The 115,343-nt window shown below is 65.1% G+C and carries 82 protein-coding genes (1 of these 82 running past the window's edge); 48 read left to right on the top strand and 34 right to left on the bottom strand.

The window, feature by feature from the left end:
• From nirB to CH256_RS17960, 3 genes are all read right to left on the bottom strand, one after another.
• Positions 1–9: the start of a nitrite reductase large subunit NirB gene (gene nirB / locus CH256_RS17970; RefSeq protein ID WP_094670190.1), read on the bottom strand. 2,481 nt of this gene lie to the left of the window's left edge; 9 of the gene's 2,490 nt are visible here — the first part of the coding sequence; the start codon lies at positions 7–9; the stop codon falls past the left edge of the window.
• Positions 9–356 (bottom strand): molybdopterin oxidoreductase, encoded by a 348-nt coding sequence (locus CH256_RS17965; RefSeq protein ID WP_068050787.1) that lies wholly within the window; start codon positions 354–356, stop codon positions 9–11. Before CH256_RS17965 ends, nirB begins: the two co-directional genes overlap by 1 nt.
• Positions 357–456: 100 nt before the next feature.
• Positions 457–1,371: a PAC2 family protein gene (locus CH256_RS17960; RefSeq protein ID WP_283347151.1), complete on the bottom strand. Its 915-nt coding sequence runs from the start codon at positions 1,369–1,371 to the stop codon at positions 457–459.
• Positions 1,372–1,523: 152 nt separating this feature from the next.
• Between CH256_RS17960 and metH the strand changes: the two genes are divergently transcribed.
• From metH to hisG, 4 genes are read left to right on the top strand one after another with little or no spacing between them, the layout of a single operon-like run.
• Positions 1,524–5,093, top strand: a complete 3,570-nt coding sequence (gene metH, locus CH256_RS17955) for a methionine synthase (protein ID WP_094670189.1) — start codon at positions 1,524–1,526, stop codon at positions 5,091–5,093.
• Positions 5,086–5,754, top strand: coding sequence for an HAD family hydrolase (locus CH256_RS17950; protein ID WP_094670188.1), 669 nt, complete (start codon positions 5,086–5,088; stop codon positions 5,752–5,754). Before metH ends, CH256_RS17950 begins: the two co-directional genes overlap by 8 nt.
• Positions 5,755–5,803: 49 nt before the next feature.
• Positions 5,804–6,067, top strand: coding sequence for a phosphoribosyl-ATP diphosphatase (locus CH256_RS17945; RefSeq protein ID WP_032398466.1), 264 nt, complete (start codon positions 5,804–5,806; stop codon positions 6,065–6,067).
• A gap of 47 nt (positions 6,068–6,114) precedes the next feature.
• Positions 6,115–6,966 (top strand): ATP phosphoribosyltransferase, encoded by an 852-nt coding sequence (gene hisG / locus CH256_RS17940; RefSeq protein WP_094642360.1) that lies wholly within the window; start codon positions 6,115–6,117, stop codon positions 6,964–6,966.
• Between the two features lie 48 nt (positions 6,967–7,014).
• Here the strand turns inward: hisG and CH256_RS17935 are convergent, their stop codons facing one another.
• A complete protein-coding gene (locus tag CH256_RS17935) occupies positions 7,015–7,821 on the bottom strand; it encodes a thioesterase family protein (protein WP_068050784.1) in 807 nt (268 codons plus the stop codon).
• Positions 7,822–7,838: 17 nt separating this feature from the next.
• On the bottom strand, positions 7,839–8,717 hold the full coding sequence (locus CH256_RS17930) for a RecB family exonuclease (protein ID WP_373454840.1): 879 nt from the start codon (positions 8,715–8,717) through the stop codon (positions 7,839–7,841).
• A gap of 321 nt (positions 8,718–9,038) precedes the next feature.
• On the opposite strand from CH256_RS17930, the gene CH256_RS17925 reads away from it, so the two are divergent.
• Positions 9,039–9,905: a tRNA (adenine-N1)-methyltransferase gene (locus tag CH256_RS17925; protein WP_052047554.1), complete on the top strand. Its 867-nt coding sequence runs from the start codon at positions 9,039–9,041 to the stop codon at positions 9,903–9,905.
• Positions 9,906–9,939: 34 nt separating this feature from the next.
• Here CH256_RS17925 and CH256_RS17920 read toward each other — a convergent pair whose 3' ends face one another.
• On the bottom strand, positions 9,940–10,425 hold the full coding sequence (locus tag CH256_RS17920; protein ID WP_068050782.1) for a hypothetical protein: 486 nt from the start codon (positions 10,423–10,425) through the stop codon (positions 9,940–9,942).
• A gap of 185 nt (positions 10,426–10,610) precedes the next feature.
• On the opposite strand from CH256_RS17920, the gene arc reads away from it, so the two are divergent.
• The 5 genes from arc (at position 10,611) to prcA (ending at position 16,053) form a co-directional block, all read left to right on the top strand.
• Complete coding sequence (arc, locus tag CH256_RS17915) at positions 10,611–12,374, top strand: proteasome ATPase (protein ID WP_094670199.1); 1,764 nt, start codon at positions 10,611–10,613, stop codon at positions 12,372–12,374.
• A gap of 82 nt (positions 12,375–12,456) precedes the next feature.
• Positions 12,457–13,956: a depupylase/deamidase Dop gene (gene dop / locus CH256_RS17910; protein WP_068050780.1), complete on the top strand. Its 1,500-nt coding sequence runs from the start codon at positions 12,457–12,459 to the stop codon at positions 13,954–13,956.
• Between the two features lie 194 nt (positions 13,957–14,150).
• Entirely contained in the window at positions 14,151–14,345 is a 195-nt protein-coding gene (locus CH256_RS17905) for a ubiquitin-like protein Pup (protein WP_008716348.1), read from the top strand.
• Positions 14,342–15,283 (top strand): proteasome subunit beta, encoded by a 942-nt coding sequence (gene prcB / locus CH256_RS17900; RefSeq protein ID WP_068050779.1) that lies wholly within the window; start codon positions 14,342–14,344, stop codon positions 15,281–15,283. Before CH256_RS17905 ends, prcB begins: the two co-directional genes overlap by 4 nt.
• Positions 15,280–16,053: a proteasome subunit alpha gene (gene prcA / locus CH256_RS17895; protein WP_068050778.1), complete on the top strand. Its 774-nt coding sequence runs from the start codon at positions 15,280–15,282 to the stop codon at positions 16,051–16,053. The genes prcB and prcA overlap by 4 nt, the downstream gene beginning before the upstream one ends.
• A gap of 33 nt (positions 16,054–16,086) precedes the next feature.
• On the opposite strand, the gene CH256_RS17890 is transcribed toward prcA, so the two are convergent.
• Positions 16,087–17,556, bottom strand: a complete 1,470-nt coding sequence (locus tag CH256_RS17890) for a bifunctional phosphatase PAP2/diacylglycerol kinase family protein (RefSeq protein ID WP_094670187.1) — start codon at positions 17,554–17,556, stop codon at positions 16,087–16,089.
• A 98-nt stretch (positions 17,557–17,654) separates the two neighbouring features.
• On the opposite strand from CH256_RS17890, the gene pafA reads away from it, so the two are divergent.
• The 7 genes from pafA to CH256_RS17855 all read left to right on the top strand — a co-directional run bounded on the left by pafA (position 17,655) and on the right by CH256_RS17855 (position 26,326).
• A complete protein-coding gene (gene pafA / locus CH256_RS17885; RefSeq protein ID WP_179272136.1) occupies positions 17,655–19,013 on the top strand; it encodes a Pup--protein ligase in 1,359 nt (452 codons plus the stop codon).
• 69 nt (positions 19,014–19,082) lie between these two features.
• Complete coding sequence (locus tag CH256_RS17880) at positions 19,083–20,075, top strand: helix-turn-helix transcriptional regulator (RefSeq protein WP_094670185.1); 993 nt, start codon at positions 19,083–19,085, stop codon at positions 20,073–20,075.
• Positions 20,072–21,067, top strand: a complete 996-nt coding sequence (locus CH256_RS17875; protein ID WP_094670184.1) for a helix-turn-helix transcriptional regulator — start codon at positions 20,072–20,074, stop codon at positions 21,065–21,067. Before CH256_RS17880 ends, CH256_RS17875 begins: the two co-directional genes overlap by 4 nt.
• Positions 21,068–21,153: 86 nt before the next feature.
• Positions 21,154–21,420, top strand: a complete 267-nt coding sequence (tatA, locus tag CH256_RS17870) for a Sec-independent protein translocase subunit TatA (RefSeq protein WP_068050773.1) — start codon at positions 21,154–21,156, stop codon at positions 21,418–21,420.
• A 111-nt stretch (positions 21,421–21,531) separates the two neighbouring features.
• Positions 21,532–22,503, top strand: coding sequence for a twin-arginine translocase subunit TatC (gene tatC, locus CH256_RS17865; RefSeq protein ID WP_094641812.1), 972 nt, complete (start codon positions 21,532–21,534; stop codon positions 22,501–22,503).
• 27 nt (positions 22,504–22,530) lie between these two features.
• Positions 22,531–25,305 carry a DEAD/DEAH box helicase gene (locus CH256_RS17860; protein WP_094670183.1) on the top strand — a complete coding sequence of 925 codons (2,775 nt, stop codon included), beginning with the start codon at positions 22,531–22,533 and terminating at the stop codon, positions 25,303–25,305.
• A 94-nt stretch (positions 25,306–25,399) separates the two neighbouring features.
• Complete coding sequence (locus CH256_RS17855) at positions 25,400–26,326, top strand: DUF4333 domain-containing protein (RefSeq protein ID WP_094670182.1); 927 nt, start codon at positions 25,400–25,402, stop codon at positions 26,324–26,326.
• 19 nt (positions 26,327–26,345) lie between these two features.
• On the opposite strand, the gene CH256_RS17850 is transcribed toward CH256_RS17855, so the two are convergent.
• A complete protein-coding gene (locus CH256_RS17850; protein ID WP_094670198.1) occupies positions 26,346–27,323 on the bottom strand; it encodes a 5'-3' exonuclease in 978 nt (325 codons plus the stop codon).
• 27 nt (positions 27,324–27,350) lie between these two features.
• On the opposite strand from CH256_RS17850, the gene CH256_RS17845 reads away from it, so the two are divergent.
• Both CH256_RS17845 and CH256_RS17840 read left to right on the top strand, forming a co-directional pair.
• Positions 27,351–28,493, top strand: coding sequence for a M24 family metallopeptidase (locus tag CH256_RS17845; RefSeq protein ID WP_094670181.1), 1,143 nt, complete (start codon positions 27,351–27,353; stop codon positions 28,491–28,493).
• A complete protein-coding gene (locus CH256_RS17840; protein WP_094670180.1) occupies positions 28,490–29,086 on the top strand; it encodes a nucleotidyltransferase family protein in 597 nt (198 codons plus the stop codon). The genes CH256_RS17845 and CH256_RS17840 overlap by 4 nt, the downstream gene beginning before the upstream one ends.
• On the opposite strand, the gene CH256_RS17835 is transcribed toward CH256_RS17840, so the two are convergent.
• Entirely contained in the window at positions 29,083–29,496 is a 414-nt protein-coding gene (locus CH256_RS17835) for a TIGR03618 family F420-dependent PPOX class oxidoreductase (protein WP_094670179.1), read from the bottom strand. The two genes, CH256_RS17840 and CH256_RS17835, sit on opposite strands and share 4 nt — an antisense overlap.
• A 45-nt stretch (positions 29,497–29,541) precedes the next feature.
• Here CH256_RS17835 and CH256_RS17830 point away from each other — a divergent pair, with 45 nt between their 5' ends.
• Genes CH256_RS17830 through CH256_RS17820 form a run of 3 tightly spaced genes read left to right on the top strand, consistent with a single transcriptional unit; the run spans position 29,542 to position 32,257 of the window.
• Complete coding sequence (locus CH256_RS17830) at positions 29,542–30,300, top strand: SDR family NAD(P)-dependent oxidoreductase (protein WP_094670178.1); 759 nt, start codon at positions 29,542–29,544, stop codon at positions 30,298–30,300.
• The gene (gene cbiE / locus CH256_RS17825) at positions 30,300–31,529 is read left to right on the top strand and encodes a precorrin-6y C5,15-methyltransferase (decarboxylating) subunit CbiE (protein ID WP_094670197.1); all 1,230 of its coding nucleotides are present in this window, start codon (positions 30,300–30,302) and stop codon (positions 31,527–31,529) included. The genes CH256_RS17830 and cbiE overlap by 1 nt, the downstream gene beginning before the upstream one ends.
• Positions 31,508–32,257: a cobalt-precorrin-6A reductase gene (locus CH256_RS17820; protein ID WP_094670177.1), complete on the top strand. Its 750-nt coding sequence runs from the start codon at positions 31,508–31,510 to the stop codon at positions 32,255–32,257. The genes cbiE and CH256_RS17820 overlap by 22 nt, the downstream gene beginning before the upstream one ends.
• Here the strand turns inward: CH256_RS17820 and cobJ are convergent.
• Genes cobJ through cobG form a run of 3 tightly spaced genes read right to left on the bottom strand, consistent with a single transcriptional unit; the run spans position 32,254 to position 35,552 of the window.
• The gene (gene cobJ / locus CH256_RS17815) at positions 32,254–33,744 is read right to left on the bottom strand and encodes a precorrin-3B C(17)-methyltransferase (RefSeq protein ID WP_094670176.1); all 1,491 of its coding nucleotides are present in this window, start codon (positions 33,742–33,744) and stop codon (positions 32,254–32,256) included. The genes CH256_RS17820 and cobJ overlap by 4 nt on opposite strands.
• Positions 33,741–34,367 (bottom strand): precorrin-8X methylmutase, encoded by a 627-nt coding sequence (locus CH256_RS17810; protein ID WP_068050694.1) that lies wholly within the window; start codon positions 34,365–34,367, stop codon positions 33,741–33,743. Before CH256_RS17810 ends, cobJ begins: the two co-directional genes overlap by 4 nt.
• A gap of 54 nt (positions 34,368–34,421) precedes the next feature.
• Positions 34,422–35,552 carry a precorrin-3B synthase gene (cobG, locus tag CH256_RS17805; RefSeq protein WP_094670196.1) on the bottom strand — a complete coding sequence of 377 codons (1,131 nt, stop codon included), beginning with the start codon at positions 35,550–35,552 and terminating at the stop codon, positions 34,422–34,424.
• Between the two features lie 248 nt (positions 35,553–35,800).
• On the opposite strand from cobG, the gene cobN reads away from it, so the two are divergent.
• The 3 genes from cobN (at position 35,801) to CH256_RS17790 (ending at position 40,316) form a co-directional block, all read left to right on the top strand.
• Positions 35,801–39,406, top strand: coding sequence for a cobaltochelatase subunit CobN (cobN, locus tag CH256_RS17800; RefSeq protein ID WP_094670175.1), 3,606 nt, complete (start codon positions 35,801–35,803; stop codon positions 39,404–39,406).
• 18 nt (positions 39,407–39,424) lie between these two features.
• The gene (locus CH256_RS17795) at positions 39,425–39,808 is read left to right on the top strand and encodes a PPOX class F420-dependent oxidoreductase (RefSeq protein WP_094670174.1); all 384 of its coding nucleotides are present in this window, start codon (positions 39,425–39,427) and stop codon (positions 39,806–39,808) included.
• Between the two features lie 82 nt (positions 39,809–39,890).
• Entirely contained in the window at positions 39,891–40,316 is a 426-nt protein-coding gene (locus CH256_RS17790) for a VOC family protein (RefSeq protein WP_068050614.1), read from the top strand.
• Positions 40,317–40,359: 43 nt separating this feature from the next.
• Here CH256_RS17790 and CH256_RS17785 read toward each other — a convergent pair whose 3' ends face one another.
• From CH256_RS17785 to CH256_RS17775, 3 genes are read right to left on the bottom strand one after another with little or no spacing between them, the layout of a single operon-like run.
• On the bottom strand, positions 40,360–41,760 hold the full coding sequence (locus CH256_RS17785) for a metallopeptidase TldD-related protein (RefSeq protein ID WP_094670173.1): 1,401 nt from the start codon (positions 41,758–41,760) through the stop codon (positions 40,360–40,362).
• Positions 41,757–43,313 carry a TldD/PmbA family protein gene (locus tag CH256_RS17780; RefSeq protein WP_094670172.1) on the bottom strand — a complete coding sequence of 519 codons (1,557 nt, stop codon included), beginning with the start codon at positions 43,311–43,313 and terminating at the stop codon, positions 41,757–41,759. The genes CH256_RS17785 and CH256_RS17780 overlap by 4 nt, the downstream gene beginning before the upstream one ends.
• A complete protein-coding gene (locus CH256_RS17775) occupies positions 43,295–44,062 on the bottom strand; it encodes a TSUP family transporter (RefSeq protein WP_094670171.1) in 768 nt (255 codons plus the stop codon). The genes CH256_RS17780 and CH256_RS17775 overlap by 19 nt, the downstream gene beginning before the upstream one ends.
• Positions 44,063–44,079: 17 nt before the next feature.
• On the opposite strand from CH256_RS17775, the gene CH256_RS17770 reads away from it, so the two are divergent.
• The 7 genes from CH256_RS17770 to CH256_RS17735 all read left to right on the top strand — a co-directional run bounded on the left by CH256_RS17770 (position 44,080) and on the right by CH256_RS17735 (position 77,838).
• Entirely contained in the window at positions 44,080–45,237 is a 1,158-nt protein-coding gene (locus CH256_RS17770; protein WP_094641788.1) for a sensor histidine kinase, read from the top strand.
• Positions 45,238–45,253: 16 nt separating this feature from the next.
• Positions 45,254–45,910: a response regulator gene (locus CH256_RS17765; RefSeq protein WP_094641786.1), complete on the top strand. Its 657-nt coding sequence runs from the start codon at positions 45,254–45,256 to the stop codon at positions 45,908–45,910.
• An 81-nt stretch (positions 45,911–45,991) separates the two neighbouring features.
• The gene (locus CH256_RS17760; protein ID WP_094641784.1) at positions 45,992–46,516 is read left to right on the top strand and encodes an FxsA family protein; all 525 of its coding nucleotides are present in this window, start codon (positions 45,992–45,994) and stop codon (positions 46,514–46,516) included.
• A gap of 59 nt (positions 46,517–46,575) precedes the next feature.
• Positions 46,576–48,129 carry an amidohydrolase gene (locus CH256_RS17755; RefSeq protein ID WP_094670195.1) on the top strand — a complete coding sequence of 518 codons (1,554 nt, stop codon included), beginning with the start codon at positions 46,576–46,578 and terminating at the stop codon, positions 48,127–48,129.
• Between the two features lie 58 nt (positions 48,130–48,187).
• Complete coding sequence (gene lnt / locus CH256_RS17750; protein ID WP_068050485.1) at positions 48,188–49,711, top strand: apolipoprotein N-acyltransferase; 1,524 nt, start codon at positions 48,188–48,190, stop codon at positions 49,709–49,711.
• 658 nt (positions 49,712–50,369) lie between these two features.
• Positions 50,370–77,141 carry a non-ribosomal peptide synthetase gene (locus tag CH256_RS17740; RefSeq protein ID WP_094670170.1) on the top strand — a complete coding sequence of 8,924 codons (26,772 nt, stop codon included), beginning with the start codon at positions 50,370–50,372 and terminating at the stop codon, positions 77,139–77,141.
• A 100-nt stretch (positions 77,142–77,241) separates the two neighbouring features.
• Positions 77,242–77,838, top strand: coding sequence for a hypothetical protein (locus CH256_RS17735; protein WP_094641778.1), 597 nt, complete (start codon positions 77,242–77,244; stop codon positions 77,836–77,838).
• A 55-nt stretch (positions 77,839–77,893) separates the two neighbouring features.
• Here CH256_RS17735 and pabB read toward each other — a convergent pair whose 3' ends face one another.
• From pabB to CH256_RS17720, 3 genes are all read right to left on the bottom strand, one after another.
• The gene (pabB, locus tag CH256_RS17730) at positions 77,894–79,966 is read right to left on the bottom strand and encodes an aminodeoxychorismate synthase component I (RefSeq protein WP_094670169.1); all 2,073 of its coding nucleotides are present in this window, start codon (positions 79,964–79,966) and stop codon (positions 77,894–77,896) included.
• 10 nt (positions 79,967–79,976) lie between these two features.
• Entirely contained in the window at positions 79,977–80,372 is a 396-nt protein-coding gene (locus CH256_RS17725) for a chorismate mutase family protein (RefSeq protein ID WP_082898863.1), read from the bottom strand.
• A 280-nt stretch (positions 80,373–80,652) separates the two neighbouring features.
• Positions 80,653–80,991, bottom strand: a complete 339-nt coding sequence (locus CH256_RS17720; protein ID WP_027497120.1) for an RNA polymerase-binding protein RbpA — start codon at positions 80,989–80,991, stop codon at positions 80,653–80,655.
• A 192-nt stretch (positions 80,992–81,183) separates the two neighbouring features.
• On the opposite strand from CH256_RS17720, the gene CH256_RS17715 reads away from it, so the two are divergent.
• The 3 genes from CH256_RS17715 (at position 81,184) to CH256_RS17705 (ending at position 83,948) form a co-directional block, all read left to right on the top strand.
• The gene (locus CH256_RS17715) at positions 81,184–81,516 is read left to right on the top strand and encodes a hypothetical protein (RefSeq protein ID WP_068051195.1); all 333 of its coding nucleotides are present in this window, start codon (positions 81,184–81,186) and stop codon (positions 81,514–81,516) included.
• Between the two features lie 91 nt (positions 81,517–81,607).
• On the top strand, positions 81,608–82,063 hold the full coding sequence (locus CH256_RS17710) for a tellurite resistance TerB family protein (RefSeq protein ID WP_094670168.1): 456 nt from the start codon (positions 81,608–81,610) through the stop codon (positions 82,061–82,063).
• Positions 82,064–82,274: 211 nt separating this feature from the next.
• Positions 82,275–83,948: a cation:proton antiporter family protein gene (locus tag CH256_RS17705; protein ID WP_094670167.1), complete on the top strand. Its 1,674-nt coding sequence runs from the start codon at positions 82,275–82,277 to the stop codon at positions 83,946–83,948.
• Positions 83,949–84,385: 437 nt separating this feature from the next.
• Here the strand turns inward: CH256_RS17705 and CH256_RS17700 are convergent, their stop codons facing one another.
• From CH256_RS17700 to CH256_RS17680, 5 genes are all read right to left on the bottom strand, one after another.
• Positions 84,386–85,225, bottom strand: a complete 840-nt coding sequence (locus CH256_RS17700; RefSeq protein ID WP_094670166.1) for an SDR family NAD(P)-dependent oxidoreductase — start codon at positions 85,223–85,225, stop codon at positions 84,386–84,388.
• The gene (locus tag CH256_RS17695; protein ID WP_255183147.1) at positions 85,222–85,566 is read right to left on the bottom strand and encodes a nuclear transport factor 2 family protein; all 345 of its coding nucleotides are present in this window, start codon (positions 85,564–85,566) and stop codon (positions 85,222–85,224) included. The genes CH256_RS17700 and CH256_RS17695 overlap by 4 nt, the downstream gene beginning before the upstream one ends.
• 75 nt (positions 85,567–85,641) lie before the next feature.
• Complete coding sequence (locus tag CH256_RS17690; RefSeq protein ID WP_094670165.1) at positions 85,642–86,793, bottom strand: GNAT family N-acetyltransferase; 1,152 nt, start codon at positions 86,791–86,793, stop codon at positions 85,642–85,644.
• A gap of 47 nt (positions 86,794–86,840) precedes the next feature.
• Positions 86,841–87,422, bottom strand: a complete 582-nt coding sequence (locus CH256_RS17685) for a hypothetical protein (protein WP_082898621.1) — start codon at positions 87,420–87,422, stop codon at positions 86,841–86,843.
• A 185-nt stretch (positions 87,423–87,607) separates the two neighbouring features.
• Positions 87,608–88,081 carry a hypothetical protein gene (locus CH256_RS17680; protein WP_094670164.1) on the bottom strand — a complete coding sequence of 158 codons (474 nt, stop codon included), beginning with the start codon at positions 88,079–88,081 and terminating at the stop codon, positions 87,608–87,610.
• An 80-nt stretch (positions 88,082–88,161) separates the two neighbouring features.
• Here CH256_RS17680 and CH256_RS17675 point away from each other — a divergent pair, with 80 nt between their 5' ends.
• From CH256_RS17675 to helR, 4 genes are all read left to right on the top strand, one after another.
• Complete coding sequence (locus CH256_RS17675; protein WP_094670163.1) at positions 88,162–88,650, top strand: hypothetical protein; 489 nt, start codon at positions 88,162–88,164, stop codon at positions 88,648–88,650.
• Positions 88,651–88,652: 2 nt separating this feature from the next.
• Positions 88,653–89,042 carry a transcriptional regulator gene (locus CH256_RS17670; RefSeq protein WP_068047274.1) on the top strand — a complete coding sequence of 130 codons (390 nt, stop codon included), beginning with the start codon at positions 88,653–88,655 and terminating at the stop codon, positions 89,040–89,042.
• Positions 89,043–89,647: 605 nt separating this feature from the next.
• Positions 89,648–91,843 carry a sensor domain-containing protein gene (locus tag CH256_RS17655; RefSeq protein ID WP_094670160.1) on the top strand — a complete coding sequence of 732 codons (2,196 nt, stop codon included), beginning with the start codon at positions 89,648–89,650 and terminating at the stop codon, positions 91,841–91,843.
• A gap of 231 nt (positions 91,844–92,074) precedes the next feature.
• Positions 92,075–94,222, top strand: coding sequence for an RNA polymerase recycling motor ATPase HelR (gene helR / locus CH256_RS17650; RefSeq protein ID WP_094670159.1), 2,148 nt, complete (start codon positions 92,075–92,077; stop codon positions 94,220–94,222).
• On the opposite strand, the gene CH256_RS17645 is transcribed toward helR, so the two are convergent.
• Positions 94,219–95,112, bottom strand: a complete 894-nt coding sequence (locus CH256_RS17645; RefSeq protein ID WP_094641760.1) for a LysR family transcriptional regulator — start codon at positions 95,110–95,112, stop codon at positions 94,219–94,221. The genes helR and CH256_RS17645 overlap by 4 nt on opposite strands.
• A gap of 72 nt (positions 95,113–95,184) precedes the next feature.
• On the opposite strand from CH256_RS17645, the gene dapA reads away from it, so the two are divergent.
• The 6 genes from dapA (at position 95,185) to CH256_RS17615 (ending at position 102,130) form a co-directional block, all read left to right on the top strand.
• Complete coding sequence (gene dapA / locus CH256_RS17640) at positions 95,185–96,129, top strand: 4-hydroxy-tetrahydrodipicolinate synthase (RefSeq protein ID WP_094670158.1); 945 nt, start codon at positions 95,185–95,187, stop codon at positions 96,127–96,129.
• Between the two features lie 6 nt (positions 96,130–96,135).
• On the top strand, positions 96,136–98,520 hold the full coding sequence (locus tag CH256_RS17635; protein WP_094670157.1) for an ATP-binding cassette domain-containing protein: 2,385 nt from the start codon (positions 96,136–96,138) through the stop codon (positions 98,518–98,520).
• A gap of 33 nt (positions 98,521–98,553) precedes the next feature.
• The gene (locus CH256_RS17630) at positions 98,554–99,108 is read left to right on the top strand and encodes an isochorismatase family protein (RefSeq protein ID WP_094670156.1); all 555 of its coding nucleotides are present in this window, start codon (positions 98,554–98,556) and stop codon (positions 99,106–99,108) included.
• A gap of 19 nt (positions 99,109–99,127) precedes the next feature.
• A complete protein-coding gene (locus CH256_RS17625) occupies positions 99,128–99,805 on the top strand; it encodes a GAP family protein (RefSeq protein WP_094670155.1) in 678 nt (225 codons plus the stop codon).
• Positions 99,806–99,828: 23 nt separating this feature from the next.
• Positions 99,829–100,629 carry a HugZ family pyridoxamine 5'-phosphate oxidase gene (locus tag CH256_RS17620; protein ID WP_094670154.1) on the top strand — a complete coding sequence of 267 codons (801 nt, stop codon included), beginning with the start codon at positions 99,829–99,831 and terminating at the stop codon, positions 100,627–100,629.
• A gap of 97 nt (positions 100,630–100,726) precedes the next feature.
• Entirely contained in the window at positions 100,727–102,130 is a 1,404-nt protein-coding gene (locus CH256_RS17615) for an NAD(P)/FAD-dependent oxidoreductase (protein WP_068047296.1), read from the top strand.
• An 86-nt stretch (positions 102,131–102,216) separates the two neighbouring features.
• On the opposite strand, the gene CH256_RS17610 is transcribed toward CH256_RS17615, so the two are convergent.
• The 9 genes from CH256_RS17610 to CH256_RS17570 form a co-directional block, all read right to left on the bottom strand.
• Positions 102,217–102,885 carry an urease accessory protein UreD gene (locus CH256_RS17610; protein ID WP_094641749.1) on the bottom strand — a complete coding sequence of 223 codons (669 nt, stop codon included), beginning with the start codon at positions 102,883–102,885 and terminating at the stop codon, positions 102,217–102,219.
• 6 nt (positions 102,886–102,891) lie between these two features.
• Entirely contained in the window at positions 102,892–103,596 is a 705-nt protein-coding gene (gene ureG, locus CH256_RS17605; protein ID WP_094670153.1) for an urease accessory protein UreG, read from the bottom strand.
• Positions 103,597–103,635: 39 nt separating this feature from the next.
• Positions 103,636–104,292 carry an urease accessory protein UreF gene (locus tag CH256_RS17600; RefSeq protein WP_094670152.1) on the bottom strand — a complete coding sequence of 219 codons (657 nt, stop codon included), beginning with the start codon at positions 104,290–104,292 and terminating at the stop codon, positions 103,636–103,638.
• Positions 104,292–106,013: an urease subunit alpha gene (locus CH256_RS17595; RefSeq protein WP_037189264.1), complete on the bottom strand. Its 1,722-nt coding sequence runs from the start codon at positions 106,011–106,013 to the stop codon at positions 104,292–104,294. Before CH256_RS17595 ends, CH256_RS17600 begins: the two co-directional genes overlap by 1 nt.
• Positions 106,013–106,645 carry an urease subunit gamma gene (locus CH256_RS17590; protein ID WP_094670151.1) on the bottom strand — a complete coding sequence of 211 codons (633 nt, stop codon included), beginning with the start codon at positions 106,643–106,645 and terminating at the stop codon, positions 106,013–106,015. The genes CH256_RS17595 and CH256_RS17590 overlap by 1 nt, the downstream gene beginning before the upstream one ends.
• A gap of 85 nt (positions 106,646–106,730) precedes the next feature.
• The gene (locus CH256_RS17585; protein WP_094670194.1) at positions 106,731–108,011 is read right to left on the bottom strand and encodes a DUF6986 family protein; all 1,281 of its coding nucleotides are present in this window, start codon (positions 108,009–108,011) and stop codon (positions 106,731–106,733) included.
• A 5-nt stretch (positions 108,012–108,016) separates the two neighbouring features.
• On the bottom strand, positions 108,017–108,433 hold the full coding sequence (locus CH256_RS17580; protein WP_255183164.1) for a PaaI family thioesterase: 417 nt from the start codon (positions 108,431–108,433) through the stop codon (positions 108,017–108,019).
• A gap of 267 nt (positions 108,434–108,700) precedes the next feature.
• Entirely contained in the window at positions 108,701–108,859 is a 159-nt protein-coding gene (locus CH256_RS28150; RefSeq protein WP_179272134.1) for a hypothetical protein, read from the bottom strand.
• Complete coding sequence (locus CH256_RS17570) at positions 108,843–109,472, bottom strand: hypothetical protein (RefSeq protein ID WP_373454838.1); 630 nt, start codon at positions 109,470–109,472, stop codon at positions 108,843–108,845. The genes CH256_RS28150 and CH256_RS17570 overlap by 17 nt, the downstream gene beginning before the upstream one ends.
• A gap of 181 nt (positions 109,473–109,653) precedes the next feature.
• Between CH256_RS17570 and CH256_RS17565 the strand changes: the two genes are divergently transcribed.
• The 3 genes from CH256_RS17565 to CH256_RS17555 all read left to right on the top strand — a co-directional run bounded on the left by CH256_RS17565 (position 109,654) and on the right by CH256_RS17555 (position 113,092).
• Positions 109,654–111,129, top strand: a complete 1,476-nt coding sequence (locus CH256_RS17565; RefSeq protein WP_082898623.1) for a FecCD family ABC transporter permease — start codon at positions 109,654–109,656, stop codon at positions 111,127–111,129.
• Between the two features lie 83 nt (positions 111,130–111,212).
• A complete protein-coding gene (locus CH256_RS17560; protein ID WP_231893713.1) occupies positions 111,213–112,226 on the top strand; it encodes a FecCD family ABC transporter permease in 1,014 nt (337 codons plus the stop codon).
• The gene (locus tag CH256_RS17555) at positions 112,223–113,092 is read left to right on the top strand and encodes an ABC transporter ATP-binding protein (protein ID WP_094641737.1); all 870 of its coding nucleotides are present in this window, start codon (positions 112,223–112,225) and stop codon (positions 113,090–113,092) included. The genes CH256_RS17560 and CH256_RS17555 overlap by 4 nt, the downstream gene beginning before the upstream one ends.
• Positions 113,093–113,101: 9 nt before the next feature.
• On the opposite strand, the gene CH256_RS17550 is transcribed toward CH256_RS17555, so the two are convergent.
• The coding region (locus tag CH256_RS17550; RefSeq protein ID WP_094670149.1) for a bifunctional lysylphosphatidylglycerol flippase/synthetase MprF at positions 113,102–115,343 on the bottom strand (2,242 nt) is incomplete at its 5' end.

Raw genomic sequence — 115,343 nt, 5'->3', positions numbered from 1 at the left:
CGCGGTCATCAGATCAGCACCAGACCGAAATCGACGACGACCTCTCCGCTGGTTCCGGCAGGGGCCGCGACGACCAATTCGAGCACCGTGTCGGGATCCACGTCCTCGACCACCCGCAGCGGAATGTTCACGCCGCTCTTGGCACCCATCGGGAACATGCGCATCGGACTGCCGTCGCGCAGCAAGGTGACGACCACCAGCTCGTCGCTCGAATTTCCGCCGCGAAAGTACAGCGGCTGAGCCGTCGTACCCTCGGGGACGACGAAGCTGAGGCTGGGATCGATCAGCTCGGGCTTGTCCAGACCGTGTCCGGTGAACGAGAAGACGCCTTGCAGGAATCGCGGTGTGCTGGCCATACCCACGAGGTTGCGGGGTCGGGGTGACGTCACCGCTGCGGTGACGTTACGTCGGGATCAGAAAGACCTCACCGGCCCCCGGCTCCTCCTGTGCGGTCGGTCAGAGCCCGAAGTTGCCCGGACCGCGTCGCCTCAAGTACTTCTCGAACTCGGCCGCGATGGCGTCGCCGTCGATCTTGGCGATCGCATCGGACATGTCCACCTCGGCGTCGCCGCGTTCCTCGAGGCTGCGAACGTATTCGCTGATCTCCTCGTCTTCCTTCGTCATCTCGGTCACCGCCTCTTCCCATTCCTCGGCCTGGGTGGGCAGTTCGCCGAGCGGTACCTCGATGTCGAGCACGTCCTCGACCCGCTGCAGCAGCGCCACGGTGGCCTTGGGGTTGGGCGGCTGGGAGACGTAGTGCGGGACCGCAGCCCAGAAGGAGACCGCAGGCACCCCGGCCTTGACGCACTCGTCCTGCAGCACACCGGTGATCCCGGTCGGTCCCTCGTAGCGAGTCTGTTCCAGGTTGAACTGTTCGGCCGATTCGGTGCTGTAGGCGGTGCCGGTCACCGGAACGGGTCTGGTGTGGGGAGTGTCCGCCAGCAGTGCGCCCAGGATCACCACGGTCTCGACGCCGAGCTGTTCGACGAATTCGAGGAGGTCGTCGCAGAAACTGCGCCAGCGCATGTTCGGCTCGATGCCACGTAGCAGCACCACATCGCGCGAGCTGCCGGGAGGCGAACACACCGACAGCCGAGTCGACGGCCACTCGATCTCGCGCGTGACACCGTCCACCTGCCGGACTGTCGGGCGGTTGACCTGGTAGTCGTAGTAGTCCTCCGAGTCCAGTTCGGCCAGCGGACTGGCGTCCCAGATCAGCTCCAGATGCTCGATCGCGCCGCTGGCTGCATCTCCCGCGTCGTTCCAGCCCTCGAAGGCAGCGACCAGGATCGGGGAGCGCAACTCGGGAATGACGTCGTCGAGGTCGTCGAGGTCTGTGGCATTGGCCACAGCATCGTGGACGGCCTCGATCAATGCAGCATCCAGAGGCACATCCGATCCGGCACCTGAAATGTCCGTATTTTCGTTTCCGTCGTCGATCGGGGACTGGCCATCGAGGTTTCGGGGACTCACCACGACAGCCTACGACCCGACGTAACTTCGGTGCCCACTACTCTGTAGTGATGCCCGCTCAACACAAGCCCAGTCTGCTCGATGCGATTTCACGTCGTGTTGTCATCGGCGACGGAGCGATGGGCACGATGCTCCAGGACGCCGACCTCACTCTCGACGACTTTCTCGGTCTGGAGGGATGCAACGAAATCCTGAATGCCACCAGGCCGGACGTGCTGCGTGAGATTCACCGCGAGTACTTCGCGGCCGGTGCGGACGCCGTCGAGACCAACACCTTCGGCTGCAATCTGCCCAACCTGGCCGATTACGACATCGAGGACCGCATCCGCGAGTTGGCCGAGAAAGGCACCCGGCTCGCGCGTGAGACCGCCGACGAGATGGGCCCGGGCCGCGACGGGATGGGCCGCTTCGTGTTGGGTTCCATGGGCCCCGGTACCAAGCTCCCCACTCTCGGCCACGCCCCCTTCGCCCGACTGCGCGACGCGTACACCGAAGCCGCCCTCGGCATGATCGACGGCGGTGCCGACGCCATCCTGGTCGAGACCTGCCAGGACTTGCTACAGGTCAAGGCCGCGATCATCGGCAGCCAGCACGCGATGGACAAGCTGGGCGTCCGCATCCCGATCATCACCCACGTCACCGTCGAGACGACGGGCGCGATGCTCGTCGGCAGCGAGATCGGTGCCGCACTGACGGCACTCGAACCCCTCGGTATCGACATGATCGGGCTCAACTGTGCGACCGGCCCGGCCGAGATGAGCGAGCACCTGCGCCATCTGTCCAAGCATTCGCGTCTTCCGGTGTCGGTGATGCCCAATGCCGGCCTGCCCACCCTGGGCGCGAAAGGGGCCGAGTACCCACTGACCGCTCCCGAATTGGCCGAGGCCCTGAGCGGTTTCGTCAGCGAATACGGGCTGGCTCTGGTGGGAGGTTGCTGTGGCACCACGCCCGAGCACATCCGCCAGGTTGCCGACATGGTGCACGGGGCAACGAAACTCGAACGGCAGCCCGCGCCCGAGCCGGGCGTCTCCTCGCTGTACACCGCCGTTCCGTTCGAGCAGGATGCCAGCATCCTGATGATCGGTGAGCGCACCAACTCCAACGGGTCCAAGGCATTTCGCGACGCGATGCTCGCCGAGGATTACGAGAAGTGCCTCGACATCGCCAAGGACCAGACCCGCGACGGCGCGCACATGCTCGACCTCAACGTCGACTACGTCGGCCGCGACGGCGCCGCGGACATGGCCGCGTTGGCCAGCCGACTGGCGACGGCGTCGACCCTGCCGATCATGCTCGACTCCACCGAACCTGCCGTTCTCGAAGCAGGTTTGGAGCACCTCGGTGGCCGCAGCGCGGTCAACTCGGTCAACTACGAGGACGGCGACGGACCCGACTCGCGATTCCAGAAGATCATGCGTCTGGTCAAGGAGCACGGCGCCGCCGTCGTTGCGCTGACCATCGACGAAGAGGGACAGGCACGTACGGCCGAATGGAAGGTGCGCGTCGCAGACCGGTTGATCACCGACATCACCGAGAACTGGGGCCTGCGCCACGAGGACATCATCGTCGACACCCTCACTTTCCCGATCTCGACGGGCCAGGAAGAGGTGCGACGCGACGGCATCGAGACCATCGAGGCGATCCGGCAGCTCAAGGAGAAGTACCCGAAGGTGCACACCACCCTCGGGCTGTCGAACATCTCGTTCGGCCTCAATCCCGCTGCACGCCAGGTGCTGAACTCGGTGTTCCTGCACGAGTGCACACAGGCCGGCCTCGACACCGCCATCGTGCACGCGTCGAAGATCCTGCCGATGAACAAGATTCCCGACGAGCAGCGCGAGACGGCCCTCGATCTGGTGTACGACCGCCGCAGCGAGGGCTACGACCCGCTGCAGAAGCTCATGCAGCTCTTCGAGGGGGTCTCCGCAGCGTCGGCGCGGGAATCTCGCGCGGAAGAACTCGGCCGTTTGCCGCTGTTCGAGCGACTCGAACGACGCATCGTCGACGGCGAACGCAACGGCCTCGACGCCGATCTCGACGCCGCGATGGCCGAGAAGCCGCCGCTGGAAATCATCAACGAGACGTTGCTCTCGGGGATGAAGACCGTGGGCGAGCTGTTCGGCTCAGGTCAGATGCAGCTGCCGTTCGTGCTCGCCTCCGCCGAGGTGATGAAGGCTGCTGTGGCGTATCTCGAACCGCACATGGAAGCAACCGACGACGACGGCAAGGGTCGCATCGTGCTCGGTACCGTCAAGGGCGACGTGCACGATATCGGTAAGAACCTCGTCGACATCATCCTGAGCAACAACGGGTACGAGGTGGTCAATCTCGGTATCAAGCAACCGATTTCGGCCATTCTGGAAGCCGCGATCGACAAGCGCGCCGACGTGATCGGCATGTCCGGGCTACTGGTCAAGTCCACCGTGGTCATGAAGGACAACCTCATCGAACTCAACTCGAAGGGTGTCGCCGAGCAATTCCCGGTTCTGCTGGGCGGAGCGGCGCTGACCCGGTCGTATGTCGAGAACGACTTGCAGGACGTCTACGAGGGCGACGTGCACTACGCGCGTGATGCATTCGAGGGCCTTCGCCTGATGGACACCATCATGACCACCAAGCGTGGTGGCGGACCGGCCCCGGACAGCCCCGAGGCACTCGCTGCGAAGGCCAAGACGGCCGAGCGCAAGGAACGCCACGAGCGGTCCAAGCGCATCGCCGAGAAGCGCAAAGCCGCCGAAACGCCGGTGGTCGTGCCCGAACGATCCGATGTCGCTGCCGACATCGACATCCCGGTGCCGCCGTTCTGGGGCACGCGCATCGTCAAGGGCGTGTCACTGTCGGAGTACTCGGGGCTGCTCGACGAGCGGGCCCTGTTCCTGGGGCAATGGGGTCTGCGCGGTGCCCGCAAGGGCGAAGGTGCCACGTACGAGGACCTGGTGGAGTCGGAAGGCAAACCGCGCCTGCGGTATTGGCTCGATCGACTGAGCACCGACGGCATCCTCGCACACGCGGCATTGGTGTACGGGTACTTCCCGGCGGTCTCGGAGGGCGACGACGTCGTCGTGCTCACCGAACCCGAACCCGATGCGCCCGAACGCTTTCGGTTCACGTTCCCACGGCAGCACCGCGACCGCTTCCTCTGCATATCGGACTTCGTTCGGTCGCGTTCGGCGGCACAGGAATCGGGCAAGGTCGATGTTCTGCCGATGAACCTGGTGACGATGGGCCAGCCCATCGCGGACTTCGCCAACGAGCTGTTCGCCGCCGACTCGTACCGTGACTACCTCGAGGTCCACGGAATCGGCGTTCAGCTCACCGAAGCCCTGGCCGAGTACTGGCACCGCCGGGTACGCGAGGAACTGAAGCTCTCCGACGGCAATTCCGTCGCCTCGGAGGATCCCACCGAGGCCGAGGGCTTCTTCAAACTCGAATATCGCGGTGCGCGTTACTCGTTCGGCTACGGCGCATGCCCCGATCTCGAGGACCGCATCAAGCTCGCCGCACTTCTCGAACCTGAGCGAATCGGCGTGAAGCTCTCCGAGGAACTGCAGCTACACCCCGAACAGTCGACCGATGCGTTCGTACTTCATCACCCGGAGGCCAAGTACTTCAATGTCTAGAACCCACCTGCAGGGTGTCCTGTGGGACATGGACGGCACACTGCTCGACTCGGAGAAGATCTGGGACGTCGCCATCGGTGAGTACTCCCGCTCACTGGGAACGGAACTCAGCGCGGAGGTGCGCGAAAGCACCCTCGGCAACTCGATGTGGGATGCACTGCGCAAGGTCTTGGCGAATGCCGGGGTCGAGGTCACCGACGAGCGCCTGATCGAGGGCCGTGAGTGGCTGACCACACGAGTCGGAGACCTGTTCGCCGAGGGGATTCCGTGGCGCCCCGGTGCCAAGGACGCTCTTGCGCTCGTGCGCGAGATGGGTCTGTCGACCGGGTTGGTCACCAACACCGAGCGGGGTCTGGTCGAGCGGGCTCTGGACACCCTGGGGCGCGAGTACTTCGACATCACGGTCACCGGCGACGAGGTCGAGGCAGGCAAACCGCACCCGGCCCCGTACCTGCGCGGTGCAGCGTTGCTCGGCCTCGCCGCAGCTTCGTGCCTTGCGGTCGAGGATTCGCCCACCGGTTCGCTGTCGGCGCACACCGCCGGTTGTCCGGTGCTGGTGGTTCCGTCCGAAATCGCGGTGCAGGCCGCACCGGGGTACACCGTCCGCGATGGTCTCGTCGGATTGACCGCCGACGAGGTGCGACGAGCCTGGGCATCCTGATCTCGACCGATTCGTACCCCCGAGCGACGACGTGAAAGAATATCCATCCGTGAAGACTTTCGATTCGCTGTTCGCCGAGCTCACCGACCGCTCGAAGACCCGCCCCGAGGGTTCGGGCACCGTAGCAGCGTTGGACGCGGGAGTTCATTTCCAGGGCAAGAAGGTCCTCGAAGAAGCCGGTGAAGTGTGGATCGCCGCCGAGCACGAGAGCGACGAGGCACTCGCCGAGGAGATCTCGCAGCTGCTCTACTGGGTCCAGGTGATGATGGTGGGTAGAGGCCTCGAACTCGAGGACGTCTACAAACATCTGTGAGTTCGATCCGCATGTCGCTCACGAACTCGTCGAACAAGGAAAACTGCATGCTGCGCGTAGCCGTACCCAACAAGGGCGCTCTCTCCGAGTCCGCCGCCGAAATTCTCAGTGAAGCCGGCTACCGACGCCGAAGCGATTCCAAAGACCTGACGGTTCTCGATCCGGCGAACGGCGTCGAATTCTTCTTTCTGCGCCCCAAGGACATCGCGATCTACGTCGGATCCGGGCAGCTGGATCTGGGCATCACCGGACGCGACCTGGCTCTCGATTCCGGTGCTGCTGTCGAAGAGCGGCTGGCACTCGGATTCGGCCGATCGACCTTCCGCTATGCCGCACCCGCGGGCAAGGAGTGGGCACCCGAGGATCTGGGTGGATTGCGCATCGCGACGTCCTATCCCAACCTGGTGCGCAAGGATCTGGCCGCCAGAGGACTCGAAGCAACGGTCATCCGCCTCGACGGTGCGGTGGAGATCTCCATCCAGCTCGGGGTCGCCGACGCGATCGCCGACGTCGTGGAGTCGGGTCGCTCGCTGCGTCAGAACAACCTCGTGGCATTCGGCGAATCTCTCTGCGATTCCGAGGGCGTCTTGATCGAACGAGCAGGCACACCGGGCACCGACTCCGCACGCAAGCAACTCATCGCCCGCGTACAGGGCGTCGTCTTCGCACAGCAGTACCTGATGCTCGATTACGACTGCCCCAAGTCGATCCTCGACGAGGCCGTCAAGATCACTCCTGGAATCGAATCGCCCACCCTGGCGCCGATGGTCGACGACAACTGGGTTGCCGTGCGCGCCATGGTCTCTCGTAAGGTCCACAACAACGTCATGGATCAGCTCGCCGATCTTGGTGCCAAGGCGATCCTCGCCTCCGACATCAGGTCCTGCCGCGCGTTCTGAATCCGAGATCACGTCGTCACAGCGCTGACGTCTCGATCGGACGAGACGTCAGCTGCGACGTCTAACCAACACCGTCTGAGCGATGCGACCGACAGGTCCTCGTTCGTCGCTGAGGGTGCCCGCGCACATTGCGATTCCGTCCGGCCCGGTGGAGGTCTCGGCGGACACCCCGATCCAGTCTCCCTGCGGCACGCGGAACACGTGAACGGTCAGATCGGTGTTCAGGAACGTCCATTCGTCGATCGGGAGCTTGGCTCCGATTCCGTTGGCGATGTCGGCAATAGAGAACAGTCTCTCCAACGGAGTCATCGATTCACCCTGCACCAGAACGGGTCTGGGCCTCGCCCACACCTGGCCCGGCCCCGGCTCGCCGAGTCCGGTGAGAGTCCTGAACTCGACGGCGTCGAGATAACCCGACGACCAGGTGCCACCGAAGGTGTAGTCGACTCCGTCGCTCACCGGTCGCATCACCGGATCCCCGGAGTGTGCAACGTCGTCGGTCGGCGTGGTGCGCAATCGCCATGCGCTGCCGCGGGCCACCGCCCGCGCAGTTCCCGACGTGCCGTCCGCCCAGAGTTCCGCGACGACGAGCTCGATATTGGCACCGGGACGCTCCGTCCATGACCGGATCTCGATGTCCCCGACCGGAACCGGTCCGAGGATGTCGACGGCCACGCGACTGATACGGGTGTCCTCCCTGGCGTCGACTCGCTCGAGCGCCCGGACCAACAGGGCCGACGGCGGAGCGCCGTGTTGCATCGTCGGTGCCCACAGACTGACGGTGTGCTCGGTAGCGGTGACCCGCTCGTGGCCTTCGCTGCCGACACCGGCGGGAACGAAGAAGGCGTTCGGCAGTGCCTTCGCGGTGAGGGTCACAGCTCGGCCCCCGCCGGATCGGCAGCGGCCGTGGGCCAACCCGGATACGCCGGGGGAGTACCACCGAATTCCGGACACAGCGCCTGGTGGTCGCACCACTTGCACAACGCGCCCCGTTTGGCGCGGAAATCGCCGGTCTCGCCCGCAGCCAGAATCGCTTTCCAGATGGCCGAGAGCATGCGCTCGAACCTCCGCAACTCGCCCTCGTCCGGGGTGTAGGTCAGCTCCTGCTTGTCGGAGAGGTACATCAACTTCAGTTGTGCCGGAACGACTCCGCGCATCCGCATGATCATCAGCGCGTAGAACTTCATCTGGAACAGCGCCTTGGACTCGGTGAACTCTCGCGGTGCCCGACCGGTCTTGTAATCGACGACGCGGATCATCCCGTTCGGTGCCACGTCGATCCGATCGATGAATCCGCGCAGCGGCGTACCGTCGTCCAGCACTACCTCCACGCGCTGTTCGCAGGACTCGGGCTCGAACCGAGTGGGGTCTTCGAGCTCGTAGTACCCGGCGACCAGCGCGCGAGCCCGGTCGAGAAACGCCGGTCTTTCGTCCGCCGGAACCAGACTCTCGATGTCGGGTGACCGAGCGACCACTCGCTCCCACGCCGGATCGACGAGTTCTCGCGCAGTGGCCGGAACACGATCCTGTGCGGGCAACGCGTACAGGGCCTCCAATGCGGCATGCACCACAGTTCCCTTCACCTGAGCTTCGGTGGAGACCTCGGGAATCCGGTCGACGGCACGCAGGCGATAGAGGAGTGGGCACTGCTTGAAATCACCTGCGCGCGAAGGCGACAACGCCGGTGTACTGCGGGAGCCGGACGTCGCCGGCGACGTCTGCTCGCTGTCGCCGAGATCGAGTAGAGGCAAGTCGACGGGCGTCGACGCGGAAATACTCACGACTGCGACCCTATGCCGTTGGTCCGACATCTTCGGTCAAGGCCGTAGTCTGGCACGTCGAGTCGTCCCAGGTGCCGGACCGCAACAGGTCGGGCACCGAACAGAGCAACGAAAGCAGGTTCCGCTGTGCCGTCCGGTGATGCTGTGTCCTTCGGTGATTCCGCGTCCGCGTCGACCGACGGGCCCGAGGTCGACGCGATCGTCGATGCCCCGGTCATCGGTGCGGACGAAGTGGTCACCGCAACTGTCGACGAAATCGAACTCGACGAAGCTCTCGCGACCGATGACGACGTGCCGGTCGAGCCGGTACCGACCGGACCCGCACGCAGCGGACCGTTCCGCGTCGGAGATCGAGTCCAGCTCACCGACGGTAAGGGCCGCCACTACACGGTGGTGCTCGAGGCGGGCAAGGAGTTCCACACCCACCGGGGCGGAATCACCCACGACAAACTGCTCGGCGCCGACGAGGGCAGCGTCGTCACGTCCGTCAACGGCACCCCTTACCTCGCACTGCGGCCGCTGCTGACCGACTACGTGCTGTCGATGCCGCGTGGCGCGCAGGTCATCTACCCCAAGGACGCAGCCCAGATCGTGCACGAGGGCGACATGTTCCCCGGCGCGCGAGTGCTCGAGGCCGGTGCCGGATCGGGCGCGCTGACGTGCTCGCTGCTGCGTGCCGTCGGTACCGCAGGAACGGTCATCTCATACGAGATCCGCCAGGACCATGCCGACTACGCGATCAAGAACGTCGAGACGTTCTTCGGCGAGCGGCCGTCCAACTGGCACCTGACGGTGGCCGACGTGGATCAGTTCGGTGTCGATCGTCCCGGCGAGCAGGTCGACCGCGTCGTCCTCGACATGCTCGCGCCATGGGACGCACTGCCTGCCGTATCGAAGGCTCTCGTCCCCGGCGGCGTGCTGCTGGTCTACGTCGCTACGGTGACGCAGTTGTCCAAGGTCGTCGAAGCCCTTCGCGCGCAGGAGTGCTGGACCGAACCCCGCTCGTGGGAGTCGATGGTGCGCGGGTGGCACGTCGTCGGATTGGCGGTTCGTCCCGAGCATCGGATGCAGGGGCACACGGCATTCCTCGTCAGTGTCCGACGCCTCGCCGAGGGCACCGTCACGCCGAAGCCTCAGCGTCGGTCCGGCAAGGGCTGACGATCCCAGCGGCGTCGCCTAGGATTCCCGGCCTCTAGGCGCAGGGTGCCTGCCCCATGGCGAGAATCTGGCAGGTACTGGCATCGGAGAGCTTCCAGTCGCCGTCGATCAGCACCCAGGTCTGCGGGGACGGGGCTGCCGTTCCCCGCGGAGTGGCGATCGCGACGTCGGCGGTGGACGTCTGGCCCTCGACCGTCGGTTCGGCAACCTCGAATGTGATGGCGCCGTAATTCGCCAGAGCCGCGGTCATCGTTTCGAGGTTGGTCAGGCGTGCCTGCCCGTTCTCGACCGAAGCCGCCTTCGTCGCCGCGTCTACGTCCGGTGCCACCAGTTGCAGCAGAGATGCTTCGAGTTCAGCCGCGGTAGGTGCTGCGACGGTGGGTGCATCGGTTGCGGGATCGCTGATTTCGGCGGCCGCCGTCGAATTGTGATCGGTGTGATCGGAATCGTCGGCCGAACTGCAGCCGGCCACCGAAATCATCGCTGCCGCGAGCGCGACACCTGCCGAGAAAATGCGCATCTTCACTGGTGGAGCCCCTGATTCCATGGTTGGTCCGCTGCTTGGTCAGGTGAGGCTAACATGAACTCGACCGACGCTCGGGTGCGGTCGAGACACACTGCTTCTCCGTCCCGATCGTGGTGTCGGTCCGCACATTCGGGCCGGTGCCGGTAGCGTTGATAGATCGTCACTGGGAGGAGTCGCTCATGAGCTCAACAGACAATCCGGATGTGGCCGCGGCCAGAGCCGAACTGGACGCCGTGCGAGCCGAAGCTGCTTCACTGCGCCGTCAACTGGGGGAGTCCCCCGAACAGGTACGCGAACTCGAAGGACGCGTCGATTCTCTGTCGCTGCGCAACGCGAAGTTGATGGACACCCTGAAAGAGGCCAGGCAACAGCTCATCGCACTTCGCGAGGAAGTGGACCGCCTCGGCCAACCGCCGAGCGGCTACGGCGTTCTGCTGAGCGTCTTCGACGACGGCACGGTGGACGTGTTCACCTCCGGACGCAAGATGAGGCTGACGTGTTCACCCAACATCGAGGCGGACTCACTGGCACCGGGACAGACGGTGCGCCTGAACGAAGCGCTCACCATCGTCGAGGCCTGCGCCTTCGACCAGGTCGGCGAAATCAGCACTCTGCGTGAGCTTCTGGGCGACGGATCCCGAGCACTCGTCGTCGGTCACGCCGACGAGGAACGAGTGGTGTGGCTGGCCAAGCCGTTGATCGACATGGTCAACGACGAGGGCCCCATCGACCCGGACGAACCGTCCCGCAAACTCCGTCCCGGCGACTCCCTGCTCGTCGACACCAAGGCCGGCTACGCGTTCGAGCGTGTCCCCAAGGCCGAGGTCGAGGACCTGGTCCTCGAGGAGGTGCCCGACGTCGGATACGAGGACATCGGTGGTCTCGGTCGGCAGATCGAGCAGATTCGCGACGCCGTCGAACTCCCGTTCCTGCACAAGGATCTGTTTCGCGAGTACTCCTTGCGTCCGCCCAAGGGTGTGCTGCTCTACGGCCCTCCCGGCTGCGGAAAGACGTTGATCGCCAAGGCGGTTGCCAACTCGTTGGCCAAGAAGATCGCCGAGGCCCGCGGCCAGGACGCCAAGGAAGCGAAGTCGTTCTTCCTCAACATCAAGGGCCCCGAGCTGCTCAACAAGTTCGTCGGCGAGACCGAGCGTCACATCCGCATGATCTTCCAGCGTGCACGGGAGAAGGCGTCCGAGGGCACCCCGGTCATCGTGTTCTTCGACGAGATGGACTCGATCTTCCGCACTCGTGGTTCGGGCGTCTCGTCCGACGTCGAGACGACGGTGGTCCCGCAGCTGCTCGCCGAGATCGACGGCGTGGAGGGCTTGGAGAACGTCATCGTGATCGGTGCCTCCAACCGTGAGGACATGATCGACCCCGCGATCCTGCGGCCCGGTCGCCTGGACGTGAAGATCAAGATCGAGCGGCCCGACGCCGAATCGGCACAGGACATCTTCTCCAAGTACCTCACCGACTCGCTGCCGGTCAACGCCGACGATGTCGCAGAGTTCGGCGGAGACCGCGCTGCCTGCATCCGAGGGATGATCGACCGCGTCGTCGAGCGTATGTACGCCGAGAGCGACGACAACCGCTTCCTCGAGGTGACGTATGCCAACGGAGACAAGGAAGTTCTGTACTTCAAGGACTTCAATTCCGGTGCCATGATCCAGAACATCGTCGACCGCGCCAAGAAGTACGCCATCAAGTCGGTACTCGAGACCGGCAACGGCGGGCTGCGCATTCAACACCTCTTCGACTCCATCGTCGACGAATTCGCCGAGAACGAGGACCTACCGAACACCACGAATCCGGACGACTGGGCTCGAATCTCCGGCAAGAAGGGCGAGCGGATCGTCTACATCCGCACGCTGGTCACCGGCAAGAACGCCAGCGCGAGCCGGGCGATCGACACCGAGGCCAACACCGGCCAGTACCTGTAGCTTCGTCGAACACCACTTTCGGGGCGCGTCCGCACAGGGCGCGCCCCGAAAGCGCTCTGCGGCCGACGTCTAGGCTCGACATATGCAGCGCATCATCGGTATCGAGGTCGAGTACGGCATATCTTCGCCCACCGAACCCACCGCCAACCCGATCCTGACATCGACCCAGGCAGTGCTCGCCTACGCGGCAGCCGCCGGGGTACCCCGGGCCAAGCGCACACGCTGGGACTACGAGGTCGAGTCGCCGTTGCGTGATGCCCGCGGATTCGACCTCGGACGCTTCAGCGGTCCGGCACCGGTGATCGACGCCGACGAGATCGGCGCGGCCAACATGATTCTCACCAACGGGGCTCGTCTGTACGTCGACCACGCGCACCCGGAGTACTCCGCCCCGGAGGTCCGCGATCCGTTGGACGCAGTGATCTGGGACAAGGCCGGCGAGCGCGTCATGGAGGCCGCCGCTCGCCACGCCTCCAGTGTGCCAGGTGCCCCGCGACTGCAGCTCTACAAGAACAACGTCGACGGTAAGGGCGCGTCGTACGGCACCCACGAGAACTACCTGATGTCGCGCGAGACGCCGTTTTCGGCGGTCATCGCCGGTCTGTCGCCGTTCTTCGCCTCCAGGCAGGTCATCACCGGATCGGGACGCGTCGGAATCGGCCAGTCCGGTGACGAAGCGGGCTTCCAGCTCTCGCAGCGGGCGGACTACATCGAAGTGGAGGTGGGCCTCGAGACCACCCTCAAGCGCGGCATCATCAACACGCGCGACGAACCACACGCGGACGCGGACAAGTACCGCCGCCTGCATTGCATCATCGGCGACGCCAATCTCGCCGAGATGTCGACCTACCTCAAGGTCGGCACCACCGCGCTCGTGCTCGATCTCATCGAAGCAGGGGTCGATCTGTCCGATCTGCAGCTGGCCAGGCCGGTGACCGCAGTCCATCAGATCAGCCACGATCCGACGCTGCGTAAGGCCGTCGCGCTCGCCGACGGCCGCGAGCTGACCGGGCTTGCGCTGCAGCGGATCTACCACCAGCGTGCTGCGAAGTTCGTGGCCGCCGAGGGCAGCGACGACGCGCGCGCTCTGGATGTGCTCGACAAGTGGGCGATGGTCCTCGACCTTCTCGAACGCGATCCGATGGAGTGCGCCCATCTGTTGGACTGGCCCGCGAAATTGCGCCTGCTCGAAGGGTTCCGCCAGCGGGAGGGGCTCGGGTGGTCGGCTCCTCGGCTGCATCTGGTGGACCTGCAGTATTCCGATGTTCGCCTGGACAAAGGCCTGTACAACCGGCTGGTTGCTCGTGGGTCGATGGATCGACTGGTCACCGAGCAGCAGGTGCTCGATGCCGTCGGCACGCCGCCGGATGATACGAGGGCGTACTTCCGCGGTGAGTGCCTGCGCAAGTTCGGTGCCGACATCGCCGCCGCGAGCTGGGACTCGGTCATCTTCGATCTCGGCGGCGACTCCCTTGTCCGCATCCCGACCCTCGAGCCGCTTCGAGGCACGAAATCGCACGTCGGTGCGCTGCTCGAGTCGGTCGACAGTGCCGCCGAACTCGTCGATCAGCTCACCAACTGACGCGCCCGAAGACCGGTACCGACTATTCGCGGTGTCTTGCCGACCGACGGAGTCGGTCTGTCGGTAGGGTAAAGGTCCGTGCACTTTCGGCGGAACGTTCGGTTGCACTTGCACATCCACGACGGTGCACCTCGGATCGACCGGTGAGAGTGCAGTAGATCTGTTTTCTCGATACACGGAGGAGGTCGGCGACTATGGCACAGGAGCAGACACGGCGCTCTGGCGGCGGCGACGACGATGAGGTTCCAGGCGACACCGGAGCCGGTGGTCAGGAACGACGCGAGAAGCTGGCCGAGGAGACCGACGACCTTCTCGACGAGATCGACGACGTGCTCGAGGAAAACGCCGAGGACTTCGTGCGCGCCTACGTTCAGAAGGGCGGCCAGTGACGGTGGATCGTTCGGACCCACGGTCGGCCGGCGACGGAACGGCGATTCCGTTCGGGTCGAGCAGCTCGTCGTTCTCCGATTATCTTCGTCAGCACGCCCCTCATCTGTTGCCCGAGAGCGGTATCGCAGCGGACCTGGCGTCCCACACCGCGAACGGCGGGTCGGACAAGTCCGGTATTGCCCCGCACGGGACGACGATCGTCGCGCTGACCTACGCGGGCGGCGTTCTGATCGCGGGTGACCGGCGAGCCACGCAGGGCAATCTGATCGCCAATCGCGACATGCAGAAGGTCTACGTCACCGACGATTACTCCGCAGCGGGTATCGCCGGAACTGCCGGCATAGCGATCGAACTGGTGCGGCTCTTCGCCGTCGAACTCGAGCACTACGAGAAGATCGAGGGCGTGCCGCTCACGTTCAACGGCAAGGCCAACAAGCTGTCGTCGATGGTCCGAAGCAATCTCGGTGCCGCGATGCAAGGGCTCGCCGCGGTCCCGCTGTTGGTCGGATTCGACATCGACATCTCGGATCCGGATCGTGCCGGAAGAATTGTGTCCTACGACGTGGTCGGCGGGCGATACGAGGAGCGTTCGGGCTACCACGCGGTGGGATCGGGATCGCTGTTCGCCAAGTCCGCGCTCAAGAAGCTCTATCGCCCCGGAATGACCGAGGAGGAGGCGATTCGCGCAGCGGTGGAATCGCTGTACGACGCCGCCGACGACGACTCGGCCACCGGTGGTCCTGACGTCACCCGCGGGATCTACCCGACGGCTGTCGCCATCACCAGCGTCGGTGCGGACGATGTTGCGCACGACAGGATTTCGGCCGCGGCTCGGTCCGTCCTCGCGGAGCGGACCGAGAGCGCCGCACATTCCGGCGGTGCCGAGCATCACACCCGGGCCGGTCAGCAAGTGAGCGAAGGGGGTAGCGCACCATGACGATGCCGTACTACGCATCTGCCGAACAGATCATGCGCGATCGTTCGGAGTTGGCGCGCAAGGGAATCGGCCGCGGCCGCAGCGTCATCGTGCTGACGTACGCGGACGGGGTGCTCTTCGTGGCCGAGAACCGTTCGACCGCGTTGCACAAGGTGAGCGAACTGTACGACCGGATCGGTTTCGCGGCCGTGGGCAAGTACAACGAGTTCGAGAACCTGCGCAAGGCCGGAATTCAGCACGCCGACATCAAGGGATACACCTACGATCGGCGTGACGTGACCGGCCGTTCGCTCGCCAAGACGTACGCCCAAGCACTCGGCACGATCTTCACCGAGCAGCTCAAGCCGTACGAGGTCGAGATCTGTGTCGCGGAGGTCTCGCATCAGGACGAGCCGATCGCGACCCAGCTCTACCGCATCACCTACGACGGATCCATCGTCGACGAGCAGGATTTCGTCGTCATGGGCGGAACGACCGAGCCGATCGTGGCTGCGCTCAAGGACACGTACCGGTCCGGACTCGACCTGGCCGACGCGGTCCGTGTCGCCGTCGACGCACTCACGGCAGGTCCGGCGACGCCGCCTGCGGCGGGCGGTGAGCCGGAGAAGAAGGTTCTCGAAGTATCGGCGCTCGAGGTTGCGGTGCTGGACCAGGGTCGGCCGAGGCGAGCATTCCGACGCATAGCCGGAGCTGCGCTGGAAGACATGTTGCCGACGCCGTCTGCGGCGGCCGAGGCAGTGACCGATACCGAAGCGGCACCGCCCTCCTGATCGGTGGCCCCGATTTTCCCACGGTCTCGCGCTCTATCGCTTCCGATAGAGCGCGAGACCGTTCTCGTCACTGGTGAACTCGAACCACGTTCCGTCGCCCACCACTTCGCCGTCGGCCGCCAGCGCAACCGGGGCGCCCTCCACCTCGACGGTCAGTTTCTTCACCGCTCGACGGACGTAGGCGGGTGACGAGCCGAGGGTGCCGGTCAACGTTGCCCACAGCAGTCTGGTTCTCGATGCCTTCGGCTCCGACGGTAGAAACCTGACATCGAGGGTTCCGGTGTGAATGCTGCTGCGAGACATAGGAACTTGATCTGCCGGTGCGTAGTTGCCGTTGCCCACGAACAGCATCCAGACCGAATGCCTGGTGCCGTCGAGCCCGATGTTCAGTGGTTCCGCAGCCGCCAGCACCCTCGTCATCGCAATGGCGGCGGCCGGCCATTTGCCGATTCGGCGCTGCAACTTCTGACGCAGCCGCACCGAGTCGGGGTAGCCACCGAAGGTAGCGGTGTTGACGAACGACACGCTGCGGCCGTCGACGGACACCTCGGCGATGTCGACCAGTTCCGCGGTGCCCGCTTCCACAGCGGCAGCGGTGTCCTCCACGACGGTCAGCCCGGTGTCGCGAGCGAAGTGGTTGAGGGTGCCGCCCGGAAATGCTGCGAGCGGCAACCCGTTGCGTACCGCCGACGCGGCGACGCTGACCACTGTTCCGTCGCCGCCGCAGACACCGAGCGCACGCGGGGAGGTGCTCCGAATTCGCTGCTCGAGTTGCTCGTTGAAGTCCCGGTCGGGATCGGGGACGAACAGATCTGCGTCGGGAAGTGCTCGACGGATCGAGTCGGGCACGGCTTCCGAGTCGTCGCCCGAACCCGGATTGACGAGCACCAGCAGCCCCCGGCCGCCCGGCAGCGGCTCGACGTCGACCGGCGAGCCCAGATCGGCGGGCTTGCCCGACCGTACGGCCCACCAGCGACGGGTGGACAACGCGATGGCCGAGCCGAGAGCGGCACCGGCGATGACGTCTGTCGGCCAGTGCACCCCGACGTGGACCCGCGAGTAACACACCGCAGCCGCAACGGGCGCCAGCAGCACACCCGCTACCGGGGATTCGATTGCCACCGCCGTGACGAACGCAGCCGCCGACGCCGAATGACCGGAGGGGAACGACGACGACACCGGTGGAGCCAGCACCTGACGCAGGACGGGAACCGACTCGGAATCCGGACGAGTTCGCGGAAACAACGGTTTGAGCAGGCCGTTCGCGACCGAGCTCGCACCTGCCAGAGCGACGAGACCCCGAACGCCCCCGCGTCGGGCCGGGCCACCTGCAGCCACGAGAAGCGCAGCCGCACCGAGCCACAGACGACCGTGATCGGCGGCGTTGCTCAGCGCGCGCAGGCCGCCGTCCGCCCGGCTCTGCCGCAGAGCGGCACTTCGTGCCACCAAGGACAGATCCCACGCGTGAACGGCCGTCGAGATCGAGGTGCGCGTGGAAGTCATGACGCCCAGCCTAAGCACGTGCGACGACATCCTCACCGACAGACGACATCGGGGCGCTCCGACACATCGTTTCGAGGGTTGCGTTGTAGTGTCGAAGTGTGCAGCGACGAATTATGGGCATCGAGACAGAGTTCGGTGTCACATGTACTTTCCACGGACATCGACGCCTGAGTCCGGACGAAGTGGCTCGCTATCTGTTCCGCCGAGTCGTCTCGTGGGGTCGCAGCTCGAATGTGTTCCTTCGCAACGGTGCCCGCCTGTACCTCGATGTGGGCTCGCACCCCGAGTACGCCACCGCCGAGTGCGACAGTCTGCTGCAGTTGGTCACCCACGACCGCGCCGGCGAACGGGTACTGGAAGACCTGCTGATCGATGCCGAGCAGCGCCTGGCAGAGGAGGGCATCGGCGGCGATATCTACCTGTTCAAGAACAACACCGACTCGGCCGGCAACTCGTACGGCTGCCACGAGAACTTCCTGGTCCAGCGAGCGGGGGAGTTCTCCCGAATCTCGGACGTTCTGCTGCCGTTCCTGGTCACGCGTCAATTGATCTGCGGCGCAGGCAAGGTACTGCAGACGCCGAAGGCTGCGACGTTCTGCCTGTCGCAGCGCGCCGAGCACATCTGGGAGGGCGTCTCCTCGGCCACCACTCGTTCGCGGCCGATCATCAACACTCGCGACGAGCCGCACGCCGACGCCGAGAAGTACCGCCGGCTGCACGTCATTGTGGGCGACTCCAACATGGCCGAGACCTCGACGATGCTCAAGGTCGGAACGGCGGCCCTCGTTCTCGAGATGATCGAAGCGGGAGTGTCCTTCCGAGACTTCGCACTGGACAATCCGATTCGCGCCATTCGGGAGGTCAGCCACGACCTCACCGGACGCCGTCCCGTTCGACTCGCCGGCGGACGACAGGCCAGCGCCCTCGACATTCAGCGTGAGTACTACGCGCGAGCCGTCGAGCATCTCAGGACACGCGAGCCGAACACTCAGGTGGAGCAGGTCGTCGATCTGTGGGGACGCACGCTCGACGCCATCGAGACACAGGATTTCGCGAAGGTCGACACCGAGATCGACTGGGTCATCAAGCGCAAGCTGTTCCAGCGTTACCAGGACCGGTACTCGATGGAGTTGTCCGATCCCAAGATCGCACAGTTGGACCTGGCGTACCACGACATCAAGCGTGGCCGGGGGGTCTTCGACCTGTTGCAGCGCAAGGGTCTTGCGAAGAGAGTCACCGAGGACGAGCAGATCGACGAGGCTGTCGATCTACCGCCTCAGACCACCCGAGCCAAGCTGCGCGGAGAATTCATCACGGCCGCCCAGGAGGCAGGTCGCGACTTCACGGTCGACTGGGTGCACCTCAAGCTCAACGATCAGGCTCAACGAACCGTGCTCTGCAAGGACCCGTTCCGCTCGGTCGACGAGCGGGTCGAGCGGTTGATCGCGTCGATGTAGGCAGGTGGACCTCCGGTAGCTCGGGTCGCTACCGCTCGGTCCTCCGATGAGCAACTAGGCTCGACTGTCGTGGCCACCACCAAAGTCGAACGCCTGATGAACCTGGTCATCTGTCTGTTGTCGACACGTCAGTTCCTGACCGCGGAGTGGATCCGCGAGAGCGTTGCCGGGTACGACGACTCCACCAGCCACGAGGCGTTCAGCCGGATGTTCGAGCGGGACAAGAACGAACTGCGTGACCTCGGAGTCCCGTTGGAGACCGGCACTGCCACCAGGTTCGGGGGCGTCGAGGGCTATCGCATCAACCGCGACGCGTACGAACTGCCCGACATCGACCTCACCAGCGCGGAATCGGCCGCCGTCGCGGTCGCCGTCAAACTGTGGGAATCACCGGAGCTCACCTCCGCGGCGCAGAGCGCGCTGCTCAAACTTCGAGCGGCGGGAATCCAGGTCGACCAGAACGAGTCCGCTGCGGCAGTGACCGCGGTTCCCGCACGCACCCGGGGCTCGGAACCTGCGCTGGGTGCCTTGCTGGCCGCGATCGACGACGGTAGATCGGTACGTTTCCAACACCGACCCTCGTCGACCGAGCCGTTCACCACCAGAACCGTCCAGCCGTGGGGTGTCGTGACGTTTCGCGGCCGCTGGTATCTGGTGGGACACGACGTGGATCGCAACGACACCCGCACGTTCCGCCTCTCCCGAATCGGCGACGACGTCAAACCGTTCGGCACCGCGCAGAGCGTGCGCAAGCCCGATGGTATCGACCTGCAGGACATCGTCCGCCGAGTGGCGGGCACGTCCTCGGTCTCGGGCACGGCCCGGGTATGGCTGCACGACGGCAAGGCGCTGGAACTACGCAGGATGGGAACGGTGGTGGGTGTGCAGAGTCTCGGTGCCCGCAGCGGCACCGTCGTGGAGGTTCCCGTGCGGTCCTGGGACTGGATCTCGCGGTTGATAGCAGGTCACGGCGCGGATGCGGTGGTACTCGAACCCGCCGAACTGCGCGCCGATGTGATCTCGACACTGCGGACAGCGGCCGATGTGGAGAACGAGCGATGAGCGCGCGACTGTCGGTTCGGCTGGCCAGGTTGCTCAACATGGTGCCGTTCTTCATGGCCAATCCCGGGTTGAGCGCCGAGGAGGCCGCCCAGGAGCTGGGGGTGTCGACGGCGACGCTGATGGCCGATCTCAATCAGCTCTGGATGTGCGGTCTGCCCGGCTACGGCCCGGGTGATCTCATCGATCTGTCGTTCTCCGAGGAGAGCATCGACGTGACGTTCTCGGCCGGCATCGATCGACCGCTGCGCCTGACGTCGACCGAGGCGACGGCCCTGTTGGTTGCGCTTCGATCTCTGACGTCGATGCCAGGGATGGTCGACCCGTCCGCTGCTCAGCGCGCCATCGCGAAGATCGAGACCGCGGCAGGATCGGCGGCGGCCAACGTGCCACTCTCGTCCGATCACGACGGCACGGATACGGAGGAGGGGCCGGTCCCTGCCACCGTCCGATCCGCATTGCGGCACCGGCACGCTCTGGAACTGACCTATTACTCCGCGTCGCGGGACGTCCTGACCGAGCGGACCGTGGACCCGATCAGGACGGTGGTCGTCGACGACAACAGCTATGTCCAGGCGTGGTGCCGAAGCGCCGAGGGTGTTCGGCTGTTCCGGTTCGACCGCATCGACTCGGCCACCGAACTCGACGAACCGGCCGCGCCGCCGGAATCGGTGCAGGACGAGGACGCCTTCGAGATCTTCAACGACGATCCCTCGCTGTCGCAGGCGCGGCTGAAGGTCTCACCTGCATTCACCTGGATCCTGGACTACTACCCGATGACACAGGTCGCGGCGGATGCGGACGGGTCGATCGTGGTCACGATGCGATTCGCCACGCTGCAGTGGATGACACGGTTGACGTTGGGCTTCGGCGGCGGAGTCACGGTACTGGCACCTGAATCCTTGGTGAACTCCGTCCGCGACCGAGCACGTTCGGCCCTGGACGCGTACGCAGAGTTCGACGCGACCAGCGCGGACGGTCCCGTCGCCACATGAACACCGGGCAAACCCGGACCCGCCGCTGCCGAAGTCGGCACCCGTGGTCGGGTACGCTCGATTCATCTGATCTGTAGGAGGTTCACATGGGATTCACCAGTCCCTGGCACTGGGCCATCGTTGCGGTGGTCGTCATCATTCTGTTCGGTTCCAAGAAGCTGCCCGAGGCTGCTCGCGGACTCGGCCGGTCGTTGCGCATCTTCAAGAGCGAGGTGAAGGAGATGCAGAACGACGGCAAGTCCGACACCGACACCGCTCCCGCTCAGCAGCCCGTCGCTCCCGCTCAGCTGCCCTCGCCCGCCCCGGTCGCGCAGCCGAACACCGAGACCCAGCACGACGCGAAGTCTGCCTGAGCGCACGGCCGCTCAGCACACCTTCGGTGCCAGTTCGGCACCGAAGGTTCACTGCTGTCGGTGACGGCTTCTCGCTGTCGTCCGACCGACGAAGGCTGACCGTAGAACACCATGCGCATTCCGTTCGATCCGCGGCGAAGCAAGCGCCGAATCAATCCCGACGGCACCATGTCGTTGGTCGATCATCTGTACGAGCTGCGAACCCGGCTCCTGTGGTCGCTGGTAGCAGTCGCAGTGACGACTGCCTTCGGGTTCTTCTGGTACTCGCACACCATCTTCGGCGTCGAGAGCCTCGGCGACCTCCTACGCGGTCCCTACTGCACACTCGACCCGAGTCTGCGCGCGAATCTGAGCAACGACGATCAGTGTCGTCTGCTCGCCACCGGACCGTTCGATCAGTTCCTTTTGCGGTTCAAGGTCGCGTTCACCGCCGGTGTCGTACTGGCCTGCCCCATCTGGCTATATCAGATCTGGGCTTTCATCACCCCGGGCCTGTACGCCAACGAACGGCGACATGCAGTCTCGTTCGTCTCCGGAGCGGCTGCTCTGTTCGTCGCCGGAGCCGTCCTGGCCTACTTCGTGGTCGCCAAAGGCCTGCACTTCCTGCTCTCCATCGGCGACAACGTGCAGATCACCGCGCTGAGCGGTGATCAGTACTTCGGATTCCTGATCAACCTCCTCATCATCTTCGGCGTCAGCTTCGAGATTCCGTTGCTGGTCGTTGCCTTAAATTTCGTCGGCGTACTCACCTACGAGCGACTCAAGGCGTGGCGTCGAGGTCTCATCTTCGGATTGTTCGTCTTCGCGGCCATCGCAACTCCTGGCCAGGACCCGTTCTCCATGCTGGCCTTGGCCTTGGCGTTGACGGTGCTCTTCGAGATGGCAGTGCAGATTGCGCGAATTCACGACAAGCGTAAGTTGCGCAAGAGAAGAGACGAATGGGGTGATGTGTCAGATGACGAAGCAACGCGCATCGACGGCGCAAGTTCGATCGAATCACCGGATGCTGTCGGTCCGACACCGCCGTCCAGCGGACTCGGTACCGCGACCCGAGTACAGGCGCAGTACGACGACACGATCTGACATCGACCGGCCCGTAGGGTCGAAAGCATGACCGAGACGGTTCTCGATACGGGGACGAGCCCCCGACCCACCCAGCTGCAACGATTCTCCGCCGAGCTCGGCTTTCCCCTCGACCGGTTCCAGGTGGATGCCTGCACAGCGCTGGAGAACGGTCACGGGGTACTGGTCTGTGCCCCCACCGGTGCGGGCAAGACGGTCATCGGCGAGTTCGCGGTGCACCTGGCGCTCGCCGCGGGACGTAAGTGCTTCTACACCACCCCGATCAAGGCGCTGAGCAACCAGAAGTTCGCGGAGCTGACCGCACGGTACGGTCGCGACACGGTCGGGCTGCTGACCGGAGATTCGTCGATCAACCCAGACGCGCCCATCGTCATCATGACGACCGAAGTGCTGCGCAACATGCTGTACGCATCCTCGGATGCATTGCGAGGACTCTCGCACGTCGTCATGGACGAGGTGCACTATCTCGCCGACCGTTTCCGCGGGGCGGTGTGGGAAGAAGTCATCCTGCACCTGTCCGACGACGTTCGACTGGTCAGCCTGTCGGCAACGGTGAGCAACGCCGAGGAGTTCGGTGCCTGGATGAGCACGGTTCGCGGTGACACCGCGGTCGTGGTGGACGAGAACCGTCCGGTGCCCCTTTCGCAGCACATCATGGTCGGTCGCCGACTGTTCGATCTGTTCGACACGCGAGCCCAGTCGGCCGACGGCAGTCAGAAGATCGTCGTCGACCGTGAACTCGTCCGACACGTCAAACAACGCCAGTCCCTCGACTCGATGGACCGCTGGCACGCGCCGCACAGCAGGGGCCGCGGCGGACGTTCGGGTGGCGGAGGTCGCGGTGGCGGTCAGGGCAGCGGAGCCAACAACAGACCTCTGGCCAGACCCGATGTGATCGCCAAACTCGACGAAGAGGGTCTGCTCCCGGCCATCACATTCATCTTCAGCCGTGCCGGCTGCGACGGCGCGCTGACCCAGTGCATGCGTTCGCGGCTGGTGTTGACCACGCCCGAGCAGGCCGAGGAGATCCGGTACATCGTCGAGAAACACACCTCGGAGCTGCCGCGCGAGGACCTCGAAGTCCTGGGCTTCTGGGAGTGGCGCGACGCACTGGAACGGGGATTCGCCGCCCACCACGCCGGGATGTTGCCGGTCTTCCGGCACACCGTCGAGGAGTTGTTCGTCAAGGGTCTCGTCCGAGCGGTGTTCGCCACCGAGACCTTGGCTCTCGGGATCAACATGCCGGCCCGAACCGTCGTGCTCGAGAAGTTGGTCAAGTTCAACGGTGAGACACACGCCGAATTGACGCCGGGGGAGTACACCCAGCTGACCGGCCGAGCCGGACGCCGCGGCATCGACGTCGAAGGGCATGCCGTCGTGCTGTGGCAGCCCGGCACGGAGCCGACCGAGGTCGCGGGGCTGGCGTCGACGCGTACGTTCCCGCTGCGCAGTTCGTTCGCGCCGGCATACAACATGTCGATCAACCTCATCGAACAGTTCGGTGCGGCCGATTCGCGTCTGCTGCTCGAGCGGTCGTTCGCGCAGTTCCAGGCGGACCGCTCCGTCGTCGGGATGGTTCGCGGTATCGAGAAGAACATGCAGACGTTGGAGGCACTCGGTGCACGCCTCGGTGGCCCCGAGGGCGAGTACTTCGAGTATGCGAAGCTCCGCGAACGACTGAAGGATCGGGAGAAGACTCTCGAACGCCAGAGCAGGTCCGATCGGCGGGACAAGGCCGTCGATTCGCTGCGTGCTCTGCGCCGCGGCGACGTGATCTCGGTGCCGACCGGTCGCCGCAGCGGCCTTGCCGTGGTTCTCGAGCCCGATGACGACCGGGCCGATCCGCGTCCGCTGGTGCTGACCGAGGACAAGTGGGCCGGCCGGCTTTCGGCAGCGGACTTCCCATCGCCCGCAACGTCTCTGGGAACGATGCGACTGCCGCGATTCGTCGACCACCGCACCGCGAAGACCCGACGCGATCTCGCGGCCGCCCTGGTCACCCGCGGAATATCGCAGCCGTCGGACCGTATCCGACGCAAGTCGACGGCAGCGGACGACAAGGAGCTCGCCACCCTTCGGCGAGCAATCCGCTCGCATCCGGTGCACGCTCGTCCCGACCGCGACGAGCTCGGTCGCACCGGCGAACGCTACAACCGGTTGGCGCGAGAGACCGAAACGATGCGCCAGAAGGTGTCGGCCACGACGAACTCCCTGGCCCGAACGTTCGACCGCATCCTGGCTTTGCTCGCCGACCGCGGTTACGTGACGGCAGGCAAGAATCCGAAGGTCACCGAGGACGGTGCCAGGCTGAGCCGAATCTATTCCGAGTCCGATCTGCTGGTCGCCGAATGCTTGCGCGGCGGCCTGTGGCAGGGGCTTTCTCCGGCAGAGTTGGCGGCGGTGGTCTCGGCGGTGGTCTACGAGTCCAGATCGGAGGGTGACATCACCCCGCACGGACCGACGGGTCCGATTCGGCACGCGCTGACCGAGACCGTCCGGGTGTGGCACGAGCTGCGGTCCGACGAGGTGCGACACAAGCTGCCGCCGACGAGAGAACCCGACATGGGCTTCGTGAAGGCGATCTACAAGTGGGCGTCGAACCATTCGTTGGTCGATGCGCTCGTCACCGCGGGTGACAACGGCAAAGCACTCTCGGGTGGAGACTTCGTGCGCTGGTGTCGGCAGGTGATCGACCTGTTGGACCAGGTTCGGCTCGCGGCCCCGGAGCCGGAACTGTCGCGAACTGCGGCGCGCGCGATCGCGGCCTTGCGCCGCGGCGTGGTCGCCGTAGATGCCGCATGACAGCGCCGAATCGGACTGCCGGGTCGGTACAGCGGAGAGTCGTACGGGCGGGTTACTGTACCCCCGACGAGTCCGAATTTTCAGTGGAGGCGAGATGAGCGGCCCATACGGTCCGACCGATCCGGACAACAGCTGGTCGCGCACGCCCGATCAGCAGGACGGTGCCGCGAACGACACACCGGACACGCAGCCTGCTCCTTCCGCCGAGTCACAGACTCCGACGCCGTCGGCGTGGGGTCAGTACGGACAGCCGCAGGCCACGCCGTACGGCGAACCCGGTCAGAGCTACGGGCAGAGCCCGCAACAACCCGGCGGCCAATACCCGCAGGGCCAGTACCCTCCGGGTCAATACCCTCAGGGTCAGTACCCACAGGGTCAGTACCCACAGGGGCAATATCCGCAGGGCCAGTACCCCCAAGGTCAGTACCCACCTGCCGCCTATCCGCAGGGGCAGTACCCCTCGGCCCCGAATGCACAGGGCGGCTACCCCCAGGGACAGAACCCCACCGCGCACTACCCCGCCGGTCAGCAGTACGGCGCGCCTGCATCGGGCGATTCGGCGTACCAGAATCCCTACGCACCACAGCAATTCGGTGGTGGGCAATACGGGCCGGGTCCGTACGGCCAGCAACCACAGCAGCCATGGAGTCCCAACCAGCAGTATCCCAACCAGCAGTATCCGAATCAGCAGGGGCCAGGGCAGGCCGGGGCTCGATCGAAGAAGCCCCTGATCATCGCGGGTGCCGTGGTAGCAGTCCTCGCCGTGATCGCTGTGGTGTCGTTCTTCGCTTTCGGTCGAACGACCACCCTCGATACTGCGGCGGCCGAGGAGGGTGTTCGCACGGTCGTCACCGAGTCCTACGGTGCGTCCGACGTCTCCGGTGTGTCCTGTCCCCAGGACATCGAGGTCGTGGCCCAGACCAGTGTCGAGTGCACCCTGACTGTCGACGGTGCGTTCAAGACCGTGACTCTGACCTTCCTCGACGACGACGCCAACTACGAAGTCTCCCTGCCCGAGTAGACCCGCTCAGGTCGCACGATCAGGTCGTCGACGCCGTGGCCGCCATCGCGGCGACGAGGCGTGCCACGGCGTTCTCGATGCCGAGAGTCTCGGCGAGCGAGTTCAGGGCAGAGACATCGGCGGGCTCGGCGGGAATCTCGTCCGACTTCGACAGGACGACGTCGGCGTCGGTGACGACTCGGACAACCGGCAGCGCCGCGTCCAGGTAGTCGCTCGCATTGGCCAGCTTCGCCCGGATGCCCTTGGCCATGTCCGACGACGGGTCGAGTGCCGCAGCGCGCAACGCTTCAACGGATTCGTACTGCATCATCAGCGTCGACGCTGTCTTCTCCCCGATGCCCTTCACTCCGGGCAGACCGTCCGAGGCATCGCCGCGCAGCAAGGCGAGTTCCGCATACGCCGCACCCGCACGATGGAGCGGCACCCCGTAACGCTCGGAAACCATTGCGGGATCGAACAATTCGGCTTTCGCCAGGCCGCGTCCCACGTACAGAACGCGCACCTCGTTCGGCTCGTCGGCGGCAACCTGAAGCAGGTCTCGATCTCCACTGACCACGACCACCGGGTCCTGACGCTCACGCGCGGCCAGGGTTCCCAGTACGTCGTCGGCTTCGAGACCGTCTGCGCCTGCGGTCGCGATCCCCAACGCGGCGAGCACATCCATGATCATGTCCACCTGTGGTGTCAGCGTTTCCGGAACTTCCTCGCTCTCGGCGACGTCCGGGGCACCCTCGGCCACACGATGCGCCTTGTAGGACGGCACGAGATCGACGCGGAACTGTGGCCGCCAGTCGAGATCGAGGCACACTGCCAGTCGGCCGGGTTCGGTGCGCGTGATCAACGCCGAGATCATGTCGAGGAAGCCGCGGACGGCATTGACGGGTCGACCGTCGGGGGCCGTAATCGACTCGGGCAGTGCGTAGTAGGCCCTGAACCACAGGCTCGCGCCGTCGAGGAGCAACAGTGGCGACTTTCCGGGGGCGGTCATGGGGCTCATCTTGCCGTACGGCACTAGCCTGGAGGCATGAGTGTCGATTCTTCGGTCAGTTCCTCACGTTTCTCCAGCGATGTCTACGCGTCCAGGCTCGCCCGCGCGGCTCGCCTGACGTCGGATGCAGGCCTGGATGCCCTTTTGATCACCCCGGGCCCGGATCTGCAGTACCTGATCGGGTCCAAGGCCAGCTCGTTCGAGCGGCTCATCGCGCTGGTCGTCCCGGCGGACGGCAGCACCCCCACGGTTGTCGTTCCGCGGCTCGAACTCGCCGCACTGGGCGATTCCGCAACGCAGGAACTGTCTCTGACCCTCGTCGACTGGGTCGACGGTGTCGATCCGTACGCACTGGTGGCAGCAGCAGTTCCCGGCGGAACGAGAACAGCCGTTGCCGACGCCATGCCCGCCCTGCATTTCGTACCGCTTGCCGGTGTCTTCGGCACGGTCCCGGTTCTGGCCACCGACGTACTTCGCGAACTCCGAATGGTCAAGGATGCGGCCGAGATCGACGCGTTGCGGCGAGCCGGATATGCCATCGACCGCGTGCACGCCCGGATGGGCGAATGGCTTCGGGTGGGCCGAACGGAAGCGCAGATCGCCTCGGACATCGCTGCCGCGATCGTCGAAGAAGGCCACACTGCACCGGAATTCATCATCGTCGGTTCCGGACCCCACGGTGCCGATCCACACCACGAGGTATCCGATCGAGTCGTCGAGGCAGGAGACATCGTGGTGATAGACATCGGCGGACCCGTCGCGCCGGGATACAACTCCGATTCGACCCGCACCTACAGCCTCGGCGAACCGTCGGCGGAGATCGCCGAGCAGTACGCGGTACTCGAGCGGGCGCAGCAGGCGGCTGTCGACGCGGTTGTGCCCGGTGTCACGGCGCAGTCCATCGACGCGGCCGCCCGCGACGTCCTGGTCGACGCCGGTCTCGGCGAGGCGTTCCTGCACCGCACCGGTCACGGGATCGGCCTGTCGGTGCACGAGGAGCCGTACATCGTTGCGGGCAACGACATCACGCTGACCGAAGGGATGGCGTTCAGCATCGAGCCGGGAATCTATTTCCGCGGGCAGTGGGGTGCACGCATCGAGGACATCGTCGTGGTCACCGCTGACGGGTGCGAATCGGTCAACCTCAGGCCTCACGCTCTGGCCGTCCTGCCGGTGTGACGCGTCCGGGCGAGGACGAGTTCGTCTCGGTCGTCAGGTCCAATCCGGCCGTCGCCGAAATACTGGGGCGCGCGCCGCAACTCGGGCTTCCCGGGTGGTATCTGACGGCAGGTGGCCTCTTCCAGACGGTCTGGAACCACCTGGCCGGCCGGGACCTTCGTACCGGCATCCGGGACTACGACTTCTTCTACTTCGACGACTCCGATCTGTCCTACGACGCGGAGAACGAGGTCATCGAGCGCGCGGCCACGGTGTTCGACGACCTCGGGGTGGACGTCGAAGTGCGCAACGAGGCACGCGTACACCTGTGGTACGAACAGCATTTCGGCACTCCGATCGCGCCGTACCGCAGTACCGAGGATGCGATCGATCATTTCGTGTCCACCACGTGCTGCTTCGGCATCACCACCGACCAGGGCGGAGCCGATGTCGTGTACGCACCGCACGGATTCGACGATCTCTTCGGGGGAATCGTGCGGCCGAACCCGCGGCTGCCGATGCGGCACGTGTACGAGGCCAAGGCTGCCCGGTGGACGACGGAATGGCCGGACCTGACGGTTCTGCCGTGGCCGACGGAGCCGACGACGCGCTAGCGGTTCAGCAGGGAACGGCTACCCAGTACCCGCTGCACCTGTATCTCGATGACGACGCGGGTCGGGTTCTCTCTGGGCACGCGGTAGCGCTGCGCGTAGCGGTTCTCGGCGTCGACGACCGATTCACGGTCGTTTCGGACCGAGGCGGGCCCTTCCAACGTCAGCCAGCGGGCACCGTCGATCTGAGTGACGGCGGCGTAGGCACCGCGGCGGGCGTTGATGGCCTTCTGTGACACGTCGTTGGTGATGACCCGAGCACACCGGGCCTCGGCGTCGTAGGTGAAGCCGACGGCGACGACGTGCGGGGTTCCGTCGGGTCGCAGTGTCGTCAGAGTGGCGAGGTGCCGCTCGGCAAGGAACTCGAATGCGTCGTCGGCGAGGGCAGTCGCGTCTGCGGGGATGGCGGCCATGCCCCGACTGTAGTGAATGCGATTTCATCGGCAAGACTGGTCGTCGTGAGCAGACGAGCAGAACCCGCGGCCGGAACGCTGTTGCTGTTGGGCGGGCGCAGCGAGATCGGACTCGAGGTCACCACCCGACTCGCTTCGGGCCGAACCGTCGTACTGGCAGCTCGGCGCAGTACCGACCTCGATGCTCAGCAACGACGAGTGGAGCAGGCAGGCGCGGACGCCGTTCACACCGTCGAGTTCGACGCGAACGAGATGGACACTCACGCCGAGCTCCTGAGCCGGGTGGCCGAGCGATACGGCCCGATCGGGATCGTGGTGCTGGCGTTCGGGATCCTCGGGGATCAAGCGCGCGCCGAGGACGACGCGCAGCACGCTCTCGACGTCATCACCACCGACTTCCTGGCTCAGGTCTCGGTGCTGACGCACGCATCGAAGATCCTCCGAGCACAGGGGAGCGGCGACCTGGTCGTGTTCTCGTCGGTCGCGGGGGTTCGAGTGCGACGCGCCAACTACGTGTACGGATCCGCGAAGGCCGGTCTCGACGGGTTCGCCAGCGGACTGTGCGACTCACTGCACGGCAGCGGAGTGCACCTCCTGCTCGTTCGTCCCGGATTCGTCATCGGTTCGATGACCGAGGGGATGACCCCGGCACCCATGTCGAGTACGCCGGATCAGGTGGCCGACGGCGTCGTCGCTGCGCTGCGCACGCGTCGGGCCACCGTGTGGATCCCCGGCACACTGCGACCGGTGTTCTTCGCCATGCGTCTACTGCCGCAGTGGCTCTGGCGCAGGATGCCGCGCTGATGGTGGCACCCGTGCCCACTCCGATCGTGGTCGTGGGAATCGGTGCGGACGGCTGGGACGGACTGCCTCTTGCGTCGCGCAGGGCCGTCGAGCAAGCAGATGTGGTGTTCGGCTCCGCGCGCCAGGTCGCTGGAGTACAGGAGCACTGCAGCGAGACCAGGACATGGCCCAGTCCGTTGGTGCCGAATCTGCGGCCGATGATCGACGCCTGCACGGGTTCTCGCGTGTGCGTGCTGGCCAGCGGCGATCCGATGTTCCACGGCATCGGGGTGACGTTGGCGCGGGAGTTCGGCGCCGAGCGCTTGCGGGTGTACCCGGCCCCGTCTTCGGTGTCGTTGGCATGCGCTCGCTTGGGCTGGGCGCTGCACCACACCACGACGGTGTCGCTGGTGAACAGCCCGGCCGAGACGGTGTTGCCCGAGTTGGCCGACGGTCGTCGGATACTGGTGTTGAGCCAGGGCAGCAGCACTCCTGGTGAGATCGCGGTGGTGTTGTCCGCCAACGGTTTCGGTGCGAGTGAGATGACGGTCCTCGAGCAGCTCGGCGGACCGGCGGAGCGGGTCGTCGGCGGGATTGCGTCGAAGTCGACGTTCGAGGGCGTCGACCCACTCAATGTCGTTGCGCTGCTGTGTGTCCGAGATCCCGACGCTGCCCGCCACACCCGCATTCCCGGCCTGGCCGATTCCGCGTACACCGGAGACGGTCAGATGACCAAGCAGGAGGTTCGGGCGCTGACGCTCAGCGCGTTGGCACCGGCGCCAGGAGAGCTGTTGTGGGACATCGGGGGCGGATCGGGAACCATTGCCATCGAATGGATGCGGACCGACGAATCCTGTCGTGCAGTGACGTTCGAGAGTTCGCAGGTGCGCCGTGTGCAGATCGGGAGGAACGCGTTGCACCTGGGTGTTCCGAGCCTCGTGGTGTACGGCGGCGCCCCGGAGAGTTTCGCGGCGGTCTCGGACGCAGACGTCGTACCCGATGCAGTGTTCATCGGTGGTGGGTTGACCGGTGCCGACATGCTCGAGGCCTGTTGGGAGGCGGTGCGCACCGGCGGGCGAGTGGTCGCGAATTCGGTGACGGCCGAATCGGATTCGTTGTTGCTGACCGCCGCGGCGAAGTACGGCGGCGAGCTCCGCAGGTTCCAGATCTATCGCGGTGAACCGCTGGGCGCGTTCACGACGTGGAGACCGCAGCTGCCGGTCACGCAATGGAGTGTGACCAAACGGTGAAGGTCCTGATTCTCGGTGGTACGACGGAGTCGAGGGCACTTGCGGCCGCTCTGGACACGGTGCAAGGGATAGAGACGATGACCTCACTGGCCGGCCGGGTCGCCGAGCCGATGTTGCCCGTCGGCGAGACTCGAATCGGCGGATTCGGAGGTCCGGATGCCCTTGCAGTGTGGCTGCGAGACAACGCAATCGACGTGGTGGTGGACGCGACGCACCCGTTCGCCTCCACCATCGCCGCACACGCCGAGCAGGCCACTCGGGCAACGTCGGTCGCGCTCCTGGTGCTGACGCGGCCACCGTGGACCGCGGGCGAGGGTGATCGATGGACCTCGGTTGCCTCACTGCCCGACGCGGCGTCGGCGATCTCCCCCGGCAGCCGGGTATTCCTCACGACAGGCAGGCAGGGTGTTCACCATTTCGCGAGTGTCGATCACTCGTGGTTTCTGGTGCGGGCGATCGACCCTCCGACCGGTGCGGTGCCGCCGCACATGACACTGCAACTGAGCCGTGGCCCCTTCGACGTCGACCACGAGTCGATGATGCTGGCAGACAACCGAATCGACCTGCTGATCACCAAGAACAGCGGCGGCGACATGACGCGAGCCAAGCTCGATGCCGCCCGAGCGGCATCGATTCCGGTGATCGTGGTCGACCGTCCCACGCGAACCGGCTCGGCACCGACGGTGTTCGACGTCGCAGCCGCCGTGGACTGGTTGACGGATCGCTAAGAACTGCCTGACGGATAACGCCTGGAGGTGAACACCTTCGGCCCGCTTCCCGTCTCGACCACCGTCGTCATCGACGATCCGATGATGAGCAGGCATCGCATGTCGATCGACTCGGGGTCGAGTTCGCCCAGCGCCACGGTGCGAACGGATTCCTGCGGGCTGCCCACCGCGCGTCCGATGACCACGGGGGTCTGTGGCGAACGATGCTCGAGCAGAATCTCTTTCGTTGCCGCAACCTGCCAGGTCCGCGACTTCGAAGCGGGGTTGTAGATCGCGATCGCCATATCGGCTCCGGCGACCGCCGAGAGCCGCGCTGCGACGACGTTCCAGGGCTTGAGGCGGTCGGACAGAGAGATGACGGCGTAGTCGTGTCCGAGTGGTGCGCCCACCCGACTGGCGACGGCGTTGGCTGCCGTCATCCCGGGCACCACCCGCACCGGGACCGAGCTCCACTGCTCCTCGGCCGCGACCTCGATGACCGCGGTTGCCATCGCGAACACACCGGGATCGCCCGAGGAGACCACGGCGACGCGGTGACCCTGTTTGGCGAGATCGAGAGCGAACGCCGCACGTTCCGACTCGACCTTGTTGTCGCTCGCGTGCCGGATCTGACCGGGGCGCTGCGGTACCCGATCGATGTAGGTGACATAGCCGACCAGATCGGTGGCGGCGGCGAGTTCGGCGCGCACTTCGTCCGTCGTCCATGCGTCGTCGCCGGGTCCGAGGCCGACGACCACCACTTCACCGGCGCAAGTACGTGTTTCGGTTCGATTCGAGGGACTCGGTACGACGATCATCGAGAAGTAGGGAACGTTGTCTGCGTCGACGGCGTCGAGCACCCGTTGCTCGGATGTGCTGGCCCGTTCCACGTAGCGCGCTTCACTCAGCCGACCGGAACGTTCCAGGGCCTCGAGCACCGTCGGGTAGGTCCGGCCCAGTTTCATGATGACGGCCGCGTCGGTGCCGCGCAGTCGCCGAGTGAGCTCGTCTGCCGGGAGCGTGCCGGGCAACACGGTGAACACCTCGTCGCGCTCCACGAGCGGGGTGGCCAACGCAGCCGACGCGGCACTGACCGAGGTCACGCCCGGCACGATCTCGACCTCGAAGCGGTCGGCCAACCGCTTGTGCATGTGCATGTAGGAGCTGTAGAACAGCGGATCACCCTCGGCGAGAAGCACTACGGAGCGTCCCGCGTCCAGATGAGCCGCCAACCGCGAAGCCGCGGACTCGTAGAACTCGTCGATCGCACCCTGATATCCACCGGGGTGCGCCGTGGTCTCGGTGGTCACCGGATAGACCAGATGTTCCTCGAGCTGCCCGTCCCGCATGTACCCGGCCGCCAGTCCGCGGGAGATGCTACGACCGTGCTGTGCACTGTGGAAGGCAACCACATCGGCCTCGGCGATCACACGAGCGGCCTTGACGGTCAACAACTCCGGATCGCCGGGACCGACTCCGACTCCCCACAGTTTTCCGGCGCCGGTCATTCTTGTTCGCTCGCAATGGCATTGACGGCGGCGACGGTGATGGGGCTGCCACCACGCCTACCGCGGACCACCAGGTACTCGACGCCGAGGCCCGCGGCGATCAGATCTTCCTTCGACTCCGCCGCCCCGATGAATCCGACCGGGCCGCCGACGATCGCTGCGGGTTTCGGTGCCCCTGCCTCCAGCATCTCCATCAGGTGGAACAGAGCGGTCGGAGCGTTTCCGATGGCGACGACGGCACCGCCGAGCTTGTCGCCCCACAACTCCAGTGCGGCAGCGGTTCTCGTGGTGTTCATACTTCGAGCCAAATCCGGTACCCGAGGATCGGACAGGGTGCACAGCACCTCGTTGTCGGCCGGAAGACGGCGACGAGTGATGCCGGCGGCGACCATGTTGGCGTCGCACAGAATCGGCGCCCCCGAGTTCAGTGCCGCGCGAGCAGAGGTCACGACTGCTGGGGTGTAGCCGATGGTCTCGGTCAGATCGATCTCTCCGACCGCGTGAATCATGCGCACGACGACCTGTGCGACGTCCGGTGCGAATCGAGACAGATCTGCTTCGGCTCGGATGGTCGCGAACGATTGTCGGTAGATCTCCGCGCCGTCGCGGACGTAGTCGTGCATGCGTGTCACGATAGGGGAGAGGGGCCCCTCGGCCGGAAGCCGGTCTGGGTCCCCTCACTCGACGCGGTAGCCGATTCCCGTTGCGATGACGTCGGTCACCTCGCCCTTGGGTCGTCCGCACCGCCGTTCGCACCCGGACCAGTGTTGCCGCTCGTCGCGCGGAGTCATGCGGGCATCGACGGCCGCGGAGAGGTCGGCTCGTACGTCGGCCAACGACTTCTCGCACCCCGGCGATCCGGTGCACGAGCTGACGCGAATCCACGGTGATCCCGCGTCGAAGATCAGTCCCATCGGGGCGAGCACGCGGACGACCTGTTCGGCCGGTTCCTCGTCCAGATCACACACGATCAGCGATCGCCACGGAGTCATGATCAGCGGGCGGTCGATCGCCGCGAGGAACTCCGCGAGCCGCGCCCCGAGAACACCGTTGGCCAGTCCCGCGGCCAGCGCCACCAGGCCGTCGTCCTGATCGAGCCAACCGATCGGTGGCACCTCCACGGGTGCGGGCATCGGCAGGACAGGGCCGGCCGCGAGACCGAGTCGGTCGAGGATCCGGGCCGGGCCGTCGTCCATTTCGGCTACCCGCCACTGGGACTGCCGAAGTTCCACGAAGGCACCCGCGCAGTTCAGCAGCGTCGACACGACGCTGTCGCGGTCCACGCGAACGCCGCTGTCCCGGCCCGCCAACAGCAGTGCGTACGACCCGTCGGGCTGGGCGTAGGCACCGAAATCCGGCTCCAGTCCGCACAGGTCGCCGCGGCCGTCGTCGAGTGCGAACAGCGTCCTACCCGGCAGGTCTGCCAGATCGGGTTGTGCACACAGGCCCTCGTCCAGCGCACCGACCAGCGCGCGCACATCGGTGAGACCTCCCACCCGGCCCGACAGGGGTGAGGCGAGGATGTTGCGCACACGCTCGTGGGTCGAGGACGGAAGCAGCCCGGCGTCAGCCAATCTGGTCGCCAAGTCGTCCGGGTCCGACACCGCGCGCACCTGGATATTGCCCCGCGAGGTCAGCTCCAACGTGCCGTCGCCCAGCTCGGCAGCGGCCTGCGCCAGTACCTGCATCTGCCCCGGCGACACGACGCCACCCGGCAGCCGGATTCGTGCCAGCGGACCGTCCGCGGCCAGATGGGTCGTCAGCGCTCCTGGGCAGCCGTCGGGCACCGACCTCTCTGGCGAACTCATGGTCACCAGGCTACAAGCGCAACGGGTGGCCCCATTCCCCGCTGGCCCCGGTAGCATTCGATGTCCACGGCTCCGGCCGAGAGGAAACCGGCGAGAATCCGGTACGGTCGCGCCACTGTGACGGCCTTCGATCCTTCGGGTCGGGGCTGGAGTCAGACCCTCTCGCCGACGAGTCGAAGAGCAGTTTCCACCGATCATTCGAACCACCGAAGTTCAGGGGCGCGAAACCCCCGAGGAGGGCGTTACCCGTGTTCTTGTTGCTGTCCACGTCGGACACCGATCTGCGCAGCGCCCGTGCGAGCGGAGCCGACTTCGCCTGGGGCAACCCTTCCCGGCTGCTCGCCGCGGACATTCCGGCGATGGCCGAGTCGGCCGAGTTGATCATCGTGCGCATCCTGGGGTCGAGGCGATCGTGGGAGTCGGGCATCGACGCGGTTCTGGCCACCGGACTGCCGGTCGTCGTGCTCGGCGGTGAACAGGCACCCGACGCCGATCTGATGGAGATCTCGACGGTGCCTGCCAACGTCGCGGCGCAGGCACACAACTATCTGGCCGAGGGCGGATCGGACAATCTTCGTCAGCTGTACAACTTTCTCTCCGACACGGTGCTGCTGACCGGGCACGGTTTCGATGCACCACAGCACCTGCCTACCTGGGGCCACCTCGAACGAACCTCAGGTCCGCAGTCCGCGGGACCGACGGTCGCGATCCTGTACTACCGAGCCCAGCATCTGGCCGGAAACACCACGTACATCGATGCTCTCGCCACGGCTGTGGAGAACGCCGGGGCCACCGCACTTCCGATCTACTGCGCCTCCCTGCGCACCGCGGAAGCTGATCTGCTCGAGACCCTGAAGTCGGCGGACGCCCTGATCGTGACCGTGCTCGCAGCCGGTGGCACCAAACCTGCCGGCGCGTCTGCCGGCGGCGACGACGAAGCCTGGGACGTCGCCGAGCTCGCCGCGCTCGATGTGCCGATTCTGCAAGGACTGTGCCTGACGAGTTCTCGCGCGACGTGGGCCGAGAACGACGACGGACTCTCCCCTCTGGACGTCGCCACGCAGGTCGCCGTTCCGGAGTTCGACGGCCGCCTCATCACGGTCCCGTTCTCGTTCAAGGAGATCGACGACGACGGCTTGACCACGTACGTCCCGGACCACGAGCGGGCCGCTCGAGTAGCAGGCATTGCAGTACGGCACGCGCGGCTGCGGCACATTCCAGCCGCCGATCGCCGTATCGCCCTGATGTTCTCGGCCTATCCCACCAAGCATGCGCGGATCGGTAACGCCGTCGGCCTCGACACTCCGGCCAGCGCGATCGCGTTGATGTCCGATATGCGCACCGCCGGCTACGACCTCGGTCCACTCGACGGCCCGGATTCGGTGCCGGGTCTGGCTGCCCGCGACGGTGACGCCCTCATCCATGCGCTGATCGCCCGCGGCGGCCAGGATCCCAACTGGCTCACCGATGCCCAGCTCGAGGGCAATCCCATTCGTATCTCGGCCGCGCAGTACGGCCGGTGGTTCGAGAAGCTTCCCGCGGATCTACGCGACGGCGTCGTCGAGCACTGGGGCCCGGCACCGGGTGATCTCTACGTTGATCGATCTGCCGATCCGGACGGTGAGATCGTTATCGCTGCAATGCAATTCGGCAACGTGGTGATCATGGTGCAACCGCCGCGCGGATTCGGCGAGAAGCCGGTTGCGATCTATCACGACCCGGACCTGCCGCCGAGCCATCACTATCTGGCGGCCTACCGGTGGATCTCGGCCACGCAGGCCGACGGCGGCTTCGGTGCCGACGCCATGGTGCACCTGGGCAAGCACGGCAACCTGGAATGGCTGCCGGGCAAGACACTCGGTATGTCGGCTTCCTGCGGAACCGATGCGGCCCTGGGAGACCTACCGTTGATCTACCCGTTCCTGGTCAACGATCCGGGGGAGGGCACGCAGGCCAAGCGGCGAGCACACGCCACCCTCGTCGATCACCTGATTCCTCCGATGGCGCGCGCGGAGAGCTACGGCGACATCTCCCGCCTCGAGCAACTGCTCGACGAGCACGCGAACATCTCGGCACTCGACCCGGCCAAGCTGCCCGCCATCCGCCAGCAGATCTGGACCCTGATGACGGCGGCGCAGATGCACAAGGACCTCGGGCTCGAGGAGCGTCCCGACGAGGAAGTGTTCGACGACATGCTGCTGAACGTCGACGGGTGGCTGTGCGAGATCAAGGACGTACAGATCCGCGACGGACTGCACATCCTGGGCCAGGAACCCGTCGGAGACGCCGAAGTCGAACTGGTGCTCGCGATGCTCCGAGCTCGGCAGATGTGGGGTGGAGAGCAGACGGTTCCCGGTCTGCGAGAAGCACTGGGGCTCAGCGAGGACGGCGACGAGGACCGGACCCGCGTCGACAGTATCGAGGCCGTGGCCCACGGGTTGGTCGCGGCGATGCAGGCAGCGCAGTGGGATCCCGCAGCTGCCGCACGGGTCGCGGGCGAGCACGGCGGCGTGGTCACACAGATTCTCGAGTTCGCCGCAGCCGAGGTCGTTCCACGTCTGCGCGGGACCTCACGCGAGATCGCCCAGGTACTGCACGCGCTCGACGGTGGGTTCATCGCGGCCGGGCCGAGCGGTTCACCGCTGCGCGGGCTGATCAACGTTCTCCCCACCGGCCGCAATTTCTACTCCGTCGACCCGAAGGCCGTGCCCTCGAAGTTGGCATGGGAGACCGGGCAGGCGATGGCGGAATCACTTCTCGCTCGCTACCGCCAGGATCACGGCGAGTGGCCGAAATCCGTCGGACTGTCGGTGTGGGGAACCTCGGCCATGCGCACCTCCGGCGACGACATCGCAGAAGTGTTCGCCTTGCTGGGGGTCTCGCCGGTGTGGGACGAGGCATCGCGCAGGGTGACGCGGCTCGAGGTGATCGACCTCGTCGAGCTCGGCCGTCCCCGCATCGACGTGACGGTCCGGATCAGCGGCTTCTTCCGCGACGCGTTTCCCCACGTACTCGCATTGCTCGACGATGCGGTCCGGATGGTCGCCGCGTTGGACGAGCCGGCCGAGCAGAACTACGTGCGAGCCCATGCGCAGGCCGATCTGGCCGAGCACGGCGACGAACGACGTTCCACGACGCGCATTTTCGGATCGAAGCCGGGCACCTACGGTGCCGGATTGCTCCAGCTGATCGACAGCAAGACCTGGCGCAGCGACGACGACCTGGCGCAGGTGTACACCACCTGGGGTGGCTTCGCGTACGGCCGCGGTCTCGACGGCGTACCGGCCTCGGACGACATGCGCACCGCCTACAAGCGCATTGCCGTCGCCGCCAAGAACACCGACACGCGTGAGCACGACATCGCCGATTCCGACGACTACTTCCAGTACCACGGCGGCATGGTCGCGACCGTGCGCGCGTTGACCGGAAAGTCGCCCGAGGCGTACATCGGTGACAGCACACGGCCGGAATCGGTTCGCACGCGCACACTGTCGGAAGAGACCGCACGAGTCTTCCGCGCCCGGGTGGTGAACCCGAAGTGGCTCGACGCCATGCGCAGGCACGGTTACAAGGGCGCGTTCGAGATGGCGGCGACCGTGGACTACCTCTTCGGTTACGACGCGACGACCGACGTGGTGCAGGACTGGATGTACGAGAAGCTGGCCGAGACCTACGTGCTCGACGAGCAGAACAAGAAGTTCATGCAGCAGTCCAATCCGTGGGCCCTGCACGGCATCGCGGAGCGACTGCTCGAGGCGGCCGAACGAAAGATGTGGGCCGAACCGGACAAGCAGGTTCTCGACGGCTTGCGCCAGGTGTATCTGGAAACCGAGGGCGAGCTCGAAGGGGAGTAGCGACGTACTCTGAGCGGTATGGCTGCCACCTTCGAAGACATTGCAAAGGGCAAGTACGTACTGCTGACGACGTTCAAGAAGGACGGCACCGGGGTGCCGACCCCGCTGTGGGGTGCACTCGACGGGGATCGGCTGCTGGTGTGGACGGTGGCCGATTCGTGGAAGGTCAAACGGATTCGCCGCAACCCCGCAGTCACCCTGGCACCGTGCGACATGCGCGGTAACCCCCAGGGCGACGCGGTCGACGCACGGGCCGAAATACTCGACGCGGCCCAGACGGAGAAGGCCCGGGCAGCCATCGCGTCGAAGTACGGAATTCTCGGGTGGCTCACCGTCAAGGGCAGTGTGCTGCGCCGGGGCAAGAGCGGCTCCGTCGGGCTGGCGATCACTGCCGCCAGCTAGCGAAAGTCGGCACCATCGCTCGTATGCGCAGTTCCGAATGCTTCACGAGGCAGCTTCCCCTGCTGCCGGAATGGAGCACCACGTGCCTATCGCAGTGACCGATTACAACCATGTTCGCCTCACCGTCAGTGACATCGACCGGTCCCGATCGTTCTACGACTCGGTGTTCGGCTTCGACGTCGCCTACGCCTGGGATCCCGACGCGGACGAAGAGACCAAGAAGGCGCTGTGGTTCCTCTTCGGCGGCGTCATCTACAAGTTCGGCGGCGGTCTGCTCGGGCTGCGCCCGGTCGCACCGAGCGACGACACGTTCGCCGAGGACCGGTGCGGGCTCGATCACCTCAGCTTCACCGTCGACACCCGGGCCGCACTCGAGGATGCCGTGAAGACCCTCGACGAGCTGGGCATCGCGCACGAGGGCATCAAGGACGCGGGCCCCGGCATGTCCATCGTGGAGTTCCGAGACCCCGACAACATCGCCCTCGAGTTGACCGGTCCCGACAAGTAGGCAGGGCAGGAGTGGAGCCTGCAGGAACGACCAGAATTCAACCCTACTGTGCCGCGCTGACCGACGACATGTGAAAGTCGGGAACGCGTAGCGGTGGCATTGCCGTGCGAGTGAACCAGTCCTTCCACTCGCGCGGCAGTGTCGCCTCGGTTGCGCCCGCCTCGGTGACGCGTCGTAGCAGATCCAGCGGGCTTTCGTTGAAGCGAAAGTTGTTCACTGCACCGGTGATTCGACCGTTCTCGATGGCATAGACGCCGTCTCTGGTCAGTCCGGTGAGCAGTAGCGAGGTCGGATCGACCTCACGGATGTACCAGAGCGTCGTCAGGAGCAGCCCGCGTTCGGTGTCGGCAACCATCTTGTCCAGACCGACGTCGGTGCCGCCCGTCAGAACGAGGTTCTCGCCCGGGACCGCGACAGGGGCTCCGAACTTCTGCGCCGCTGCACGTGGGTAGGCCAGGGCGGAGACCGATCCGTCGCGGATCCAGTCGACGCGCTCGATGTCCATGCCGTTGTCGAACACCGACACCGAATCACTAGACGACCCGGCCACCACGAACGGCGCGTACTCGAGTCCGGATGCGTGTGGATCGGAGTACAGGGTGAGCGGCAGGTCGGTGAGTTTCTCGCCGACTCGCGTCCCACCTGCCCGCGAGAGTGCGGTGCGGCCTTCCTGCGCTCCGCGGCCTTCCATGGTCCACATCAGATAGATCATCAGGTCTGCCACCGCCGACGGGGGCAGCACAGTCTCATAGCGACCGGCGGGCAGTTCGATGGTGTTCCGGGCCCAGCCGAGCCGGGTGGACAGCTCCGCCAACATCGTCTCGGCCGACACGTTCCGGAAGTCGGTGGTTCCGGTGCCCACCCAGGCGCTCGCACCGGATCGCTTTCCATTGATCTCGACCGATCCGGTGGGCTGTGTGAAAGTACGACGCACCCCGGTCGAGGTTCCGAGCCAGACGTTGTCGACGGTGTGCTGCGCGAATCCGTACAGCGCGTCCTCACCATCGAATCCGACGTTCAATTCCGTTGCCAGCGAGCCGAACACGTCGACCGACGTATGTTGTGCTCGGCGGTCCCAGTCGTGCGGGTCCGAGACCGACTCGCGAGGCAGCAAGGGCATCGCGTCCTCGGCGGGCTCTGCCGATCGCGCCGCCGCCTCGCTGGCCCGAACCACTGCCTCGATGTCGTCCGGATCGACACTCGTCGACGACACGGTGCCGACTCGAACGGTCGTTCCGCCGGCTCCACTCCTGCCCCGAACGACGTCGGCCTCTCGCACGATCGAGATCACCTCCCAGCGCCGGGAGGTGGCAATTCCGTTGGTGGTCATGGAGTTTCCGGCCCACCGCAGTGTTGCATCGCTGGAGTCGGTGACGATCACGATGGTGTCGTCGACACTCGCGCAGGCGAGTGCACGTTCGATCACGAGCTGCGGCGCGATCATCGACCTGCCTCCGATCGGGTGTTGAGGACGTTGACGCCGCGGAACAACGCGACGGGGCACCCGTGGCTTACGGCGGCCACCTGCCCGGGTTGGGCCTTGCCGCAGTTGAATGCGCCGCCGAGTCGCCACGTGGACGGTCCGCCGAGCAGTTCCATCGAGCCCCAGAATTCGGTGGTCGTCGCCTGGTACGCCACGTCACGCACCTGGCCGTCGAGCACGCCGTTGCGGATTCGGTAGAAGCGTTGGCCGGTGAACTGAAAGTTGTAGCGCTGCATGTCGATCGACCAGGACTTGTCTCCGACGACGTAGATGCCGTCCTCCACCTCGCCGATGACGTCGGCGGTGGAACGATCGACATCGGGGTCGGGCTGCAGCGATACGTTCGCCATCCGCTGGATCGGAACATGATGCGGAGAATCGGCGTACGAACATCCGTTGGACCGCTCCAGACCGAGTTTGGGGGCGAACACTCGATCGAGTTGGTAGCCCACCAGTGTGCCGTCGCGGACCAGGTCCCATCTCTGCGACGCCACTCCGTCGTCGTCCCAACCGATGCTGGCCAGGCCGTTGATCTCGGTCCGGTCGGCGGTGACGTGCATGATGGGCGATCCGTAGCGCAGCGTCCCCAACTGGTCCGGGGTCGCGAACGACGTGCCGGCGTAGGCGGCCTCGTAGCCGATGGCACGGTCGTATTCCGTTGCGTGCCCGATCGACTCGTGAATGGTGAGCCACAGGTTGGTCGGATCGATGACGAGATCCGTTGGGCCTGCCACGACGGACGGTGCCTTCACCTTCTCGGCCAGCCATTCGGGGATCCGGGCCAGCTCGTCGGCCCAGTCCCAAGTGCTGTGCTCACCCAGGTACTCCCAACCTCGTCCGACGGGTGGCGCGAGGGTGCGCATGGTCTCGAATGCACCGGCGGATCGATCCACCGTGGTGGCCTCGAACTGGGGATGCAGTCGCACCCGCTGCTGCGTGATGCCGCTGCCGGCCAGATCCGCGTAGAAGGACTGCTCCTTGACCTGCAGAACCGAGGCGGTGACGTGATCGACGCCGTCCGACGCCGCCAGCCGGGACGAATACTCCGCCAGCAGTGCCACCTTCTCGGCGGTGGGTACCTCGAACGGGTCGATGTCGTACTCCGACACCCACGTCGCATTCGAGTACACCGGCTCGGAGGCGAGTTCGACGCGTTCGCGATTGAGCGTGCGCAGCGCTGTGGCCACCTCGACCGCACTGCGGGCCGTGGCTGCGGCTGCGTCGGTACCGAGTTCGGCGTGCGACGCGAAACCCCAGGTGCCGTCGACCACGACCCGCACGGCGAGCCCGATCTCCCCGGCGTCGATTGCGGATTGAACCGAGCCGTCGCGCAGCGAGATCGACTGAGTCGTCAAGCGCTGCACGCGAACATCGGCATGCGTTGCCCCGGCGGATCGAGCCGTGCTCAGGGCGGCGTCCGCGAGGGCCTGCAGGGGCAGAGCCAGGAAGTCGGCGTCGACCGACCGATCCGATTGTCTCGTCACGCCTGAAGACGCTAGCCGAATTGTTGCCATCCGAGTCGAACGACCATGCCCACGACCACAACCAGCAAGACGATTCTCACGAATCCGGCACCGCGGGCGACCGCCGTCCTGGACCCGAGGACGGCACCGAACACGTTGCACACCGCCATGACTGCTCCGAGTTGCCAGTAGACGCTGCCGGTGACGGCGAAGAAGGCGAGGGCACCGACATTGGACCCGACGTTGATCACCTTGGCCATCGCGGCACTGCGCACGAACTCGGTGCCGAGCATCGTGGCGAAGACGATGATGAGGAACGTTCCGGTGCCGGGCCCGAGAATGCCGTCGTAGAAGCCGATTCCGGCAGCTGCACAACCGATGACGACCAGAACCTTGCGATGGGTCGGCGGCGACGGTGCCGCGGTCAGGCCGATGGTCGGACGGCAGGTGACCAGTACTGCCACACCCACGAGAACCACCATGATGATCGGGATGAACAGCTCGCGGTCGATCAACGACACCGCAGCAGCGCCGGCCGCCGAGGTCACGGCGGCGAGGACGCCGGCCGGAACGAGCACCGCCCAATTCAGCGAAACCTTCCGTGCGAAGGTCACGACGGCGGCGACGGTACCGAATACGGCAGTCGCCTTGTTCGTCGCCAGCGCTGCCTGCTGCGTCAGCTGAGGTGCCACGAGAAGAATCGCCGGCAACAGGATGAGGCCACCTCCGCCCACCACGGCGTCGACCCAACCGGCGGCCGTGGCAGCGACCATCAGCAATCCCCAGTCGGCAGCAGTCATACGGCAAACTCAATCACATGCGTCGATTCAGTCTGTGGCTCCGTGGGCAGCCGTTCGTGGCCGATGCCCTGCTGGCCGTCGGGCTGTTCGTCGTCGACATTCTGGTGTTCGTCAGCTCGGTCGACGGTCTGAACGGGCCGTTGTTCCTGGTCTTCTCGGTCGTGCTGACGATTCCCGTCGCGTGGCGGCGGCGTCTGCCCCGCACGATCGCAGCACTGACTCTCGTCACCACGCTCAGCTCCGACATAGCGGGCAGCCTGGTGGGCGATGCGTACAACGGTCACCCGGCAGCGCTCGCCCTGCCGATCATGCTCTACACGCTGGTCGCGTACGTCGGTCGAGTTCAGGGCGGCGTCTATGCCGCCGCACTCGCCGTGTACACCGCCGCGAACCTGCTTCTGTTCGCCCAACCGGTGTTCACGACACTGCTGTTCAGCGCGCTGATGTACGCCCTGTCGTGGGTTGCGGCGGAATTTCTCGGTGCCCGCCGGGCGTACGACGAAGCGACTCAGGCCCGACTCGTCGTGGCCGAGTACGACAGGGACCGACGCGCCGAAGAGGCCGTGCTCACCGAGCGCACTCGCATTGCACGCGAACTGCACGACGTCATCGCCCACAGCGTCAGTGTCATGGTGGTGCAGGCCGACGGCGCCTCGTACGCCATCAGGCGCAATCCCGATCGCGCAGAGCAGGCCGTGGCCAACATCTCCGCAACGGGCCGTTCGGCATTGGCCGAGCTGCGTCGAACGGTCGCGTTGCTGCGGACCTCGCCCGACTCGGACGACATGCCCCAGTACGGCACCGCCGGTCTGGCCCGTGTCGTGGAGATGATGGGTCGCGCCGGATTGAACGTCGAGCTCGAACAGACCGGAAACCTGGACGACATCAGTCCGGCGATCAGCCTGGGAGTGCACCGGTTGGTGCAGGAATCGCTGACCAACGTCCTCCGCCACGCCGGTCACGCGCCACGCGCTGTCGTCAAGGTGGTTCGCGGAGAAGATGCGGTCACCGTCGAGATCTCCGACAACGGCTCCGGCGCACCACCGTCCGAGGACGGTGGTGGACACGGACTTCTCGGAATGCGCGAGCGAGTAGCGGTGCTTCGAGGCACCCTGCACGCCGGGCGGACGCCGCACGGCAATTGGCTCGTGCGGGCAACGCTGCCGATCGAGTGAGGGCTAGGTTGGGTCGGTGCCGATCACCGTTGTCGTCGTGGACGACCAGGAACTCATGCGCATGGGATTGAACATGGTGCTCGAGGCGCAGGACGACATCGAGGTGGTGGGGGAGGCCTCGGACGGGGCGGGTGCCGTCGAGGCCGTCGCCAGACTGGCACCGGCGGTAGTGCTGATGGACGTCCGCATGCCCGGCATCGACGGCGTCGCCGCCACCCGCAGCATCACCGAATCGGGTTCGGACGCCAAGGTTCTGGTGATGACGACCTTCGATCTCGACGAACACGTCCTCGGGGCACTCCGGGCAGGGGCCAGTGGATTCCTGCTCAAGGACACTCCACCCGAGGACCTGGTCTCCGCGATTCGCAGCGTGGCCGCAGGCGATGCCGTCGTCTCGCCGAAGGTCACCAAGCGTTTGCTGTCGAGGTTCGTCGAGCAGTCCGTGTCGACCACCGATGCCGCCGTTCTCGATGCGCTCACCGGACGCGAGCGCGAGGTGCTGGTGCACTTGGCTACCGGCTTGTCCAACGCCGAGATTGCGGCCGCCCTGCATCTGTCCGAGGCGACGATCAAGACTCACATCGGCCGAATCCTGACGAAGTTGGACGTCCGCGATCGAGTCCAGGCCGTCGTCGTGGCGTACGAAACCGGCCTCGTCCGGCCGGGTTCCTGAGAATCTGCCGACAAACACGGCAAGTCGGGAGCTATTTCGATGCCCCGCGCGTTGTACCGGTGAAGCGAAGAAAGGACCGTCATGCTCGCTCTGTTCGTACTCTATGTCGTGGTCGAGGTCGCAGCGCTGGTCGCCGTAGGAAGCGCGCTCGGTGTGCTCTGGACCGTCGTGCTGCTGATCGGTGGATCGCTGGTCGGGTCACTCCTCGTGCGATCGCAGGGCAGACGTGTGTTGGACGGTCTGCAGCGGGCATCGCGAGGCGAGCGATCGGCCGGCGGTGCCGTGGCCGACGGCGCTCTCTTCGCCGCAGGGTCGGTCGCGATGTTCGTGCCCGGCCTGGTGACCACGGTGATCGGGTTGCTGCTGTTGATCCCGCCGACCAGGTGGCTACTGCGCCCAGCAGTGATGTGGGCCGCCGCGCGCTGGTTGCCACAGGTCGCTACCGCCACCCGGCGCATGCGCCCCACCGTCATCGACGGTGAGATCCTCGACGACAGCACGCGAGCACCGAATGCATCCGGTTCTGCGCCGATACTCGAGGGACAGGTGATCGAGGCCGACCGCTTCGATCCCGCAGCCGGGGATTTCCGGAAGCCACACCGGTAGGGGCAGACTGGTCGTTCGTGACCACCGAATTGTTCTGCGGCGGACGGATCTACAGTCCGATGGCCTCCGACGCCACCGCCATGGCCGTGACCGATGGAATCGTCAGCTGGATCGGTGAGGACCGCACCGGGCGAGCGCTGCATCCAGGAGTCCGCATCACCGACTTGGCGGGCTCCTTCGTGGCACCGGCGTTCGTCGACACTCACGTGCACGTCACCGATCTGGGTCTGTCGCTGATCGGACTCGATCTGTCCGGCTGCACTTCGCTCGAACACTGCCTGCGGGTGCTCGCCGAACACGCATCATCGTCCTCGGACGCACTGATCTGGGGACACGGCTGGGACGAAACCGGGTGGCCCGAACATCGTGCACCGTCCACAGCCGACCTCGATGCGGCAGCTCCTGGTCGTCCGGTGTACCTCACTCGCATCGATTCGCATTCCGCCGCCGTCTCGACGCCGTTGCGCGTCGCCGCGACCGGTATCGAATCCGTCACCGGCTTCTCGGAGCAGTCCCCGCTCACCGCTGCCGCGCATCACCTCGCGCGGCAGACAGCGCGGTCGATGATCACGCCCGATACCCGCGCTCTGGCTCGAACAGCTGCGCTCGACAGTGCTGCGGCGCAGGGAATCGTCGCAGTCCACGAATGTGCCGGTCCGATCGTGTCGGGTATCGACGACTTCCGTGAACTGATGGCCACCGAACACGGGGTGGAGGTTCGCGGATACTGGGGCGAGCTGGTCGAGACGGCCGAGCAGGCGCGGCAGCTGCTCGGCGACACCGGTGCCCACGGACTGGCCGGCGACATCTTCGTCGACGGCTCGCTGGGGTCGCGGACCGCGTGGCTGTCGTCGCCCTACGCCGACGGCGCCGGATCGGCTGCCCCGTACGAGGACGTCGATGCGATCGCCGCACACATCTCGGCGTGCACGACCGCCGGGATACAGGCGGGTTTCCACGTCATCGGCGACGCGGCTGTGTCGGCTGCAGTCACAGCGTTCGAGCGGGTGGTGGCCGAGCTCGGAACTCCTGCCGTCGCCGCGTGCGGGCATCGGCTCGAACATCTGGCGATGGTCGCACCCGAACAGGCCGAAAAATTGGCCTCGTGGGGCGTCATAGCCAGCATGCAACCGATGTTCGATGCCCTGTGGGGCGGTTCGGACGGGCTGTACTCGGCGCGACTCGGCGCAGGTCGTGCGTCGGCGCTCCATCCGTTCGCGCGCCTGGCGTCGGCGGGGGTGGCGCTCGCATTCGGTTCGGATGCGCCGGTCACCCGACTCGATCCGTGGGCGACGATCAGAGCCGCGGTCAACCACCGCACGCCGGGCAGTGCCATCTCGCCTCGGGCCGCTTTCTCGGCCGGTACCCGCGGAGCGTGGCGTGCGGGCGGAGTCCGAGACGGATTGGCAGGAACGTTGGTGCCGGGAGCGCCCGCGTCCTTCGCGGTGTGGGAGGTCGACGAACTCGTCGTCCGAGCGCCCAAGGACAGCGTGCAACGCTGGTCGACGGACCCCCGTGCGGGGGTGTCCCCGTTGCCCGGTCTCGACCCGTCGTCCACGAGCCCACGGTGCTCGATGACCGTCCATCGCGGGCAGGTCATCCATGAGAACTGAGTCCGCCTCGGGTGTCGGGGCCGGGGCCTCGTCGGCGGGGCGACTACGACGAGCCTCGATGTCCACTGCACTCTCCGTTGCCGGTGGTGCCCTGATATTCGCGAGCTTTCCTCCGCGAACGCTGTGGTTTCTGGCACCGCTCGGGATCGCGCTGCTGGCCCTCGTCCTGACCGGCTTCGGCGGCCGACGTCCGTTGTCGCTGAAAGCGGGATTCGGCTACGGCTGTGCCGCCGGACTCGGATTCTTCGTTCCACTGCTCCCGTGGATCGGTGTCTACGTGGGACCGATGCCCTGGCTGGCGCTCGCCGCCGCCGAGTCCGTCTTCGTCGGCTTGTTCGGAGTGCTCGGTGTGGTCGCAGCACGGAGTGCCTGGTGGCCCGTGTCGATGGCATTGGCCTGGAGCCTGACCGAGTGGCTCAGATCCAGTGTTCCCTTCGGCGGTTTCCCGTGGGGCCGGTTGGCGTTCGGACAACCCGAGGGCTGGCTGCTTCCCTTGGCGAGCATCGGGGGTGCACCGTTGCTCAGTTTCGGTGTGGCACTGACCGGAACCGGAACGGCCGCGCTGCTGGTCGCGGGCAGTCGGCGCGACGGAGTGCGCTCGTTCCTCGGGCCGGTCGCCGCCACGACGGTCGCGTCCATAGCGGCCGTGGCGCTGCTACCCACGCTGCACAGCAACGACGCACCGGAAGGCGACGAACGGACCGTGACGATCGCAGCCGTCCAGGGAAGCGTTCCGCGTCTGGGTCTGGACTTCAACGCACAGCGGCGAGCGGTCCTGGACAATCACGTCCGTGAAACGATGAGTTTGGCCGCCGACGTCGAGGCAGGCAGGCAACCTGCCCCGGATCTCGTCGTGTGGCCCGAGAATGCGTCCGACATAGATCCATTGAGAAATGCCGATGCCGCAACTCTCATCACACAGGCGTCCGTGGCTGTGGGGGCTCCGATTCTCGTCGGGACCGTACTCGTCAATGCTGATGGCACGAACACGAATTCGGTAATTGCGTGGAACGGTACGGACGGGCCCGGTGAGCGGCACGACAAGAAGATAATTCAACCGTTCGGCGAATACTTGCCATTCCGAAGTTTTTTTCGATTGTTCTCGGAATATGCCGACCGAGCGGGTTATTTCGTTCCCGGTAACGGAAACGGAGTTGTCCGCACCGGGGGAATAGCAGCCGGAATAGCGACCTGCTACGAAGTCGCATTCGACCGTGCCCTCGAGGAATCGGTCCGATCGGGCGCGGAGTTCATCGCAATTCCAACCAACAACGCGACCTTCGGCGACACCGAGATGACCTACCAACAACTCGCGATGTCCAGGGTGCGCGCCGTCGAGCACGGAAGAACTGTCGTGGTGGCCGCCACGAGTGGTGTGAGCGCGATCGTGGCACCGGACGGAGAGGTTCTGCAGGATTCGCCACTGTTCACTCCCGACGTGCTGGTTTCCAGTGTTGTACTGCGACAATCCCTCACCGTCGCGACACGACTCGGCTTCGGATCGGAACTGGTGTTGTGTCTGGCAGCAGTCGCAGCCCTCGGCGCGACGCTCGTGGTCGGGCGCCGCCGCTCCGCCTCCTGAAACAATCGTCGAGTCGGTAAACGGCGGGTCGATCAGAACGACAGGTCCGATACGGGTCGGACAATGCTGTGCGACGCGGCGTGAGCAGTCATTCGTTCGACCGAATAGCGCCTGTTCGGGTGGCACTCGGGGTCACTTCTGTAACAGGCTGGAGTCGGCGATCGATGGTTCTTATGATTACTGCACAAAAGAATCCTGCCGATGTTGTATCTTTGAAAGCCGCTGGGATGCTCGACGCGGAATTTCGGGTCGGCTTTCGGCGGTTGGCCGACGGTCTCGTGTGTGTATGTGAGTGCAGCACGAACGCCGACGTGGTCGAACGTGTCGTACGCCTGGTGGGGAGGGGAGTTCATGTCGGACAGGACGTCGAATTCGAGAGTCACCACGCACTCGGTTTGCGAACTCGAGGTTGGTTCTCTTCGGTAGAACCGTACCCTTTCCCTGTTTCAATCCAGTGGGCCGTGCGCGACGAATCGATACGACGGCATATCACCACCGAACGTGTGTGAATCGACACGAACGCAGACCAGAACGGAAGCCAGAATTGCTCAATCGCGCGCACAGGCCGCCGCGGCTCGACAGTCCGAACCGAACCGAGGTCTCCGGGTCCACCGACCCGATGTCGGCCATCGTGACCGTGCCGTCGAAGGGCAAGTGAATGCGCGCAGCAATTTCCGGTGGATCTCAGACGCCCCCGACCGGCCCCGGCTTCGAGAACGGTTTCCCGCTGTCGTCCGCTCAGCGTGGCATGTGGTTCGCTCAGCAGCTTGCCCCTGACGTCCCGGTCTGTATCGCACAATATGTCGACCTTCGCGGCAACCTCGACATCGGCGTTCTGCAAGAGGCCTCGGCTCAGGCCGGACACGAGTTCCAGTCCGCATATCTCCGACTGGCCGAGGTGGACGGCGAACCCGTACAGCTGGTCGATCACTCCATCGACCAGTCGGTGCACTACCTCGATCTGCGTGATGCCGAGGACCCGATGGCGTCGGCGCTGAGGTGGATCGACGAGAACTACGTCAAGCCCGTCGACATGGAACACGACCCCCTCGTCGACAGTTGGATCATTCAGGTCGAGGACGATCGCAACCTCTGGTATAGCAAGATTCACCACGTCGCACTCGACGGCTACGGTGCCATGACTCTCGTCAACCGAACCGCCGCGCTGTACACGGCGGCCGTCGAACACGTCGAGCCTGCTCCCAACAAGGCGGCCGAGCTTCGCCGACTCTACGAGCTCGATCAGGAATACCGGACGTCGTCGCGCTTCGAGTCCGACAAGGCGTACTGGACTGCTCGCGCCGCGGACATCCAGGACGGAGCTTCTCTGTCCAACACGGCCGGTCGCACGATCGCTGCCAGCAAGTTGCGCAGCGTCGCTCTCCCCGAGGACGTCGTCGCCGAGCTCGAGGCGTCCGACGCGACCAAGGGTGGAACCGCGGCTGCGGTGTTCATCGCCGCTTTCGGCTGCTACCTCTCGCGAATGACCGGGCGAGAAGACGTCTCGGTCAACATCCCGGTGTCCGCGCGCACCACCGCGTTGCTTCGCCGATCCGGTGGAATGCTCGTCAACGTCGCCCCCATTTCGATCCACGTGCCCCAGGACGCGACCGTCGGCGAGCTGGTTCAGCAGGTGCAGCTCGAACTGATGGGAGCGCTGCGGCACCAGCGCTTCAGCATCGAGGACATTCGGCGCGAGCTGGCGGCCTCGGGTAGTGACAAGCAGCTGTCCGGCCCGATGGTCAACATGATGCTGTTCCATCAGCAGATCGAACTCGGGTCGATCGTCGGCGAGTTCAACATCGTGACCTCGGGTCCGGTCGAGGACCTCCTGGTCAACGTCTATCAAAGCGGATCTCCGGCCCGGACGTTCGTCGATTTCAGGGCCAACCCCAACCGGTACGACGACGACGACCTCACCGCGCACCACTCGAGCTTCGTCGACATGGTGGAAGCCTTCATCGCGGCCGGGCCCGAGACCGCTGTTCTGGACGTCCATCCGGTCAGCGCACGCGAGGGCCAGCGCCGGCGGCGCGCGGCAGCCCAGCTCGCCTACTGGACCGAACGGCTCGCCGACGCCCCCGATCTCCTCGATCTTCCGACCGACCGCTCGCGCGCCTCGCACATCGGACACGTTCGCGCATCCCACGAGGTGACGATCGGATCCGAAACGTGGTCCGGCGTGACTCGATTGGCGGCAGAACGGTCCACGACGCCGTTCGTGGTTCTCGAATCCGCTCTCGCCGTGCTGCTTTCGCGACTGGCGAACACCGACGACCTGGTGATAGCCGCACCCGCGGGTCACGGAAACACCGTCGCGCTACGAAGCCGACCCGAGGTTCGGCAGTCGTTCACCGAACTCGTCGATGCGTCCGCAGCCGACTTCGATGCGGCGATGGCACACGGTGACACGTCGTTCGACGACGTCGTTCAGGCCTTGAATCTGCCTCGAACGGAATCGCACAGCCCCCTCGCTCAGGTTGCGCTCCGGTTCGGTCCGTCCGCACTGCCGCGTGACGGAGTCGGCATGGATCTGGTCGTCACCGTCGACGAGTCCGATTCTGTCACCGTCGTTTTCGATTACGCCACAGAACTGTTCGATGCCGCGAGCACGGCTCAACTCGCCCGTCGCCTCGTCCGCGTTCTCGACACATCGACCAACGAGCCCGATCTGCCGATAGGCGATGTGGATCTGCTGTCCACCGCCGAGCGAGCGCGCCTGGCTCCGGTTCGTGGTCCGCGGTCTGTGGTGGGTGTGGTGTTGCCGGAGTTGTTGGCTGGTGCGGTGGGTGTTGCTGGTGTCGGTGGTGTTGCGGTGGTGTCGGGGTCGCGGTCTGTTTCGTATGGTGAGTTGGATGCGGCGTCGTCGCGGTTGGCGCGGATGTTGATGTCGTGTGGGGTGGGTCCGGGGTCGTTCGTGGCGTTGGCGTTGTCGCGGTCGGTGGAGTCTGTGGTGGCGGTGTGGGCGGTGGCGAAGGCCGGTGGTGCGTTCTTGCCGGTGGATCCGAATTATCCGGTGGATCGGATCGAGCACATGTTGGTCGATTCGGGTGCTGTGGTGGGTGTGACGTTGGGTGCGGATGTGGGTGCGCTCTCGGGTGTGGGTGGGGTGTCGTGGGTGGTGCTCGATGATCCGGATGTGGTGGCGGATCTGGCGTTTCGGTCGTCTGCTCCGGTGTTGGATGTGGAGCGTTCGGGTGTGTTGCGGCTCGATGATGCGGCGTATCTGATTTACACGTCGGGGTCGACGGGTGTGCCCAAGGGTGTGGTGGTCACTCATCGTGGTGTGGGGAACTTGGCTGCCGAGGAGCGGGTTCGGTTCGGTGTGGGTCCGTCGTCGCGGGTGTTGGCGTTCGCGTCGCCGAGTTTCGATGCGTCGATTCTCGAGTTCGTGTTGGCGTTCTCGGGTGGGGCGACGATGGTGATCGCTCCGCCGTTGGTGTTCGGTGGGGTGGAGTTGGCGTCGTTGCTGGCCGAGGAGCGGGTGTCGCATGCGTTCGTCACGCCTGCGGCGTTGGCGTCGGTGGATCCGGTGGGGTTGGAGTCGGTCGAGGTGGTGGTGACCGGTGGTGATGTGTGTGCGCCGGAGTTGGTGGCGCGGTGGGCGCCGGGTCGGCGGATGTTCAATGCGTACGGTCCGACGGAGGCGACGATTTTTTCGTCGATCTCGTCGGCGTTGGTGGTGGGGGAGTCGGTCGATATCGGTTCGCCGACGATCGGTTTCGCTGAGGTGGTGTTGGATTCGCGGTTGAATCCGGTGCCCGTGGGTGTGGTGGGTGAGTTGTATCTGGCGGGTCCGGCGTTGGCTCGTGGGTATCACGCGCGGTTGGGTTTGACGGCGGAGCGGTTCGTGGCCGATCCGTTCGGTGGTGCGGGTTCGCGGATGTATCGCACCGGTGATGTGGTGCGGTGGAATGCCTCGGGTGCGTTGGAGTATGTGGGGCGTAGCGATTTTCAGGTGAAGGTGCGTGGTTTCCGGATCGAGTTGGGTGAGATCGATTCGGTGTTGGCTGCGGTGTCGGGTGTCGATTTCGTGGTCACCATCGGACGTGAGTCTGCTGCCGGGGCAACGGTGTTGGTCTCGTATGTGTTGCCGGTGGCCGGTACGGTCCTCGAGGTCGATGCGTTGCGTGAGCATGCCGGTTCGGTGCTGCCTGCGCACATGGTGCCCTCTGCGTTCGTGATGTTGGAGTCCATTCCTCTGACTCCGGCAGGCAAACTCGACCGCACCGCACTCCCCGAACCCGAACTCGGTTCACAGGGTGCATTCGAGGCCGCGGAAACGGAATACGAGGCCGCGGTGGCGTCCGTGTTCTGCGACGTTCTCGAGGTCGATCGAGTCGGTGTCACCGACAGCTTCTTCGATCTCGGCGGAAACTCCCTCGTGGCCACGCGTTTGATCGCACGGGTCAATTCGGCTCTCGGAACCGATCTGAAGGTACTGGATCTGTTCGAGGCATCGACGGTTCGGACTCTGGCGGAACGTGCCGAAGCCATGGGCGCGTCGCTGCATCGCCGCCCGGCACTCGTCCCCGTCGACCGCCCCGATTCGATCCCGCTGTCTCTCGCGCAGCAGCGGATGTGGTTCATCAACCAGTTCGACGTGTCCTCGCCCGCGTACAACATCCCGCTCACCGTGCGCCTGACCGGCCGTCTGGACGTGAGTGCGATGGCTGCTGCCGTCGGCGACGTCCTGTCCCGGCACGAGTCGCTCCGCACGGTGTTCCCGACTGTGGGCGATCTGCCGATTCAGGTCATCGCACCCGTCGAGGACGTCACCGGATCGAAGCTCCCCCTCGACGTGGTCGACGTCGACGCCGGTTCGGTCGATGAGCTCGTACGTGCAGCTGCGACAACAGGATTCGACGTCACGGTCGATCTTCCGTTCCGCGCGGTGCTGTACCGGACCGGCCCGGAGAGCTTCGTGCTCTCCATCGTCGTCCACCACATTGCGGCCGACGGTGCCTCGATGGCACCGCTGGCCCGAGACGTGATGGTCGCCTACGGCGCCCGCTCCGCCGGCTCGATTCCGGCGTGGGAGCCACTCACCGTTCAGTACGCGGACTTCGCACTGTGGCAGCACGCCGTTCTCGGCGACGAGAGCGACTCCACCTCGGTGGCGTCGCGGCAGATCGAGTTCTGGCAGACGGCTCTGGCAGACCTGCCGGACGTGCTGCCGATGCCACTCGATCGCCCGCGGCCCACCCGGCAGTCGATGCGTGGCAGCGTCACCCCGTTCACGATTCCCGCCGATGTCGCCGCTCGGTTGAATTCGGTTGCTGCCGAACACGACTCGACGCTGTTCATGGTCGTCCATTCTGCGCTTGCATTGCTGCTCGCGCGCCTGAGCGGCACCCAGGACATCGCTGTCGGTACTCCGATCGCGGGTCGCGGCGACGCGGCCCTCGACGACCTCGTGGGCATGTTCGTCGGGACCCTGGTGCTGCGAACGCAGGTCGAGCCTCGAGCCACCTTCGCCGAACTGCTCGCCGACACTCGTCGCTCCGACCTCGCCGCCTTCGACAACACCGACATCCCGTTCGAGCGACTGGTCGATGTACTCGATCCGGCCAGGTCCACCGACCACTCGCCGCTGTTCCAGGTTCTCCTCGAATTCCAGAACAATGCAGCTGTCACGTTGGAACTACCCGATCTCACCGTCGGTTTCGAGGAGATCAGCACCGACACAGCCAAATTCGATCTGCAGCTACGCGTGGATCAGGAGCCCGTGGATCCGTCCGGGGCACTGTCGGCCTCGTTCACCTACGCCACAGATCTGTTCGATCCCGAAACCATCGACAGGTTCGTCGATCGCTTCCTGCGGATCGTGTCGACCGTCGGGGCGTCGACGGACGTACGCACCGGCGACATAGACATCCTGTCCGCCGCAGAGCGGGAACTCGTCCTGTTCGAGTGGAACGACACTGCACGGCTGATCGAACCTCCGGTCCACCAGCACATCCCGGCCGGCGACGTCGACATGACGCTCAGCAGTCTGTTCGACCGACAGGTGCAGCGCAGCCCGTACTCGACCGCGTTGGTGTTCGAGGACGAGCACGTCACCTATCTCGAACTGGACGAACGTGCGAATCAGCTCGCGCGACATCTCATCTCGCTCGGCGTGACGACCGAATCGCACGTCGGCCTCGCGATCCGACGGTCGATCGACCTGCTCGTCGGCATGTACGCGATCGTCAAGGCCGGTGGTGCCTATGTGCCGATCGACCCGGACCATCCGGTCGAGCGTTCGTCCTACGTCCTCTCCAGCGCCCAGCCTGTGTGCATCCTCACCACGAGCCGCGACTGGATCAACATCCCGGTCGCAACTCCGGTCCTCGCCGTCGATCTGCTCGACGTGTCCGATCGCGACCACACCTCTGTCACCGATTCGGATCGACTGGGAAGACTGCACGGCTCCAACACCGCGTATGTCATCTACACCTCCGGTTCGACCGGTCGACCCAAGGGTGTTGCAGTCACGCACTCGGCCATCGTGAATCGGTTGCTGTGGATGCAGCACGAGTATCACCTCGAGCCTGCGGACACCGTTCTGCAGAAGACGCCGGCCACGTTCGACGTCTCGGTGTGGGAATTCTTCTGGCCCCTGCAGGTCGGTGCCAAGCTCGTCGTGGCCGAACCCGACGGACACCGCGATCCGGTCTACCTGTCCCGCATCATCGCGGACGAGCACATCACCACCGCGCACTTCGTGCCGTCCATGCTCGCGGTGTTCGCGGCAGGTGGACGAGCTGCGGAATGTGTCTCGCTCCGACTCGTCTTCTGCAGTGGCGAGGCACTTCCGCCTGCCACCGCGGCACAGTTCGCGCAGTTCTCCAACGCAGAACTGCACAACCTCTACGGTCCGACCGAAGCGGCCGTCGACGTCAGCTACTACCACGTGACCGGCCGCGACGCCGTCTCGATCCCCATCGGCGCACCGGTGTGGAACACACGCTTGTACGTGCTCGACTCCTCGTTGCGACCGGCTCCCATCGGGGCTCCCGGCGAGCTGTATCTGGCCGGCGTGCAACTCGCTCGTGGGTACGTCGGTCGCGGCGACCTCACAGCGGATCGCTTCGTCGCGGATCCGTTCGGCGAGCCCGGCGAGAGGCTCTATCGCACAGGCGATCTGGTGCGCTGGCGCGCCGACGGCGAACTCGAGTACATCGGCCGCACGGACTTCCAGGTCAAACTGCGAGGCCTGCGTATCGAACTACCCGAGATCGAATCGGTTCTCCTTCGATCCGAGTCGGTCGCACAGGCGATCGCGTTGGTGCACAAGGAACCGAACACCGGTGAGACCCTCGTGGCCTACGTGGTCGGTGCACCCGGCTCCGCCGTCGACCCCGCACAGCTGACCGCCGAGGCCGCACGCCGCCTGCCGGGGTACATGGTGCCCTCACACGTGGTGGTACTGGACTCGCTGCCGGTCAACGCCAGCGGCAAACTCGATCGCAAGGCATTGCCTGCGCCGGAATTCACCGTCGCCGCGTCGGAGTTCTTCGGCCCCGAGAACCCGGTAGAAGAGATCGTCGCCGGTGTCTTCGGTGATCTACTCGGTATCGCTCAGGTCAGTGTCACGTCGAGTTTCTTCGAGATCGGTGGCAACTCGCTGATCGCGATGCGTTTGGTCGCGCGCGTCAACGCGGCCCTCGGAACGGACATCGGCATCAGGGATCTGTTCGACGCCCCCACGGTGCGAGCGTTGTCTGCAGGCATCGACATCGGCGAGCACGACGCTGCGGCTGCCCCTCGACTGGTCCCGCAGGAGCGCCCGGATGTGGTGCCGCTGTCGCTCGCGCAGCAGCGAATGTGGTTCATCAATCAGTACGACACCGAGTCGGCTGCCTACAACGTGGCATTCGCCATGCGCCTGAGTGGTGTGCTCGATGTCGACGCGATGCACTCGGCCATCGGTGACGTGTTGAGCCGGCACGAGTCGCTGCGCACGATGTTCCCGCTGACCGACGACGTTCCCGCGCAGTCCATCCTCGACGTGGCATCGGCACTGCCGGATCTGACTCCGATTCACGCGAACGACGAGCGTCACGTCCTCGAATTGATCGCCGACGTCGCCGGCTCGGGTTTCGACGTCGTGGCGGATGTTCCGCTGCGGGTCCGACTGGTTCGGGTGCGCGAGAACGAGCACGTGCTCGTGATGGTGGTGCACCACATCTCCTCCGACGGGTTCTCCAGCGCTCCGCTGGCCCGTGACTTGATGGTGTCCTACAGCGCCCGCGCCGCAGGACACGCACCGAGCCAGGAACCGTTGCCGGTGCAGTACGCCGATTACGCGCTGTGGCAGCGCCGGTTCCTCGGTGCGGAGTCCGATCCCGAGTCGATGATGGCCAAGCAGCTCGCCTACTGGGTCGACACACTGTCCGGCAGCCCCGAGGTCCTGGCGTTGCCGACCGATCGCCCGCGTCCCGCGGTCGCATCCCTGCGTGGCGACAGCGTCTCCTTCGAGATCGACGCCGCAATCCATGCTCGTCTTGCTGCTGTTGCCGCCGAGCACAATTCCAGCGCGTTCATGATCGTGCACGCGGCTCTGGCCGTCCTTCTGGCCCGACTCTCGGGCACCGAGGACATCTCGGTCGGCACGCCGATCTCGGGCCGAGGAGACGCCGCCCTCGACGAGCTCGTCGGCATGTTCGTCAACACCCTCGTTCTGCGCACCCAGGTGCCCGGCTCGACACGGTTCGAGGACCTGCTCTCGGAGGTTCGCTCGGTCGACCTCGCCGCGTTCACTCATTCGGATGTCCCGTTCGAGCGAGTGGTCGATGCGGTCGATCCCGCGAGGTCGACTGCCCATGCGCCGTTGTTCCAGGTGATGCTCGAGTTCCAGCAGACCGACCGACCGACGGTGACGTTGCCCGGACTCTCGATCGAGAGCATCGAGCTACCCAACGACATTTCCAACTTCGACCTGCAGTTGACGGTCTCCGAGGAATTCGACAGTTCCGGCGCACCGGTCGGCATGAAAGCCGGATTCCGCTACGCCACAGAACTGTTCGATGCAGACACCGTCCGGGTTCTCGCCGATCGCCTCGTACGGATCCTCGACGCCGTGACGGCAACGCCGTCCATCCGAGTCGGTGACATCGAGATTCTGTCTGCCAACGAGTACGACTCGTTGGCTCCGGTTCGTGGTCCGCGGTCTGTGGTGGGTGTGGTGTTGCCGGAGTTGTTGGCTGGTGCGGTGGGTGTTGCTGGTGTCGGTGGTGTTGCGGTGGTGTCGGGGTCGCGGTCTGTTTCGTATGGTGAGTTGGATGCGGCGTCGTCGCGGTTGGCGCGGATGTTGATGTCGTGTGGGGTGGGTCCGGGGTCGTTCGTGGCGTTGGCGTTGTCGCGGTCGGTGGAGTCTGTGGTGGCGGTGTGGGCGGTGGCGAAGGCCGGTGGTGCGTTCTTGCCGGTGGATCCGAATTATCCGGTGGATCGGATCGAGCACATGTTGGTCGATTCGGGTGCTGTGGTGGGTGTGACGTTGGGTGCGGATGTGGGTGCGCTCTCGGGTGTGGGTGGGGTGTCGTGGGTGGTGCTCGATGATCCGGATGTGGTGGCGGATCTGGCGTTTCGGTCGTCTGCTCCGGTGTTGGATGTGGAGCGTTCGGGTGTGTTGCGGCTCGATGATGCGGCGTATCTGATTTACACGTCGGGGTCGACGGGTGTGCCCAAGGGTGTGGTGGTCACTCATCGTGGTGTGGGGAACTTGGCTGCCGAGGAGCGGGTTCGGTTCGGTGTGGGTCCGTCGTCGCGGGTGTTGGCGTTCGCGTCGCCGAGTTTCGATGCGTCGATTCTCGAGTTCGTGTTGGCGTTCTCGGGTGGGGCGACGATGGTGATCGCTCCGCCGTTGGTGTTCGGTGGGGTGGAGTTGGCGTCGTTGCTGGCCGAGGAGCGGGTGTCGCATGCGTTCGTCACGCCTGCGGCGTTGGCGTCGGTGGATCCGGTGGGGTTGGAGTCGGTCGAGGTGGTGGTGACCGGTGGTGATGTGTGTGCGCCGGAGTTGGTGGCGCGGTGGGCGCCGGGTCGGCGGATGTTCAATGCGTACGGTCCGACGGAGGCGACGATTTTTTCGTCGATCTCGTCGGCGTTGGTGGTGGGGGAGTCGGTCGATATCGGTTCGCCGACGATCGGTTTCGCTGAGGTGGTGTTGGATTCGCGGTTGAATCCGGTGCCCGTGGGTGTGGTGGGTGAGTTGTATCTGGCGGGTCCGGCGTTGGCTCGTGGGTATCACGCGCGGTTGGGTTTGACGGCGGAGCGGTTCGTGGCCGATCCGTTCGGTGGTGCGGGTTCGCGGATGTATCGCACCGGTGATGTGGTGCGGTGGAATGCCTCGGGTGCGTTGGAGTATGTGGGGCGTAGCGATTTTCAGGTGAAGGTGCGTGGTTTCCGGATCGAGTTGGGTGAGATCGATTCGGTGTTGGCTGCGGTGTCGGGTGTCGATTTCGTGGTCACCATCGGACGTGAGTCTGCTGCCGGGGCAACGGTGTTGGTCTCGTATGTGTTGCCGGTGGCCGGTACGGTCCTCGAGGTCGATGCGTTGCGTGAGCATGCCGGTTCGGTGCTGCCTGCGCACATGGTGCCCTCTGCGTTCGTGATGTTGGAGTCCATTCCTCTGACTCCGGCAGGCAAACTCGACCGCACCGCACTCCCCGAACCCGATTGGTCCGCTCAGGTCACGTCCGGTCGCGACGCGGACAATGCGGTCGAGAAGACGTTGGCCGGACTGTTCGCCGAGGTGCTTCGACTGGACCGTGTCGGTGTCGACGATTCGTTCTTCGCCCTCGGCGGCGACAGCATCATGTCGATTCAGTTGGTCTCGCGCGCCAAGGCGGCCGGACTGTCTCTGTCGCCACGAGATGTCTTCGAGCACAAGACGGTTGCGGCGCTCGCCGAGGTGGTCGCGTCCTCGGACGGCACCGCACCTCTCGTACTGGAGGAGTTGCCCGGCGGCGGCGTGGGCGATGTACCTCTGACTCCGATCGTGGCGTGGATGCTCGATCGGACGGACGTTCTGGACAAGCACACGCAGACGGCGGTTCTCACACTTCCGGTCGACATCGAACTCGATGTGCTCGAAGCCACCGTCCAGACGGTCCTCGATCACCACGACATGCTTCGCGGTGTCCTGCACCGGGGTGAGCACCCCGCGATGGAGGTTCTTCCCGTCGGAGCGGTCTCGGCGAACTCGGTCGTGCACCGCGTGACCTCGACAACCGTTCGGGGGCAGGAGTTCTCGGAGCAAGCAAACGCCGAGGCAGAAGCAGCAGTCGGCCGGCTGGCACCCGATGCCGGTGTCATGATCCAGATGGTGTGGTTCGACGCCGGCTCCGAGGGGAGCCGTCTGCTCGTCGTCGCCCACCACCTGGTCGTCGACGGCGTGTCCTGGAGAATCCTGGTTCCCGACCTCGCATCGGCGTGGGCCCAGATCATCGGCGGAAGCACCCCCGAGCTGGCTCCGGTCGGCACCTCCATGCGTCGTTGGTCGCACGGTTTGCGTGAGGTCACCGCCACCCGCGGAGACGAACTGGCGATCTGGCGCGACGTTCTGGCACAACCGGATCCACTCATCGGATCGCGAGCACTCGATCGCGAGATCGACGTGTACCGAACAGTGGACAAGGTCGAGTTGACGCTGTCCACCGACGTCACCGAGGGGCTACTGACGGCACTGCCCGACGCGTTCCACGGCAGCGTCAACGACGGCCTGCTCGCGGCTCTCGCCCTCGCCACGGCGGTGTGGCGACGTGGTCGGGGAGTGGTCGTCGACGACGCTCTCATCTCGCTCGAGGGTCACGGCCGCGAGGACCACGTGGTGCCCGGTGCAGATCTCGGCCGGACCGTCGGTTGGTTCACCACGATCTACCCGCTCAGGCTGACCCTCGCCGATCTGGATCTGGACGACGCACTCGCAGGCGGCGTCGACGCAGCGCGGCTGATCAAGTCGGTCAAGGAGCAGCTGCTGGCCGTTCCGGACCACGGTATCGGCTACGGCATGCTCCGCTACCTGGACGAGGACGGTGCCGCTGCACTGCGTGACTTCCCGGCTCCCCAGATCAGTTTCAACTATCTCGGGCGCTACAGCACCGACGTTCCCGACGAGCTTCGCGGACACGGGTGGCTGCCGGTCGACGACTCCGGTGTCGGCGATTCGCAGGACGAGGATCTGCCGGTCGCAGCCGTTCTCGACATCAATGCCGTCACCACCGCGACGCCGACCGGCCCGCGGCTCGAGGCGACGTTCGCTTTCCCCACCGGCGTGCTCGACGCGGACGAGGTCACCGAGCTGGCGGAGCTGTGGCGTCAGGCTCTCACCGCGCTGACGCAGCTGGCCCAGCGACCGGGGGCCGGTGGCTTCACGCCCTCCGACCTCGATCTGGTGCGGCTCGATCAGAGTTCCATCGACGACCTCGAACGGGTTTATCCCACGCTGGACGACATCTGGTCCATGACGCCGCTGCAGGCCGGATTGCTCTTTCACGCCGAGTTGTCGGATCAGTCCGTCGACGCCTACATCGTCCAACTGGTGCTGGAGTTGCGCGGAAGCGTCGACGAGGCGCGGTTCCGGCGTGCTGCTCGGGGGCTGCTGCGTCGACACGCGAACCTGCGGACCGCTTTCGTGCACAACAGCGACGGCGAGTCGATTCAGATCGTCCACCACGACGTGGATGCCCCCTGGTCGTCGATCGACCTGACCGGACTGGATCCGGAGGATCGAGCCCTCGAGCTCGATCGCATCGAACACGAGGACCGTGCCACTCGATTCAACATGGCACAGGCACCTCTGTTGCGCTTCATGCTCATCACCGTGGCACCGGGCGAGTGGCGCCTGGTGATGACCAACCATCACATCCTGCTCGACGGCTGGTCCACGCCGCTGTTGCTCAAGGACCTGCTGACGCTCTACGTGGTCGACGGTGACGAGACCGTGCTCCCACGAGTTCCGGCCTACCGCGACTACCTGTCGTGGCTGGCCAAGCGTGATCGCTCGTCGGCTCTCGAAGCGTGGACGAACGCTCTCGCCGGTTTGTCCGAGCCGACGCTGTTGACGCCGGTCGAGAGCCGACGCCAGGAATCGACGTTGGCGGGCCGCTCGTTGGTCTCACTCGATGTGGAGCAGACGAACCGCTTGCGCAGCGTCGCTCGCGCCCGTGGCGTGACGATCAACTCCATGGTCCAGGCGTCCTGGGCGCTGGTTCTCGGCACTCTGACCGGACGCTCCGACGTCGTGTTCGGTGCCACCGTGTCCGGACGCCCGCCGGAGGTCTCCGACGTCGAGTCGATGGTCGGGTTGTTCATCAACACTCTGCCGGTCCGGATCGTGCTCGATCCGTCGGAGACACTCGGCGAGTACCTCGAACGGGTGCAGTCCGAACAGGCCGCGCTACTCGATCACCACTACCTCGGCCTCACCGACATTCAGCGAGCAGTCGGACCGGCCGTCTCCTTCGACACCCTGACGGTGTTCGAGTCGTACCCGATGGACCGCGCGGGGTTGTCGGCGGAAACCGACCTCGCCGGAATGCGGGTGCACGACGTACACGACGGAAGCGACACGGCGCAGTATCCTCTGACCTTGGTCGCCATGGTCGACGACCGGCTGCACATCGAGGCGAAGTACCTGCCGGAGTTGTTCGAGCACAGCGTCGTTGCGGCGACGGTCGACAGAATCGTGCGTGTTCTCGAGGCCATCGCAACCGACACCGGTCGACGCGTCGGATCGCTCTCGTTGCTGTCCGAGGACGAATTGCGCCAGCTGGCACCGGTTCGTGGACCGGCGTCGTCGGATACTCGACTGCTTCCCGATATCTTCACCGACGCTGCCGCAGTCGACCCGCAGGGCACCGCTCTGTGGAGCGACGGCCGCACCGTGGACTATGCCGAACTGGACGCGCAATCGTCTGCTCTCGCAAGAACTTTGATCGCTCGCGGTGCCGGCCCGGAAACTGTCGTTGCACTGGCTCTGCCACGGTCCGTCGAATCCGTACTCGGTATCTGGGCAGTCGCCAAGACCGGGGCGGCGTTCCTGCCGATCGATCCGAGCTACCCGCGCGATCGCGTCGAACACATGCTCGTCGACTCGAACGCGTCGATCGGTCTGACCCTGTCGGAGCACGAGGCCGCTGTCTCCGGTCTCGGCTCTGCTCGGTGGACCGTGCTCGACCACGACGCCACGCGCACCGAACTCGCCGGTCACTCGACCGCCCCGGTTCGCGACAGCGACCGAATTCGCCCGATGCACATCGATCAGCTCGCCTACCTGATCTACACCTCGGGCTCGACGGGTGTTCCCAAGGGCGTCACCGTCACCCACCGCGGGCTGGCCAATCTGGCAGAAGAGGAGCGGACTCGTTTCGAGGTGACCCCGGGCGCTCGGGTTCTCGCGTTCGCGTCCCCGAGCTTCGATGCCTCCATCCTGGAACTGCTGATGGTGTTCTCCGGTGCCGCGACCATGGTCATCGCGCCGACCTCCGTCTACGGCGGCACCGAGTTGGCCGAACTGCTCGCAGCACAGCACGTCACGCATGCGTTCGTCACGCCCGCCGCCCTGGCATCGGTGGATCCGGACGGCCTGACCGAGTTGGCCGTGGTGGCCACCGGTGGCGACGTGTGTCCGCCAGAGCTCGTGGCTCGCTGGGCACCGGGCCGTCGGATGTTCAACGCGTACGGTCCCACCGAGGCGACGATCTTCTCGTCCATCAGTGATCGACTCGACGTCGACTCCGCCATCGACATCGGTTCTCCGACAATCGGTTTCAGTGAGGTGGTCCTCGACGCACGACTGCATCCCGTCCCGGTCGGGGTCGTGGGTGAGCTCTATCTCGCCGGCCCGGCACTGGCTCGTGGCTACCATTGCCGATTCGGTCTGACCGCAGACCGTTTCGTCGCGAATCCCTTCGGCGAGAGCGGCGCCAGGATGTACCGCACCGGCGACGTGGTGCGGTGGACCGAGTCGGGAACGCTCGAGTACGTCGGACGCAGCGACTTCCAGGTCAAGGTGCGCGGCTTCCGCATCGAACTGGGCGAGATCGACGCCGTCCTGACCGACCATCCGATGGTCGAGTTCGCCACCACCCTGGGTGTCGACGGTCCGACGGGCAACACCATTCTGGTCGCCTACGTCCTCCCGAGGTCCGGCGAGCAGGTCGATGCAGCAGCTCTGCGCACTCATGTCTCGAGTTCGCTACCGACCCACATGATCCCGACGGCCTTCGTCGCACTGGAGTCGATTCCGCTGACACCGGCAGGCAAGTTGGACCGCAATGCCCTGCCTGCACCCGATCTCCATCTCGGGGGCGACTCGCGTGCACCGCGGAACGACACCGAGCAGGTCATCGCCGATATCTTCGGCGAGGTACTGGGGATCGACGGCGTCGGAATCGATTCGAGCTTCTTCGATCTGGGTGGCGACTCGCTCAGTGCCACCAGACTCACTGCGCGCGTCAACTCCGCCCTCGGCACCACGATCAGCGTCCGCGCATTGTTCGAGGCTCCCACCGTCGAGTCACTTGCGGTGCGAGTGCTCAGCAACCCGGTCGGTACCCTTCGCCGTCCCGCACTCGTGGCGAAGCCGCGACCGGATTCGATTCCGTTGTCGCTTGCGCAGCAACGAATGTGGTTCATCAATCAGTTCGACGTGACCTCGGCGGCGTACAACATCCCGCTTGCGGTGAGACTGACGGGTCGACTCGACATCGCCGCGATGAGCGCGGCCGTCGGGGACGTTCTGGAACGTCACGAGTCGCTGCGCACGGTGTTCCCCACCCGCGGGGATCGTCCTGAGCAGAAGATCCTCGACGTGCAGGCGGCGAGAACCGAACTCGCCGTCGTCGAGCTGGACGCCACCGAGGTCGTTGCGGCCATCTCGACCGCTGCCGCAACAGGATTCGATGTCTCGACCGATCTACCGTTCCGCGCGGTCCTGTACCGGATCGCACCGGACGAGTTCGTGCTCTCGATCGTCGTCCATCACATTGCTGCCGACGGCGCATCCATGGCACCCCTGGCGCGAGATGTCATGGTCGCCTACGGCTCTCGCGCGGCTGCCGGCGCTCCGAAGTGGACACCGCTCGACGTTCAGTACGCGGACTTCGCACTCTGGCAACGCACCGTCCTCGGCGACGAGTCCGATCCCGCGTCCCTCGCCGCGCAGCAGTTGGACTTCTGGAAGACCGCCCTGGCGGATCTTCCCGATGTTCTGCCGCTACCGCTCGATCACCCGCGGCCCGCTCGGCAGTCCATGCGCGGCAACAGTGTTCGGTTCGAGATCGACCGCACCACTCATGCCAGGCTGGTCGACCTCGCGCGTGCCAACGAGGCGACCGTCTTCATGGCCGTCCACGCGGCGTGGTCGATCCTGATGGCGCGCATCAGCGGCACCGAGGACATCGCTGTCGGAACGCCGATCGCCGGACGAGGTGACGCTGCACTCGACGATCTGGTCGGCATGTTCGTCGGCACCCTGGTTCTGCGCACGGAGGTGGCACCGCAGCTTTCGTTCACCGATCTGCTTCGGGCCACGCGGACAGCCGATCTCGCGGCGTTCGAGAACACCGATGTGCCGTTCGAGCGGTTGGTCGACGTTCTCGACCCCGCTCGTTCGACCGACCGCTCGCCGTTGTTCCAGGTGCTTCTCGAGTTCCAGAACAACACGTCCGCGACGCTCGAACTGCCGGACCTCACGGTCGAAGCCGTCGACATCGATGCTCACATCGCGAAGTTCGACCTGCAACTGACCGTTGCCGAGGAGTTCGACGAGGCCGGTGCACCGGCCGGGATGACCGCCGCGATCACCTACGCGACCGACTTGTTCGAGGAATCGTCCGTCGAGGAGTTCTCGGCACGATTCGGTGCCGTGCTCGCCTCCGTGACGAGCGATCCCGAGCGCGCAGTCGGCGATATCGATGTGCTCCTGCCGGGCGAGCTCGACGCCATGACGCATGACTGGAACCACGCTGGCCGGGTGGCATCCGACGCAACGCTGGCCGATCGATTCGCAGCTGCCGCCGCGCGATTCCCCGATTCGCGCGCCGTCGTCTTCGGAGATCACACGCTGACCTACGCCGAGCTCGACGACCGCTCCAGCCGCCTCGCACGGCTTCTCGTACAGCGCGGTGTGACGTCGGAATCGCTGGTAGCGGTCGCGATGCCTCGCAACGAGGAGCTGATCGTCGCGCTGCTCGCGGTGATCAAGTCCGGTGGCGGCTACCTTCCGATCGACGTGTCCTACCCAGCGGACCGGCTGGCGTTCATGCTCGAAGACGCCTCGCCCGTCTGTGTGATCTCCACTGTTGCCGACAGTGCGGCGGTGCCCGCCTCGGATCTCGATGTCCTCGAGATCGATTCGCCCGAGCTGATCGCGGAGCTGGCCGGCATGTCGGGTGCCCCGCTGACCGACGCGGACCGTTCGGGTGGCACCAGCGCCGATTCCATCGCGTACGTGATCTACACCTCGGGCAGCACCGGTCGCCCCAAGGGCGTGCAGATCGCGCACCGCAACGTGGCGACGCTGTTCGCGAACACCGCTGATCTCTTCGACTTCGACGATCGTGACGTCTGGACGATGTTCCACTCGTACGCGTTCGACTTCTCGGTGTGGGAGCTGTGGGGACCGCTGCTGCACGGTGGAACACTCGTGGTCGTCGACTACTACACGGCACGCTCTCCGGAGCTGTTCCGCGAGTTGCTCGTTCGCGAGCAGGTCACGGTGCTCAACCAGACACCGACGGCGTTCTACCAGTTCGCGGAAGCCGATCGTGTGGCCACCGGAAACCTCGCCGGCACCACGGACTCCGATCTCTCGCTGCGCTACGTGATCTTCGGCGGCGAGGCACTCGATCTCGGGCAGTTGGCTCGCTGGTACGCCCGGCACGACGAGTCCGCCCCGACTCTGGTCAACATGTACGGCATCACCGAGACGACAGTCCACGTGAGCCACCTGGCCTTGACCGAGCAATTCGCGGCATCGGCCTCGGCCAGCGTCATCGGTCAGGCCATCCCCGCACTGCGCGTCGCCGTTCTCGACACGCGTCTCAATCCGGTACCACCCGGCGTCACCGGTGAAATGTACGTCTCCGGGGCACAGCTCTCTCGCGGATACCTGGGCCGGGCCGGCCTGTCGGCCACCCGTTTCGTGGCAGATCCGGCCGGAGAAGCCGGTGCCCGGATGTACCGCACCGGTGACACCGCACGGTGGAATCGTGACGGCGCGCTCGAGTACCTGGGCCGCAGCGACATGCAGGTGCAGCTGCACGGCTTCCGTATCGAACTCGGCGAGATCGAAAGCGCGCTGTTGGCGTTCGACGGCGTCGCGGCGTCCGTGGTCTCGGTTCGAGACGACGGCTTCGGTGATCGACTGATCGGATACGTCGTCGCCGAGGCGGGCCGAACACTCGACCACTCCGCCGTTCTCGAATTCGTCGGACACTCACTGACGTCGTACATGGTTCCGGCCGCTTTGATCGTGCTGGACGAGCTGCCGCTCACCGCCAACGGAAAGCTCGACCGCCGGGCTTTGCCGGCTCCGGACTTCTCCGCCAATGTCACCGAGAGCCGTTTGCCGGCAACCGAAGTCGAGTCCATTCTCGCCGGATTGTTCGCCGACGTCCTCGGCCTCGACACCGTCGGCGTCGACGACTCGTTCTTCGCGCTCGGCGGCGACAGCATCATGTCCATCCAGCTTGTCTCACGCGCCAAGGCGGCCGGTCTGGTCCTGGCTCCGCGCGACATCTTCGAGCGCAAGACCGTCGCGGCATTGGCCGAGGTCGTGGTCCTCGGAGGCGACGTCGTCGTACTGGAAGAACTCGACGGTGGGGGAGTCGGCCCGCTGCCCCTCACTCCGGTCGTGCGTTGGATGTTGGAGCGCAGCACCGACTTCGGGCGCTACACCCAGACGGCACTGCTTCAGCTCCCGGTCGGTATCGAGAGCGTCACGCTCGAGCGCACCGTGCAGGCCGTGCTCGATCGTCACGACATGCTGCGATCGCGACTGTTCCAGGACACGGACGGAATCTGGCACGAGGAAGTAGCTCCGATCGGCACTGTGTCCGCCGCGTCGGTGATCCACGCGGTCTCGGTCGATTCCGTGGACGGTCCTGAATTCTCCTCCCGTGCCGCAACGGAACTCGACGCTGCAGCAGATCGACTGGTCCCCGCCGACGGGGTCATGGTGCAGATGGTGTGGTTCCAGGCCCCGAACGGGTCCGGCCGACTGCTCGTCGTCGCACATCACCTCGTGATCGACGGCGTGTCGTGGCGCATCCTCGTCCCGGATCTGGCGACGGCCTGGAGCCAGATCGTCGCGGGCGACACGCCTGCGCTGGCACCGATCGGCACATCGATGCGACGGTGGTCCACCGGTTTGACCGAGGTCACCGCGGGCCGCGCCGACGAAATCGGCCTGTGGCAGCGCATTCTGAACGGCGACGATCCGACGATCGGTTCGCGACCACTGGACAAGCGCGTCGATGTCGACGCGACCGTCCAGCGCATCCGCACATCGCTCCCGGTCCAGGTGACCGAACGACTGCTGACAGCGGTACCGAATGCCTTCCGCGGCAGCGTCAACGACGGTCTCCTGGCCGGGCTGGCACTGGCACTGACGGCGTGGCGTCGCGAACGGGGAGCCATTGTCCGCAGTGCGTTGATCACACTCGAAGGCCATGGCCGTGAAGACGCCGTGGTGCCCGGAGCCGATCTCGGCAGAACCGTCGGCTGGTTCACCACGATCTTCCCGGTTCGACTCGACCTCGGCTCCCTGGACATCGCCGACGCGTTGTCCGGTGGCGACTCCGCCGGAGCCTTGATCAAGGCCGTCAAGGAACAGCTGCTCGAGATCCCCGATCACGGAATCGGCTACGGCATGCTGCGGTACCTGGACTCCGACGGGACTGAGGCACTGTCCGGTTACGCCGCTCCGCAGGTCAGCTTCAACTACCTCGGGCGCTTCTCGACCGGATCGTCCGAGGGCATGGAAGACGTGGGCTGGATTCCTGTGGCCGACGCCGAACTGGGCGACGCACAGAACCCGGACATGCCGGTACCGGCCGCGCTGGACATCAACGCCGTCACCACCTCGACACCCGACGGGCCCCAGCTCGACGCCACCTTCGCGTTCCCGGCCGGCATCCTGGATGCGGACGAGGTCGATCGGTTGATCGAACTGTGGACGCAGGCACTGACCGCGATCACCGAGCACGCCTCGACCGAGGGCGCGGGCGGCTTCACCCCGTCCGACCTCGAGCTGGTGGACATCGATCAGCGTTCCATCGAGGTGCTCGAGAAGAAGTTCCCCGATCTCGACGACGTGTGGTCGATGTCGCCGCTGCAGGCCGGACTGCTCTTCCACGCCCGTCTCGCAGGCGAGGTCGGCAGCGACAGCGCGGGAGTCGACGCCTACATGGTGCAGCTCGGTCTGGAGCTGCGCGGCGTCGTCGATGCCGAGCGGATGCATTCCGCCGTGAACAAGCTAGTCTCTCGTCATCCGAACTTGCGAGCAGCGTTCGTGCACAACAGCACCGGCGAATCTCTGCAGATCGTGCAGAGTTCGGTCACGGTGCCGTGGTCCGAGGTCGATCTCCGCGGTGAAGCCGATGTCGAGGCAGCACTGGAAGCCGTACTCGAGGCCGATCGCGGCGTGCGATTCGAGATGGACTCGGCACCGCTGCTTCGGTTCACGCTGATCACCCTCGCCGACGATCACTGGCGACTGCTGCTGACCAATCACCACATCCTGCTCGACGGCTGGTCGACGCCGCTGGTGGTCAAGGAACTGATCACCCTCTACGTCACCGAGTCCGACGATTCGATGCTGCCGCGAGTTCCCGCGTATCGGGACTACCTCGCGTGGATGCGGCAACGCGACGTCGCCATCTCCACCGCGCAGTGGGTCAGCGCGATGGCCGGCGTCGAGGAGCCGACACTGCTCGTCACCGGTGACCGGGGTCGTCAGTTGTCCACTGTCTCGAGCGAGACCGAGCGGTCGTTGTCGATCGAGACCACAGCGGCGTTGCGCGATTTCGCGGCGCGCCGCGGGTCCACTCTGAACACACTCGTTCAGACTGCGTGGGGCATCGTGCTCGCCACTCTGACCGGTCGCGAGGACGTCGTCTTCGGTGCCACGGTGTCGGGTCGTCCGCCCGAGGTTCCGGGCATCGAAGGCATGATCGGGCTCTTCATCAACACGCTTCCCGTTCGGGTCACGCTCGATCGGGCCGAGACACTCGGCGCACTGGTCGATCGTGTGCAGGCCGAACAGGCAGCGCTGCTCGATCACCATTACCTCGGTCTGACCGACATCCAGCGCGCGGCCGGAGCCGGCGTCGCATTCGACACGCTGACGGTGTTCGAGTCCTACCCGGTCGATCGCGCCGGAGCCTCTGCTGCAACGGATTTCGCAGGTATGCAGGTGACGGACATCCTCGGCACCGACGCGGCGCACTATCCGCTGACACTGGTGTCTTCGGTCGACGAGCGCCTGAACCTCAAGGCCAAGTACCTGCCCGAACTCTTCGAGCTCCAAGACGTGCACGCCATCGTCGATCGGGTCGAGCGGGTGCTCGACGCAGTGCTGGCCGACGAGCAGCAGCCACTGGCTCGGCTGCGATTGCTGGCCGATACCGAATTCGCTTCTCTGGCTCCGGTATTCGGCCTCGAAGGCCGATCGACTCGGCTGCTACCGGAGATCTTCTCAGACGCAGCTGCCGTCGACCCGGACGCCATCGCGGTGCGCAGCGTCGACGGCGAGTTGACGTACCGAGAGCTGGATCGACAGTCGAACCGGCTCGCTCGCATTCTGATCGGCCGCGGTGTCCGCACCGAGACGTTCGTCGCACTCGGGATCGCACGATCCATCGAGTCGGTGCTGACCGTCTGGGCCGTCGCGAAGTCCGGTGCCGCCTTCGTACCGGTCGATCCGAACTACCCGGCCGATCGCATCGAGCACATGCTGGCCGACTCCGGAGCAACCTTCGGTGTCACCACCCGCACTCACCTCGACGACCTGCCGTCGACCGTGCCGTGGATCGTCCTGGACGACCTCGCCACCGACGGTCCGAACGCGGTGAGCGACGAGCCCGTCGCCGACGACGAACGCCGTGGTCGCGTCACCCTGTCGAGTGCGGCGTACACGATCTACACGTCGGGTTCGACGGGTGTACCGAAGGGGGTCGTGGTCACCCACTCCGGCCTCGACAACTTCGCGACCGAGCAGCGCGAGCGCTATCGAGTCACGAAGGACTCACGCACGCTTCATGTTTCGTCACCCAGCTTCGACGCGTCCGTACTCGAGTACCTGCTCGCGTTCGGCGTCGGTGCCACGATGGTGATCGTTCCACCCACGGTGTACGGCGGAGCCGAGCTGGCGTCGTTGCTGGCCGAGGAATCGGTCACTCACGGCTTCATCACCCCGTCCGCCCTCGCCTCGGTCGATCCGGCCGGTCTCGACACGTTCGCCGATGTCGTGGTCGGCGGCGAGGCCGTTCCGTCCGAGTTGGTCACCAAGTGGGCTCCCGGTCGCAACCTGTTCAACGGGTACGGACCGACCGAGGCCACGATCATGTCCAACATCAGTGCACCGATGGTCGCCGGCGAGCCGGTGTCGATCGGTGGGCCGGTGCGGGGTGTGTACGAGGTGGTTCTCGACTCGCGACTGCAGCCGGTTCCCGTCGGGGTCGCGGGTGAGCTCTATCTCGCAGGCGTCGGCCTGGCCCGCGGCTACCACGATCGGATGGGGCTGACGGCCGAACGATTCGTTGCCGACCCGTTCGGTGCTCCCGGTGCCCGCATGTACCGCACCGGAGATGTGGTGCGCTGGTCGCCGGATCTGACCATCGAATATGTCGGTCGCAGCGACTCGCAGGTCAAGGTCCGCGGCTTCCGCATCGAACTCGGCGAGATCGACGCCGCGCTCTCGGCACATCCCGCGGTGAATTTCGCAGCCACCTTCGGAACTCCCGGGCCGTCCGGTGCCACTGTTCTCGTGGCGTACGTGCGCCTGACGGGGGACAACCCGGCACACGCGGTCGACACCTTCGACACTGCGGTTCTGCGTGACCATCTTGCCGCCGCGCTGCCGTCGCACATGGTGCCCAGCGCCATCGTCGTGCTCGAGTCGATTCCGCTCACTCCGGTGGGCAAGCTCGATCGCGCCGCACTGCCCGTACCGGAGTTCGGCTCGGCCACCTCGTACCGAGAGCCGAGTACGCCGGCCGAGCTGACGGTCGCGGCGGTCTTCGCCGAGATCCTCGAGGTGGATCGAGTCGGTGCAGACGACGGATTCTTCGAGCTCGGTGGTGACTCGCTCAGCGCAACGCGGGTGATCGCTCGCGTCAACGCCGAGTTCGGTACCTCCATCGGTGTACGCACGATCTTCGAGACCCCGACGGTGTCGGGACTGGCGAGCGCAGTCGGCACTGCCGACACTCGGGCGCAGCGCCCGGCTCTCGTTGCGGCGGCGCGTCCGGAGAACATTCCGCTCTCGCTCGCTCAGCAGCGGATGTGGTTCATCAACCAGTTCGACACCTCGTCGGCCGCGTACAACGTGCCGTTGGTCGTCAAGCTGACCGGGCGGCTCGACACCGCTGCTCTGGCTGCCGCGGTGGTCGATGTTCTGGGACGCCACGAATCTCTGCGCACGACCTTCCCCGACGGCCCGGAGTTCCCGGTGCAGCTCGTGCACCCGGCTGCCGAGGTCGCGCCTGCGGTCGAATCCGAACGGATCGATGCCGCTGTTCTGGCCGATCGCGTCGCTCTGTTGGCCGGTCGAGGATTCGACGTGACCACCGAGATCCCGGTGCACGTCGAGCTGTTCGAGGTGCTCGATGCCGGCGTCGACGCGTCCGAGGATCCTGTCTTCGTACTCGCCATGGTGGTGCACCACATCGCCGCCGACGGCGCGTCGATGGCACCGCTCGCTCGCGACGTCGTGCTCGCGTACTCGGCGCGCAGTGCAGGTCAGGCACCGAACTGGCAGCCGCTGCCCGTCCAGTACGCCGACTACACGATCTGGCAGCGTTCGCTGCTCGGAGACGAGCAGGACCCGTCGAGCGTGGCCGCGGCCCAGCTCGAGCACTGGTCCACCGCGCTCGCGGGTCTTCCCGACCTGCTGCCGTTGCCGACGGACCGACCGAGGCCGACCACGCAGGACTTCCACGGTGGCCGAGTTCGCTTCACGGTCGATGCCGACATCCATCGGACGCTCGTCGACATCACTCGGGAACAGAACGTCAGCATGTTCATGGTGCTGCACGCGGCGTTCGCGGTCGTTCTGGCTCGTTTGAGCGGCACCGACGACATCGCGATCACCACTCCGGTGGCCGGGCGCGGGGACGCGGCGCTCGACGACCTCGTGGGTATGTTCGTCAACACGCTCGTGCTGCGCAGCCGAGTCGACGAGTCCGCGACGTTCGACGATCTGCTGAACCAGGTCAAGGCACACGATCTCGACGCGTTCGATCACACCGAGATGCCCTTCGAGAGAATCGTCGAGGTTCTCAATCCCACCCGTTCGACGGCATACGCTCCGCTGTCACAGGTCGCGCTGTCGTTCCAGAACAACGAGAAGGCCTCGCTCGAGCTTCCGGACCTCCGCGTCGAAGGCTTCGACTTCGACGTTCCGGTAGCCAAGCAGGATCTTCAGCTGCTGCTGTCCGAGACCTTCGACGAGGCGGGACGTCCGTCCGGCTTCGAGGCCGCATTCGACTACGCCACCTCGCTGTTCGACGCGGCCAGCGTCGAGGCCATCGCGGCGCGACTGATTCGAGTTCTCGACGCCGTCGGACGCGACCGGCACGCGGTGGTCGGAGACATCGAAATTCTGGGCGCCGACGAGCAGCGCGCGTTGGCGCCGGCGCGAGGAAACCCGGACGCAGCAGTCCGGACGTGGCCGGAGTTGCTCGCGGCGGCGGTCGCGCTCGACCCGTACGCAGTGGCCGTCACCTACCGAGGCATCAGCCTTTCCTACGCCGATCTGGACAGCTGGTCCAACCGAATCGCTCGAATGCTGATCGACTACGGCGTCGGGCCCGAGACGTTCGTCGCGTTGGCGCTGCCTCGATCGATCGAGTCGGTGCTGTCGGTGTGGGCCGTGGCCAAGACCGGTGCTGCATTCCTGCCCGTCGATCCGAACTACCCGGCGGACCGAATCGCGCACATGCTCGAAGATTCCCATGCCGCAATGGGTCTGACCGACATCGACAGCAGGGGATCGCTGCCCGACACCGTCCCGTGGCTGGTTCTGGACGATCCGGAAATTTCCGCGGAGTTGTCTCGCTACCCGGCGGACGCGGTGACCGACGTCGAGCGTACGGCGACCCTGCACATCGACCACCCCGCCTACCTGATCTACACATCGGGTTCGACCGGTCGCCCGAAGGGCGTTGCAGTGCGGCACCGTGGCTTGGCCAACCTCCAGGCCGAGGTGCTCGAGCGATTCCGCCCCACTCGGGATTCGCGTGTTTCGCACATCGCGTCACCGAGTTTCGACGCATCGATCTACGAGCTGACGATGGCGTTCGGCGTCGGTGCCACCGTCGTGATCGTGCCGCCGGGAGTCTTCGGCGGCGGCGACTTGGCCGACCTGCTCGAATCCGAACACGTCACGCACGCGTTCCTGACGCCCGCGGCGCTGTCGTCGATCGACGAGACACGTCTGGGCAACGTTCGGGTCCTCGCCGTCGGAGGTGAGGCCTGTACTCCGGAGTTGGTGGCGAAATGGGCACCGGGCCGCCAGATGTTCAACGGCTACGGTCCGACCGAGACCACCATCCAGGCGAGTGTCGGTGGTCCGCTGGTGCCCGGTGGCACGGTGGACGTCGGCAGGCCTGGAACCGGATTCCGGTTCCAGGTGCTCGACGCACGACTGCGGCCGGTTCCGGCCGGAGTGTCGGGCGAGCTCTACATCGCCGGTCCCGGTACCGCCCGTGGATACCTCGGGCGTTTCGGGCTGACATCCGAGCGCTTCGTCGCCGATCCGTTCGGTACTCCTGGCGACCGGATGTATCGAACCGGTGACGTCGTGCGCTGGGGAAGTGCCGGAGCCGTCGAGTTCGTCGGACGCAGTGACTTCCAGGTCAAGGTGCGCGGTTTCCGCATCGAACTCGGCGAGATCGACTCCGCACTCACCGAGAACGAGCAGGTCGGATTCGCCGCCACGATCGGGCACACGGCGGCGTCGGGTGACACCGTTCTCGTGTCCTACGTTCTCGCGGCCGACGGCGAATCGGTCGACACCGAAGCACTTCGAGACCGAGTCGCCAAAGTGCTTCCGCGTCATATGGTTCCGTCGGCGATCATCGAGCTGGACGACATTCCGCTGACGCCTGTGGGCAAGCTCGATCGGCGGGCCCTGCCGGTTCCGGAGCTGACGACGTCGACCACTCCGTACCGGGCACCGGCCACCGACGTGGAAGCTGCGATCGCCGATGCGTTCGCGCAGGTTCTCGGAGTCGATCGGGTCGGCATGGACGACAACTTCTTCGAGCTGGGCGGGACGTCGCTGGTGGCCACGAAGATCGTGCCTGCCATCGAGAACGCCATCGGAGTGCGGGTGCCGCTGCAAGCGCTGTTCGTCGATCCGACACCGTCGGGGTTGGCAGCGCGGGTCGCCGCGGATGCCGACGCCGGGGGCGCGGATCTCGATTCGGTGTTCGGGGTCGTGATTCCGCTGCGCGGCAGCGGGTCCAAGGCACCGTTGTTCTGCGTTCACCCGGGAATCGGGTTGTCGTGGGGCTACGCCGGTCTCGTCTCGCATCTGAGCGACGACCGTCCCGTGTACGGCCTACAGCTGCCGAGCATCGTCGAAGGGTCGACGTTCGGGTCCATTCGCGATCTCGCGCACCGCTACGCCGACGAGATTCGCGCTGTTCAGCCGGTGGGTCCGTACCACCTGCTCGGGTGGTCGCTCGGCGGCTCGCTCGCTCATGCGATAGCGGTGGAACTGCGCAGCACCGGCAGCGATGTTCGCACCCTCGCACTGTTGGACAGCTACGTCGACGGGCACGACGGCGAAGCGGTCGAGGGAGCGTTGAGCGTCGAGAATCTGCTTGCGGGATTGGGGCTCGATCTGACTGCTCAGCCCTCGACCGAGCCGTTGACCTACGAACGGGGCGTCGAACTACTCGACGAGTCGTTGGGACAGACGACCGGCGTTTCCGCCGATCATCTGCGACGTATCAATGCGGGATTCGAGAACTCGACTCGAATAATGGCCGAGTTCATCCCGGACGTGTTCGACGGAGATGTTTTGTTCTTCTCCGCAACGAAGGGTGCGAGCGATGGAATTGTTCGATCTCCGCAGGAATGGCGGCCGTATGTGACAGGAGATATCGTCATCCACGATGTCGACGTTTTCCACAACGAGATGACCAATGCAGATGCGGCCACTGTGATCGGGCCGGTCGTCGATTCTCATCTCGGGAATACACCTGAATAACAATTGATGTGTTCTTCACATCGCAGGGCACATCTACGAATACCATCGGCACTCGAGACGAATGCCGTCGAAAACGAATCACTACCACCAGGGGACAGAAGTGAAACTGATCAGAACAGCAACGGTAGCGGTGGCATTGACCGCTGCGGTGGCCACCGGAGCAGGCCATGCTGTGGCAGACCCGTCGTCGGACCCGGTGAATTACGAGACTTCGGTCAACCCGGACGGCACGGTCACCACCATCCTCGATGCCGGGCTGTTCCGGGTCGACGCCACGAGCGAGAACGTGTCCGTCATCGACCAGGCCGGTGCCACGCTCGCAACCGTTCCGCTGGAATACACCATCAACGGCACCGTCTACTCGATCGCACCGCTGATCGGTGCCGAGGGTCGCGAACTGACGTTGACTCCGCAGACGGTTCCCGTCGCCGAGGTCGCAGGTCCGCGGACCAAGCAGCAGGCATTCGACAACATGGTCAACCAGCTCGCAATCGGCTGGAACAACGGTGGCGGTGTCGGCACGGCGATCGGCGCAGGCCTCGGCTTCGCCATCGGCTGTGTATCGATCTTCCCGAACTTCATCTCCGGGTGCATCATCGGAACCGTCATCGGTACGGTTGCCGGCGCGGTCATCGGTACGTCCAACGGAAACCCGCAGGCTCAGCCTGCCGTGTTCGAGTACTTCACCACTCCGTAAGGCAGAACGGCCCCGAGCCGACGGAGGTCCGAACAGCGGGTGGAGCGCGTGCGCTCTACCCGCTGTTCGCTGTCCGCCCGGTCAACGCCCGGCGCATCGACACGGCTTTGACCATCGTCTCCTCGAACTCCTCGTCGGGATCCGACAGTGCCACGATTGCACCACCCACTCCGTACGTCACTTCGTGCTCGGTGGCCACGATCGTGCGAATGACGATCGAGAAGTCTGCGGTGCCGGTGATCGAGAAGTAACCGATGGCACCCGAGTACACCCCGCGCGGTCCGTCTTCGAGCTTGTCGATGATCGCCATCGTGCGGATCTTCGGGGCTCCTGTCATCGAACCACCGGGAAACGCGGCACGGATACAGTCCGCCGCGGATGCGTCCTCGCGCAGGCGGCCACGAACGGTCGAGACCAATTGGTGCACGGGAGCATAGGTTTCGACATCGAACAGCTTCGGTACGTGAACCGACCCCGGCACGCAGACCTGGGCGAGGTCGTTGCGCACCAGATCCACGATCATCAGATTCTCGGCCTTGTCCTTCTCGTTCGCGACGAGATCGGCCTTGAGCGCGTTGTCTTCTTCCGCCGTGGCTCCGCGGGGACGCGTCCCCTTGATCGGCTTGGACTCGACTACGCGGTCGGCGTCGATGCGCAAGAAGCGTTCCGGAGACGCACTCAACACCGACAGCTCGGGAAACTTCAGCAGCGCACTGTACGGAGTGGGGTTGATTTCACGCATGTACGAGTAGGTGGCGGTCGCGTCGATGGAACCGGCTACGGTCGCCGTGTTGGTCAAACAGACCTCGTACGTCTCACCGGAGCGAATCTCGGCGAGGCACTGGGAAATCAGATCGAGGTAGTGGGCACGGTCGTGGCGTAGACGGGGCTCGAGCGATCGATCTGCTCCGAGCAGGGGAGTGCCCGACGCTGGCGCATCCGCGCGGTCGTTCGGGACTGCCTTTCGAGACAAGCCACGCAGGGTCTCGGTGACAGAGTCGAACCACTGCGCCAACACAGGATCCCCGGGGGTGGTGGCCAACCCCATCAGATACAGGGTGCCGGCTTCATGGTCGAACACCAGCGCGCGATCTGCGAAGACCATCGACGCGTCGGGAGTCGAGGCCGTGTGAACCAGTTGGCCACCGGTATCGGCCTTGAGCTCGTATCCCAGATACCCCACGTAGCCGAGTCCGAAAGCAAACGGTAGGTCGTGTCGAGGGGGAGTGGACCGCTCTCGCAATCGCTCGTCGATGTAGTCGAAGAATGTCGAGTGGATGCGCTCGGTCGTACCGTCGGCACCTTGCACGGTCACCGTGGTCTCGGCAACCGAGTAGGTCACGTACTCCGCATGAGGACCCGAGCAGTCGCCCATGACGGTGAATCTGCAGTCGGGTTCGAGAGCCGCGCTACCGTCCAGCCAGAAACTCTTCGAGCCGTCCGCGAAAAGAGCGTCGAATACCTGCTCGGAGTCGAAAGTCTCGTCGAGCGAACGTGTTTCGATGGTGAAGATCGAATCCTGAGTCCGTGCGGCGCTCGATGCGGCCGATTGAGCCAGTGTCAGATCGCGGAAGTTGGCGAGTAGTTCGCGGCCGTATTCGGTACTGATCGACTCGGGATGGAACTGAACGCCCCACATGGGCTTGCTCCGGTGCCGCACGGCCATGACCAGTCCGTCGGGCGTCCATGCGACTTCCTCGAAGTCGGCAGGGGTGCGGGTCACCACGAGCGAGTGATACCGCACCACCGAGTAGGGCGAGGGGATTCCGGCGAACAGGTCCACGCCGGAATGAGTGATGTCGGTGATCCTGCCGTGCATCGGCGCGGGCGCGAGATCGACACTGCCACCGAACAGATGGCACAGACCCTGATGCCCGAGGCACACGCCGAGTATCGGTAGACCGGACTCGAGTATCACGCGAGAACTGATCCCGAAGTCCTGCTCCACATCGGGCCGCCCTGGACCGGGTGAGATCACGACGTTGTCGAAAGCCTCGAAATCCAAAGACGTCCACTCGACGTCGTTCTTGACCACCGTCGGCGGCCGTCCGTTCACCTCGGTGAGAAGGCTGTACAGGTTGTAGGTGAACGAATCGTAATTGTCCACCAGGAGCGTATGAATCGTCATCGGCGTGCTTCTACCGTTTCCTGTCGAGGCCCGGCCCGGGCGTCGGAGAATCGATGATCGAATCCTCGACGCGACATGCCTCTGCAATCATCGTTCGGTACAGATCTTCGAGAAAGTCGGGGGACATCCCATTGGCCGACGCGAATTCTCTCGCTCGCTCTGTCACCAATCCGACACGGCCTGGTTGCATCATCGGAATGGCGTGTTCTCGTTTTACGTGTGCAACACGTACACACACATCGATGCGGTCTCGAATTGCAGCGCGCAGAACTTCGTCGATTCCGTCCAACTCGCGCCTCAACTCCGCAAGCTTCTGCTCGCCGACTGCGCGATGGCCTTCCGATTCCGCTTCGGAGGCCGCCGTGCGCAAAGCGTCGGTCGAGCGCTGATCAGAATCCTGGCTCACGAGTTATTGCCCCCTGATTTTTCGAGTGCGATGCCGCTGTTTATCGGTATTGTCCGACAACTGTTACGGCGACCGTTCACGAATCGTCCACTTGTGTGACAACCGATACTCGATGATGGCACCTCGGACAGCCACCTCGCCACTCGATCGTATTGGAATAGCTGGTCAGGCGACAATGAATGCAACAAAGGTCCGCGAAAACATCCGATAAGTTCGATATACATAAAAAAACTGCACCGCCGGATTGTTTCCAATCAGGCGGTGCAGAGTGCGGTGAACGTCATGCGCCGCGGCGCTTGACCTTCAGCAGGTCCAAACGCTCTTTCAGAAGCTCCTCGAGCTCGTCGACCGAACGACGCTCGAGCAGCATGTCCCAGTGCGTACGGGGAGGCTTGACTTTCTTGGCCTCCGGCGCGGTTCCCTCGATCAGCGACCCTTCCAGACCGTTGCGGCAAGCCCAGGTTCCGGGAATCTCGGCATCGTCGGCGAACGGTACGTCGAACTCCTCGCCGTTGTCGCACCGGTAGCGCGCAACGCGGCGGGGTGCCAGGTCGTGATCACGGTCGGTCTCGTAGCTGACCGCTCCCAGTCGGCTACCTCGAAGTACACGATCTGCCATGGTGAAGTCCTCTCCATCGATAGTAGGTACGTGCGTCGAAGCCATCCGTCGACATCGAACTACACCGTCTACCCACTGATCTACAACGTCGCCGCGCGTCGGTTCGTTCCCGGGCCGATGAGTCCCGGTGCGATCCCATCGGCGCAGCTTATCGGGCGATCTTACCTCGCGGCCGCAGTAGGCTGAACAACCATGTCCGCCAGAACCCGCCGCGACCAGACATGCGCCTGGTGCGGGCGCCCGGTCGCCGACACAGGAACCGGCCGTAAGCGGCGGTACTGCCGTCAATCGTGCCGTCAGCGAGCCTACGAGCAGCGCAGCGCGACGAAAGGGACGTCGATTCCCGACGACGCCGTCGTGCTGACCGCGGAGGAGGTGTCGGCCGTGGCAGACAGAGCGTTCGAGGTTCGGTGTGCCGCCGAGGACGTCAGCACGGCGGTGGCGGAAGGTGCCGACGCTGCGGAACTGCACCGACTGTGCGCCGAGCTGTTGGCCAAAGCTCATGACGCAGAGCGACTGCGCTGAACTGCGGTTCCTTACTCGTTCACCGACTCCATGGACAATGGTCGTACCGCCCGCGCGACTGCGCAGGCGGTACGACCTAGTGAGGAGCTCCATGGCGTTCTGGGATCAACTCAAATCCAAGGCACAGGAATTGAACGGCCAGCTGCAGACCAAGACCAGCCAGTTCAAGAACAAGGAATTCGCCAACGGCAGCATGGCCATGTGTGCCCTGATCGCGGCGGCGGACGGCACCATCGATCCTGCCGAGCGCCAGAAGACGGCATCACTGATCGCCGGCAACGAGGCTCTGAGAGTGTTCGAGCCCGACCAGCTTCGGCAGAAGTTCGACTGGTACTGCGACAAGCTGCAGGGAGACTTCGACTTCGGGAAGGTCGAGGCGACAGCCACGATCGGCAAGCTGAAGTCGAAGCCCGACCAGGCACGGGCCGTCATCCAGATCGGCATCATCATCGGCGGCGCGGACGGCCACTTCGACGATCACGAGAAGGCTGCCGTGCGCAATGCGTGCTTCGCAGTCGGAATCGATCCGGCCGAGTTCGAGCTCTGAGTCCTTCCGTACGGAAGGACCGCGGTAGTCGATCGTGCTGACGGCGATCGACGAAGTCATCAGGCGACTTCGTCGATCGCCGTTCTCGTCGGCAGTCGTCCGCTGTGAAATGTGGCGTATGCCGGGATACTAGGGGCACTCCGACGGCTTGTGCCGACGTCGAAAGATCCGTTGGAGATCCGGTTGCAGCCCACCAGCAAAGGGACCGTGCATGACAGTTGCCGCGATCTACCTCGTCATCGCCTTCGGTCTGGGCGGACTTGCCATGGTGGTACGGCTACCTCCCTTGGTCGGGTTTCTCGGTGCCGGTTTCGTCATCAATGCGCTCGATGTCGGTGAGGTGCCCCAGCTCGAGCTGATCGCCGACCTGGGCGTGACACTGCTGTTGTTCGCAATCGGTCTCAAGCTCGACGTTCGTATTCTTCTGCGCCGGGAGGTGTGGCTGACGACATCGGTGCATCTGGTGGCGAGCATCGTGGTCGGTACCACCGTGCTGTGGCTCGCCGCCGTCGCCGGGTTGGCCATGTTGTCCGGCCAAAGTCTGACGACGATAGCGTTGCTCGCATTCGCGATGTCGTTCTCGAGCACAGTGTTCGTGGTCAAGGTTCTGGAAGAGCGAGGGGAGTCGCACGCCCTCTACGGACGGGTGGCGATCGGTGTCCTGGTCATGCAGGACATCGTTGCCGTGGTTTTCCTCACCATAACCAGCGGCTCGCTACCGAGCCCATGGGCGGTGACGCTCGTACTGCTGTGGCCGGTGACGCGGATCCTTCGGAAGATCTGGAGCGGACTCGGCCACGGCGAGATGCAGTCGCTGTTCGGCATCGTGATGGCGCTGGTCCCGGGTTACGCCCTGTTCTCCACCCTGGGGCTCAAGGGGGATCTGGGCGCACTGGTCATCGGCGTGTTGCTGGCATCGCATCCGGCCTCGTCGGAACTGTCACGATCGCTGTTCCACATCAAGGAACTGCTCCTGGTGGGCTTTTTCGTCTCGATCGGTTTGTCCGGGCTGCCGGACCTACCCAGTCTCGGTGTCGCCCTCCTCATGGTGCTTCTGCTGCCACTCAAATCCGTCCTGTACTTGGCGCTGTTCGCCCTGATGAAGTTGCGATATCGGACCGCGCTCCTGGCCGGACTGAGCCTGATGAACTACTCCGAATTCGGCCTGATCGTCGTGTCGGTAGGAGTGACGACCGGCCTACTCGCACCGGCCTGGCTGGTCGAGATGTCGATCGCCGTGGCTTTGAGTTTCGTCGCGTCGGCTCTGGTGAACGGTCGTGGCCACCTGATGGTCGAGAAGATCGCGACCCGTCTACCCGAGCAGGACGAGTCGAGCTTGCATCCCGAGGAACGCTCCGGCGATGCCGGCGACGCCGAGGTGGTCGTGATCGGAATGGGGCGTGTCGGGTTCGCGGCATATCAGCGGCTCACCGATCACTACGGCCTCGATGCCGTAGGAGTCGACTACGACGGGCCTCGCATTCGTCGCCTGGCCGATCAGGGACTACGAGTCATCGAAGGGGACGCAACCGATCTCGATTTCTGGCATCAACTACGGCATTCCGAGTCGGTACGCATTGCCGTGCTCGCGATGCCGCGTCACGGTGCCAATGTCACAGCACTCGCCTGTCTGCGCGAATCCGGATTCAGTGGAACAGTTGCCGCAGTGGCCCGCTACGACGACGAAGTGCAGTGGGCCAAGGAGCACGGCGTCGACATCGCGTTCAATGTCTACGCAGGTGCGGGGTTGGAATTGGCGGATCAGGTGGCCACCACTTCGCCCGATCCCGTCGGCGACGAAAGCGACTCCGACCTCGATACCTCACAGTCCGAGAAGGTCCATCGGCCGACCACGAAACCGGTACCGCTCGACGAGCATCCGTGACCGACCCCGCCTGGAGCATACGAAGGCCAGGGGAGGTACACCGACTCGGCCACTGGACCGCGGCCTACTCGTCCCAACTCCACCCTTGCAAAACGTCACTGTGACGCTTTGGACGGTTGAAGGTGGGGCGAGGGGAATGCAAGAGAGTGACGCAAGCTCCATCTGATTCACACATTTCGTCCAACCGTCGCAAGGAGCTGCCCGTTGGACAACAGCGCCGAGTGTCCGCCGCAGCGCTCGAGTGGGACGTGCACACAGCGTTCGACTCAGTTGCGCCGTGAATGCATGAGCCCACAGGAACCGAACCGCCGCAGCGTCTGTCGACACCCCCTGAACTGCGGCTCCGTTTTGCCGATAATCAACATTATGTCAACTAATCGGAACCCACGGCTATACGTCAGTTACAGCGCAATACCTCTCTATTTCAGCGGGCCTGGCTAGGCGGGGAAATCCGCGCTGCGAGATAGTATTTCGTTCGACCGGATGTCGCTCAGGTTTTCTTCCAGCGCGTCGATCACGGCATCGTATCCGCTGTTGCCCAGGATCAGCCGGTGTGGCGGTGGGTCCTGGGCCATCGCTGCGATCACCGCACGGGCACCGCGATGCGGGTCTCCCGGTTGCACCCCGTTCATGTCGACGAAGGCGGCCCGCACCTTCTCCAGCATCTCGCGGTACTCCGGAATCGCCTCCGCGATGGGCTCGTCGGCGAATCCGGCGTACGCGTTCGTGCGGAATGCGCCCGGTTCGACTGCCAGGACGGAGATGCCGTGCTCGGCGCTTTCCTGGCGGAGCGCGTCGGTGACGGCCTCGATCGCGTATTTCGTGGCGCTGTAGTAGCCGAATCCGGCCGCCGCCAGAAGCCCGGCCACCGAGGACACGTTGACGATCCACCCGCTTCCGCGAGTGCGCATACCTGGTAGCACTGCGCGCGTGACGGACAGCACGGCGAAGAAGTTCAGCTCGAACATCGCCCGTATCGAAGACTCGTCCATTCCCTCGATCGATCCGTACCAGCCTCGACCGGCGTTGTCGACCAGCACGTCGATACTGCCGAAATGCTCCTCGGCCGTGTGCACCGCGCGGAGCACCTGTGCCGCGTCGGTGACATCCATGGGCACGACGAGAACGCGGTCACCGTAACGATCGGCCCACGACACCAATTCCTCCGGACGCCGGGCGGTGAGTACCACGCGGTCCCCCGCCTCCAGCGCCACCTCGGCGTACGCCATGCCGAAACCGCCGGGTGTGCCACCGGTGATGAACCATCGCTTGCTCACGGCTCGATCACCAGCCGCTGGATCAGCGCGCCATCGAGCGTGAAGCGGTAGTGCAGGTCGACGACTCCCCCGGGGAAGTTGCCTTCCAGATGCTGCTCGACGTCGACAGTCGTACCGGTCGTGGTCGCTCCGGTGAACTCGCTCGTGTAGGTGTACTCACTCTCACTGACCGAGGCGATCAGCCAGGCCTCGATCTCGTCTCGGCCCGAGTAGTCGTGGCCCTCGTCGGTTACAACGGCATCCGCGGTGAATACGGTGAGCCCGCGAGCGCCTTGCTTGGAGTCGAGTGCGGTCATGAACTTCTTCACGTTGTCCGGGAGTCCATCCCATTGTGTGGTCATGACCTCACGGTGATGCCTCCCCCAAGGGGAGTGTCAACACCAGGTCCACCCCGGTAAAACACTGCTCACAAATATTCAGACGGATCGTAGAAAACAGCGGGCAGACTCGAGCCGATCGGCGTCGTAGTCCTCCCACTTCGCTGCAGGCACATCCTGACGCCCGACCTCGACGAAACTGCGTTTGGCGAAGAACTCCGCGGCCTCACCGCTGACGGTGACCGCGAACAGGGTCGAGATGCCCTTCGTGCGGCAGACCTCCAACAATCCGTCCATCAACAAGCTGCCTGCTCCCAGTCCGGAGAACTCGGCGACTGTGATCAAACCGGACACTTCGCCGAATCCGGTTCCGGCGTAACGGTCCACCTCGAGTCCGACGATGCCGGCGAGGTGCCCCGTGCGCAGTACCCGAGCTCCGAGCCCACCAACAGCCATCCTGGCAATCTCGATCCGACTGCGCTGCTTGAGAACCCCCTCTCGCACTCCCTGTGCCACCAAAGCCTCGATTGCCGGGAAATCGTCCACCTGTAGCGAGGCCAAGTGCAGGTAGCGGCCTTGGGTCAGGACGGTCCCCCGGCCGTCGAATGTGAACAGCTCGAATTCGAGATCCTCAGCACGACAGAGGTTTACGCTGTATGCACCACCGGCAAGTGCTGCCTCGGCGGCTGGGGGGAAATCGTCGAGCCCCCGTTCGGCCAGGTGGGCGACCAGGCGCTCGCGGTGCAGGTCGATGTCGGCGAAGCTACGAGGAGGATTACCCCAGCCCCCGCCCGGATCGGTCAGAACCATTTTCGATGCCCGCACGCTCGCAGACACAGTGCCGGCAGTGCGCGCGACAGCGGCCGCCTCCGCCCCGATCACGACGCATTCCGAGTCCGCGATTGCGAGCCACAGACGGGCGACGGACTCGTCGTTCCAGACAGTCGCACCGTTCATGGCCACACCACCGACTGCAGCGGTGACTTCCGGAGCATGGTCGGCCGGAACCACGAATATGAATCGCGTGTCGCCAGTGCCGAACTCGCCGACCGTCCGTTCCACTGCCTCCAGAGCCGCGACGCTCACCATGGGCAGGGCGATCACGATCGTGACCCCGCGGAACTCCTCGACGAAGAAGTCGCGCTCGGCAACAGGCACCCCGCTGGACGTCAGCTCTACCGCCGCCTCGCGCGGGACCGCTGGTCGCGGCCGCAATTTCCGGGGGTTGGCGCGCAGATCGTGGTTCGTCATGGTGGGTCCCAGTGTGGACTGTCGACTCACACCCCGCAACGTCCGAATCAGTAGGTGTAGTTGATATCTCGGGAGAACGTGAATCCGCCCGTGGGTGCGGTACACCCGATTATGTCGTCGGGCCCGGACCGGCACACCACGTCCTCGACCGACAGCACCTGGCCGAACTCGAGTATTGGGGCGTTCGCATCCACGTAGATGCCCTGTGTCGTGCACATGCTTTCCGAGCCCGCCGCGGTTACGCGAACAGCGACCTTGTCGTTCTCTGCGTTCGAGCATTGCGGTCCGTCGAAATGATTTCTGCCGTCCACGGCCTGACATCCCACTCGCCCCTCGGGCCCGTCGGCGTCCCAGATGCCGCAGTGAATGTTGCCCGTCGGCGACGTGAAGTTGTATTTGTCACTCCCCGTCCGGAACGTCACGGGATCGACGTTGCCTGGTTCGTCTCCCGACGGCTGCAAGATCGCACCACCACCCGGCACCAGGTCCGCTGCTTCCTCCGGCGTTCGCGTCGGCGGAGCGACTGCCGATTCCTGTGGGGATTCGGCCTCGAGCCGAGTCGGCGGCTCGGCCACAACCGACGACTCGGTAGTCGTCCCCGCGGGCGACGTCGTCGTCTCAGCGGGCATACGCGTCGTGTCCGGCGCGGCACTGGTGTCCGAATCGCCACTCGCACAACCACCTAGGGCCAATCCGCACACAGCCGCGACCAGAACAACTGACTTCCGAGCAATTGTCACGTTTTCTCTTTTCTCTTTCGAGTCGACATGAAGACGTCACGGCTCTCGCCCGCCGGGAGCCGGTTCGGCGCTGTTCAGCGGGCCGGCACCTCGAAGGTGGTGCTAGGTGTATGCGCGGCACTCGTTCTGAAGGTGACCGTGAGCGGACCCTCCCCTGTCTCGATGTCCACGTAAGGGTTTGCCACATTGGGGCCCTGGAACCGCCAGCTCGCCACCCGCTGCTCGGCGGTTCCACTGAGTCCGGTGTCGTGGTTACGCCAATCCGCATAGATGCTCAGATAGCACTCGTAGTCGGCTGATCCTGCCCATGCCGGGCTGTACAGGTGGGTGGTGAAATTCGCACGAATCTCGTTGGGCGCGTAGCCGCTCTGGACATTCACATCGACGGTACCGCCGAGACATTGGGGAACCTCGGCGAGCGTGTAAATCCGTTGTTGCGGCGAGAAGTATCTCTCCTGGGCACCGGCTTGCGCGGCGCTGGTACCGATCACGGCTGTGAGCGCGCTGGCGAGGACGAGTGAACGAGTGACGACCGGATGCTTCTTCATGACCCTCCATGGATGTGCGCGGTGTACTTTCAGGAGTCAACGTAACACTTGCCTAGACGGAAAGTGTTAGAGTTGCCAACATGGAAAGCAATCAGTCGCCGGACGACGTGCGCGATCTGCTGGGTGCGCTCCACGCCGATCGCGTCTGCCTCGCAGATCGTCTCGCTGCACCGTCCTGGTTCTACCCGGTCTTCGCCGCCGTGACCGCTCTGCACATAGGAACGCCGGTATTGCCGGACAGCAACGTGGGTGCCGCATTCGCCGCCCTCCCGGTGGCAGCAGCCGCGACATTGGCTCTGCTCTACCCCCGGATATCCGGGGTGCGACCGGCGGCAGTAGGCATGGTGGGATGGGGTGTTCTCATCGGGCTCCTGGTGAGTGTGCTCGGCTTGTTGAGCGTGTCCTACGGTGTGGTGGCGTCGCGGTCTGCGTGGTGGGTACTTCTGCCGCAGGCCGTGTGCTTTGTCGTCGTGCTGTTCGGCGGTCGTCTGTTCGACGGCGTGTACCGAACCCATCTGCACGCTGGAGGCATCCGGCAGCTCACCGGCCGCCGGTCCAGGAGTAACTGATCGTGACCGAAGATCCCGGTGTCGGACCGAAATTCGATTCCGTCATCCATGCTCCAATCCGCTTGCGCGTCTGCGGAATTCTGCGGCGAATCGACGAAATCGACTTCGCGGTCATACGCGACACACTCGAGATCAGCGACGCGTCGCTGTCGAAACATCTCAAAGCGCTCTCCGACGCGGGCTACGTCTCGATGAAGAAGACTGCGTCGCTGTCACGTTCGGACTCGAGGAGAGTGACGTGGGTGAAGCTGACAGGTGCCGGACGGGAAGCGTTCGATTCTCATATCGCCGAGCTTCTTGTCATCGCCCACGGCCACCCGGAACCATCGCCGTCGCGACCACCCCTCGTGACGTGGAGTCCGACCTTCGGTGCCACCCCCGAATTGGGCTGAACTGCATGTCACCGGGTGCAATTTCCACCACCCAGCATCCGAACGAACCGCCGCTGGTACCGTCGACGCCGAGCCTGAATCCGATCACCGCCATCGGCGACGACAGACTGCCCGTTGTCCGACCGGCACAGCCATCAGCTGGGGTCGGCCGCACAACGACGAATCGCCCCACTCCCCTGCACTCTGTGCTCACGTCGATCGGCTGACCGTGATCATCAACGGCGACAACCACTTCGGGGACGAGGTCGCACATCCATTCGTCGCTCGCATTCGTGTCGGGCAGCGTTCGTGCCGAACAGCGGACGGTCGTGCGGTGCTCGGGGTTGTTCGGATCGACAGTGATCGGCGTCGAACAGACGTACAAGGTGTGCGGTGAACGGCGCGACGACCTGCCTGGCTTACGACAAGTCCTGGCCGACAGATTCGAGCAGGTAGAGGTCACGATGGTGGGAAATGTGGCGTTCTTCGTCGCTCGACATCCCATCGAGGCACGACAACGGACAGACTGATACCCGGCGCGGACTGTTCGGGCACACTGACCACGAACGACGAATAACATGGACCCGGAGCCGCACGTATCCCGGCCCACACGGATCGGAGGGCCGATGTTCGATCTCCCGGGCGATCCGGTGAGTCTTCGATCCTTCCTGGAACGCTCCCCTGATTTCGTTGCGCTGTCCGATTTCACGGGGAAGATTCTGTACATCAATCCGGCGGGTTCGGAGCTGATCGGGGTCACGGACGTGGCCGATATCGGCCAGCTGTCGGCTTTGGATCTGCTGACTTCCAACGGACTCGATCTCACCGACGACATCGCCGCCGGTCTGCTCTCCGAAGGCAAGTGGGAGGGCTACTGCGAGCTGCGCCATCACGTGACCGGTACCGGCATGCCGGTCGTGGTGTCTTCCTATGTGATCAGTCGTGACGACGGTGGCCCCGACGTGGTCGTATCCACCATCAGGCACCGACACACGGTGGAACAGCGCAGTGCCAGGATGGCGGCCGACGCGGTGATCGCCGGTCGTCACGCGCTGGAGCAGAAGGCTCTCGCCGATCTGAGCCGATTCGCCGTCATCGCCGAGCTACCCAGGTTGCTCACCGCAGCAACCGACACGGCCGCCACCTTGATCGGCGTGGGCAACTCCGCCATCGCCCATCTCGAGCACCCGACCGATCCGTACTTGACCATGGACGCGGCCAGCGGTGCACTCGGCTTGCGTCAGAACGTTCCGTCCGGGAACGGTTCGTTGGTGGGATTCGTCCTGACGCTCTCGGAGCCTGTCGTGTGCAACGACAGTCACGCCGAGAAGCGTTTCCGTACCGACACGATGCTCTCTCTCGGCCTCCGCAGCGGCGTCGGAGTCCCCATCTTCACCGCCGCCGGAAAAGCATGGGGAGTTCTTTCCATCCACAGCGCCGAGGCCCGCCTCTATCGTGACGAAGAAGTGTCGTTTCTCAGTTCGGTGGCCGGCATCGTATCCGCGGCGATCCGACGGATCGACCTCGAACTCCAACTGCGACGACGTAGCACGCACGACGCCCTGACCGGTCTGCCGAACCGTACCCTCGCGTACGAGGTCATAGATTCGGCGTTGGACCGCGCCAGACAACAGTCAGGCACCGTAGCACTGCTTCTACTCGACATCGACGACTTCAAGATCATCAACGACAGCCTGGGACACGACGCCGGGGACAGAGCGTTGGTCAAGTTCGTCGAACGGCTCGCCTCGGCCATCAGAGACGCCGACACCATCGCGCGCCTGGGCGGAGACGAATTCTTGATCGTCTGCGAAGGCGTCGACAGCGTTGCTCACGCGGAGGAACTCGCTCGAAACATCTCGAGTTCCATCGCCGTTCCTTTCTCCGCCGAAGACGTGCCCATCCCCTTGAGCGCCAGCATCGGTATCGCGGTGTCCGAACCTGATTCGAGTCGGCACGAGCTTATCCACCGCGCCGACTTGGCCATGTACCGCGCAAAAGACAGTGGTACCGGTGGGCACGCAGTGTTCGATCCCACCGATCTCTACGATGCGGATCGCATCAGGTCGCTGTCGATCGATCTCCGAGCGGCGCTGCTCGCCGATGAACTCACTCTCGCCTACCAACCGTTGGTGGACATCGCCACCCGGAAGATCGTTGCCGTGGAGGCGCTCGCCCGCTGGAATCACCGCGAACTCGGGCCCATCGAACCGAGCGAGTTCGTCGGAGTCGCCGAAAGAACTGGTCTTGCAACTCCTTTGGGCGCGTGGGCGCTGCGTACTGCATGCACCGCCGCGGCGCGGTGGCGAACGTTCTCCGACATCGTGGTCCGCGTCAACGTCAGCGCGCTTCAACTCCGCGATCCCGATTTTCCCACCGAGGTCGCCTCGGTACTGGAAGAGACGGGACTGCCTGCCTTCGCTCTCGGCCTCGAGGTGACCGAAACCGTGTGGGTCGCCGACACCGAACGGGTCGCCGACACCGTCTCCGCCCTGCACGCCATGGGGGTGGCTCTCTTGCTCGACGATATGGGCAAAGGCCACAGCTCCATGTCGTATCTCGACCGCTACCCCATGTTCGAGTGCTTCAAGATCGACAAGTCGTACATAGCCCGGCTGCCGGCCCCTCGGGCACGTGCGATCGTCTCGGCAATCGTCTCGCTCGCCCGCGCATTCGACGTCACCGTCGTCGGCGAGGGAGTCGAAACCGAGGAGCAACTCGACGCACTGGCCGCCACCGGCTGCGACTTCGCGCAGGGATACCTCTTGGGTCGGCCGGTCGGTGCCGGAGCCATCGCCGATCTGCTTCTCGGCGATCGATGAACCCCCACCACGAGGGCAAGTTCGTGGGCCGCGCACCTGTGGCCTGATCCTGACTTCGAATCATTCGATGCACAGCCGGTTTCGTCGGCATTGGTGTCTGGGGACTGGATCGAAAGGGACCGTTACTTCCTGGCCCCTTTCAATGTATAGCGCACCCAGGGGCTTGCGGCAAGACCCCGTACAGGGCTCAGAATTGCACGCTGCAGCCACGTAGCAATCGATCGGAGTCCTGTGAAACATGCGTACCCGAGTGTTTTCGACCTACCCGACAATCTCGCGCGCAAGCGTGACTCGGCATTGATCGGCCAAGACGAGCAACACTTTTCAGCTATTCGCTCGAGTATCGAGAAGTCTCGTCTCGACACGTCGGCACGGCTGGAGGCAGCACAGAAGTCGTCGGGCCGAATGGGCCGAGAAGTGATGGAACGCGACTTCGAGATACACCGCTTGGGCGGCCGCCTCCGTTCACTGCGTCGGTACGGAGTCGATCTGTGCCTGGGTCGCGTCGTGACCACCGACGCGGACGAGCCGGTATACATCGGACGACTCGGACTGCTGGGAACCGCGGGCGAGCAACTCCTCGTCGACTGGCGCTCCCCCGCAGCCGAACCGTTCTTCGGTGCTACTCACGCCAATCCCATGGGGCTGCGAAGTCGTCGTCGATACAGGTGGACGAACGGCACCATCACCGACTACTGGGACGAGGTGTTCGATCTGACCGGACCGATCTCCGATGCTGCGCTGGACGATCAGTCCGCCTTCATCGCCAGTCTGGGTGCGGCGCGTTCACCTCGGATGCGCGACGTGCTGGGCACCGTCCAGGCAGATCAGGATGCGATCATTCGGTCGGACGCCCGCGGCGCGCTGGTCGTCGACGGTGGTCCTGGAACCGGGAAAACCGTCGTCGCCCTGCATCGCACCGCGTATCTGCTGTACACGGAGACGCGTCTCGGACACAGCCGCGGCGGCGTGCTGTTCGTCGGCCCACACGAGCCGTACCTCGCTTACGTTTCCGACGTCCTACCGAGTCTGGGCGAGGACGGTGTGCAGACCTGTACTCTTCGAGATCTCGTCGCCGAAGGAACGAACGCGATCGACGAGACGAATCCTTCTGTCGCGCAATTGAAGGCGACCGAGAGCATGAGCGTGGCGATCGAAGCGGGCGTTGCGTTCTACGAGCAGCCACCGACTCGGACCATGATCGTGGAGACCGAATGGGCCGATCTGACATTGACTGCGGCCGATTGGGCCGAGGCCTTCGAGGCACCCGACCCCGGCACTCCACACAACGAGGCTCGTGAACAGGTTTGGGAATTGCTGCTGACGATTCTGATGGACCGCTACGACGGCGACGAGGCCCCGACCGACATACGAAAGTCACTGCAGAACAACGAGTCTCTGCGCGCGGAGCTGGAACGATCCTGGACGATCATCGATGCTCCCGACCTCGTCGCAGACCTGTGGAGCGTGCCGGCGTACCTTCGTTCGTGCGCACCATGGCTCGCCCCCGAGGACGTCCGCGCACTACAACGACCCGATCCGACGCGATGGACGGTGGCCGATCTCCCGCTGCTCGACGCCGCACGAATGCGGCTGGGAGATCCTGAACATGCACGGCGCATTCGGCGTCGGGAGCTGGCAGCTGTACACGAGCGCGCGCGAATGGACCGCGTCGTCGATGAACTCATGGCCGCCGACGACGACGAGATGATGGCTGCGCAGTTGCGGCAGGATGGGATTCGCGATGCGCTCGTCGATTCGGCGGGCTTCGAGGAGATCCCGTCGGATCCGTTGTCGGGGCCGTTCGCACACATCGTCGTCGACGAGGCGCAAGAATTGACCGACGCCCAGTGGCAGATGGTCCTGCGCCGGTGCCCGTCGGGCAGCATCACCATCGTCGGAGACCGCGCGCAAGCGCGTCTGGGATTCGCCGAGTCCTGGCGCGAACGACTTCGACGGGTCGGACTCGACCGGGTCAGGATTGCCACCCTCGGCGTCAATTACCGCACCCCGCAGGAAGTCATGGCCGAAGCCGAGCCGGTGATCCGCGCGGCGCTGCCGGACGCGAATGTCCCGGTCTCCATCCGCAGTACCGGAGTGCCCGTCGAGTACGGAGACACGGCAGAGCTGGCGTCGATACTCGATCGCTGGCTGGAGTCGAACAACGACGGAATCGCCTGCGTCATCGGCGATCCCACGTTTGTCCCGTCGGAGCGCATCCGCTCGCTGACACCACAGTCGTCGAAGGGCCTCGAATTCGACCTGGTCGTACTCATCGACCCGGATTCGTTCGGCTCAGGAACAGCCGGTGCCGTCGACAGGTACGTGGCCATGACACGAGCGACCGGACATCTGGTCGTTCTGACCACTCAGCGCTAGGCCGCACCGAGGACGCCCAGCACGGCATGAATTGCCGGGCTGGCATCAGCGCTGCGCCGCCACGCGGCCTGCACCTCACGAGCGGGAGCGCGCTCGAGCGGAACCGCGACTAGACCGGCACCGAGCACCGGACGCGCGAGGCGAGGAACGAGAGCGAGCACGTCGTCCGCTTCGACCAGCGCGAGTTGCGTGGAGAAATCATCGACGAGATGGCGAACATCGATCTCGGCGGATGTCTCGGCGAACAGCCGCCGAAACCACTGGTGACAGACCGTCCCGGCCGGGCTCGTCACCCACGGGTACCGGGCGAGTTCCGCATGGGTCAACGCGGTCTCGCGTCGGGCGAGAGGGTGGGTTCGCTTCATGATCACGTCGCCGAAGTCCAGGTGAATCGGTTGGCGAACGACCGAGGGAGGAGCGGGTGCCGATACCCCGTCTGCATCGTGCACCAGCGCCAAATCTGCGGTCCCGGCATAGACGCTGTGCAGTGCACGATCCGGATCCTCCTCGCTGATGTGCACCGTCAGATCGGGATACCGTCGGTCCAGCTCGATCAGCGCGGGAGCCACCAATCCACGCACCGCGGTCGAGAAGCCGACCAACCGAACGACCCCACGAGCGACGCCCCCGTCGGCGGATCGAGCGGCCTCGACGCAGCGTTCCAGAGCGTCGAACACCTCCCCCGCGGACTCGACCACCGCCCGACCTGCGGGGGTGAGCACCACGCCTCTGCCTGCCTGTGCCAGTACCGGGGTGCCGATCTGCCGTTCGAGTCGTTTGATCTGCTGGGAGATCGCCGAGGAGGTGTAGCCGAGCTCGTCGGCGGCCCGCGCAAGAGTGCCGAGTGCAGCCACAGCGCGCAGTGCGTGCAGGGCGCTGGTATCGATCATGAAGGAACAGTACGCAGTAATGCCGAAAATGCATCGCTGGACCTCAGGTATCGAGCGGTCCACACTCGGACCATGAACACCAATCGGTCGCTCGCCTCGACGATCTTCGGTACGAACCTCGTCGCCATGGCGACCCCGATGCACCCCGATGGTTCACTCGACCGAGCCGGCGTCGATGCCCTTCTCACGCACCTGTCGGCGAGACGATGCGATGGCGTGGTCATCGCCGGAACAACAGGCGAGGCACCGACCTTGACGGGCCACGAGACCTCGCAGCTGATCGCTTGCGCCTGCAGGCATCGCGATCACGCTCTTCGCGTGATCGCTGGAGTGGGCACCAACGACACCTCCACGGGGATGGAGATGGCTCGGTCCGCAGCAGCAGCCGGTGCCGACGCACTGCTGATCACCGCTCCCTACTATTCGCGCCCCACCCAGGCCGGCATCGCGGAACACATCGTCGCCATCGCCGAAGCAGGTGGGCTACCCGTCATGGTGTACGACGTCCCGGCGCGCACAGGTGTGGCGATCGAGGCGTCGACGCTCGTCGAGCTCTCTCACCACCCGCTCATCGGTGCTGTCAAGGATGCCAAGGGTGATCTGTACGAGGCAATGACCGTCATGTCCTCGACGGACCTCGCCTACTACTGCGGAATCGACGAACTCGCACTGCCCTACCTCGCCTCCGGTGCAACAGGTTTGGTCAGCGTCACCGGAAACGTCGTGGCAGACCGCTATGCCGAGCTGATCGCGGCGATCCGCGTCGGCGACCTGGACCGAGCGAACGCAGTACAGCGATCGCTCCTGCCGTTGACCGACGCCGTCATGCGCACGACGCAGGGGGCCATCATGGCCAAGGCCGCGCTCGCCAGGATCGGCGTCATCTCCGACGCGACCGTGCGACGCCCACTTCTCGCATCCTCGGCCGCCGACCTGAGCCGACTCGACGCGGCCCTGTCCGCCACCGGATTCGATCAGGAATCGAGAAGCGAGCAGGTTTCGGTACGACTAGCGTGACTGCTCATGGCGACGAAGAAGGTCTCGGAGGGCTCGGCACGGCATGCTGCCGACAGTCACGATTCGATTCGTGTTCAGGGGGCGCGGCAGAACAATCTCCAGGACATCGATGTGGAGCTGCCCAAGCGGCGACTGACCGTGTTCACCGGGGTCTCCGGCTCCGGAAAGAGCTCGCTGGTCTTCAGTACGATTGCGGCCGAATCGCAACGCATGATCAACGAGACCTACAGTGCCTTAGTACAAGGATTCATGCCCACGCTCGGCCGCCCGGATGTCGACGTCATGGACGGACTCACCACGGCCATCATCGTCGATCAACAGCGCATGGGCGCCAATCCTCACTCCACCGTCGGCACCGCAACCGATGCGAACGCCATGCTGCGGATTCTGTTCAGCCGAATCGGAAAGCCGTACATCGGCTCTGCACAGGCCTTTTCGTTCAATGTCGCGTCGGTGTCCGGCGCAGGCGCGTACAAGGTGGACAAGGGCGGCAGGCAGACCACAGAGAAGAAGTCCTTCACCGTGACCGGTGGCATGTGCCCACGCTGTGAGGGCAGAGGCTCCGTCAGCGACTTCGATCTCACCGCTCTCTACGACGCGAGCAAGTCGCTCAACGAGAGCGCCATCACGATCCCCGGCTACAGCATGGAGGGCTGGTACGGCCGAATATTCCGCGGCTGCGGGTATTTCGACCCGGACAAGCCCATCTCGAAGTACACCAAGAAGGAACTCGACGACCTGCTCTATCGCGAACCGACGAAGATCAAGGTCGACGGAATCAATCTGACCTACTCGGGGCTCGTGCCGCAGATTCAGAAGTCGTTCCTGTCCAAGGACGTCGACGCCATGCAGCCCCACATCCGCGCCTTCGTCGAACGCGCGATCACCTTCACCACCTGCCCGGACTGCCTCGGAACCAGGCTCAACGAAGGTGCTCGGTCGTCGAAGATCAAGGGCATCAACATCGCCGACGCATGTTCGATGCAGATCAGCGACCTGGCGAAGTGGGTGAGCGGCCTGAAGGAACCGTCGGTGGCACCACTGCTGACCACACTGGGCGAGACTCTCGACTCGTTCGTCGAGATCGGGCTCGGCTACCTGAGCCTGGATCGTCCGTCGGGAACGTTGTCCGGTGGAGAGGCTCAGCGCACCAAGATGATTCGCCACCTCGGATCCTCGTTGACCGACGTGACATACGTGTTCGACGAGCCGACCACCGGTCTGCATCCCCACGACATCGAGCGGATGAACAACCTGCTGCTTCAGTTGCGCGACAAGGGAAACACCGTACTCGTGGTCGAGCACAAGCCCGAGACGATCTCCATCGCAGACCACGTCGTCGATCTGGGTCCCGGTGCGGGAAGCGCGGGCGGGCACGTCTGTTTCGAGGGCACCGTCGACGGATTGCGGCAGAGCGACACCGTCACCGGTCGGCATTTCGACGATCGGGCATCACTGAAGGAATCGGTGCGCGAGTTCTCCGAAGTACTCGAAATCCGCGGCGCGGACTCCCACAATCTGCGCGACGTGGACGTCGACGTTCCACTCGGAGTACTGGTCGTCGTCACCGGCGTCGCAGGCTCGGGCAAGAGTTCGCTCGTTCACGGATCACTTTCCGGGACAGACGATGTGGTGTCGGTCGATCAGGGGGCGATCCGTGGCTCGCGGCGAAGCAACCCCGCGACGTACACCGGGTTGCTCGAACCGATCCGCAAGGCGTTCGCCAAGGAGAACGCCGTCAAACCCGCATTGTTCAGCTCGAACTCCGAAGGCGCGTGCCCGACGTGCAACGGCGCTGGCGTCCTCTACAGCGACCTCGCGATGATGGCCGGGGTGGCCACGGTGTGCGAGGAGTGCGAGGGCAAGCGATTCCAGGCATCGGTACTCGAGTACCACTACGGCGGGCGCAACATCGACGAGGTGTTGTCGATGTCGGTCGCCGAGGCCGAGGAGTTCTTCTCCGACGGGCCGGCAAAACTGCTCCCGGCACACAGGATTCTGCAACGATTGAACGACGTCGGACTGGGCTACCTGAAGATCGGCCAGCCGTTGACCACGCTGTCGGGTGGAGAACGCCAACGCCTCAAGCTGGCGACGCACATGGCCGACAAGGGCGGGATCTACGTGCTGGACGAGCCCACCACTGGATTGCACCTCGCCGATGTCGACAAGCTCCTCGGGCTGTTGGACCGGCTGGTCGATTCGGGCAAGTCCGTGATCGTCATCGAGCATCATCAGGCCGTCATGGCCCACGCCGATTGGATCATCGATCTCGGCCCCGGTGCCGGGCACGACGGCGGACTGGTCGTGTTCGAGGGCACGCCGTCCGACCTGGTGGCGGACGGTTCGACCCTGACGGGCAAGCACTTGGCCACGTATGTCGGGAGTTGACGTGCAACCGAACACGAAAACAAGGGAGATGCCGTGACCATCCTGCCCGACCGGACCGCAACCGCACTGGTGATCGTCGACGTGCAGAACGACGTGATGGTGGGCGTGCACGAGCGAGAACGCGTGGTCGAGAACATCGTCAGGCTGGTGACGCGCGCACGGCAGACGGGTACTCCGGTGATCTGGGTGCAGCATTCCTCGGAGAAGGAGCTGGCCATCGGAACGGAAGGTTGGGAACTCCTCGAGGAGTTGCCGATGGATCCGCGCGATCCGATCGTCCACAAGAAGCACGGCGATGCCTTCGAGGACACCGGTCTCGAAGCCGAGCTCGCCGCCTCCGGTGTAGGGCATGTTGTCATCGCCGGAGCGCACACGGATTTCTGCATCAGGTCCACGCTGCACGGTGCCCTCGTCCGCGGATACGACGTGACGCTGGTGAGCGACGCACACACTGCCGAGGATCTGACCGAGTGGGGCGCGCCGCCACCTGCGCAGGTCATCGCGCACACGAATATGTACTGGGGCAACCAGACCGCTCCCGGCCGGACCGCCGAGGCCGTCGTCACCGAGAAGGTCACCTTCGACTGACCGATATCCTGGACCCTCCATGGTGACCTTGCTGCTTGCGCTTGTCGGATTTGCACTACTCGATTCACTCGACGTGCTGCTGATCGGCGTGACCGCTGCCATCGCTGTGCATTCGAGAACCACCCGCCGGTCTCCTTTCCGAGCCGGGCTGGCGTTCGTCGGCGGAGTGTTCACGGCCACGACCACGTTCGGCATCCTCACCGTTCTCGGCATCGACTTCTTCACCGATCTGTTCGACATCACCAGCACTGCCACGCTCCGGTATCGCACGGAACTGGTTGTGGGGCTGGTGCTGATCGGTCTCGGTGCACTGCGCACCACCGAACGTCGCCCGCCGGCGTGGGCAGCCCGAGCCGGCTCGAGCATTCCCGTCGTTGCCCTGACCGGACTGACGATCGGTCTGGTGCAGGGCCCGACGGCAGTGCCGTATCTCGCCGGGTTGACGATGCTCTCGACCTACGATCCCCGTCCGCCGTGGTGGCCGGCCATCGTCGTCGTGTACTGCCTGATCGGGCTGCTACCGCCCATCCTCGTTCTGATACTGGCTTCGAGGAAGAGTCGCCGTTCCCGGCGGGCGTTCACCGCGACCGTGCGGGCTCTGACGCGGTACGGCCCGCCGACGGTCCGCGTCATCTTCGTCGTACTCGGTGTCGCACTCGTCGCCGACGCGCTCGTTCATGCCCGAGACCTCCTGTAGGTCGTCGCCGTAAGCTTCTGCGCATGGCACTCGATCATGGCGATCCCGGTGACGCCCCGTCCGTTCCCCCTCCCCTGGCCCCCGTCGTCGAGGACCGTCGGCCGTCCGCGGCCGAGGAAGCACGCACGATCGCTGCGTCCACCAACACCGCAACTCTTGCGAGCCTGACCGCGGACGGCGATCCCTGGGCTTCGTTCGTCACGTACGGATTGCTCGACGGCGCTCCGGTTCTGTGTGTCTCGCGAATGGCCGAACATGGACGCAATCTCACCGGCGATCAACGGATGAGCCTGTCGATCGTGGCACCGCAATCGCAGACCGATCCGCTGGCGTCGGGCCGAATCACGCTGGCAGGTGTGGTCGAGCGGCCGGAGGACGACGAGCTGGCCGCAGCACGCGCGGCGCACCTCGACGGCGTACCGGCGGCGAAGTACTACCTCGACTACAGCGACTTCACGCTCTGGGTCATGCGCGTGCATCGGGTCCGGTGGGTCGGCGGATACGGCCGGATGGATTCGGCAACTGCCGAAGCGTATTCCCAGGCCGCGCCCGATCCGGTGTCGCCGACCTCCGCGTACGCGGTCGAGCACTTGAACGCCGACCATTCGAGTTCGCTGACTGCGATGGCCCGCGAACTGGGCGGCTTTCCCGATGCGACGTCCGCGGAGTGCACGGCAGCGGACCGCTACGGACTGGATCTGAAGGTGCTCACGCCGCGCGGAATCGCGTACACCAGGGTCGGTTATGCAACTCCGATCGACTCGGCTGCCGAACTGCGAGCCGCGACCGTGGAACTGGCGAAGCGCGCAGCAGCCGGCCGATAGGTGTGCGCTGCCACCACAGACACGACGACCTTGTCGAGACGTCGCGATCGATGGCGACTACCGTTGACCTCACACCGCAATCGTTAGGGAGCAGGTAATGAGCATCCAACCGCTCGAATCGAAGCGTCACCGCGTCGTCGTCATCGGTTCCGGGTTCGGAGGTCTGTTCGGCGTCAAGGCGCTCAAGAAAGCCGACGTCGACATCACCCTCGTCGCCAAGACGACACACCACCTTTTCCAGCCTCTCCTCTATCAGGTCGCGACAGGCATTCTGTCCGTCGGCGAGATCGCTCCCACCACCCGCGTCATTCTGCGCAAGCAGAAGAACGCCGAGGTGCTGCTCGGAGACGTGCTGAACATCGATCTCGAGGCCAAGACGGTCACGTCCAAGCTCCTCGAACGCATCACCGTCACTCCGTTCGACAGCCTGATCGTCGCTGCAGGCGCACAGCAGTCCTACTTCGGCAACGACCACTTCGCCGAGTTCGCGCCCGGCATGAAGACCATCGACGATGCACTCGAACTGCGCGGACGCATCCTCGGTGCATTCGAGCAGGCCGAACTCTCCGACGATCAGGAGGAGAAGGACCGCCTAATGACCTTCGTGGTCGTCGGCGCGGGTCCCACCGGCGTCGAGCTCGCCGGGCAGATCGCCGAGCTCGCCGATCGCACCCTCGACGGAGCATTCCGCAACATCGATCCGCGTGACGCCCGCGTCATCCTGCTCGACGCCGCTCCGGCCGTGCTGCCGCCGATGGGTGAGAAGCTCGGCCGCAAGGCTGCCGAGCGGCTCGAGAAGCTCGGCGTGGAAATCCAGCTCAACGCGATGGTCACCGACGTCGACAACGACGGCCTGACAGTCAAGGAGAAGGACGGCACGACGCGTCGCATCGAGGCGCAGTGCAAGGTCTGGTCCGCAGGCGTGCAGGGCAGCCCACTCGGCAAGCAGCTCGCCGACCAGTCCGGATCCGAGACCGATCGCGCCGGACGCGTGCTGGTCGAACCGGACCTCACCGTCAAGGGTCACCCGAACGTGTTCGTGGTCGGCGACCTGATGTCGGTCAAGGACGTTCCGGGCATGGCGCAGGGTGCCATTCAGGGAGCGACCTACGCTGCCAAGCTGATCAAGGCGTCGGTCAAGGGCCAGGACGATCCCGCCCAGCGGGCCCCGTTCAAGTACTTCGACAAGGGTTCGATGGCGACGGTGTCGCGATTCAACGCCGTCGCCAAGGTCGGCAAGCTCGAGTTCGGTGGATTCATCGCCTGGCTCATGTGGCTCGCTCTGCACCTGTACTACCTCGTGGGCTACCGCAGCCGCATCACGACCGTCATCTCGTGGTTCGTGACGTTCCTCGGCAAGGGGCGCGCGCAGATGGCGTCGACCGAACAGCAGGTGTTCGCGCGATTGGCCATCGAGCAACTCAACTCCCTCGAACGTGCGGGTGCCGTCAACACGGACGCAGCCGATCAGGAGCAGGAACGCGAGAAGGCCGCAGGCTGATCAGCAGCTGACCCGCCGCTGCGACTACGACGCACGGGCCGACGACATACCGTCGGCCCGTGCGTCGTTCGTTTGTCGGGGCTGTCTCAGCCGAGCGAATCGATGGGCTGTAGACGACGCCCCACCGACGTACTCAGCGAACCGCCTCCGGCCAGCGCCAGCCGGACGGAACCGTCGGCCAGATCGACCTCGGACGCCCGGGTATCGGGATACCTCAGCGTGCTGGACATCGACAGCGGTGCCGACAATGCGTCGTGCGCAACAGATCCCGCGCCCAGTTCCACTCGATGGCGCAGCAGCGGGCTGCCTCCGACGTCGCATCGCATCGCACTGCTCCACTGTCCCGACGCTTCCTCGAAACGGCCGATCTGCGTCCGCTCTCGCAACCACAACGTCGAATCCTGTTCCAGCACAACGGTGTTGATCACCGAGTGCGAGGCGTCGGAGACGACGACCATCGGTTCCGGGTCGAAGACCAGCGACGCACCTGCACCGACCTCGAAATGCCACTTCGCCGACGAGTGACGGTGCAGCCCACCGGGCATCGCCAACGACGCCGCGACACTGCGCACCTCCAGGTGCGCGCCGGCCGCCACCGAAATTCTGACCACGATGGTGTCACCGCCGAGAGGCGTTGCCGCCGTTCCGATCAGGTGAACTGTGTCCAGTCCCGTCTGTCGGCCGGCGAGTCCACCCACCGAGGTGATGCGTGGGCTCCGGCTGCGGCTCGCCTCGATGCAGAGCTCTGTGTGCATCGACGCTCAGTGTGTGTGGGCGTGCGCGTCGGTGTCGGCGATCACCTTCAGCTGCTCCCGCACCCACTCGAGCACCATGGTCGCGGCCGGATCGTCGGTGAGGGAGATCAGCGCAGTCGGGCGCCCCTCGCGTACCTGAGCCGCGTCCCGTTCCATGACACCGAGATCGGCTCCGACGTACGGAGCGAGATCGGTCTTGTTCACGACCAGCAGGTCGGAGAACGTCACACCGGGACCGCCCTTACGCGGCACCTTGTCTCCCCCGGCAACGTCGACGACGAATATCTGTACGTCGATCAGACCTGACGAGAACGTCGCCGTCAGATTGTCGCCACCGGATTCCACGAGAATCAGATCCAGGGGTGGGTTGTTCTCGATCAGATCGTCGATGGCGTCGAGATTGGCCGTGATGTCGTCTCGGATCGCGGTGTGTGGGCAGCCACCGGTCTGCACCGCCGTGATGCGCTCGTCGGGCAACACGGCGTGCCGACGCAGGAAGTCCGCATCCTCGGTGGTGTAGATGTCGTTGGTGAGCACGGCGAGCGAAAGTTCGTCGCGCAGTTCGCGGCACAGTGCCGCCACCAACGCCGTCTTCCCGGAACCGACCGGTCCACCGATGCCGACGCGCAGCGCGTCACCTGCCACCCGTGCGCGCTTGGGCCGATCCAAACCGTGGTCGTGGGGCTCACCGTCGATCAGGTGCGGGGGCATGTCGAACTCCTTGTCGCTAGAGAAAAAATGGATCCGTACTCAGGATACGAACAACGGCCGATCGCGGACGGCGTGGGCTTCGGCGAACATGTCCAGCAACGGATCCGACAACTCCATCAGCTCCGGTAGGCACTCGCACACCGCCGCGGTCACGTCGTCGCAGAAGTCGCCCAACCGAATGGTGCACGCCGCGACCTCGGCAGGATCGAGCGCGAGCAGGCGCTGCGCGGCAATCGCCGACCCGGTCATGGTGATGTACACCTGGACGGCGGCCGTGTCGGCAACCGACAGGCCCGCCGCGAGTCCGACGTGTCCGGCGGCAACGGCCAGATGCGGCTTGCGGCCGATGGCCGCCCAATCATGATGCGGCCAGGCAGACTTGGCCAACCGAATCAATCCGCGACCCTGAGCACGGGAGGCGGACCTGGCAGCCGGGGACGGGGTTCGGGCGTCGGACTCGGCATCGGCCTCGTCCGTGCTCGACGACCCGTACACCAGCGATGCGGCAATGGACGCCGTCGTGGCCCCGGAGGTTCGGATACGGCGTCGCAGAAACGCTTCGAGTGTCGTGATGTCTCGAACGAAGCCCGAGGCGATGGCTTCTTCCACTCCACCGGAGTGCACGTGGCCACCGGTGGGCAGGCGTGAATCTGCAAGCGAGAGCAGCGTCGTCACCTGTAGTCGGGCATCGGGCATCAGAAGAGGAAGTATCGCTGCGCCATCGGCAGTTCGGTTGCCGGCTGCTCCGTCCACACGTCACCGTCGATACGAACGGTGAACGTGTCGGGATCCACCCGAATATCGGGCAGCGCGTCGTTGAGTGCCATATCCGACTTCCTGACACCGCGCACGTTCTTGACGGGAACCAACCGACGATCACAGTTCAGACGTCCGGCAAGTCCGTCCTCGATCGCCTGCGGAGCAACGAAATGCAGCGACGTCGCAGCAGCAGCCTTCGGCGATGCCCCGAACATCGGACGCGGTAGTTCGGGTTGCGGGGTCGGGATGGACGCGTTGGCATCGCCCATGGCAGCCCAGGCGATCATCCCGCCCTTGATGACCATGTGGGGACGGACCCCGAAGAACGCCGGGTCCCACAGCACCAGGTCGGCGAGTTTGCCCGGCTCGATCGAACCGATCTCGTCGTCGAGGCCGTGTGCGACGGCCGGGCAGATGGTGTACTTCGCGACGTAGCGCATCACTCGGTTGTTGTCGGCTCCGTTGTCACCGGCCAGAAAGCCGCGACGAGACTTCATCACGTGGGCCGTCTGCCAGGTGCGCAGAACCACCTCACCTATACGGCCCATCGCCTGAGCGTCGCTGCCGATCATCGAGATCGCACCCATGTCGTGCAGCAGATCCTCGGCCGCGATGGTCGACGGCCGAATTCGACTCTCGGCGAAGGCCAGATCCTCCGGAATCGATGGACTGAGGTGGTGGCACACCATCAGCATGTCGAGATGTTCGTCCAAAGTGTTGACGGTGTGCGGACGCGTCGGGTTGGTCGAGCTGGGGAGGACGTGTGGCTGCGCCGCCACGGTGATGATGTCGGGTGCGTGCCCGCCGCCCGCCCCCTCGGTGTGATAGGCGTGGATTCCGCGTCCCTTGATCGCACCGAGGGTGGTCTCGACGAATCCGGCCTCGTTGAGGGTGTCCGAGTGCAGTGCCGCCTGAACGCCGGCGTCCTCGCACACTCGCAGGCACGCGTCGATGGCGGCCGGGGTGGATCCCCAGTCCTCGTGCAGTTTGAATCCCGATGCGCCGGCGCGCAATTGCTCCCACATCGAGTCGGGATTGACAGTGTTGCCCTTGCCGAGGAGCACGATGTTCATCGGCCAGTCGTCCAGCGACTCGAGCATCCGGGACAGGTGCCAGGCGCCCGGGGTGACGGTGGTGGCCTTGCTGCCTTCGGCAGGGCCGGTACCGCCGGCGATGACGGTGGTGATGCCGCCGCCGAGAGCCTCCTCCTTGATCTGCGGGCAGATCAAGTGGACGTGACAGTCGATGCCGCCTGCCGTGACGATCTTCCCGTTGCCAGCGATGATCTCGGTGGACGGGCCGATGACGAGATCGGGATGCACCCCGGTCATCGTGTCGGGATTGCCTGCCTTGCCCAGTGCCACGATGCGTCCGTCGCGAATACCGAGATCGGCCTTGATGATTCCCCAGTAGTCGACGACGACGACCCCGGTGATCACGGTGTCGGGAGCACCGTCGGCGCGGGTTGCCCTGGACTGACCCATCGATTCCCGGATGACCTTGCCGCCGCCGAAGACGGCCTCCTCACCGGCGTTGCCGGGTCCACCACTGCGGTCCTCGGTGACCTCGATCAGAAGATCGGTGTCTGCCAAGCGGATTCGATCACCCGTGGTGGGGCCGAACAACTGGGCGTATCGACTGCGACTCATGCGCGCCATCAGCTGTCCAACTTTCCGGGAGGTGTCATGCTCAATCCGTGTACCTCGCGCGTGCCGCCGAGGGGCACGAGCCGAATCGTCTGTTCTATGCCGGGCTCGAAACGCACCGCCGTGCCCGCAGGGATGTCGAGGCGGCAGCCGTGCGCCCGTTCGCGGTCGAACTGCAGAGCTGCGTTCGACTGCGGGAAATGCACATGGCTGCCCACCTGTACCGGTCGATCTCCCGCGTTGACGACGGCCATGGAGATCACCTCGGCGCCGTCGTTGATCTCGATGTCGCCTGCGACGGTGATGATCTCGCCAGGAATCAGGTGACCGTCACCCCGCTTCGGAGAGATCGGCTCGTGCACCGTGATCAGTTTCGTGCCGTCCGGGAAGGTCGCTTCGACCATCACCTCGGGGAGCAACTCGGGCACACCGTCGATGACGTCGTCGGCCCCCAGAATCTCGCGACCCGAGGACATCAGGTCTGCGACCGACCGGCCGTCGCGGGCACCTTCGAGCAGGTGATCGGTGATGACCGCGATCGCCTCGGGGTGATTGAGTTTGAGGCCGCGTGCCTGACGACGCCGAGCGAGCTCGGCCGCGTAGCTGACGAGCAGTCGGTCCTGCTCGTGCGGAGACAACCGCATTGGAGTTCTCCGTCCCGATCGGTGATGGTGCCCGGCAATTCTGACACGCTTACGACCCGCCGGCAGCGGAGCGCGCCGACGCATCTCATCCGAGCAGCACGGTCACCGATCGATCGAGCAGTCCCCGCAGCACGTTTCGGTCGATGCCGGCAGCCACGTTCTGCAGCTCGGCGATGCCGAACGCGCCCGAATCCAGGCCACGCACCAGAACGCCTGCCAACGCCTGCGCTGTCGCCGGCTCGTCCATCACCTCACCACCCTGGCGGTCGAGGTAGCTGCCCAGCCGAGCAGCAGCGACCGGCATGGCCTGACGGAAGAAGCCGAATGTCGCCGACCACCGCGTCACCAGGTGGCCGGGATGCATGTCCCAGCCCTGATAAAAACCACGCTCGAGGGATCTGGTCACCAGCTCGAAATGTCGACGCGCCGATGCTGCCACCTGCGCGGAATCGCCCGTCGGCACCACCTGAGTCGAACCGTCGCACACCCATACCCCGGTTTGCGCCGCCGCCGCCAGCATGACGTTCTTCGCATGGTCCGCCACCGGATGGGCCAGTGACTGCTGCGCAGAGGTGATTCCGCAGGCGGCGCTGTAGTCGTAGGTCCCGTAGTGCAGGGCGGTACAGCGGCCGTCCGCCCTGGTGATCGCCTTCGCGAGGGTTGCCGTTCCGTCGGCCCCGATCACCGCCTGTGGGCTCTCGATCTGCAGCTCGAATCGAAGGGCGCGCTCGGGCAGGCCGTGCGCACGCTCGAGTTCCTCGCACAGGGCGACCACGGCGGCTACCTGCGAGGCGGCACGGAGCTTGGGTACGGTGAACACGAAGCCGTCGGGCACTCCCCCGGCGCCGTCCAGGACCAGCTCGAGGGTCCGAATCCCACGCCGACGCTCATGTGCGGCAAGCCCTTTGGCACGGATCCCGAGCCACGTCGGACCGGCCGGATCTTCGGCCAAAGTGGACAGAGCTGCCCCGACTGCGGTCGCGTGGCGGTCCTCGACGGCGTCGGATCGCCATCCGTAACCGTCCTCGAAATCGAATCTGAGGTCCTGGATGGGCGCACTTCCGAGTCGGTCGCGTACGAGAGGTAAGGCGTTCTGGGTGTCGAGTCCGGCGAACGCCTCGGGGTGGGCGTCCAGGATTGCCAGAGCGGCAGCACCCCATTCGGCGGGCACAGCCGCCGACGCATCCGAGGCCGATACGTAGACGGTGTGAGAGGGCTGGCCACCGACTCGGTCACCCGGATAATGCTGCGCGAGTTCGTCGTCGATGGGACCGAACAGTGATTCGAGGCGATCGAAGGCGTCGGCAGTCAGTGAAGTTGCGCCCGGCCGGATGGAAGAGTCGGCGCTGTCGCTGTGTCCCGTCATGGGCATCACTGTCCCAGATGCGCCGTGTTTTCGATATTCGCCAGCCGGACCTTGCCTTGAGCAACCAGGCGTCCACTCTCGTCCGTCATGTCGACCTGCCAGAGCTGCTGGGTGCGGCCCCGATGAATCGGATGTCCGTGCGCGGCCAGGGTTCCCGATCGAGTCGCGCGCAGGAAGTCGGTGTTGTTGTTGGTTCCGACCACGTGCCCCCGGGAGCCGAACCAGGCCGATCCGCCGATACTCGCCACCGACTCGACCACCGAGCACAAAACCCCACCGTGCATGATTCCGGCCGGCTGATGGAGCTGCGGAGTGACGGTCCATTCCGCGCGCACCTCATCGCCGGACACCTCGAGGTACCGCAGGCCCACGACCCCGTCGAATCCCCGTGCACACAATTCGGTGAGCTGTTCCGGCGTCATGGTGTCGAAGGAGGTCGCCCCCGTGGTGCCGTTCGAGTCCGTCATTGCTGTGCCTTCCGGTTGCGTCGAGAGGGTGGCCGACTCGGCAGTCGGCTCCCGTTCAGAGATACACGACGATGGACCCACAAAAATCGGTGGGCCTCTCGTTCGCGAAGAACGAGAGGCCCACCGTGGCAAGGACCGGGAGTCACTGCAGCCCTCAGGACTCCGGCGCGGTCCGTTGGTACGAAGTCAGCATAGGCAAACCTTAGTTACGACGCAAGGCCTTCACGATGCCCGCAGTCTCGCGCGGCCAGGAACGCCGACGCGTGACCGCACGGGTGCCCCGGCCGCGACCATGGCGTCGAGCAGATGTACCGACGATCGCTCGAGGATCTCGATGTTCCCGAAGCTGCGGCAGTGCAGGTCGCTACGGCTCTGATCCATGCCGTCGTCGGGCGCGTGGCCGCGCTGCTGGTGTTGGAGGCGCGAGCCTGGGATCCGGGCATCGACAATCTGTGGATCCACATGGACAGTGACGGCGGGATCGATGGGCAGTCCAGACCAACAGAGCCTGCTCGCACGGAAGTGTGACCGTGCCGGGCTCACCCGCGGCGGGATCCTCGGCTAGCACGCGCAGGATCGGCGATGTCACTCCTGCCCAATCGATCCCGCCGTCACTGTCCATGTGGATCCACAGATTGTCGATGCCCGGATCCCAGGCTCGCGCCTCCAACACCAGCAGCGCGGCCACGCGCCCGACGACGGCATGGATCAGAGCCGTAGCGACCTGCACTGCCGCAGCTTCGGGAACATCGAGATCCTCGAGCGATCGTCGGTACATCTGCTCGACGCGACCGTCGTCGAGACCCACCGCCAACTGCCACCAACGGCGCTTGCCCTCGTTCGCCATCGCTGCCACCGCGTACATCCGCGGGTAATCGGGGTTGAGTGCACGCAGGGTCGCACACGAGTCGGCCAACAGCGCCGCCCCGCCGGATCGACTCGAGAATCGATGCACATCGGCCCAACCCGTATACGACGCTGCTGCAACTGACACCTGATCGCTCCTCACTTTCCCGGCGGGTGCACGCGTCACACCCCTACCCACTCAAAGTAGGTTAGCCTAACCAGATCATAAAGCGGTCAGGCACCGCTACCCTTACCTCACCTCACGCGCCGAGGAAGGGTTCCGTAACCTAAACCGTGTCCCTTCGAAACAGCGAGGAGTCACGAGCACTGTGACAACAGCTCCGCTACTCGGCCCCCACGGCGCACGCCGGTCTTCCGACGAGCCGTACGGGACCGAGGACGTGCCCACCGGGCCGCCGCCGCGTAGCTCTCGCCTCGCTGCAGCCGCGATCGACGCACTGATCGTGCTGATCCCCCTGTTCGTCGGCTGGTCGATCGTCGACGCGCTTCGTGACGACAACGGTGGCGGCCAGGCGGACCGATTCGTGTTCGGCACCATCGCGGTGTGCGTCGCGGCGGCTCTGTTCGTCTGGAACCGCGGATACCGCGACGGCAACGAAGGCCAGAGCACCGGCAAGCGCTGGCTGGGGCTCACGCTGCGAGACACCTCGACCCACGGCCCCATCGGCGCACGCCGGGCTCTGCGTCGTCAGTTCGGGATCGACACGTCGTCGTCGGAAGTGGTCCGCGACAAGACCGCGGCAGCAGAAGGATTCGAGCCCGTTCCCAAGGACGGCTCGGTCGCCGCGATCCGAAGGCGCAGGTTGCTCGGCCTGGCAGTCCTGGTCGTCGCGCTCGTGGCGGGCATCCTCGCCAGCATCGCCATCGGCGCGCGGCCACTGACGTTCGCCGAAATCGCCCATGCGCTGCTGAATTCGACGGGCACCGACACCGACATCATCGTGCGCACGTTGCGGATCCCACGCACGGTGCTCGCACTGGTCGTCGGCATCGCACTCGGCATCGCAGGCGCTCTCATCCAGGGGCACACCCGTAACCCGTTGGCAGACGCCAGCCTGCTCGGCCTCAATTCCGGGGCGGCGTTCTTCGTCGTCATGGCCATCTATCTGTTTCGGTTCACCTCGCCGAGTCAGTACCTGTGGTTCGCGTTCGCCGGTTCGGCGGTGGCGAGCATCGTCGTCTTCGGACTGTCGTCGATCGGGTCGGGCAGATCGAGCCCGGTCAATCTCGCCCTGGCCGGAGCCGGCGTCGCATTCTTTCTCTCGGCGATGACCAACGCCGTCGTGTTGCTCGATCAGACCAGCTTGGACGGCTACCGCTTCTGGGTGGTCGGATCCGTTGCCGGACGCGGCCTCGACGTACTGTGGCAGGTCCTGCCGTTCCTGGTGATCGGCGTCCTCATCGCACTGGCGAGCACCCCCGGCCTGAACGTCATGAGCCTCGGCGAGGACGTCGCACGATCGCTCGGGACCAACATCGCGATCACCCGAACCGTCGGCATCCTCGCCATCACGCTGCTCACCGGTGCAGCGACCGCAGCATGCGGGCCCATCGCGTTCGTCGGCCTCGTCGTCCCGCACATCGCCCGCGCGGTGACCGGACCCGACTACCGCTGGCTCGTCCCGTACGCAGGCCTCATGGGCGGAGTGATGCTCATGATCGCCGACGTCATCGGCCGGGTCGTGGTGCGCCCGGGCGAGCTTCAGGTGGGCATCGTTCTGGCACTCATCGGAGCGCCGTTCTTCATCGCTCTCGTCCGACGCCGGAAGTTGGTCGGCCTGTGACCGCCGACCTGCAGTCCCCCACACCGACGCCCGGCGAAGGCGGCGTTCGCACCCGGCCTGCGTTCCGCCTCGGTCCGATCTCGATGGTTCGACGGCCACTGATGGTCCTGACGACCGTCCTACTGGCTGCGGCGCTGGTGCTGGTCATGTGCGTGAACATCGGCCGAGGCGACTTCCCGCTGTCGATCGTGCAGGTCCTCGACGTTCTGCTCGGCGGCGGTTCGAGGATCGAACGATTCATCGTGATGGACCTGCGGCTGCCCCGATCACTGACCGGGCTCCTGGTCGGGGCCGCTCTCGGTATATCCGGCGCGATCACGCAGTCGATCTCCCGCAACGCCCTCGCCAGCCCCGACATCCTGGGCATCACGGCCGGTTCCAGTGCCGCGGCCGTCGCGTTGATCGTGCTCGGCGGTGGCAGCAGCTTCAGCGGGCTGCTCGCCACCCTCGGTCTTCCTCTGGCGGCATTGATCGGCGGGCTGCTCACCGCCATCGCGATCTACACCCTCGCCTGGCGCAAGGGCGTCGACGGATTCCGCCTCATTCTGGTCGGCATCGCCGTCAACGCCATGCTCACCGCGGTGATCGGCTGGCTGCTGATCAGCGCCGACATCAACGACGTCTCCCGTGCTCAGGTCTGGCTCAACGGGTCACTCAACGGAGCGGACTGGTCCGCGGTCTGGCCGGTGGCCATCGCGGTCGTCCTCGTCGGCGGCGGCACCGTCGTCGCGACGTTCACGCTGGGTGCCCTGAGACTCGGCGACGACAACGCACGATCGCTCGGGGTTCGTCTGCAACACAGTCAGGCCATGATGCTGCTCGCGGCCGTCGCACTCGCCGCGATCGCCACCGCCGCCGCGGGACCCATCGGATTCGTGGCGCTCGCCGCTCCCCAAATAGCGCTGAGGGTGCTGCGAACGCCCGGCCCGCCGATCATCGCGTCGGCACTTCTCGGGGGACTGCTGGTCGTGGCAAGCGATCTGATCGCGCGCACGATTCTGCCGGTGGAACTCCCGGTCGGCATCGTCACCTCGGCCCTCGGTGGACCGTTCCTGCTCTACCTACTCGTTCGCAGTAACCGAAAGGCCTCCGTATGACCACCAGCCACACCTCGCGTCTGATCGCGAACGATCTGAGCCTCGGGTACGGCGACCGCACCATCGTCGAACACCTCGATCTCGAGATTCACACCGGTGTCATCACCACGGTCATCGGACCCAACGGCTGCGGAAAGTCGACGCTGTTGCGTTCGCTCGGCCGTCTGCTCAAGCCCAAGGCCGGCAGCGTGATGCTCGACGGTCGGGCGATCTCGTCGATGAAGACCAAAGAGGTGGCCCGCACCCTCGGAATGCTGCCTCAGGCGCCCACTGCTCCCGAAGGACTGACCGTCGCAGATCTCGTGTCACGCGGTCGTCACCCCCACCAATCGTGGATCCGGCAGTGGAGCTCGGACGACGAGGCAGAGGTGGCGAACGCACTCGAACTGACCGGAATCAGCGACCTCGCCGACAGACCCGTCGACGAATTGTCCGGTGGCCAAAGACAACGCGCCTGGATCTCGATGGCACTGGCCCAGGGCACCGACATCCTGCTGCTCGACGAGCCGACCACCTATCTCGATCTGGCGCACTCCATCGAGGTCCTGGATCTCGTCGACCGCCTGCACGACGAACTCGGCCGCACCATCGTCATGGTCCTGCACGATCTGAACCTGGCAATCAGGTACAGCGACCGGTTGATCGTGATGAAGCAGGGCCGGATCGTCACCTCGGGCAGGCCACAGGACGTCATCTCCGAGCAGCTGCTGCTCGACGTGTTCGGCCTCGAAGCCGCCGTGATAGACGACCCGATGTCCGATCGTCCGCTCATCGTTCCGATCGGCACCCGCCACGTGTACGGGTCGGTCGGTGGACCCGTCCGGGCCGAGAGTCGCGCCGCCGCAGGGGCTTCCACCGAGCGGTAGCGCGGGCTCTCACCGCTCGATCATCGTGCGTACCAGCTTGACACCCTGACCGATCGACACGTCGGGCAGATACGCCCGGCCGATCGCATTTCCGATGCTGGGCAAAGCGGCCGGATCCGCGAAGGTCATGTGCATCGGTTCGTAGCGAGGCTGGAACTTCGACTTGAACGCCAGTAGGGAACGGAATCCGTAGACGGGTTCGAGGGTGCGTCCGAGGACGTCGAGCAACCGCTCGAGCAGCCCCGACAGCGTGGACTGCTCGGCGCTGGAGACGTGTTCGGGTTGCTTCTCGTCGACCTTGGCCAGGGGTGCGCCCGAGAGGCTGAGGAATCGGGCGCCTTCCTGTTCGAGCAGCAGGGCCGCCGATGCGATGAGGAATTCCATCGTGGGCCGGAAGCCCTCGGATCTGCGTCTCATGAAGTCGAGCGTCCATCCGACGATGACGCCGTCCTCGTACACCGGCATCCACGAGGTCACGCCGTGCACGGTCCGGTTCTCGTCGACGGCGATCAGGCACCGCACGTTCTCGTCGTCGACCTCCTCGAGACCGCCGAGAGTGAAGCCCATCTCGGGCATACCCTTGTCCGCGACCCATTCCTCCGAGATCGCAGTGATCTGGTCCGTGATCGCCAGCGGGGCAGAAGGAAAGCGGATCCACTCGGCGACGACGCCGGCTTTCTTCGCTCTGTTCAGCGCAGTCCGCACGTCCTGGAATCGCTTGCCGGTGAACGCAATGCCGTCGAGGTCCAGAACCGTTTCCTCACCGACCTGGATTCCTCCCCAACCGAGAGAGTCGGTGATGCGGCGGACGTCGGGGGTGACGGAGTAGAAGCACGGGATCCACCCGTTCTCGGACGCGAACTCGGCGAACTCGACGACGTTGTCCCGCAGGGACTCCCGCGGACCGACGGGATCCCCGGTGGTCAGTGCGACGCCGGAGATGACGCGGTAGGCGACGTAGCTGCGACCGTCGGAACCGAACCAGTACTTGTTGCCGCGCCACGTCGTCATCCACGACAGAGCGGACCCGCTGCTCGACATCAGCAAAGCGCGCGCACGTTCGGCGGCGTCGGTCTCGGTGCCGTACACCGGGGTGAGGAAGGTACTCGCAGCGAGCACGCAGACCACCACCCAGAACACCACGCCGGTCCACTCGAAGAGCAGGGTCGTCGGCGTGCTCTGCGGGAGCAGGGCAGGTTCGAGCCATTGCAGGTAGACCGGGGGAACCAGTCGTTGCGGGAAGTCCACCAGCAATCCGCCGAAGGACGGTGAATCGGCGAAGCCGTCGCGGGCCAGATATCCACCGATCGAGTAGATCAGGGCGAGTCCGACCGCCACTCCGACCACCGAGGCCGCCCATCGACGGTAGGTACCCGAAGGTGCCGAGACGTCGAAGAACTTGCGCGTGACGATCAGGACCAGCAACACGATCAGTGGCAGCAGGAACGGCACCGCAGTGCGGTACGCCGTCGGCGATTCCAATCCGTAGAACAGGGACTGGTCGTCACCGGACTCGAGGAACCGGATTGCGAAGTTGGCCACCGACAGTGCGAGCAGAATTCCCTGCGAGACCACCGCCATCGCCCACGCGAAACGCCTGCCTCGACGCAGGCCGTCACTGACCACGAGCAGGAACAGGGACGGCATGATGCTCAGGATCGTCGGACCGACTCCCCCGAGTCTGAGATCGAGCAGACCACGACGGCATTCGACCGGGTCGGTGGTCGCGTCGGCGCAGATTTCGCGCACCTCCGCCGCCGTGTACGGAACCCCCCGCACCACATCACGAAGTACCGCGAACGGCCCGACAGCGTTGGGGCTCAGGGCCGCCAGTACCGGACCGAGGGCGCTCGCAGCGACAATCAATGCAACCAGCACCCGTCCTTCGCGTCGGGTACCCGCCAGTCGAGGGCCACGCGCCGATCGGCCGACGATCCATGGGCCCACGATCAAGCCGATCACCGCCGCGGCGAGCCGAACGACGTCCTGCAGGTGTCCACCGAACAATGCCAACGTCACCAGCAAGGCCAGCACGCCGACGCGGATTCGCCTGCGCCACAACGTATCCATTCGCGAGGTCGCGACCAGGACCACACCGAAGATCCAAGTCGTCGGGCCCACAGCGGTTCCGACGTGCAACCGGAATCCCCAGTCCGCGTCGAAGGTCTTGGCCAGAACCGCGAGACCGAGGCCGAACAACGAACCGGCCACCTGCGTCACGAACGCCGCGACGGCGAAGCGACGGGATCCG

It is taken from the genome of Rhodococcus sp. 05-2254-6, assembly GCF_002258565.1.
GTDB lineage: Bacteria > Actinomycetota > Actinomycetes > Mycobacteriales > Mycobacteriaceae > Rhodococcoides.
The sequence above is the reverse complement of the archived record's forward strand: the minus strand, read 5'-3'. Positions and strand labels throughout refer to the sequence as shown.

Bases quoted from the DNA above. Each gene is read 5' to 3' on its own strand.
- CH256_RS17965 (WP_068050787.1), bottom strand. From the start codon at position 356: ATGGCCAGCACACCGCGATTCCTGCAAGGCGTCTTCTCGTTCACCGGA.
- metH (WP_094670189.1), top strand. From the start codon at position 1,524: ATGCCCGCTCAACACAAGCCCAGTCTGCTCGATGCGATTTCACGTCGT.
- CH256_RS17950 (WP_094670188.1), top strand. From the start codon at position 5,086: ATGTCTAGAACCCACCTGCAGGGTGTCCTGTGGGACATGGACGGCACA.
- hisG (WP_094642360.1), top strand. From the start codon at position 6,115: ATGCTGCGCGTAGCCGTACCCAACAAGGGCGCTCTCTCCGAGTCCGCC.
- CH256_RS17920 (WP_068050782.1), bottom strand. From the start codon at position 10,425: ATGCGCATTTTCTCGGCAGGTGTCGCGCTCGCGGCAGCGATGATTTCG.
- arc (WP_094670199.1), top strand. From the start codon at position 10,611: ATGAGCTCAACAGACAATCCGGATGTGGCCGCGGCCAGAGCCGAACTG.
- dop (WP_068050780.1), top strand. From the start codon at position 12,457: ATGCAGCGCATCATCGGTATCGAGGTCGAGTACGGCATATCTTCGCCC.
- CH256_RS17905 (WP_008716348.1), top strand. From the start codon at position 14,151: ATGGCACAGGAGCAGACACGGCGCTCTGGCGGCGGCGACGACGATGAG.
- prcA (WP_068050778.1), top strand. From the start codon at position 15,280: ATGACGATGCCGTACTACGCATCTGCCGAACAGATCATGCGCGATCGT.
- CH256_RS17890 (WP_094670187.1), bottom strand. From the start codon at position 17,556: ATGACTTCCACGCGCACCTCGATCTCGACGGCCGTTCACGCGTGGGAT.
- CH256_RS17875 (WP_094670184.1), top strand. From the start codon at position 20,072: ATGAGCGCGCGACTGTCGGTTCGGCTGGCCAGGTTGCTCAACATGGTG.
- tatA (WP_068050773.1), top strand. From the start codon at position 21,154: ATGGGATTCACCAGTCCCTGGCACTGGGCCATCGTTGCGGTGGTCGTC.
- tatC (WP_094641812.1), top strand. From the start codon at position 21,532: ATGCGCATTCCGTTCGATCCGCGGCGAAGCAAGCGCCGAATCAATCCC.
- CH256_RS17860 (WP_094670183.1), top strand. From the start codon at position 22,531: ATGACCGAGACGGTTCTCGATACGGGGACGAGCCCCCGACCCACCCAG.
- CH256_RS17855 (WP_094670182.1), top strand. From the start codon at position 25,400: ATGAGCGGCCCATACGGTCCGACCGATCCGGACAACAGCTGGTCGCGC.
- CH256_RS17850 (WP_094670198.1), bottom strand. From the start codon at position 27,323: ATGAGCCCCATGACCGCCCCCGGAAAGTCGCCACTGTTGCTCCTCGAC.
- CH256_RS17845 (WP_094670181.1), top strand. From the start codon at position 27,351: ATGAGTGTCGATTCTTCGGTCAGTTCCTCACGTTTCTCCAGCGATGTC.
- CH256_RS17835 (WP_094670179.1), bottom strand. From the start codon at position 29,496: ATGGCCGCCATCCCCGCAGACGCGACTGCCCTCGCCGACGACGCATTC.
- cbiE (WP_094670197.1), top strand. From the start codon at position 30,300: ATGGTGGCACCCGTGCCCACTCCGATCGTGGTCGTGGGAATCGGTGCG.
- CH256_RS17820 (WP_094670177.1), top strand. From the start codon at position 31,508: ATGGAGTGTGACCAAACGGTGAAGGTCCTGATTCTCGGTGGTACGACG.
- cobJ (WP_094670176.1), bottom strand. From the start codon at position 33,744: ATGACCGGCGCCGGAAAACTGTGGGGAGTCGGAGTCGGTCCCGGCGAT.
- CH256_RS17810 (WP_068050694.1), bottom strand. From the start codon at position 34,367: ATGCACGACTACGTCCGCGACGGCGCGGAGATCTACCGACAATCGTTC.
- cobG (WP_094670196.1), bottom strand. From the start codon at position 35,552: ATGAGTTCGCCAGAGAGGTCGGTGCCCGACGGCTGCCCAGGAGCGCTG.
- CH256_RS17795 (WP_094670174.1), top strand. From the start codon at position 39,425: ATGGCTGCCACCTTCGAAGACATTGCAAAGGGCAAGTACGTACTGCTG.
- CH256_RS17785 (WP_094670173.1), bottom strand. From the start codon at position 41,760: ATGATCGCGCCGCAGCTCGTGATCGAACGTGCACTCGCCTGCGCGAGT.
- CH256_RS17780 (WP_094670172.1), bottom strand. From the start codon at position 43,313: ATGGCAACAATTCGGCTAGCGTCTTCAGGCGTGACGAGACAATCGGAT.
- CH256_RS17775 (WP_094670171.1), bottom strand. From the start codon at position 44,062: ATGACTGCTGCCGACTGGGGATTGCTGATGGTCGCTGCCACGGCCGCC.
- CH256_RS17770 (WP_094641788.1), top strand. From the start codon at position 44,080: ATGCGTCGATTCAGTCTGTGGCTCCGTGGGCAGCCGTTCGTGGCCGAT.
- CH256_RS17760 (WP_094641784.1), top strand. From the start codon at position 45,992: ATGCTCGCTCTGTTCGTACTCTATGTCGTGGTCGAGGTCGCAGCGCTG.
- CH256_RS17755 (WP_094670195.1), top strand. From the start codon at position 46,576: ATGGCCTCCGACGCCACCGCCATGGCCGTGACCGATGGAATCGTCAGC.
- lnt (WP_068050485.1), top strand. From the start codon at position 48,188: ATGTCCACTGCACTCTCCGTTGCCGGTGGTGCCCTGATATTCGCGAGC.
- CH256_RS17740 (WP_094670170.1), top strand. From the start codon at position 50,370: ATGCGCGCAGCAATTTCCGGTGGATCTCAGACGCCCCCGACCGGCCCC.
- pabB (WP_094670169.1), bottom strand. From the start codon at position 79,966: ATGACGATTCATACGCTCCTGGTGGACAATTACGATTCGTTCACCTAC.
- CH256_RS17720 (WP_027497120.1), bottom strand. From the start codon at position 80,991: ATGGCAGATCGTGTACTTCGAGGTAGCCGACTGGGAGCGGTCAGCTAC.
- CH256_RS17715 (WP_068051195.1), top strand. From the start codon at position 81,184: ATGTCCGCCAGAACCCGCCGCGACCAGACATGCGCCTGGTGCGGGCGC.
- CH256_RS17710 (WP_094670168.1), top strand. From the start codon at position 81,608: ATGGCGTTCTGGGATCAACTCAAATCCAAGGCACAGGAATTGAACGGC.
- CH256_RS17705 (WP_094670167.1), top strand. From the start codon at position 82,275: ATGACAGTTGCCGCGATCTACCTCGTCATCGCCTTCGGTCTGGGCGGA.
- CH256_RS17695 (WP_255183147.1), bottom strand. From the start codon at position 85,566: ATGACCACACAATGGGATGGACTCCCGGACAACGTGAAGAAGTTCATG.
- CH256_RS17690 (WP_094670165.1), bottom strand. From the start codon at position 86,793: ATGACGAACCACGATCTGCGCGCCAACCCCCGGAAATTGCGGCCGCGA.
- CH256_RS17685 (WP_082898621.1), bottom strand. From the start codon at position 87,422: ATGCCCGCTGAGACGACGACGTCGCCCGCGGGGACGACTACCGAGTCG.
- CH256_RS17680 (WP_094670164.1), bottom strand. From the start codon at position 88,081: ATGAAGAAGCATCCGGTCGTCACTCGTTCACTCGTCCTCGCCAGCGCG.
- CH256_RS17675 (WP_094670163.1), top strand. From the start codon at position 88,162: ATGGAAAGCAATCAGTCGCCGGACGACGTGCGCGATCTGCTGGGTGCG.
- CH256_RS17655 (WP_094670160.1), top strand. From the start codon at position 89,648: ATGTTCGATCTCCCGGGCGATCCGGTGAGTCTTCGATCCTTCCTGGAA.
- CH256_RS17645 (WP_094641760.1), bottom strand. From the start codon at position 95,112: ATGATCGATACCAGCGCCCTGCACGCACTGCGCGCTGTGGCTGCACTC.
- dapA (WP_094670158.1), top strand. From the start codon at position 95,185: ATGAACACCAATCGGTCGCTCGCCTCGACGATCTTCGGTACGAACCTC.
- CH256_RS17635 (WP_094670157.1), top strand. From the start codon at position 96,136: ATGGCGACGAAGAAGGTCTCGGAGGGCTCGGCACGGCATGCTGCCGAC.
- CH256_RS17625 (WP_094670155.1), top strand. From the start codon at position 99,128: ATGGTGACCTTGCTGCTTGCGCTTGTCGGATTTGCACTACTCGATTCA.
- CH256_RS17620 (WP_094670154.1), top strand. From the start codon at position 99,829: ATGGCACTCGATCATGGCGATCCCGGTGACGCCCCGTCCGTTCCCCCT.
- CH256_RS17615 (WP_068047296.1), top strand. From the start codon at position 100,727: ATGAGCATCCAACCGCTCGAATCGAAGCGTCACCGCGTCGTCGTCATC.
- CH256_RS17610 (WP_094641749.1), bottom strand. From the start codon at position 102,885: ATGCACACAGAGCTCTGCATCGAGGCGAGCCGCAGCCGGAGCCCACGC.
- ureG (WP_094670153.1), bottom strand. From the start codon at position 103,596: ATGCCCCCGCACCTGATCGACGGTGAGCCCCACGACCACGGTTTGGAT.
- CH256_RS17600 (WP_094670152.1), bottom strand. From the start codon at position 104,292: ATGCCCGATGCCCGACTACAGGTGACGACGCTGCTCTCGCTTGCAGAT.
- CH256_RS17595 (WP_037189264.1), bottom strand. From the start codon at position 106,013: ATGGCGCGCATGAGTCGCAGTCGATACGCCCAGTTGTTCGGCCCCACC.
- CH256_RS17590 (WP_094670151.1), bottom strand. From the start codon at position 106,645: ATGCGGTTGTCTCCGCACGAGCAGGACCGACTGCTCGTCAGCTACGCG.
- CH256_RS17585 (WP_094670194.1), bottom strand. From the start codon at position 108,011: ATGACGGGACACAGCGACAGCGCCGACTCTTCCATCCGGCCGGGCGCA.
- CH256_RS17580 (WP_255183164.1), bottom strand. From the start codon at position 108,433: ATGACGCCGGAACAGCTCACCGAATTGTGTGCACGGGGATTCGACGGG.
- CH256_RS28150 (WP_179272134.1), bottom strand. From the start codon at position 108,859: ATGGATCAGAGCCGTAGCGACCTGCACTGCCGCAGCTTCGGGAACATC.
- CH256_RS17560 (WP_231893713.1), top strand. From the start codon at position 111,213: ATGGTTCGACGGCCACTGATGGTCCTGACGACCGTCCTACTGGCTGCG.
- CH256_RS17555 (WP_094641737.1), top strand. From the start codon at position 112,223: ATGACCACCAGCCACACCTCGCGTCTGATCGCGAACGATCTGAGCCTC.